At 61.3% G+C, this 115,343-nt stretch carries 97 protein-coding genes and 6 pseudogenes (1 of these 103 cut by a window edge); 58 read left to right on the top strand and 45 right to left on the bottom strand.

Going from position 1 to position 115,343, the window contains the following annotated elements; genetic code table 11:
- Positions 1-488 precede the first annotated feature (488 nt).
- The gene (locus tag ACI2KS_RS14490; protein ID WP_404621631.1) at positions 489-770 is read left to right on the top strand and encodes a DUF1652 domain-containing protein; all 282 of its coding nucleotides are present in this window, start codon (positions 489-491) and stop codon (positions 768-770) included.
- Positions 771-863: 93 nt separating this feature from the next.
- On the opposite strand, the gene ACI2KS_RS14485 is transcribed toward ACI2KS_RS14490, so the two are convergent.
- Positions 864-3,260 (bottom strand): UvrD-helicase domain-containing protein, encoded by a 2,397-nt coding sequence (locus tag ACI2KS_RS14485; RefSeq protein WP_404621629.1) that lies wholly within the window; start codon positions 3,258-3,260, stop codon positions 864-866.
- 387 nt (positions 3,261-3,647) lie between these two features.
- On the opposite strand from ACI2KS_RS14485, the gene ACI2KS_RS14480 reads away from it, so the two are divergent.
- Positions 3,648-4,343 (top strand): pirin family protein, encoded by a 696-nt coding sequence (locus ACI2KS_RS14480; protein WP_404621292.1) that lies wholly within the window; start codon positions 3,648-3,650, stop codon positions 4,341-4,343.
- A 150-nt stretch (positions 4,344-4,493) separates the two neighbouring features.
- Here the strand turns inward: ACI2KS_RS14480 and pgm are convergent, their stop codons facing one another.
- The 5 genes from pgm to ACI2KS_RS14455 all read right to left on the bottom strand — a co-directional run bounded on the left by pgm (position 4,494) and on the right by ACI2KS_RS14455 (position 13,498).
- Entirely contained in the window at positions 4,494-6,140 is a 1,647-nt protein-coding gene (gene pgm, locus ACI2KS_RS14475) for a phosphoglucomutase (alpha-D-glucose-1,6-bisphosphate-dependent) (RefSeq protein ID WP_404621290.1), read from the bottom strand.
- A gap of 145 nt (positions 6,141-6,285) precedes the next feature.
- Complete coding sequence (locus tag ACI2KS_RS14470) at positions 6,286-8,625, bottom strand: ATP-dependent DNA helicase (RefSeq protein ID WP_404621288.1); 2,340 nt, start codon at positions 8,623-8,625, stop codon at positions 6,286-6,288.
- A 233-nt stretch (positions 8,626-8,858) separates the two neighbouring features.
- On the bottom strand, positions 8,859-10,256 hold the full coding sequence (locus ACI2KS_RS14465; RefSeq protein WP_404621286.1) for a PLP-dependent aminotransferase family protein: 1,398 nt from the start codon (positions 10,254-10,256) through the stop codon (positions 8,859-8,861).
- A gap of 98 nt (positions 10,257-10,354) precedes the next feature.
- On the bottom strand, positions 10,355-11,860 hold the full coding sequence (locus tag ACI2KS_RS14460) for a hypothetical protein (RefSeq protein ID WP_404621284.1): 1,506 nt from the start codon (positions 11,858-11,860) through the stop codon (positions 10,355-10,357).
- A gap of 615 nt (positions 11,861-12,475) precedes the next feature.
- A complete protein-coding gene (locus ACI2KS_RS14455) occupies positions 12,476-13,498 on the bottom strand; it encodes a zinc-dependent alcohol dehydrogenase family protein (protein ID WP_404621282.1) in 1,023 nt (340 codons plus the stop codon).
- A 470-nt stretch (positions 13,499-13,968) separates the two neighbouring features.
- On the opposite strand from ACI2KS_RS14455, the gene ACI2KS_RS14450 reads away from it, so the two are divergent.
- From ACI2KS_RS14450 to ACI2KS_RS14425, 6 genes are all read left to right on the top strand, one after another.
- The gene (locus ACI2KS_RS14450; protein WP_404621280.1) at positions 13,969-14,883 is read left to right on the top strand and encodes a LysR family transcriptional regulator; all 915 of its coding nucleotides are present in this window, start codon (positions 13,969-13,971) and stop codon (positions 14,881-14,883) included.
- Between the two features lie 392 nt (positions 14,884-15,275).
- The gene (gene mexE / locus ACI2KS_RS14445; protein ID WP_404621279.1) at positions 15,276-16,517 is read left to right on the top strand and encodes a multidrug efflux RND transporter periplasmic adaptor subunit MexE; all 1,242 of its coding nucleotides are present in this window, start codon (positions 15,276-15,278) and stop codon (positions 16,515-16,517) included.
- Between the two features lie 12 nt (positions 16,518-16,529).
- A complete protein-coding gene (locus ACI2KS_RS14440) occupies positions 16,530-19,721 on the top strand; it encodes an efflux RND transporter permease subunit (protein WP_404621277.1) in 3,192 nt (1,063 codons plus the stop codon).
- A complete protein-coding gene (locus ACI2KS_RS14435) occupies positions 19,721-21,118 on the top strand; it encodes an efflux transporter outer membrane subunit (protein WP_404621275.1) in 1,398 nt (465 codons plus the stop codon). Before ACI2KS_RS14440 ends, ACI2KS_RS14435 begins: the two co-directional genes overlap by 1 nt.
- Before the next feature lie 215 nt (positions 21,119-21,333).
- Positions 21,334-22,431, top strand: a complete 1,098-nt coding sequence (locus tag ACI2KS_RS14430; protein WP_404621274.1) for a hypothetical protein — start codon at positions 21,334-21,336, stop codon at positions 22,429-22,431.
- Between the two features lie 364 nt (positions 22,432-22,795).
- Positions 22,796-23,158, top strand: coding sequence for a histone-like nucleoid-structuring protein, MvaT/MvaU family (locus ACI2KS_RS14425; RefSeq protein ID WP_404621272.1), 363 nt, complete (start codon positions 22,796-22,798; stop codon positions 23,156-23,158).
- A gap of 445 nt (positions 23,159-23,603) precedes the next feature.
- On the opposite strand, the gene ACI2KS_RS14420 is transcribed toward ACI2KS_RS14425, so the two are convergent.
- Complete coding sequence (locus ACI2KS_RS14420) at positions 23,604-24,170, bottom strand: DUF4946 domain-containing protein (RefSeq protein WP_404621270.1); 567 nt, start codon at positions 24,168-24,170, stop codon at positions 23,604-23,606.
- A gap of 149 nt (positions 24,171-24,319) precedes the next feature.
- Here ACI2KS_RS14420 and gloA point away from each other — a divergent pair, with 149 nt between their 5' ends.
- A complete protein-coding gene (gloA, locus tag ACI2KS_RS14415) occupies positions 24,320-24,847 on the top strand; it encodes a lactoylglutathione lyase (protein WP_404621268.1) in 528 nt (175 codons plus the stop codon).
- Positions 24,848-25,415: 568 nt separating this feature from the next.
- Here the strand turns inward: gloA and ahpF are convergent.
- Both ahpF and ahpC read right to left on the bottom strand, forming a co-directional pair.
- Entirely contained in the window at positions 25,416-26,978 is a 1,563-nt protein-coding gene (gene ahpF / locus ACI2KS_RS14410; protein WP_404621266.1) for an alkyl hydroperoxide reductase subunit F, read from the bottom strand.
- A gap of 142 nt (positions 26,979-27,120) precedes the next feature.
- The gene (gene ahpC, locus ACI2KS_RS14405) at positions 27,121-27,684 is read right to left on the bottom strand and encodes an alkyl hydroperoxide reductase subunit C (protein ID WP_259103120.1); all 564 of its coding nucleotides are present in this window, start codon (positions 27,682-27,684) and stop codon (positions 27,121-27,123) included.
- A gap of 360 nt (positions 27,685-28,044) precedes the next feature.
- Here ahpC and ACI2KS_RS14400 point away from each other — a divergent pair, with 360 nt between their 5' ends.
- Positions 28,045-28,761 carry a DNA-binding protein gene (locus tag ACI2KS_RS14400; protein ID WP_404621264.1) on the top strand — a complete coding sequence of 239 codons (717 nt, stop codon included), beginning with the start codon at positions 28,045-28,047 and terminating at the stop codon, positions 28,759-28,761.
- On the opposite strand, the pseudogene ACI2KS_RS14395 reads toward ACI2KS_RS14400, so the two are convergent.
- The 3 genes and pseudogenes from ACI2KS_RS14395 to galU all read right to left on the bottom strand — a co-directional run.
- A pseudogene (locus ACI2KS_RS14395) lies at positions 28,758-30,428 on the bottom strand (ATP-binding protein); the annotation flags it as partial. The gene ACI2KS_RS14400 and the pseudogene ACI2KS_RS14395 overlap by 4 nt on opposite strands.
- A 144-nt stretch (positions 30,429-30,572) precedes the next feature.
- A complete protein-coding gene (gene gorA / locus ACI2KS_RS14390; protein ID WP_404621262.1) occupies positions 30,573-31,928 on the bottom strand; it encodes a glutathione-disulfide reductase in 1,356 nt (451 codons plus the stop codon).
- 144 nt (positions 31,929-32,072) lie between these two features.
- Entirely contained in the window at positions 32,073-32,906 is an 834-nt protein-coding gene (gene galU, locus ACI2KS_RS14385) for a UTP--glucose-1-phosphate uridylyltransferase GalU (RefSeq protein ID WP_404621260.1), read from the bottom strand.
- A gap of 359 nt (positions 32,907-33,265) precedes the next feature.
- Between galU and ACI2KS_RS14380 the strand changes: the two genes are divergently transcribed.
- Both ACI2KS_RS14380 and ACI2KS_RS14375 read left to right on the top strand, forming a co-directional pair.
- A complete protein-coding gene (locus tag ACI2KS_RS14380; protein WP_404621258.1) occupies positions 33,266-33,451 on the top strand; it encodes a hypothetical protein in 186 nt (61 codons plus the stop codon).
- A 152-nt stretch (positions 33,452-33,603) separates the two neighbouring features.
- Entirely contained in the window at positions 33,604-33,885 is a 282-nt protein-coding gene (locus ACI2KS_RS14375) for a hypothetical protein (RefSeq protein ID WP_404621256.1), read from the top strand.
- Positions 33,886-33,891: 6 nt separating this feature from the next.
- Here ACI2KS_RS14375 and ACI2KS_RS14370 read toward each other — a convergent pair whose 3' ends face one another.
- Positions 33,892-34,248 (bottom strand): hypothetical protein, encoded by a 357-nt coding sequence (locus ACI2KS_RS14370; RefSeq protein WP_404621254.1) that lies wholly within the window; start codon positions 34,246-34,248, stop codon positions 33,892-33,894.
- A 169-nt stretch (positions 34,249-34,417) separates the two neighbouring features.
- Here ACI2KS_RS14370 and ACI2KS_RS14365 point away from each other — a divergent pair, with 169 nt between their 5' ends.
- The 3 genes from ACI2KS_RS14365 to alkB all read left to right on the top strand — a co-directional run bounded on the left by ACI2KS_RS14365 (position 34,418) and on the right by alkB (position 35,674).
- Positions 34,418-34,723, top strand: a complete 306-nt coding sequence (locus ACI2KS_RS14365; protein WP_404621252.1) for a DUF1883 domain-containing protein — start codon at positions 34,418-34,420, stop codon at positions 34,721-34,723.
- Positions 34,724-34,798: 75 nt separating this feature from the next.
- Positions 34,799-34,978 (top strand): hypothetical protein, encoded by a 180-nt coding sequence (locus tag ACI2KS_RS14360; protein WP_404621250.1) that lies wholly within the window; start codon positions 34,799-34,801, stop codon positions 34,976-34,978.
- An 18-nt stretch (positions 34,979-34,996) separates the two neighbouring features.
- Complete coding sequence (gene alkB / locus ACI2KS_RS14355) at positions 34,997-35,674, top strand: DNA oxidative demethylase AlkB (RefSeq protein ID WP_404621627.1); 678 nt, start codon at positions 34,997-34,999, stop codon at positions 35,672-35,674.
- Positions 35,675-35,875: 201 nt separating this feature from the next.
- On the opposite strand, the gene ACI2KS_RS14350 is transcribed toward alkB, so the two are convergent.
- The 4 genes from ACI2KS_RS14350 to gnd form a co-directional block, all read right to left on the bottom strand.
- A complete protein-coding gene (locus ACI2KS_RS14350; RefSeq protein WP_404621249.1) occupies positions 35,876-37,690 on the bottom strand; it encodes a glycoside hydrolase family 15 protein in 1,815 nt (604 codons plus the stop codon).
- Positions 37,691-37,835: 145 nt separating this feature from the next.
- Positions 37,836-38,654 (bottom strand): HAD family hydrolase, encoded by an 819-nt coding sequence (locus tag ACI2KS_RS14345; protein WP_404621247.1) that lies wholly within the window; start codon positions 38,652-38,654, stop codon positions 37,836-37,838.
- Positions 38,651-40,177 carry a glucose-6-phosphate dehydrogenase gene (gene zwf, locus ACI2KS_RS14340; protein WP_404621245.1) on the bottom strand — a complete coding sequence of 509 codons (1,527 nt, stop codon included), beginning with the start codon at positions 40,175-40,177 and terminating at the stop codon, positions 38,651-38,653. Before zwf ends, ACI2KS_RS14345 begins: the two co-directional genes overlap by 4 nt.
- The gene (gnd, locus tag ACI2KS_RS14335; RefSeq protein ID WP_404621244.1) at positions 40,177-41,193 is read right to left on the bottom strand and encodes a phosphogluconate dehydrogenase (NAD(+)-dependent, decarboxylating); all 1,017 of its coding nucleotides are present in this window, start codon (positions 41,191-41,193) and stop codon (positions 40,177-40,179) included. The genes zwf and gnd overlap by 1 nt, the downstream gene beginning before the upstream one ends.
- Positions 41,194-41,467: 274 nt before the next feature.
- Here gnd and ACI2KS_RS14330 point away from each other — a divergent pair, with 274 nt between their 5' ends.
- Both ACI2KS_RS14330 and ACI2KS_RS14325 read left to right on the top strand, forming a co-directional pair.
- On the top strand, positions 41,468-41,641 hold the full coding sequence (locus tag ACI2KS_RS14330) for a DUF6026 family protein (RefSeq protein WP_404621242.1): 174 nt from the start codon (positions 41,468-41,470) through the stop codon (positions 41,639-41,641).
- A 326-nt stretch (positions 41,642-41,967) separates the two neighbouring features.
- Positions 41,968-43,713, top strand: coding sequence for a phosphoethanolamine transferase CptA (locus tag ACI2KS_RS14325; RefSeq protein WP_404621240.1), 1,746 nt, complete (start codon positions 41,968-41,970; stop codon positions 43,711-43,713).
- Between the two features lie 74 nt (positions 43,714-43,787).
- Here ACI2KS_RS14325 and ACI2KS_RS14320 read toward each other — a convergent pair whose 3' ends face one another.
- Together ACI2KS_RS14320 and ACI2KS_RS14315 are read right to left on the bottom strand one after the other, a co-directional pair.
- Positions 43,788-45,350 (bottom strand): transporter associated domain-containing protein, encoded by a 1,563-nt coding sequence (locus tag ACI2KS_RS14320; RefSeq protein ID WP_404621238.1) that lies wholly within the window; start codon positions 45,348-45,350, stop codon positions 43,788-43,790.
- Positions 45,351-45,829: 479 nt separating this feature from the next.
- Positions 45,830-46,321 carry a GNAT family N-acetyltransferase gene (locus ACI2KS_RS14315; RefSeq protein WP_404621236.1) on the bottom strand — a complete coding sequence of 164 codons (492 nt, stop codon included), beginning with the start codon at positions 46,319-46,321 and terminating at the stop codon, positions 45,830-45,832.
- Between the two features lie 602 nt (positions 46,322-46,923).
- Between ACI2KS_RS14315 and glgA the strand changes: the two genes are divergently transcribed.
- The 6 genes from glgA (at position 46,924) to glgX (ending at position 58,010) form a co-directional block, all read left to right on the top strand.
- Positions 46,924-48,510 carry a glycogen synthase GlgA gene (gene glgA, locus ACI2KS_RS14310; RefSeq protein WP_404621234.1) on the top strand — a complete coding sequence of 529 codons (1,587 nt, stop codon included), beginning with the start codon at positions 46,924-46,926 and terminating at the stop codon, positions 48,508-48,510.
- A 27-nt stretch (positions 48,511-48,537) separates the two neighbouring features.
- Positions 48,538-50,349 (top strand): malto-oligosyltrehalose trehalohydrolase, encoded by a 1,812-nt coding sequence (gene treZ / locus ACI2KS_RS14305; RefSeq protein WP_404621232.1) that lies wholly within the window; start codon positions 48,538-48,540, stop codon positions 50,347-50,349.
- Entirely contained in the window at positions 50,339-52,411 is a 2,073-nt protein-coding gene (gene malQ / locus ACI2KS_RS14300) for a 4-alpha-glucanotransferase (protein ID WP_404621230.1), read from the top strand. The genes treZ and malQ overlap by 11 nt, the downstream gene beginning before the upstream one ends.
- A complete protein-coding gene (locus tag ACI2KS_RS14295) occupies positions 52,408-55,206 on the top strand; it encodes a malto-oligosyltrehalose synthase (RefSeq protein ID WP_404621228.1) in 2,799 nt (932 codons plus the stop codon). The genes malQ and ACI2KS_RS14295 overlap by 4 nt, the downstream gene beginning before the upstream one ends.
- Before the next feature lie 17 nt (positions 55,207-55,223).
- Positions 55,224-55,649 carry a DUF2934 domain-containing protein gene (locus ACI2KS_RS14290; protein ID WP_404621226.1) on the top strand — a complete coding sequence of 142 codons (426 nt, stop codon included), beginning with the start codon at positions 55,224-55,226 and terminating at the stop codon, positions 55,647-55,649.
- A 177-nt stretch (positions 55,650-55,826) separates the two neighbouring features.
- The gene (glgX, locus tag ACI2KS_RS14285) at positions 55,827-58,010 is read left to right on the top strand and encodes a glycogen debranching protein GlgX (RefSeq protein WP_404621224.1); all 2,184 of its coding nucleotides are present in this window, start codon (positions 55,827-55,829) and stop codon (positions 58,008-58,010) included.
- A 139-nt stretch (positions 58,011-58,149) separates the two neighbouring features.
- On the opposite strand, the gene ACI2KS_RS14280 is transcribed toward glgX, so the two are convergent.
- Complete coding sequence (locus ACI2KS_RS14280) at positions 58,150-58,413, bottom strand: hypothetical protein (protein ID WP_404621625.1); 264 nt, start codon at positions 58,411-58,413, stop codon at positions 58,150-58,152.
- Between the two features lie 294 nt (positions 58,414-58,707).
- A pseudogene (locus ACI2KS_RS14275) lies at positions 58,708-59,295 on the bottom strand (methyl-accepting chemotaxis protein); the annotation flags it as partial.
- A 533-nt stretch (positions 59,296-59,828) separates the two neighbouring features.
- Here ACI2KS_RS14275 and ACI2KS_RS14270 point away from each other — a divergent pair.
- The 5 genes from ACI2KS_RS14270 (at position 59,829) to ACI2KS_RS14250 (ending at position 65,986) form a co-directional block, all read left to right on the top strand.
- Complete coding sequence (locus ACI2KS_RS14270) at positions 59,829-60,758, top strand: LysR substrate-binding domain-containing protein (RefSeq protein ID WP_404621222.1); 930 nt, start codon at positions 59,829-59,831, stop codon at positions 60,756-60,758.
- 258 nt (positions 60,759-61,016) lie between these two features.
- Positions 61,017-62,471, top strand: a complete 1,455-nt coding sequence (gene tcuA, locus ACI2KS_RS14265; RefSeq protein ID WP_404621220.1) for an FAD-dependent tricarballylate dehydrogenase TcuA — start codon at positions 61,017-61,019, stop codon at positions 62,469-62,471.
- Complete coding sequence (gene tcuB, locus ACI2KS_RS14260; RefSeq protein ID WP_404621218.1) at positions 62,458-63,615, top strand: tricarballylate utilization 4Fe-4S protein TcuB; 1,158 nt, start codon at positions 62,458-62,460, stop codon at positions 63,613-63,615. The genes tcuA and tcuB overlap by 14 nt, the downstream gene beginning before the upstream one ends.
- Before the next feature lie 62 nt (positions 63,616-63,677).
- A complete protein-coding gene (locus tag ACI2KS_RS14255; RefSeq protein ID WP_404621216.1) occupies positions 63,678-64,976 on the top strand; it encodes an MFS transporter in 1,299 nt (432 codons plus the stop codon).
- 680 nt (positions 64,977-65,656) lie between these two features.
- A complete protein-coding gene (locus ACI2KS_RS14250; protein WP_404621214.1) occupies positions 65,657-65,986 on the top strand; it encodes a hypothetical protein in 330 nt (109 codons plus the stop codon).
- A gap of 388 nt (positions 65,987-66,374) precedes the next feature.
- Here ACI2KS_RS14250 and ACI2KS_RS14245 read toward each other — a convergent pair whose 3' ends face one another.
- The 6 genes from ACI2KS_RS14245 to ACI2KS_RS14220 form a co-directional block, all read right to left on the bottom strand.
- The gene (locus ACI2KS_RS14245; protein WP_404621212.1) at positions 66,375-66,947 is read right to left on the bottom strand and encodes a GNAT family N-acetyltransferase; all 573 of its coding nucleotides are present in this window, start codon (positions 66,945-66,947) and stop codon (positions 66,375-66,377) included.
- Positions 66,948-67,002: 55 nt separating this feature from the next.
- On the bottom strand, positions 67,003-67,788 hold the full coding sequence (locus ACI2KS_RS14240; RefSeq protein WP_404621210.1) for a sulfite exporter TauE/SafE family protein: 786 nt from the start codon (positions 67,786-67,788) through the stop codon (positions 67,003-67,005).
- A 154-nt stretch (positions 67,789-67,942) separates the two neighbouring features.
- A complete protein-coding gene (locus ACI2KS_RS14235; protein WP_404621208.1) occupies positions 67,943-68,446 on the bottom strand; it encodes a cupin domain-containing protein in 504 nt (167 codons plus the stop codon).
- Positions 68,447-68,527: 81 nt separating this feature from the next.
- Positions 68,528-69,292 carry a trans-aconitate 2-methyltransferase gene (gene tam / locus ACI2KS_RS14230; protein ID WP_404621206.1) on the bottom strand — a complete coding sequence of 255 codons (765 nt, stop codon included), beginning with the start codon at positions 69,290-69,292 and terminating at the stop codon, positions 68,528-68,530.
- Positions 69,293-69,406: 114 nt separating this feature from the next.
- Positions 69,407-69,814, bottom strand: a complete 408-nt coding sequence (locus ACI2KS_RS14225) for a hypothetical protein (RefSeq protein ID WP_404621204.1) — start codon at positions 69,812-69,814, stop codon at positions 69,407-69,409.
- A 97-nt stretch (positions 69,815-69,911) separates the two neighbouring features.
- On the bottom strand, positions 69,912-70,994 hold the full coding sequence (locus ACI2KS_RS14220; protein WP_404621202.1) for a glycoside hydrolase family 3 N-terminal domain-containing protein: 1,083 nt from the start codon (positions 70,992-70,994) through the stop codon (positions 69,912-69,914).
- 433 nt (positions 70,995-71,427) lie between these two features.
- Here ACI2KS_RS14220 and ACI2KS_RS14215 point away from each other — a divergent pair, with 433 nt between their 5' ends.
- The 4 genes from ACI2KS_RS14215 (at position 71,428) to ACI2KS_RS14200 (ending at position 74,810) form a co-directional block, all read left to right on the top strand.
- Complete coding sequence (locus ACI2KS_RS14215; RefSeq protein ID WP_404621200.1) at positions 71,428-72,213, top strand: N-acetylmuramidase domain-containing protein; 786 nt, start codon at positions 71,428-71,430, stop codon at positions 72,211-72,213.
- Positions 72,214-72,295: 82 nt separating this feature from the next.
- Entirely contained in the window at positions 72,296-73,516 is a 1,221-nt protein-coding gene (locus ACI2KS_RS14210) for a hypothetical protein (RefSeq protein WP_404621198.1), read from the top strand.
- Between the two features lie 284 nt (positions 73,517-73,800).
- Positions 73,801-74,136: a hypothetical protein gene (locus ACI2KS_RS14205; protein ID WP_404621196.1), complete on the top strand. Its 336-nt coding sequence runs from the start codon at positions 73,801-73,803 to the stop codon at positions 74,134-74,136.
- A 110-nt stretch (positions 74,137-74,246) separates the two neighbouring features.
- Positions 74,247-74,810 carry a type 1 glutamine amidotransferase domain-containing protein gene (locus tag ACI2KS_RS14200; RefSeq protein WP_404621194.1) on the top strand — a complete coding sequence of 188 codons (564 nt, stop codon included), beginning with the start codon at positions 74,247-74,249 and terminating at the stop codon, positions 74,808-74,810.
- A 14-nt stretch (positions 74,811-74,824) separates the two neighbouring features.
- On the opposite strand, the gene ACI2KS_RS14195 is transcribed toward ACI2KS_RS14200, so the two are convergent.
- The gene (locus tag ACI2KS_RS14195; protein ID WP_404621192.1) at positions 74,825-75,115 is read right to left on the bottom strand and encodes a hypothetical protein; all 291 of its coding nucleotides are present in this window, start codon (positions 75,113-75,115) and stop codon (positions 74,825-74,827) included.
- On the opposite strand from ACI2KS_RS14195, the gene ACI2KS_RS14190 reads away from it, so the two are divergent.
- Complete coding sequence (locus ACI2KS_RS14190) at positions 75,114-75,779, top strand: glycosyltransferase (protein WP_404621190.1); 666 nt, start codon at positions 75,114-75,116, stop codon at positions 75,777-75,779. The genes ACI2KS_RS14195 and ACI2KS_RS14190 overlap by 2 nt on opposite strands.
- Before the next feature lie 143 nt (positions 75,780-75,922).
- Positions 75,923-77,197 (top strand): Nramp family divalent metal transporter, encoded by a 1,275-nt coding sequence (locus ACI2KS_RS14185; RefSeq protein WP_404621623.1) that lies wholly within the window; start codon positions 75,923-75,925, stop codon positions 77,195-77,197.
- Between the two features lie 268 nt (positions 77,198-77,465).
- Here the strand turns inward: ACI2KS_RS14185 and ACI2KS_RS14180 are convergent, their stop codons facing one another.
- The 3 genes from ACI2KS_RS14180 to ACI2KS_RS14170 form a co-directional block, all read right to left on the bottom strand.
- On the bottom strand, positions 77,466-77,966 hold the full coding sequence (locus ACI2KS_RS14180; RefSeq protein ID WP_404621188.1) for a copper chaperone PCu(A)C: 501 nt from the start codon (positions 77,964-77,966) through the stop codon (positions 77,466-77,468).
- Positions 77,966-78,574 carry an SCO family protein gene (locus ACI2KS_RS14175; RefSeq protein WP_404621186.1) on the bottom strand — a complete coding sequence of 203 codons (609 nt, stop codon included), beginning with the start codon at positions 78,572-78,574 and terminating at the stop codon, positions 77,966-77,968. The genes ACI2KS_RS14180 and ACI2KS_RS14175 overlap by 1 nt, the downstream gene beginning before the upstream one ends.
- 116 nt (positions 78,575-78,690) lie before the next feature.
- Entirely contained in the window at positions 78,691-79,068 is a 378-nt protein-coding gene (locus tag ACI2KS_RS14170) for a DUF2946 family protein (protein WP_404621184.1), read from the bottom strand.
- Between the two features lie 241 nt (positions 79,069-79,309).
- On the opposite strand from ACI2KS_RS14170, the gene ACI2KS_RS14165 reads away from it, so the two are divergent.
- From ACI2KS_RS14165 to ACI2KS_RS14150, 4 genes and pseudogenes are all read left to right on the top strand, one after another.
- Positions 79,310-80,335 carry an acyl-CoA dehydrogenase family protein gene (locus ACI2KS_RS14165; protein WP_404621182.1) on the top strand — a complete coding sequence of 342 codons (1,026 nt, stop codon included), beginning with the start codon at positions 79,310-79,312 and terminating at the stop codon, positions 80,333-80,335.
- A complete protein-coding gene (locus ACI2KS_RS14160) occupies positions 80,332-81,099 on the top strand; it encodes a PIG-L deacetylase family protein (protein WP_404621180.1) in 768 nt (255 codons plus the stop codon). The genes ACI2KS_RS14165 and ACI2KS_RS14160 overlap by 4 nt, the downstream gene beginning before the upstream one ends.
- The gene (locus tag ACI2KS_RS14155; protein ID WP_404621178.1) at positions 81,096-81,695 is read left to right on the top strand and encodes an SAM-dependent methyltransferase; all 600 of its coding nucleotides are present in this window, start codon (positions 81,096-81,098) and stop codon (positions 81,693-81,695) included. Before ACI2KS_RS14160 ends, ACI2KS_RS14155 begins: the two co-directional genes overlap by 4 nt.
- Before the next feature lie 471 nt (positions 81,696-82,166).
- Positions 82,167-82,397 (top strand): annotated as a pseudogene (locus ACI2KS_RS14150) (IS110 family transposase); the annotation flags it as partial.
- Between the two features lie 355 nt (positions 82,398-82,752).
- On the opposite strand, the gene ACI2KS_RS14145 reads toward ACI2KS_RS14150, so the two are convergent.
- Entirely contained in the window at positions 82,753-83,436 is a 684-nt protein-coding gene (locus ACI2KS_RS14145; protein WP_404621176.1) for a GNAT family N-acetyltransferase, read from the bottom strand.
- A 236-nt stretch (positions 83,437-83,672) separates the two neighbouring features.
- On the opposite strand from ACI2KS_RS14145, the gene ACI2KS_RS14140 reads away from it, so the two are divergent.
- On the top strand, positions 83,673-84,530 hold the full coding sequence (locus ACI2KS_RS14140) for a LysR family transcriptional regulator (protein WP_404621174.1): 858 nt from the start codon (positions 83,673-83,675) through the stop codon (positions 84,528-84,530).
- Positions 84,531-84,628: 98 nt separating this feature from the next.
- The gene (locus ACI2KS_RS14135) at positions 84,629-85,834 is read left to right on the top strand and encodes an MFS transporter (protein WP_404621172.1); all 1,206 of its coding nucleotides are present in this window, start codon (positions 84,629-84,631) and stop codon (positions 85,832-85,834) included.
- Positions 85,835-85,906: 72 nt separating this feature from the next.
- Here the strand turns inward: ACI2KS_RS14135 and ACI2KS_RS14130 are convergent, their stop codons facing one another.
- Complete coding sequence (locus ACI2KS_RS14130; protein WP_404621170.1) at positions 85,907-86,815, bottom strand: LysR family transcriptional regulator; 909 nt, start codon at positions 86,813-86,815, stop codon at positions 85,907-85,909.
- Positions 86,816-87,020: 205 nt separating this feature from the next.
- Between ACI2KS_RS14130 and ACI2KS_RS14125 the strand changes: the two genes are divergently transcribed.
- Together ACI2KS_RS14125 and ACI2KS_RS14120 are read left to right on the top strand one after the other, a co-directional pair.
- Positions 87,021-87,860: an SDR family oxidoreductase gene (locus tag ACI2KS_RS14125; RefSeq protein ID WP_404621168.1), complete on the top strand. Its 840-nt coding sequence runs from the start codon at positions 87,021-87,023 to the stop codon at positions 87,858-87,860.
- Positions 87,861-88,123: 263 nt separating this feature from the next.
- On the top strand, positions 88,124-89,350 hold the full coding sequence (locus ACI2KS_RS14120) for a carbohydrate porin (protein WP_404621621.1): 1,227 nt from the start codon (positions 88,124-88,126) through the stop codon (positions 89,348-89,350).
- A 26-nt stretch (positions 89,351-89,376) separates the two neighbouring features.
- Here the strand turns inward: ACI2KS_RS14120 and ACI2KS_RS14115 are convergent.
- Positions 89,377-89,673 (bottom strand): annotated as a pseudogene (locus ACI2KS_RS14115) (nitrilase-related carbon-nitrogen hydrolase); the annotation flags it as partial.
- 334 nt (positions 89,674-90,007) lie between these two features.
- Here ACI2KS_RS14115 and ACI2KS_RS14110 point away from each other — a divergent pair.
- The gene (locus ACI2KS_RS14110) at positions 90,008-90,811 is read left to right on the top strand and encodes a CAP domain-containing protein (RefSeq protein ID WP_404621619.1); all 804 of its coding nucleotides are present in this window, start codon (positions 90,008-90,010) and stop codon (positions 90,809-90,811) included.
- A 100-nt stretch (positions 90,812-90,911) separates the two neighbouring features.
- On the opposite strand, the gene ACI2KS_RS14105 is transcribed toward ACI2KS_RS14110, so the two are convergent.
- Entirely contained in the window at positions 90,912-91,535 is a 624-nt protein-coding gene (locus ACI2KS_RS14105) for a cell wall hydrolase (RefSeq protein ID WP_404621166.1), read from the bottom strand.
- Positions 91,536-92,020: 485 nt separating this feature from the next.
- Here ACI2KS_RS14105 and ACI2KS_RS14100 point away from each other — a divergent pair, with 485 nt between their 5' ends.
- The gene (locus ACI2KS_RS14100) at positions 92,021-92,674 is read left to right on the top strand and encodes a murein L,D-transpeptidase catalytic domain family protein (RefSeq protein ID WP_404621617.1); all 654 of its coding nucleotides are present in this window, start codon (positions 92,021-92,023) and stop codon (positions 92,672-92,674) included.
- Between the two features lie 113 nt (positions 92,675-92,787).
- Here ACI2KS_RS14100 and ACI2KS_RS14095 read toward each other — a convergent pair whose 3' ends face one another.
- Complete coding sequence (locus ACI2KS_RS14095; protein WP_404621164.1) at positions 92,788-93,387, bottom strand: hypothetical protein; 600 nt, start codon at positions 93,385-93,387, stop codon at positions 92,788-92,790.
- A gap of 131 nt (positions 93,388-93,518) precedes the next feature.
- A complete protein-coding gene (locus ACI2KS_RS14090) occupies positions 93,519-94,673 on the bottom strand; it encodes an ABC transporter ATP-binding protein (protein WP_404621162.1) in 1,155 nt (384 codons plus the stop codon).
- A 233-nt stretch (positions 94,674-94,906) separates the two neighbouring features.
- On the opposite strand from ACI2KS_RS14090, the gene ACI2KS_RS14085 reads away from it, so the two are divergent.
- The 6 genes from ACI2KS_RS14085 (at position 94,907) to ACI2KS_RS14060 (ending at position 101,103) form a co-directional block, all read left to right on the top strand.
- Complete coding sequence (locus tag ACI2KS_RS14085) at positions 94,907-95,938, top strand: zinc-binding dehydrogenase (RefSeq protein ID WP_404621160.1); 1,032 nt, start codon at positions 94,907-94,909, stop codon at positions 95,936-95,938.
- Positions 95,939-96,017: 79 nt separating this feature from the next.
- Positions 96,018-97,352: an ABC transporter substrate-binding protein gene (locus tag ACI2KS_RS14080; RefSeq protein ID WP_404621158.1), complete on the top strand. Its 1,335-nt coding sequence runs from the start codon at positions 96,018-96,020 to the stop codon at positions 97,350-97,352.
- A 204-nt stretch (positions 97,353-97,556) separates the two neighbouring features.
- The gene (locus ACI2KS_RS14075) at positions 97,557-98,462 is read left to right on the top strand and encodes a carbohydrate ABC transporter permease (RefSeq protein ID WP_404621156.1); all 906 of its coding nucleotides are present in this window, start codon (positions 97,557-97,559) and stop codon (positions 98,460-98,462) included.
- A gap of 1 nt (position 98,463) precedes the next feature.
- On the top strand, positions 98,464-99,330 hold the full coding sequence (locus tag ACI2KS_RS14070; RefSeq protein WP_404621154.1) for a carbohydrate ABC transporter permease: 867 nt from the start codon (positions 98,464-98,466) through the stop codon (positions 99,328-99,330).
- Between the two features lie 36 nt (positions 99,331-99,366).
- A complete protein-coding gene (locus ACI2KS_RS14065; RefSeq protein WP_404621152.1) occupies positions 99,367-100,347 on the top strand; it encodes a sugar-binding transcriptional regulator in 981 nt (326 codons plus the stop codon).
- Between the two features lie 36 nt (positions 100,348-100,383).
- Positions 100,384-101,103 (top strand): SDR family oxidoreductase, encoded by a 720-nt coding sequence (locus ACI2KS_RS14060; RefSeq protein WP_404621150.1) that lies wholly within the window; start codon positions 100,384-100,386, stop codon positions 101,101-101,103.
- Here the strand turns inward: ACI2KS_RS14060 and ACI2KS_RS14055 are convergent.
- Entirely contained in the window at positions 101,090-102,610 is a 1,521-nt protein-coding gene (locus ACI2KS_RS14055; protein ID WP_404621148.1) for an FGGY-family carbohydrate kinase, read from the bottom strand. The two genes, ACI2KS_RS14060 and ACI2KS_RS14055, sit on opposite strands and share 14 nt — an antisense overlap.
- Before the next feature lie 427 nt (positions 102,611-103,037).
- On the opposite strand from ACI2KS_RS14055, the gene ACI2KS_RS14050 reads away from it, so the two are divergent.
- From ACI2KS_RS14050 to ACI2KS_RS14040, 3 genes are all read left to right on the top strand, one after another.
- Positions 103,038-103,451, top strand: coding sequence for a PaaI family thioesterase (locus ACI2KS_RS14050; RefSeq protein WP_404621146.1), 414 nt, complete (start codon positions 103,038-103,040; stop codon positions 103,449-103,451).
- Positions 103,452-103,567: 116 nt separating this feature from the next.
- Entirely contained in the window at positions 103,568-104,101 is a 534-nt protein-coding gene (gene sodC / locus ACI2KS_RS14045; protein ID WP_404621144.1) for a superoxide dismutase [Cu-Zn] SodC, read from the top strand.
- 152 nt (positions 104,102-104,253) lie between these two features.
- Positions 104,254-105,177 carry a pyridoxal-phosphate dependent enzyme gene (locus ACI2KS_RS14040; RefSeq protein WP_404621142.1) on the top strand — a complete coding sequence of 308 codons (924 nt, stop codon included), beginning with the start codon at positions 104,254-104,256 and terminating at the stop codon, positions 105,175-105,177.
- Between the two features lie 47 nt (positions 105,178-105,224).
- Here the strand turns inward: ACI2KS_RS14040 and ACI2KS_RS14035 are convergent, their stop codons facing one another.
- From ACI2KS_RS14035 to ACI2KS_RS14020, 4 genes are all read right to left on the bottom strand, one after another.
- Positions 105,225-105,947 carry a dienelactone hydrolase family protein gene (locus tag ACI2KS_RS14035; RefSeq protein ID WP_404621140.1) on the bottom strand — a complete coding sequence of 241 codons (723 nt, stop codon included), beginning with the start codon at positions 105,945-105,947 and terminating at the stop codon, positions 105,225-105,227.
- Positions 105,948-106,082: 135 nt separating this feature from the next.
- The gene (locus tag ACI2KS_RS14030) at positions 106,083-106,871 is read right to left on the bottom strand and encodes an SDR family oxidoreductase (RefSeq protein WP_404621138.1); all 789 of its coding nucleotides are present in this window, start codon (positions 106,869-106,871) and stop codon (positions 106,083-106,085) included.
- A gap of 96 nt (positions 106,872-106,967) precedes the next feature.
- Positions 106,968-107,507, bottom strand: coding sequence for a sterol desaturase family protein (locus ACI2KS_RS14025; RefSeq protein ID WP_404621136.1), 540 nt, complete (start codon positions 107,505-107,507; stop codon positions 106,968-106,970).
- Positions 107,504-107,854 carry a hypothetical protein gene (locus tag ACI2KS_RS14020; protein ID WP_404621132.1) on the bottom strand — a complete coding sequence of 117 codons (351 nt, stop codon included), beginning with the start codon at positions 107,852-107,854 and terminating at the stop codon, positions 107,504-107,506. Before ACI2KS_RS14020 ends, ACI2KS_RS14025 begins: the two co-directional genes overlap by 4 nt.
- On the opposite strand from ACI2KS_RS14020, the gene ppnN reads away from it, so the two are divergent.
- The 3 genes from ppnN (at position 107,840) to ACI2KS_RS14005 (ending at position 110,649) form a co-directional block, all read left to right on the top strand.
- Positions 107,840-109,213, top strand: coding sequence for a nucleotide 5'-monophosphate nucleosidase PpnN (gene ppnN, locus ACI2KS_RS14015; RefSeq protein WP_404621130.1), 1,374 nt, complete (start codon positions 107,840-107,842; stop codon positions 109,211-109,213). The two genes, ACI2KS_RS14020 and ppnN, sit on opposite strands and share 15 nt — an antisense overlap.
- A gap of 161 nt (positions 109,214-109,374) precedes the next feature.
- Positions 109,375-109,968 carry a GNAT family N-acetyltransferase gene (locus ACI2KS_RS14010; RefSeq protein ID WP_404621128.1) on the top strand — a complete coding sequence of 198 codons (594 nt, stop codon included), beginning with the start codon at positions 109,375-109,377 and terminating at the stop codon, positions 109,966-109,968.
- Between the two features lie 234 nt (positions 109,969-110,202).
- Positions 110,203-110,649, top strand: coding sequence for a CBS domain-containing protein (locus ACI2KS_RS14005; RefSeq protein WP_404621126.1), 447 nt, complete (start codon positions 110,203-110,205; stop codon positions 110,647-110,649).
- A gap of 59 nt (positions 110,650-110,708) precedes the next feature.
- Here ACI2KS_RS14005 and ACI2KS_RS14000 read toward each other — a convergent pair.
- The 3 genes and pseudogenes from ACI2KS_RS14000 to ACI2KS_RS13990 all read right to left on the bottom strand — a co-directional run.
- Positions 110,709-111,290, bottom strand: a pseudogene (locus tag ACI2KS_RS14000) (methyl-accepting chemotaxis protein); the annotation flags it as partial.
- A gap of 543 nt (positions 111,291-111,833) precedes the next feature.
- Positions 111,834-112,703 (bottom strand): annotated as a pseudogene (locus ACI2KS_RS13995) (cache domain-containing protein); the annotation flags it as partial.
- Positions 112,704-112,823: 120 nt separating this feature from the next.
- Positions 112,824-113,573 (bottom strand): hypothetical protein, encoded by a 750-nt coding sequence (locus ACI2KS_RS13990; protein ID WP_404621615.1) that lies wholly within the window; start codon positions 113,571-113,573, stop codon positions 112,824-112,826.
- A gap of 415 nt (positions 113,574-113,988) precedes the next feature.
- Here ACI2KS_RS13990 and ACI2KS_RS13985 point away from each other — a divergent pair, with 415 nt between their 5' ends.
- Together ACI2KS_RS13985 and ACI2KS_RS13980 are read left to right on the top strand one after the other, a co-directional pair.
- Positions 113,989-115,146 (top strand): murein transglycosylase A, encoded by a 1,158-nt coding sequence (locus ACI2KS_RS13985; protein WP_404621613.1) that lies wholly within the window; start codon positions 113,989-113,991, stop codon positions 115,144-115,146.
- A gap of 6 nt (positions 115,147-115,152) precedes the next feature.
- A protein-coding gene (locus ACI2KS_RS13980) for a GNAT family N-acetyltransferase (RefSeq protein WP_404621124.1) crosses the window boundary here: on the top strand, positions 115,153-115,343 show its 5' end (the start). 415 nt of this gene lie beyond the right edge of the window; the window shows 191 of its 606 coding nt (coding positions 1-191); its start codon is at positions 115,153-115,155; its stop codon lies off the right edge, out of view.

The raw sequence follows: 115,343 nt of genomic DNA, 5'->3' as shown, positions 1-115,343 counted from the left end.
GTGTTTATGCAGTCGGCTTTAATGTTTTTTTAAAACAGCTGTTTTTCTGGCGTCAATCTACGAGTGGAAAACGTTTGCCTGATAAAGTGTTGCGGCCTTGCGCTAACTTGTGATTTTTTCATCTGTTTTTCACATTGGCTGGTTATCATCGGCCGGCGATCTGCACTGCCAGGTGAAGATCGGCACTACTACTGGCGCTATGCCTTATTTGAAAATAACGATTCAGCAATGGCCTTAAATACCATCCAGGCATAAAGGAACATGATGTGCATCAAAGAAGCGTAAAGTTTCCGGTCAACCGGACTTTTTTCGCCTTTTTGTCAGAACTCGGTGCTACCTTTATTTGACTCGTGAGCTGTGGATCAGCGCTTCGATGAACGCAGGACAGAAAAATGCACCGCTGTGCTTTGGCATACGTGTTGCGCCGTCCCTCGAAGCCGATGCACAGACACTGTTTTCCTGCCCTGCGGAGCTTTGGAATTGCTCGATTGAACGAGGTGGGCCCCATGAACAAAGTCACATTTCCCAACGCTTGCCAGCTGATGCGCTGGCATTTTCATCCCGTGGGCTTTGAAGCCAACATGGATGCGCCCAGCAGCATGGTTGCGCGCCTGTTCGATCGTGCCAGCGGTGAAACGGTGATTGCGATTGCCGCAATCCCCTGCGCCACCGTGATGAACGCGATGGACGTTGAGCGCATCATCGAAGCTATCGAGCTTGAGCTGGAAACCTTCGCCCCGCAGCAAACCCTCTACCTGAACCGCGCCTGAGCCCACCACGTTGATCTGTAGCAGCACGGCTTGCCGGCAGTGGCGTCGTTAAAATCGCTACCGGCGGCAAGCCGCGCTGCTACCGGTTCAAGATCAGTGCTGCTCCAGCGCCGACCCGCGCCGATCCTCGAAAAACGCCTTGTCTGCGGCAATCCGTGCGGATGCCTTCGGCACGGCGGCATCGTCATTGCCGGTGGCGTCGATGAACCAGTAACAATGGCGAACCGCTCGGGTAATCGCCACGTACGCCAGACGCAGGACTTCGTCCTTTTGTGCGTTATCGAACGCCTCCAGATCACCCTCCTTGCCCAGCCCGGCCAACTGATAGACCTGGTTTTTGTAGGGTGACTGGGTCAGGTGCTGGCAATCCCCGAGCAGGAACACCGCATCGGCTTGCAGCCCCTTGGCGCTGTGGTAGGTCAACTGCTTCAGACGCCGCTCAGCCGGTGGCAAGGCGTAATCGGCATCGACCACTGTCTGCAGCGCCTGGGGAAGTTTGCTGCGCTCGCTGCCTTTGCGGTACAGCAGCAACACCGAGTCGCCGGCGTTGTAGTGCTCGATCAGACTGGCCACCAGCCGCTCGTCATCGCGGTCAAGTACAGTCACCGGTAACAATTCCTGATTCGGTCCGCTGGCCCTGGCTTTCTTGCCGCTGATGGCCGGCGCCGCGCGGACGATGTGCTCGGCGGCATCGATGATGTGTTGGTGGCTGCGGAAGTTGTCGCTGAGCATGACCTTGGTGGTGCCCGGCGAGGAAAACTCCTTGGGGAATTCCATGAAGAACTTCGGCGAGCTGCCGCGCCAGCCGTAGATCGACTGCCAGTCATCGCCGACACATAACAGCGATGAACGCTGCGCACCCCGGCCCACATGCAGGGCCGAGCCGCGGCTGCGAACCTCGCGAAGACTGGCCCGAATCCAGGAGACGATCTGCGGCGACACATCCTGAAACTCGTCAATCATCAAATGCGACAGCGGGCGCAATCCCTCGTCGCTGACCAGCTTGAGGTTCTCCGGCGACTTCTCGCCAAACAGTGAAAACATCCGGTTGTAGGTCATCACCGGCGGGGTCTGGTCCAGCAGATGGTCTTCGAAGGCTTTCCAGAACAGGCTCAGGGCTTCGAAGAAAAAGCGGTCAGGATCCTGATCCGAGAAACTCATCCCGGCCACGGCGTCGGGGACGTCCAGCCCCAGGTTTTCGATGAACCCGGCAGCGGCCACAAAACAGTCCAGCAGCGGCGCCGCGCTCAGCTCGCCCTTGACCTTGTAATCGAAGCCAGGGCCGGCCGCGGCGGCGCCCGACAAAGACTGCATCATGCCGCGCGAGGCCTGGTAGTTTTCCAGCCAGATCACCGGTTTGCGGCAAAACGCCTGGAACAACGTGCGTTTTATCACCCACTCGGCCCAGACCGGCAGCTTGGCGTCCGGTCGGCGCAAGTGTTGATCTTCACTCGGGTCAAACCCGAGCACGATCCAGGCGTCCAGCTCGGCGGCGTAACCATGCACATGAAATTCCAGGCCACTGACCTCGACGCTCTGACGCATCGGCTCGACCCCCTGGATCGGCCAGGCACCGGCGCGAATCCACAGGTCCTCGATGACGTCGCACAGCTCTTCGTCACGTTTGCTGGACAGGCCCATGACCGTGATGCGTTTCTGCACGTCCGGGTGGTCGCGATCAAGCTCCTTGAGCTGCAACGAATGCCGGTACAACGGCGCCATCACCTCACGAAAGCGCGGATTGGCGGCGTACAGATCGCGATAGCACAGGTTCATCTGCTGGCGCTGGGCATCGTTGATCCGCAGATCGAACGGGTTGCTTTCGCCGGCATCCTCCAACAGATTGCCGCTCTGACTGCTGAGGTTCTCGAAGGCCTGCAACTGCTCGAAGCCCGGCAGGCTGCGCACCAGCGGCAGGATGCGCGAATGAAAAGTGCGCACCACTTCACGGGCCTGACGCAGCGACAGGTCGTGCCCCCACAGGCCCATGATCCCGATCAGCTTGTTGATGAAGTCCTTGCGCGACTCACGGGTGAAGGTCACCACCGTCATCGAATCCAGCTCGAACCCCAGATAGTGGTTGAGCAGCAACACCCGCAATACCAAAGACGTCGATTTTCCCGCGCCCGCACCGGCGATGACGTAGGTCGACGGCGTGTCGCTGAAGATCATCTTCCACTGCGCCGCAGTCGGCTGGTTGTGTGCGGGCAGTTTCTCCGCGACGTCAGCCTTGATGCGTTTTTTCAGCTCATTGCTCAGCGGCAGGCGCCAGTCGTCGAACAGGTGATCGTCAACCCTGGGGCCGCGATGTTCGAGCGGGCGAGTGTCACGAATCACCAGTACTCGCCGGCCCTCTTCGACGCCATCCAGACGGCCTTCGGCGTACCCCTCGTTCATGCCCTCGACGTGACCATTGAGGTAACCGTCGGCATGGCCCTGACGCCAGGAAGGTACATGCTGGGCCTGTATACGCGACAGCCCGCGGCCCATCATTCGCGCCAGCAGACGCTTGAGCCACGGCAGACGTTCAGGCGCGCTCAGGTCAGGTGGCAGATCGTGTGCAGCCTCAGGGGGTAGCTCGGCAGGAAAATCGTGCGACACGCAGGCTCCGGAAATCAGCTTTGACGAGAAGGCGCCTATGGTCGCCCCATTTGCCGTCAACCTCCAGCGAAATGCTTTGCGCTCATGGGCTTAGCCGATCAACTGCAGGCTGTTCACTAACAGTGAAAGCACAGTTACATTCAATTTATCGATTGGAATGACGCAAAACTTACGCTTTTTATCGATATAACTTTGATAGATCATTGCTCCATCGACTGAAGAGTCATCACCCGCGGCGCTGCTGCTTATGCCGGCCCTGCAATGGAGGAACTGATCATGCTGCAACTTCGACCTTTCAAATCCCTTGGCGGCGCTGACCACGGCTGGCTCAATGCCCATCACCACTTCTCGTTCGCCAACTACTACGACCCAAGCCGCATGAGCTGGGGCCAGTTGCGGGTGTGGAATGATGACGTGATCGAGGCCGGCACCGGCTTCCCGCGTCACCCGCACCGCGACATGGAGATCATCACCTACGTTCGTGAAGGTGCTATCACTCACGAAGACAGCCTCGGCAACCGCGGTCGGACCGAAGCCGGTGATGTTCAGGTGATGAGTGCGGGCACCGGCGTTGCGCACAGTGAATACAATCTGGAGTCCAAGGAGACGCGCATTTTCCAGATCTGGATCATGCCCGACGAAGTTGGCGCGCCGCCTTCCTGGGGTGCCAAGCCGTTCCCCAAAGGCAATCGCGAAGGCTTCGTGACCCTGGCCAGCGGCAAGAAGGACGATGACATCGAACTGCGCATCCGCGCCAACGCCCGGCTGGTTGCAGCGAACATCAAAGCCGGTGAAACGGCCGAGTACGTGCTCGATGCAGGGCGTCGTGCTTACCTGGTGCCAGCCACCGGTGTCATCGAAGTCAACGGCCTGCGTGCCCAGGCCCGCGATGGTGTGGCGGTTGAGGATGAGCGCGTCCTGCGGGTAACGGCCATCGAAGACAGCGAGATCGTGCTGGTGGATGTCGCTTGATCATTGGCTGACGCTTACGCCGGAAAACAAAAGCCCCGATTTCGTGAGAAGTCGGGGCTTTTTATTGCTGTGCTTCAGGCCGACGGGAAGCAGGCGCAACCCCACTCGCGGCCGCCCTCCATCACGTCGTTCTTAGCGCCGGGACCTGAATTACTTGGCCGCAATCGCCGTATCAACCAGCACCTGCGCCTCGGCCACCAGGCGCTGGAGGTGATCCTCGCCCTTGAAGCTTTCGGCGTAGATCTTGTAGATGTCCTCGGTGCCTGAAGGACGCGCAGCGAACCAGCCGTTTTCGGTCATGACTTTCAGACCGCCAATGGCTTGATCGTTGCCCGGCGCCTTGCTCAGGATGCCGGTGATCTTCTCGCCCGCAAGCTCGGTGGAGGTCACCTGCTCCGGCGACAGTTTGCTCAACGCCGCTTTCTGTTGGAAGGTCGCCTTGGCCTCGACCCGGGTCGATACCGGCTCGCCCAACTCATCGGTCAGCGCCTTGTACATTTCGCTTGGGTCACGGTCCTTGCGCGCACGGATTTCAGCGGCCAACAGCGCCGGAATCAAACCGTCCTTGTCGGTGGTCCAGACTGTACCGTCGCGACGCAGGAATGACGCACCCGCGCTCTCCTCGCCGCCAAAACCCAGCGAGCCTTCGTACAACCCCTGGGCGAAGAATTTGAAACCCACCGGCACTTCGTACAGGCGACGACCCAGGCGCTGAGTCACGCGGTCGATCATGCCGCTGCTGACCACGGTCTTGCCGACGGCCGCATCGGCGCGCCATTGAGGGCGATTCTGAAACAGGTAGTCGATGCACACCGCCAGATAGTTGTTGGGTGCCAGCAGGCCGCCGGTTGGGGTGACGATGCCGTGGCGGTCGTGGTCCGGGTCGCAGGCAAACGCCACCTGGAAACGGTCCTTGAGCCCGATCAGGCCCTGCATTGCAAAGTTGGATGACGGGTCCATGCGGATCTTGCCGTCCCAATCGACACTCATGAAGCGGAAGGTCGGGTCGACGAACTTGTTCACCACCTCAAGGTTCAGGCCGTATTGCTCACCGATCGCTGACCAGTAATGCACGCCTGCCCCGCCCAGCGGGTCGACACCCAGACGCAGACCGGCGCCGCGAATGGCGTCCATGTCGATGACGTTTTTCAGGTCGGCGACGTAGGTATTTAGGTAGTCATGATGGTGAGTGGTGTCGGCCTTGAGCGCCTTTTCCAGGCTCATGCGGGTCACGCCGACGATTTTCTCGGCCAGCAGTTCGTTGGCCTTGTTCTCGATCCACTTGGTGATATCGGAGTCAGCCGGGCCGCCGTTGGTTGGGTTGTATTTGAAGCCGCCGCTTTCCGGCGGGTTGTGCGACGGGGTGATGACAATACCGTCGGCCAGGCCTGAGGAACGGCCGCGGTTGTAGCAAATGATGGCGTGTGACACGGCCGGCGTGGGCGTGTACTCGTCGCCTTTGGAAATCATCACGTTGACGCCATTGGCCGCCAGCACCTCCAGCGCAGACGCGGCAGCGGGCGTAGACAAGGCGTGGGTATCGGCACCGAGGAACAACGGGCCGTTGATGTTATGGGCCTGACGGTACAGGCAGATCGCCTGACTGATGGCCAGCACGTGCCACTCGTTGAAGCTCAGCTCAAGCGAGCTGCCACGATGACCGGACGTGCCAAAGGAAACCCGCTGGGTGGCAACCGAGGCGTCCGGCTGACCGGTGTAGTACGCCGTCAGCAGACGAGGAAGATCGACCAGCAATTCTGCAGGCGCCAATTTGCCCGCGAATGGACTGATACTCATGCGAAACCTCCGTGGATGGAAAAAATAGGCCCGGCGAGGCAGGCCACAGGCCTGCAAACATCTACTGCGCGGCAGTTTACTGGCAGTTGGACCACCCTGCTCGGCTATCGATCCGTAAACCGTTGAGACAAATACCGCGCCTGTTTCACAGCTGCCACCAGGCGGGCAGCAACTGCTGAATCCTGCGCTCGGCAAAGCGGTCATCGATCAGCATCACCACGCCGCGATCGTCCTGTCCACGAATCACCCTGCCTGCTGCCTGCACCACTTTCTGCATGCCGGGGTAGAGATAGGTGTAGTCGTAACCAGCGCCAAACAACAGGCCCATGCGCTGTTTAAGTTGCTCGTTGATCGGGTTGATCTGTGCAAGTCCCAGGGTGGCGATGAACGCGCCGATCAATCGCGCGCCCGGAAGGTCAATGCCTTCGCCGAAAGCGCCGCCCAACACGGCAAAGCCGATGCCCTGGCTGTGGGCGGTGAAGCGCTCGAGGAACGCCTGCCGATCAGCCTCGCCCATGCCGCGCGACTGCTGCCACATGGGGATCTGCGGGTGCGTGGCGGCCATCAGCTCGGCGACTTGCTGCAGATAGTCGAAGCTGCTGAAAAACGCCAGGTAGTTGCCTGCTCGCGCCTGGAACTGCCCGGCCATCAGCTCGACGATGGGCGCCAGCGACGCCTGACGATGGTTGTAGCGGGTAGAGATGCGGCTGACGATGTGCACCTCCAGCTGCGAGCGCTGAAACGGCGACTCGACATCGACCCAGGCGGTGTTGTCCGGCAGACCCAGCAAGTCGCGGTAGTAGTGGCGAGGATTGAGCGTGGCGGAAAACAGCACAGTGCTGCGCGCGGCGCTCAGGCGCGGGCGGATGAAAGCGGCAGGCACGACATTGCGCAGGGTTAGCCTGGACAGTGCTTTGCTGCCTAGTTCGCGCTTGCTGATGTCGAACAGGTAATGCTCGTCGAACAGTTCCGCGATGCGCCCGAACTGAATCGCTTCGAAGTAGAAGCTCTGCAACGGGCCATTGGCCGCGTGCGGATTGTCATTGAAGTAATCGCCAAACGCAGCGATGCACAGGTTGAGGCTGGCGAGGAATTTCGTCGGCGTGGCGGGATAGGCCTGGTACGCCGCCAGTTGCTCCTTGTGCAGTGCATTCCATTCGCGGTTGAGCCGCTGCAGCGCTTTTTTCACAGGCTCCGGCGCGCTGTGCCGAACCTGATTCATGCTGTGTTGATCAAGGCCTGCGCTGTACATCTGGCGCGCCCGCTCGACCATGTTGTGCGCCTCGTCCACCAGTACCGCAACGCGCCACTGGTTGAACTGGCAAAGGCCGAAGAGCAAGGCGCTCAGGTCGAAGTAGTAGTTGTAGTCGGCAATGACCACGTCCGACCAGCGCGCCATTTCCTGGCTCAGGTAGTACGGGCACACCTGATGCCGCAGGGCGACTTCGCGCAGCCCGGCCTGATCCAGCCCCGGACTGACCGTTGCCTCGCTGCGCGCTGCGGGTAATCGGTCATAGAACCCCTTGGCCAACGGACAGGAATCACCGTTGCAGGCGTTCTCGGGGTATTCACAGGCCTTGTCCCGCGCCACCAGTTCCAGCACGCGCAACTTGAGGTGCGGGGCGCTGTGACCGATCACGCTCAACGCATCCAGGGCGAGCTTGCGCCCTGGCGTCTTGGCGGTCAGGTAGAACACCTTGTCCAGCTTCTGGCTCGGCGCCGCCTTGAGCAGCGGGAACACCGTGCCGATGGTCTTGCCGATACCCGTGGGCGCCTGCGCCATCAGGCAACGCCCGGTACTGACCGCCTTGTAGACCGATTCGGCCAGTACCCGCTGGCCGCTGCGAAAACCGGCATGAGGAAACTTGAGTTCGGTCAATGCCCGATTACGCGCCTGGACATGGGCCATCTCCTGACGCGCCCATTGCAGGAATATCGCGCATTGGCCCTCGAAAAAACCTTGCAGCTGCGCCGCCGTGTAGCGCTCGCGGATCAGGGTTTCCTGTTCGCTGACGATGTTGAAATACACCAGGGCGATGTGCACTTCGGGCAGTTGCAGCTGCTGACAGATCAGCCAGCCGTAGACCTTGGCCTGGGCCCAATGCAGCTGCCGGTGATTGGCGGGCAGGCTGTCGAGGTCGCCGCGATAGGTCTTCACTTCTTCAAGTTGATTGAGCGCTGGGTCGTAACCGTCGGCCCGGCCGCGCACGGTCAATTCGTGAAATGTACCGGACAACGCCACTTCGGCCTGATACTGCGCACCACGTCGCGTGGCTACCGTGCGGTGGCCTGCAATGCCTTCCTGAGCACTGGGCGATGGGGTGAAGCGCAGGTCCAGGTCCCCGGCCTTGGCGGTGAACTCGCACAATGCCCGCACGGCCACCGTGTACCCGGTTTGCGGGTCCACCGCCGGGGCGGCCGGCGCGCACGGCAGCGGGTTTGCGGCCGGGGAGCTATCGGGTGGGAGGGGTAGACTCAAGGTCACTGCAGGCATTGGCCGTAAGAACGCGGTACTGGACGGACGTACAGATAACAGGTGTCTGCGCCTGATGGCAAACGGAAATGGATCGACGGCTTGGCCGGGCTGATGGCGACCGCGATCCGTGCCGAACCGATGGCTTTGCAATCGGGCTGGCTCGCGAGTGTGGAGCGTCAGTCATCCCCCTGCTGACTGGGGCCCGCGCATTGGCCAGCACGCCGGTTTGCAGGGTCTGCCCGCTACATGACCCGTTCCTGCACTAACGCATTCTTGATCGTCACCAGCATCGATTCGATGTTCTGGCTCCAATCCGTCGCGCTGCTCAGGCACAGGCTCTGCTGATGCAGGCCGCGCACGCTGAACAGCTCACCCGGCGCAATGACGATGCGTTGCTCCAGAAGGCGCCCGAACACCCGGTTCATGTCCACCGGATACCTGCTCTCCAGCCACAGTGTCGCGCCGCCCTGCGGTCGTTCGAAACGCACCTGCTCACTCAGGCATTGATCGACCAGCGTCGCCAGGCTTTCCACCCGCTCCTGCAGGCAGTGACGAAACCCTTGCAGATGACGGTCCAACTGGCCAGAGCCATACAGCCGGGCGATGGCCTTCTGCCGCAGGGGCGGCAGGCGAAACGAGCGCAGCAGCATCTGCTGGTGCCACAACGGCAGGGAGTGGCGGCTCAGCAGATAGCCGAACGGTGCCTCAAGGCCGATGGTTTTCTCGAACGAGCCGAGGATCAACAGCCGCTGCGGGTCGATCAGGTCGCGCAAAGGACTGCATTTTTCCTGGAAGCACAGCTCTCCGCGGCTGTCGTTCTCCAGCACCCATAATCGATGCCGGTTCAATACCTGGGCCAGACGTTTACGCTGTTCCGGCGCCATGATCCGCCCCCGGACCGGGTCCATGCGCGACGAAAGGATGGCCATCTTCACGTCTCCCAGGCGCAGCAAGCCATTGAGCTCATCGGTGTCGATGGCGCCGGTCGCGTCGGCGCACAACTCGATCACGCGAATGCCAAAGGATTGCAGCGTACGCAGGATGCTCCAGCCACAGGGTGACTCCACCAGCACGGCGCCGTCGCGCAACTGCAGCGCCTTGAGCACGGTTTTCAACACGGCGGTCTTGTCCGGGCCGATGAACACGTTATCCGGATGCCAGCAACGTGTGGTCGATGAGGTGTAGTAGGCCGCCAGCGCGGTGCGCAGCTCGAAATCGCCGAACGGCTGAAAGCGCGGATCGGGCTGACAGGGATAATGGCGCATCAGGTCTCGCTCAAGGCTCAGCAAGGGGCCATCCAGCGACTGCAACAGTGCTGGCTCATCGGCGGCGAAAATGAACATGTCCGTGCGTCGAGCGCTGGCCTGATACCGCTCCAGCAGGTCCTTGCCTTCGCACTTGAGGTCTGCAGAGGACTGCGGCAATGCGTAATAGCCTGACTTGGGCACCGAACAGATCCTGCCCTCTTTTTCCAGCAGCGAGTAGGCGTTCTGCACCGTGGAGATAGACACCCGCAGACGCCGGGCGAGCAAGCGCAAGGACGGCAACTTGACCGCCGGGCCGGCGGGCAGTTCGTTGGTCAGCCGGGACAGATAGCGGTACACCATCTGGTAGGCGAAGTCGGTCTTGTTGTTATTCATCGGACATACCCCATCCATGCGCAAGGCGCAGGGTCAATGAGAAAACACGGTGATGGCTGTCAAACGCAGGTCGCTGCGGTACAGCCCGGTACAGCTCGTCAGCGGCCGGAGATCAGCTCAGACACGGCCTCCCCCGTCAGCAGGTCGACGGTCTTGACGTAGCCCTTGTCCGGGTCGCTGGCCCGCACCCGGGCGATGATCGAACTGTCATCACAGAAATCCACCGGCTGCCTGCCATACAGGCTCTGCACACCCATGAGGCTCAGGCCGCTGACCTCCACCAGCCACTGCACCACCTGATCGGGGGCAGGGTCGCCGGACAACGCCTTGTGCAAGTCGGCCAGCGCCACCAGCATGCCGGGATGAAACTTGCGCAGAAACGCCTCCAGTTGCGCGCCCGAATCGACAAAAGGCGAGAACAGCAGACACACCAGCTGGGTTTCGCCAAGACCGAAGGCCTCTTGCGCATAACCTTGGGCCAGCGCACGCCGCTGCTGGAGCTTGTCAGGCGTGTCGTAGGCGGCCAGCGCCTGATCGACCAGGCGCCGGGGCATGCCCTTGCGCCGCATCATGCCGGCGGCCAGCTCCAGGTATTCGCCGACGCCGTCCGCGTATTCACGGCCCTGTACGAACTGCGCCCTGAGCCCGCGCATGTGCGCCATGAGCAGCGGGTTGGCGCAGTCAGACTCACTGAACCCGAACGCCAGATCGTCGAAGCGAAAACCGAGAAAGTCCGTCAGCAACGCCCAGCGTTCCTCAAGCCGGAAGCCGATCAGATCGGCCACGCCCAGGAATGTCGGGGCGACCTGTGGCCTCAGGTAGCTCAAAGCGGGCAGCACGTAGCTGTCCGCTTGCGCGGGTTGGTCATACAACTCGCGGTAGTAAGCGCGGCCGACCGTGTCGATGGTGTCCAGGGCTGCGTTGAAGCTGAGCCTGTGCCAGTTATCCAGGGGTTGTCCGCCAGCCCGTGCCAGGCGCGTGATCCAGGTTGCGTATTGCTTCTGATCCTTGAGTGAGTCGCCGCTGAGCACGGCGTGCACCCCCTCCCCCCAACAGGCGGCACGGCCGAGAAATTCGGCCATCGCCAGGTAGCAGCCGTTGCAGAAGGTCGTTCGCGCATCGCCCGCTGTCAGATGCCCGGCCAACAGCAGGTCCGAGCGGTTCTGCTCTCGTCCGGCGCTGGAAAACGGCAGATCGGCTTCGAAGGTCTGCACCGATTGATGATCGACTATCAACAATTCGACCCTTGGGTCGTCCTGCACGAACAGCGCCGAATAGCAGCGCTCGATATTGTCCATCACCGCCGAGGTCATCCCGGCATGGCGCATGTTGGCGATACGCAGGCTGAACGTGGCAGGCGCCCGACAGGCGATGCTCAATTGCGCGGCCCGCAGCAGCGCAACCGTATACGCACTGTCCTTGCCCCCACTGAAAGCCACCAGCACCTTGTAACTGCCGATCCGTTCAATGCCGCCCGCTGAAACAATCAGCCGTTGTATCAATAACTGCAGGGCGGTACGTTCGGCGCGCCGCAAATAACTCAACAAGCGTTGCAATACTTGCTGGTAGACATAATTCATTGCTTGTTCGTGAATGGAACTCATAACTTCAATACCTGAATTGCCCAGTCGCGCAATAACATGAAATCCGATGCGACAAGTGTCGGCACAACAACCCTGCCTGCCCGGCCCGTGGAGCAGAAAACAGTGGGTATAGCGATCATTAGCCGCACCCCTTTTCTGCTCTGGCAGCCGTTCCCGAGCCCCTTCCCCCGAGGCAGTTGTTCCGCCAGCGCAGGCCGCGCCGGCTGCCCCCAGCGACGCTGGCGGCGCAGGACGACCCACAGGCCGGGCTCGCCGACAGGCATTCGAGGGGCAATAACCATGGGTAAGAGAGAACAACCGGCCGCAGCAACAATTGAGACATGACTCGTTCCTTGAGTATTATTTACCAACGATTATCGACTGATGAAAAACAATTACAAGGTACAGATCTTCGACGGAATACCTGTCAGCTTTCCCTGATCCAGATCATGGATTAAACATCGGCGTTTAAATTGTTATCCGCGCAAAGTTTAAACACAGCTCTAGACGGGGACTCAAACAAACGCGACGCAATGTTGAAGTTCATTGAGTGCATAAACAAAAAAGCCCTCCTGATCACTCAGGAAGGCTTGTTCGGCTACAGCATGGCCGTCAACAAAACGCGATCAATTGCGCTCAGGAAGGCTCGACTTCCACCACCACACGACCGCCTACCGGGCAACCGTCCATCAAACGATGGGCTTCGACGAGCTGATCAAAGGCAAAGACCTTGGTGATCTGCGGCACCAGCACCCGATCGGCAGTCATCTGATTGATGTCACGCAACGCACGCTGAACCGCTTCCTGGTCCTGGGCAATGCCCAACTCCGGCTTGCCAGTGAAGTTACCCACGCAGTGAACGAAAAACTGGATGTTCTTCTGGAACGCAGCACAGGCCGGGAACGGCGTCTGATTGCCACCTTGCAAGCCATAAAGAATCAGGCTGCCACGTGGCGCAAGCACGTCACCCAACATCGACATCTGCGGACCGCCCAGGCCATCGAGCACCACATCCACGCCGCGGTTGTCGGTGTACTTGTTGACCGCCATGAGCAGGTCCTGCTCTTCGGTGACCACCACCTTGTCGGCCCCCATCTTCAACAGGTACTCACGGCACGACTCGGTCTTGGTCGCAGCGATGACCTTGACCCCCAGCGCCTTGCCCAGTTGCAGAAAAGCGGGGCCGGCGCAGTGACTGGCGTCGGTGACCAGCGCCGTCTGCCCCGGTTTGACGCGGGCAAGCTCGACGAACGCAAAGTACGCGACCAGCATCGGCGTGTAATGAACCGCTGCCTCGTTGGGCGTCAGGATGTCCGGGTAACGGGTCAGCGAGGTGCGTGGCAGGACGATCATCTCGCCATACACCGGGTGTACGTTCGGGTCTGCCGACGGGAAGCTGGCAACCTTGTCGCCTACTTTGAGATCGGTCACGCCGTCGCCGACGGCGGTCACCACGCCGGCCATTTCAGAACCCAGGCCGGCGGGCAGCCGCGCTTGGGAAGATGCCAGGTTTTGGCGCCACAGCACGTCGTACCAGGTAACGCCGATCGCCTGGACGCGCACTTGCACCTCACCGGGTGCCGGCAACGCGACGGGTAACTCTTCTACCTTGAGCACCTCGGCCGGGCCAAACTGATGAAAACGGATCGTGCGGGACATTTCGAACCTCGCCTAATGAACCTTGATGCCATGAACTCTATCCGGGCGCTGCCGGTAACACTATCAGTGGCTATTAATAGTCGACATGCCTGTCATCGATTCTGTTGTTGAAAGGCGGTCATTAGATAACCATCGAATGCTCACGTATTCAAGGCGCCCATTGTTCTTTTCTCATGGGCACATTGCAACCGGGCGGGCAATTTCCGGATGAACGTACGTCTGCATGGCGCGAAAACTGCCCGCCAGCGTGAACCTGCGCTGATGCCTGAGGGCATATGGATTGGTCAGATTGGCCGCTGCAAGGTTCACCGAGAATTATCGACCAGCGTGATGAGCATCAGTTTTGTATGCATGCAAATGAATTTATCGGTGCGCAGGTTCAGCGTTTACCCGTAATATTCGCCCTTGAGCTGAACAACGGCATGCCCCACGGCCGCCTACGTATCGACCAATGTCTCCGGGACCCCGTCATGAATCGCAACGATCTGCGTCGCGTCGACCTCAATCTGCTCATCGTCTTCGAAACCCTCATGCATGAACGCAGCGTGACCCGCGCCGCAGAAAAGCTGTTCCTGGGCCAGCCGGCCATCAGTGCCGCTCTCTCCCGCCTGCGCGGCCTGTTCGATGACCCGCTGTTCGTGCGCACCGGGCGCAGCATGGAGCCCACTGCCCGGGCGGTGGAGATCTTCGGCTTGCTCTCCCCTGCGCTGGACTCCATTTCCACGGCAGTGAGCCGCGCCGCCGACTTCGACCCGGCTACCAGCACGGCGGTGTTCCGCATCGGCCTGTCCGATGATGCCGAGTTCGCCCTGCTGCCTTCCCTGCTCAAGCGCCTGCGCTCCGAAGCGCCCGGCATCGTGCTGGTGGTGCGCCGCACCAACTACATCCTGATGCCTGCCTTGCTGTCTTCCGGCGAGATTTCCATCGGCGTCAGCTACACCGACGACCTGCCAGCCAACGCCAAACGCAAGGTACTGCGCCGCAGCAAACCCAAGCTGCTGCGCGCCGACTCCATGCCAGGCCCCATCACCCTGGATGATTTCTGCGCGCGGCCTCACGCACTGGTGTCGTTCGCCGGCGATCTGGGCGGGTTCATCGATGAGTATCTGGAGAAGATCGGGCGCAAGCGTCACGTGGTCCTGGCGGTCCCGCAATTCAACGGCCTGGCAACCCTGATTTCCGGCACCGACATCGTCGCCACCGTGCCTGATTACGCGGCGGCGGTGCTGACCGCAGCGGGCGGCGTTCGCGCCGAAGACCTCCCGGTGGAATCACGCACCTTCGAGCTGCACATGGCCTGGCGCGGCTCTCAGGACAATGACCCCGGCGAGCGCTGGTTGCGTTCGCGAATCCAGATGTTTTTTGGGGATCCGGATAGTCTTTGAGAAGGCGGGAGATCCTCAGCCTGTTCCGGAACTGCCCCATTACGTCGATCTGCTGATAGCCGCCCGGCTGTTCGCAGAATGTCACGTCGTAGGCTTCACCCGCCGCTTGACGACATGACGCCGGCGAAGTTCTTGGGGGAACGTCCGGGTGTTTGAATACAAATTGAAGACGGCACGCTGCAAGGCAATAGCTTTCTCTCGAACATCGTCGGTGCACAACACGTCCACGTTCACAACATTGATTCCGGTCCATGCGCCGCAAGCCCCGTTCCAGAGCCCTCGCCACGGTAAATATCATTCCCGCTGATATTTACCTTCGGTTTATTCGATTCGTGCAATAAAACCCCCGGGAACAGAATCCGCCCATCTCAATAACATCGGCGGATTTTCCCATGGTTCAGTCACTTACTCCTTTGCGCTATCCCCTTGCCGCGCTGGCACTGGTGGTGATCAGCGCGTGCGGCCGGACCCCTGAAGCCACCGTGGCTCCCGCAGCGGCAAAAGTCAGCGTGGCCAAGGTGCTCGAACAGCCCGTCAACGAGTGGGATGAAGTCACCGCGCGGCTGGAAGCACCGGAAACCGTGCAGGTTCGTCCACGGGTCTCCGGGCAGATCGATTCGGTGGCGTTTACTGACGGTGAGCTGGTGAAGAAAGGCGATCTGTTGTTCCAGATCGACCCGCGGCCATTCGAAGCCGAAGTGCATCGCCTGGACGCGCAATTGCAGCAGTCCAAGGCCGCCTCGGTACGCAGTAACAACGAAGCCCAGCGTGGCGAGCGTCTGCGCACCAACAATGCCATCTCGGCCGAACTCGCCGACTCGCGGACCACCACCGCGCAGGAATCCAAGGCCGCTGTCGCCGGCATCCAGGCGCAACTGGATCTGGCCCGTCTGAACCTGAGCTTTACCCGGGTCACCGCACCGATCACCGGTCGCGTCAGCCGCGCGGAAATCACCTCGGGCAACATCGTCACCGCCGATCAAACCATCCTCACCAGCCTGGTCTCCACCGATAAGGTCTACGCCTACTTCGACGCCGACGAGCGCGTGTTCCTCAAGTACAACCAACTGGCGCGCGATGGCAAGCGTGGCGCGACCACCCCGGTGTACATGGGCCTGTCCAACGAAGCGGAAAACCCGCATCAGGGTCAGATGAACTTCGTCGACAACCAGGTCAACCCGCGTACCGGCACCATCCGCGGACGCGCCGTGTTCGACAACAGCAAGGGTGAATACACCCCGGGCCTGTATGCGCGCCTGAAGCTGGTCGGCAGCGGCACTTACTCGGCGATGCTGATCAAGGACGAGGCAGTGGGCACCGACCTTGGCAAGAAATTCGTGCTGGTGGTCGACAAGGACAACAAGGCCATTTACCGCAGCGTTGACCTGGGGCCCAAGCTCGAAGGCCTGCGCATTGTGCGCAGTGGCCTGGCCAAGGACGACCGTATCGTCGTCAGCGGCCTGCAACGGGTGCGTCCAGGATCGCCGATCGACCCGCAGGACACCCAGATGGCCAGCGCCGACACCCTCGCCGCGCTGCAACAACAACGCCAGGCACTCGAAGCCAGCAACCAACCCAAGGCGCAGTCCAAACTGGACGCCAAGGTTGCCGCTGCCGCTACGCCACGCGGTTAAGGGACAGACTCGATGAATTTTTCCAAGTTCTTTATTACGCGACCGATCTTCGCGGCGGTGCTTTCGCTGCTGATCCTGATCGCCGGTGCCATCTCGCTGTTCCAGCTGCCGATCAGTGAATACCCCGAAGTCGTGCCGCCGACCGTGGTCGTGCGCGCCAACTTCCCCGGCGCCAACCCCAAAGTGATAGGCGAAACCGTGGCCGCGCCACTGGAACAAGCCATCACCGGTGTCGAGAGCATGCTCTACATGTCCTCGCAGGCCACCGCCGACGGCAAGCTGACCCTGACCATCACCTTCGCCCTGGGTACCAACCTGGACACCGCGCAGGTACAGGTGCAGAACCGTGTCACCCGGACCGAGCCCAAACTGCCCGAAGAAGTGACGCGCATCGGCATCACCGTGGACAAGGCCTCCCCGGACCTGACCATGGTGGTCCACCTGACATCGCCCGACAAACGCTACGACATGCTCTACCTGTCCAACTATGCGGTGCTGAACATCAAGGACGAGCTGGCTCGTCTGAACGGTGTCGGTGACGTGCAGTTGTTCGGCATGGGCGACTACTCGCTGCGTGTCTGGCTGGACCCGAACAAGACCGCTTCGCGCAACATCACCGCGACCGATGTGGTCAACGCGATTCGCGAGCAGAACCGTCAGGTCGCGGCCGGTCAGTTGGGCGCACCGCCCTCCCCGAGCGCCACCAGCTTCCAGATGTCGATCAACACCCAGGGCCGTCTGGTGTCCGAGGAAGAGTTCGAGAACATCATCGTGCGCGCTGGCGAGAACGGCGAAATCACCCGCGTCAAAGACATCGCCCGCGTCGAGCTTGGCTCCAGCCAGTACGCATTGCGTTCGCTGCTGAACAATCAGCCGGCCGTGGCCATTCCGATCTTCCAGCGCCCGGGCTCCAACGCCATCGACATTTCCAACGAAGTGCGCGGTGAAATGGAACTGCTCAAGAAGAGCTTCCCCGAAGGCATGGACTACAGCATCGTCTATGACCCGACCATCTTCGTGCGTGGCTCCATCGAGGCAGTGGTTCATACCCTGTTCGAAGCGCTGATCCTGGTGGTCCTGGTGGTGATCCTGTTCCTGCAGACCTGGCGCGCCTCGATCATCCCCCTGGCCGCCGTGCCGGTGTCGCTGATCGGTACCTTCGCGGTCATGCACCTGTTCGGTTTCTCGCTCAACGCGCTGTCGCTGTTCGGCCTGGTACTGGCCATCGGTATCGTGGTGGACGATGCGATCGTGGTAGTGGAGAACGTCGAGCGCAACATCGAGCTGGGACACGAACCAATGGAGGCCACGCAGATCGCCATGCGCGAAGTGACCGGCCCGATCATCGCCACCGCACTGGTGCTGTGCGCGGTGTTCGTCCCGGCGGCGTTCATCTCCGGACTCACCGGGCAGTTCTACAAACAGTTCGCCCTGACCATTGCCATCTCGACGGTGATCTCTGCGTTCAACTCGCTGACCCTGTCGCCAGCGCTGGCCGCCGTGCTGCTGCGCTCCCACGACGCACCGAAAGACCGCTTCTCGCGCTTTCTCGACAAGTTGCTCGGCAGCTGGCTGTTCCGCCCGTTCAACCGCTTCTTCGTCAAGGCCAGTAACGGCTATGTCAGCACCGTTGGCCGGGTCATCCGCATCAGCGGCGTGGCACTGGTGGTGTATGCCGGGCTGATCGTCATGACCTGGCTGGGCTTCTCGAGCACCCCGACCGGCTTCGTGCCGCAACAGGACAAACAGTATCTGGTGGCCTTTGCGCAATTGCCCGATGCCTCAAGCCTGGACCGCACCGAGGACGTGATCAAGCGCATGTCCGACATTGCCCTCAAGCAACCGGGCGTTGAAAGCGCCGTGGCCTTCCCGGGCCTGTCGATCAACGGTTTCACCAACAGTCCCAACTCCGGCATCGTCTTCGTCACCCTCAAACCGTTCGACGAGCGCAAGGCCTCCAGCGAATCGGCCGGCGCCATTGCCGGCGCGCTGAACGGCAAGTTCGCCTCGATTCAGGAAGCCTACATGGCGATCTTCCCGCCGCCGCCGGTACAGGGGCTCGGGACCATCGGCGGGTTCCGCCTGCAGATCGAGGACCGTGGCAACCTGGGTTACGACGAGCTCTATAAAGAGACGATGAACATCATCGGCAAGAGCCGCAGCGTGCCGGAACTGGCCGCCCTGTTCACCAGCTACACGGTAAACGTGCCGCAAGTGGACGCTGCCATCGACCGCGAAAAGGCCAAGACCCACGGCGTGGCCATCAGCGACATCTTCGACACCCTGCAGGTGTACCTGGGTTCGCTGTATGCCAACGACTTCAACCGCTTCGGTCGCACCTATCAGGTCAACGTTCAGGCTGAACAGCAGTTCCGTCAGGACGCCGAGCAGATCGGTCAGCTCAAAGTGCGCAACAATCTGGGCGAGATGATTCCCCTGGCGACGCTGCTGCACGTCACCAACACCTCAGGCCCTGACCGCGTGATGCACTACAACGGCTTCATCACCGCCGAGATCAACGGTGCAGCCGGCCCGGGTTACAGCTCCGGCCAGGCAGAGGCGGCGATGAACAAGCTGCTCAAAGAGGAACTGCCCAACGGCATGACCTATGAGTGGACCGACCTGACCTACCAACAGATCCTCTCGGGCAACACCGCGCTGCTGGTTTTCCCGCTCTGCGTACTGCTGGCCTTCCTGGTACTGGCCGCGCTGTATGAGAGCTGGAGCCTGCCGCTGGCGGTGATCCTGATCGTACCCATGACCCTGTTGTCGGCCATCGCCGGGGTGATCATCGCCGGTAGCGACAACAACATCTTTACCCAGATCGGTCTGATCGTACTGGTGGGCCTGGCGTGTAAAAACGCGATCCTTATCGTCGAGTTCGCCAAGGACGAACAGGAGAAAGGCAAGACCCCGCTGGAGGCTGTCCTTGAGGCCTGCCGCCTGCGTCTGCGTCCGATTCTGATGACCTCGTTCGCCTTCATCATGGGTGTGGTGCCACTGGTTCTGTCCAGCGGTGCCGGTGCCGAGATGCGTCATGCCATGGGCGTGGCGGTGTTCTCCGGGATGCTCGGCGTGACCTTCTTCGGTCTGCTGCTGACGCCGGTGTTCTATGTGTTGATTCGTAATTACGTGGGACGCAAAGAGGCGCGCAAAGCGGCCAAGGCTCAACGCGTTCAGACCATTGCTCCGGAGGCTCATTGATGAAGGCTGCAAAACTCTTCCTGCCGAGCCTGTTGGTCCTGGCGCTGGCAGCCTGTGCCGTCGGCCCTGACTACAAGAAGCCGGACACCGCGGCGGCCAATATCCAGGCCGCTGCACAGAGCACTTATGACCGCAGCCGCACAGAAACCATCTGGTGGCAGCAGTTCGACGATCCGACCTTGAACCAGCTGGTCGCCGAGTCGCTGCAAGGCAACCGTGAATTGCGCGTGGCTTTCGCCCGTCTCAAGGCCGCTCGCGCCATCCGTGATGACATCAGCAACGATGCCATGCCCGTGGTCACCAGCCGCGTCAGCAGTGACCTGGGCCGCGCCCAGGTGCCTGGCCAGACCGAGAAACGCGTCAACCAGGAACGCTACGACCTGGGGCTGGACATGGCCTGGGAAATCGACCTGTTCGGGCGCATCCAACGCGAACTGGAAGCCAGCGACGCCGATCAGCAAGTGGCCGAGGCCAATCTGTATCAGCTGCAGGTGACCATGATCGCCGAGCTAGTGGACGCCTACGGTCAACTCCGCGGCGCGCAACTGCGGGAAAACATCGCCCGGGACAACCTGAAAAACCAGCAGGAATCCCAGGGCGTGACGATTCAACTGCGTGACGAAGGCGTGGGCAACGAAATCGATGTGGTGCGCGCCGATGCGCGTCTGGCGGCCGTGGAAGCGACCATTCCGCAATTGCAGGCCGAACAGATACGTGAGCGCAACCGCATCGCCACCCTGCTGGGTGAACGCCCGGATGCCATGACCGTGAGCCTGGCGCCCGCCAAGTTGCCGGCCATCTCCAAGGCGCTGCCGATCGGCGATCCGACCAGGCTGCTGGAAAACCGTCCTGACGTGCGCAGCGCTGAACGGCAACTGGCCTCGCGCACTGCGCGGATTGGCGTGCAGACGGCCGACCTGTTTCCTCGGGTCAGCCTCAGCGGTTTTCTGGGCTTCACCGCCAGCCGCGGCTCGCAGATCGGCTCGGGTGCTGCACAAGCCTGGGGTCTGGGCCCGAGCATCACCTGGGCCGCATTTGACCTGGGCAGCGTGAGAGCGCGGATCCGTGGTGCCAATGCCGATGCCGAAGGTGCCCTGGCCAACTACGAGCAGCAGGTATTGCTGGCGCTGGAAGAAGCCGAGAACGCCTTCAGCGATTACGACAAGCGTCAGCAGCGCCTGGTTTCGCTGGTGCGTCAGAGTGAAGCCAGCCGCTCGGCCGCCAACCTTGCCAGTATCCAGTACAAGGAAGGCACCGCTGACTTCCTGGTACTGCTGGATGCCGAACGCGAGCGTCTGGCTGCCGAAGACAGCCAGGCCTTGGCCGAGATTGACCTGTATCGCGGCATCGTCGCGATTTACAAAGCGCTGGGTGGTGGCTGGCAGCCGAACGCCTGACACCGATCGGCCGTGCTGTCTGCGGGGCGACTCACCGGTCGCCTCTCAAGCCTCGAACTCACAAGGTTCGGGGCTTTTCTGTTTTGCTCGGCAGGAAATCGTGTTTCTGTCGTGGTGCCGGGTGGCTGCCCAAATCCCTACCCTGCCACGATTGGCGTTTGACACTCGGCGAGCACTCCCCGAAGCTGCTGTTCACGCAGGAAATGGAAATCAGCATGTCAAAAGCGTCTCCCCGGCACTCCCCCGCGCAAATGAAGGCTCGCCGCCGCTGGCAGCTGGCGATCGCGCTGGTGGTAGTGCTGCTGCTTATTGCCGGCGGCCTGTTGGTGCACAGCTGGCGCGCACCGCCAGCAGCTCCCGTGGTCAACCACAGCTATTCCGAGGCACTGGAACTGGCCCATGACGGCAAGCCCGGCGCTGCGCGGGTGCTGTACCAGCAACTGACCCGCACCGACCTGTCTGACATTCGCCGTGCAGGCCTGCTTACCGAGCTGAGCAACTACCCCAGCCCTCAGGCGCTGAAAATCCTCGATGGCGACCTCAAGCGTGCTGCTCCCCTGGTTCAGCAGACGGCCATCGACACCCTGGCCACCATGGTGCCAGACGCCCAACTGGGCGTGCTGATCGGCCCCCTGCTTGACGATCCCGACCAAGACGTACGCTTCAGTGCCGTACGCGCGTTGCTGAACCTGACACCCGACGACCTGGGGCTGTATTACAACGCTGTCCAGCAAACGGCCCAGCAATATGAAAGCACTCTGGTTTCCCAACCCCCCAGCGGACAGAGCCAGATCGAACTGGCAAGGTTGCTGGTCAACCGCGGGCAGGCTCAAAAAGCCTTCGACGCGTTGGACCTGGCATTGAAACTGGAACCCGATAACATTCAGGCCGGCCTGGCTCAGGTTCAGTTGCTCGATCAGCAAGGCCAGATGGACCGCTCCAGGCAACAGCTGGCGCAGTTGCTGGAAAGAAATCCTCAGGCATCGCTGCTGCAACACGCCTTGGGCATGTGGCTGCTGCGCCATCAACAGAATGAATACGCGTTGCTGGCGCTGACCAAAGCGGTGGAGCTTGAGCCAGAGAATACGGCTTATCGCTATGACCTGGCGGTTGCGCTGCACGGCTTGCAGCTGTTGGAGCCGGCACAACGACAGCTCGAAGATATTCTGCAAAGGCAACCGGCGAACCGCCGGGCCAGGACCCTGCTCGTTGATTACTGGAAGCAAAGCGGTCAACTGCAGAACGTACAGGTGCTGCTGGCAGAGCTGGAGCAACTGAATCCCGATGACCCTGCCTTGCAACAGGGCCTGTGACGCCGAAGGCAGTCAATCCTGGCGATGATCGACAGTTTCCGATATACGCCTAGTTTCAGAAATTACTTACAACCCTTTTCTCCTGCGAAGGCAATTTTTGTCAGACGCACATAGTTTCCGCCTCATGTTTCATATAACAATTGTCCGAACCCTATTTTCCAAGTCGAAAAAAACGTGCATTATTTGTCCGTAGCGAATCACAACTACCCCACCACCGATTGAAGCTGACCCTACAACGTTAGTGTCTTGACTGACCACAACGTCAAGCGATCGAGGTAGTGACACAATGAGCACAGGACCGTTACTTGCATCCATGTTGCTTGCGTTGGGCTGACAACAGCCATTGACCGCCGGAGTACTATATTTGTCCAGACTTGCCGAGTTTCGCGCAGCAGAGAGAGCCCTTCAGGAGCAGCTGGCCCAGCTGGAGAATCTGAAGAACGATGTCGGACTGAAAAAGGAGATCGAATTCGAGCAGAAGCTTCAGGCGCTGATGAGCACCTACGACAAGAGTCTGCGCGATATCATTGCCATTCTCGACCCCAATCCTTCGAGCGCAGTCGCCGCAGCCGCCGGCCCGAAACGTCGCCGGGCCCGGGTGGTCAAGGTCTATCACAACCCACACACGGGCGAATTGATCGAAACCAAAGGCGGCAACCATCGCGGCCTGAAGGCATGGAAAGAACAGTTCGGCGCTGAAACCGTTGATTCCTGGCTGCGCCGCTGATCAACACCGCCGCAATAGCGAAGTCTTCTAAAAACGCCCCGTTCTTCGGGGCTTTTTTATAAGCCTTAATATCTTCTCATTTAGCGTGGACCGCCGGCCGTACAAGTCAAAGCAGACAGCGGCAATGCAGAGCGCCATGGTTCAACTTCGTATAAGGCCTGCATCACCGATGTTACTCACAGTGCACTTGGATATGCCATACACACCGCACCCTATACAAAGGAGTAATGAATAGGTGTTATTGGCACGCCTGATATCATCCGCAGCGAAATTCTCTGTGGGGTACTCTATGCCGCCCACCGCAGGGGCCATACGGCCCTTGGCGTTGTACACCGGCAAAGTGCTTCACATTTTTTTCACATGCACTTCTACAGGATGAAGGCTGCTAAAGGATTAGCGCCCCATGCCCGCTTCGGCGGGCTTCTTTATGTCCGCTGTCTGGCCGTTACCGCGCGGTGTCCAGGCGCAGGCTGTCCCTGATGCGCAGCACCTCGTCCTTGTTGGCGGCATAGCCATCTGCCGATCCTGCATAGGACAGGGACCAGGCCATCTCCCGGTTGGCCGCCGCCACCAACGTCTGCGTCATCACATGAGCGCCGTTCTGGGTAATGGTGCAGGTTGTCTCCATGGCCGGGACTTCACTCAAGCTGCTTTCCTTCATTTTCGTGCAGACACTCTGCAATCCACCCTGGGCAAAATTCACCTGCACGGACTTGCGCATCTGCAGCAGGACACTCTGCACGTTGACCTGGTGGCCCGGCTGCAGACGGGTCTGGGTCAATTCCACGACCATGGCCGGATCGCCGTTTTCATCATTCTTCACCGCCCGCTGGCGGATCTGCACCGATGGCTGGTCGGCGCTGGATGGCGGCTGCGGGAGGGCCTCGACCACCCAGTCACTGGGCCAGACGATCATTGCGTCCGCGGCCATCGCGTCCGCTGCCTGAGCGCTGCTGATAGCCGATACCAGGGACAAACCTGCCAGGAGCACTGTGCGTAGGGTGAAGAACATGGCCGATACCTGAATGTCGAGCCGGAAAGTGTGAGCCACAGGCGCTGCGCTCACAAGGGCCCACGCGTTGTCGGGCAGATTCGGGGTTGGCATGGGCGCCACGTCCCGTATCATGACGCAACATTTTCAGGATCAACCGGAGTCATTCCATGAGCATGCACCTGCTGAATACCTTTCCCGGCGTCACGGCCCAACCGGACGCCGCCACCGCTCAGTTCGTGTTCAATCACACCATGCTGCGGGTCAAGGACATCACCGCTTCGCTGGACTTCTACACCCGCGTTCTGGGCTTCAGCCTGGTCGAGAAACGCGACTTCCCGGAAGCGGAATTCAGCCTGTACTTCCTGGCGCTGGTAGACAAAGCGCAGATCCCGGCGGACGACGCTGCTCGCAACGTCTGGATGAAGGGCATCCCCGGCATCCTGGAGCTGACCCACAACCACGGCACCGAGAAGGATCCGGCATTTTCCTACCACAACGGCAATACCGACCCGCGTGGTTTCGGTCACATCTGCGTGTCGGTGCCGGATGTGCATGCCGCCTGTGAACGCTTCGAGACGCTGGGCGTGGACTTCCAGAAGCGCCTGACCGACGGGCGCATGAAAAGCCTGGCGTTCATCAGGGACCCGGACGGCTACTGGGTGGAGATCATTCAGCCAACGCCGGTTAACGAGTAAATCAACGCCACTCGCGCAGGCATTTGTTGGAGCCGGCTGCTGGTGAATGCGGGGGGCAGCCGGGTTGTTGCCGACTGACACTGCCGATCCGCCAGCAAGCCCTGTGCACGGTGGGCAGCTGACTCACCGAGTCGTCTGATTCTACTGCCGGTGCCCGGCAGATCGCGGGACAAGCCACGCTCCCACGGCCTGCGGCCAGAATCAACAGAACACGGCGCCGCAGAGGTCGACAGCACACGGTGCAACAGAGGCCGACAGCACACGGCGCCACAGGGGTCGATCGCCTCTGCCCGCAGGGCGTGGGACTTCGCCGGGGTGGCGCTCCAGCTTGCCGACGATCTGGCGCGAAGCGCCAGCAAGCCCTGTGCACGGTGGGTACCTGACTCACCGAGTCGTCTGATTCTACTGCCGGTGCCCGGCAGATCGCGGGACACGCAGTCCCAAGCTGCTAGAGAAGCTTGTTTGAAACCATAGCGTCTCCCACACGGGTCGTCGCAGGGCTGACATACAAAAAAACCTCATGATCGCTCATGAGGTTTTTTGTTTGCGACGCCCGATCAGCCTGGCATCACGCCGGGGCGCTGGAGCGGATCAGATAATCGAAGGCACTCAGCGAGGCTTTGGCACCCTCGCCTACCGCGATCACGATCTGTTTGTAGGGCACCGTGGTCACATCGCCAGCGGCGAAAATGCCAGGGATCGACGTTTCCCCGCGCTGGTCGACAACGATCTCGCCACGCGGCGAAAGCTCGAGGGTGCCTTTGAGCCACTCGGTGTTGGGCAGCAGACCGATCTGTACGAAGATACCTTCCAGCTCGACGGTGATTTCCTCATCCGTCGTACGGCTCTTGTAACGCAGGCCGTTGACCTTTTGACCGTCGCCAGTCACTTCGGTAGTCAGCGCGCTGGTCAGCACCGTGACGTTTGGCAGGCTGTGCAGCTTGCGTTGCAGCACCGCATCGGCACGCAAGGAGCTATCGAATTCCAGCAGGGTCACGTGGGACACGATGCCAGCCAGATCGATCGCGGCCTCGACGCCGGAGTTACCGCCGCCGATCACCGCCACGCGCTTGCCCTTGAACAACGGACCATCACAGTGCGGGCAGTAGGCAACGCCCTTGTTGCGGTATTGCTGCTCGCCCGGGACGTTCATTTCGCGCCAGCGGGCGCCGGTGGCCAGAATCACGGTCTTGCCTTTGAGCACGCCGCCACTGGCGAACTTGACCTGGTGCGGCTGTCCATCCTTGCCTGGAATCAGCTGAGCGCCACGTTGCAGGTTCATGATGTCGACTTCGTATTCCTTGACGTGTTCTTCAAGGGCTACGGCCAGCTTCGGGCCTTCCGTGTGTTGCACAGAAATGAAGTTTTCGATCGCCATGGTATCGAGCACCTGACCGCCGAAGCGTTCAGCCGCGACGCCGGTGCGGATCCCTTTGCGCGCTGCGTAGATCGCTGCGGCCGAACCTGCCGGGCCACCACCGACGACCAGCACGTCGAAAGCCTCTTTGGCGTTGAGTTTTTCAGCCTGGCGATCACCGGCACTGGTGTCGATCTTGGCCAGTATTTCTTCCAGGTTCATGCGGCCTTGACCGAACAACTCGCCGTTGAGGTAGATGCTCGGTACCGACATGATCTGGCGGTCAGTGACTTCTTGCTGGAACAGGCTGCCTTCGATAGCGACATGCTGCACGTTCGGGTTGAGCACAGCCAGAAGGTTAAGCGCCTGGACCACGTCCGGGCAGTTCTGGCAGGTCAGCGAAAAGTAGGTTTCAAACTTGAACTCACCGGTCAGGGAACGTGCCTGCTCGATGGTGTCCTCGCTGGCTTTGGAGGGGTAGCCGCCGACTTGCAGCAACGCCAGTACCAGAGAGGTGAATTCGTGGCCCATTGGCAGGCCGGCGAAGCGCAGCTTGATGTCCTGGCCCGGGCTGTTCAGGGCGAAGGACGGCGTGCGTGCATCAGCGCCATTGGTGTCCAGGGTGATCTGGCTGGAGCTGCTGACGATGTCGTTGAGCAGTGCCAGCATTTCCTGCGATTTCGCGCCTTCATCAAGGGACGCGACGATCTCGATTGGGCGAGTGATCCGCTCCAGGTACGATTTCAGCTGAGCTTTTAGATTGGCGTCCAACATGATGGGGCTTCCTTTTCTTCACTTTCGGGGTCTAGAAACAACAACGCCCAGGCGATAACCGCCCGGGCGTTTTTGGGGGCGATGTGTTGACTTAGCTCAAGAGCTCATCGCTCCCGGTCCTGCCATGAGGGTCATGGTGGACTTAGATCTTGCCGACCAGGTCCAGGGACGGAGCCAGAGTGGCCTCGCCTTCCTGCCATTTGGCCGGGCAGACTTCACCTGGGTGTGCAGCAACATACTGAGCGGCCTTGATCTTGCGCAGCAGCTCGGATGCGTCGCGGCCAACACCGCCGTCGTTCAGTTCAACGATCTTGATCTGGCCTTCTGGGTTGATCACGAAAGTACCGCGGTCAGCCAGACCTGCTTCTTCGATCAGCACGTCGAAGTTGCGGGAGATGGTCAGGGTTGGGTCGCCGATCATGGTGTACTGGATTTTGCCGATGGCAGGCGAGGTGTTGTGCCATGCAGCGTGGGCAAAGTGGGTATCGGTCGATACGGAGTAGATTTCCACGCCCAGTTTCTGGAACGCGTCGTAGTTGTCAGCCAGGTCTTCCAGTTCGGTTGGGCAGACGAAGGTGAAGTCGGCTGGGTAGAAGAACACCACAGACCATTTGCCTTTGAGGTCAGCATCCGAAACGTCAACGAAAGCGCCGTTCTTGAATGCGGTTGCCTTGAACGGTTTTACTTGGCTGTTAATGATAGGCATCGGGTGGATCTCCTTAGGGTTGTAGAAAATAATCGCGAAAAGCGTTTGCAAAGAACGCGTTGTGAAGTCGATGGAGAGGATCTTACGCACAATCACCGGCCAGGGCTCATTGGCAAACCTGATGCTGGTGATTGGTTTTCGCTATAAAGGAACTCTATTAATAGAAGAATTCAGTGACACCCAGGCGAGGTGCAGCGCAAGGCATCAAGATCCCTCCCGCCAGACTCGCCCGACAGCCTACCCACTTCGTTCGCCGATGTTCAACCCGAAGCAGACATCCGATAAAAAAAGCAGCAAAATGCGCGTTTTCGATGTTACGTAATCCGTGATACATAGCCCGTACATTATTCAGGAGTCGGCATGGCCCGCAGCGGCATAAACAAGTCTGACGTGCAGGCTGCACGCCTGGCGCTGATCGCGCGCGGTGAAAACCCCAGTATCGATGCAGTACGTATCGAGATGGGCAACACCGGTTCCAAGAGCACCATTCATCGCCTGATGCGCGAACTGGATGCCACCGAGGCAGGTTTCACTGCGCCGCAGATCGATGCCGAGCTTAACGAGCTGGTGGCCCGGTTGGCAGGGCGACTGAGGGAACAGGGCCAGGAGCGCATCGACGAGGCCCATGCAAGGCTGGATGCCGAAAAGCAAGAACTCCAGGACACCCTCGCGAGCGTGGAGCGTCGACTGACTGACCTCATCGAACGCCACGCGGCCCAGACCACCCGGCTGGGCATCCAGACCGCAACCCTGCTAAGCACTCAGCACGCCCTGCAGGCAGAGCAGAAAGACAACGCGCGCCTGACCCAGGCCGCTGAAGACACTGCCGCCCGCCTGCAGGACAAGGACGAGCAGATCCAGGCGCTCAAGCAACAGCATCTGCAAGCCCATACGCACAGCGCCCTGCTGCAGGAGCGCTTACAGAACGCCCAGAACGAAAACCTCAAGCTGCAAGAGCGCCTGACCGAGCGCGACCAGCAGAACCGCGTTCTGGAGTTGATTCTGATCAAGACCGAGGTGGCGCTGGAGAACTTGCGGACCGAGCAAAACAGCGCCGTCACGCCGGCGGGCGATTAATCCTTGCCCATCGGCGCTTCTATCAGCGCGCGGACCCGCTGCGCCAGATCGTCGATGGTAAACGGCTTGGTCAGCATATCCATGCCCTGCTCCAGGAAGTCACCGCGCACCTGAGCATTGCGCGCGTAGCCGGTCATGAACAACACGGGCAATTGCGCTCGGTGCTGCCGGGCAATTTCCGCCAGTTGACGGCCATTCATGCCGGGTAGCCCGACATCTGTCACCAGCAGGTCGATATGCGCCGTGCCCTGCACGAATGACAACGCCGCCGGGCCGTCGCAGGCCACTTCCACGGTGTAACCCAGTTCGCGCAAAACATCGACCACCAGCATCCGCACGTCCGGTTCGTCTTCCACCACCAGGACGTGCTCGCCCTGACTGGCCCTGGGTGGCACCACCCCTTCGTTTGCCGGCAAATGCCGGTCGGCGGGCTCGAAATGACAGGGCAGATACAGGTCGATCCGCGTCCCCTGGCCCTCGGCACTTTCGATCTGCACCTGCCCGCCAGTCTGATTGATGAAGCCATAGACCATCGACAAGCCAAGGCCGGTGCCCTGCCCGATCGGCTTGGTGGTGAAGAATGGATCAAAGGCCCGCGCGATCACTTCAGCGGACATACCCACGCCGGTGTCCTGCACACTCAGGCGCACGTAATCACCGGGCGTCAACGCTTCCTGTAACGCCGCCACATGAACCACCTCGGTCTGAATCAGTAAGCGTCCGCCATCGGGCATTGCATCCCGGGCATTGATCACCAGGTTCAGCAAGGCGTTTTCAAGTTGATGCTCGTCCGTGTTGCTCAGCCGCAGGGCGCTGTTGAGGTCGATCTCCAGCTCGATACTCTCGCCGATCGTGCGCCGCACCAGTTCCTCCATGGACATCACCATGCGATTGACATCCACCGGGCAGGGATTGAGCGACTGACGCCTGGCGAACGCCAGCAGGCGATGGGTCAATGAGGCCGCCCGATTGGCCGAGCTCATGGCCGCGTCGATGTAGCGATCGATCTCCGATACCCGACCGGCCGCGATACGGCGCTGGATCAGGTCCAGTGCCCCCAGAACGCCGGTGAGCATGTTGTTGAAGTCGTGCGCGATGCCGCCGGTCAACTGACCGATTGCATCCATCTTCTGAGCGTGCCGCAACACCTCTTCGGCCTGGGCGCGCTCGCTGATTTCCACTTGCAGGCGTTCGTTGATCTGCGCCAGCTCCCGGGTGCGCTCGGCCACGCGACGCTCCAGGCTCTCGTTGAGCTCGCGCAACGCGTCCTCGGCCTCGACCTGTGCAGTGATGTCGGTGCTGGTGCCCAGCCAGTAGGTGATGTTGCCCTGATCGTCGCGGATCGGCAGCGCTCGACAGAGGAACCAGCGGTACAGCCCATCCTTGCCACGTAACGGAAAGGTGTCCTCCCAGATCGAGCCTGTGGCGAAACAGCGCCGCATGCGCGAATCGACGCGCTCCAGATGATCGGGATGATGCAGCGAGCGCCAGCCCAGGGCCATCATCGCCTCATGGGAGGTGCCGGTGTAGCTGTACCAGCGCGCGTTATACCAATAGATTCGCCCGGCCGGGTCGGCGATCCAGGCCAGCTGACTCATGTTGTCGGCCAGCGTGCGGAACTGCCGCTCACTTTCATGCAGAGCGGCGGCCTTGCCGACACCCTGGTCATCAGGCCGATCTTCAGGTGCGGTGGGATTCAGAGGCATGGATGCCGAAAAACTCGTGCTGGTCAAAATATGGGTCCGTCCCTTCACAGTTACAGCCCCCCTCATCCATGAGGGCGGGTCACTTCACATCCATGACATCGCCTGTCAGCGTGTCGCCGTGCGCATGGTGACAAACTCTTCCGCTGCGGTTGGATGCACGCCAATCGTGTCGTCGAAAATCTGCTTGGTGGCTCCGGCCTTCAAGGCGATGGCCATGCTCTGGATGATCTCGCCAGCGTCGGGGCCGACCATGTGAACGCCCAGCACCCGATCGGTCCTGGCGTCCACTACCAACTTCATCAGGGTGCGTTCCTGATTGCCGGTCAGCGACAGCTTCATGGGCCGGAAACGGCTTTCGAAGATCTGTAGCTCATGCCCTGCCTTTTTGGCATCTTCTTCGGTCAGGCCGACGGTGCCGATGTTGGGCAGACTGAAGACCGCTGTCGGGATGTGGTCGTAATCCACTGCGCGATATTGCTCTGGCTTGAACAGACGTCGCGCCACCGCCATGCCTTCGGCCAGCGCCACGGGCGTCAGCTGGACGCGGCCGATGACATCGCCCACGGCAATGATCGATGGCTCACTGGTCCGGTAGTGTTTATCGACCTGGACGAAGCCTTTGTCGTCGAGCGCGACATTGACCGTCTCCAGGCCCAGGTTGTCCAGCATCGGCCGACGCCCCGTGGCGTAGAACACGCAATCGGTGTTGACGCTGCTGCCATCGTTGAGCGCCAGTTGCAGCGTGCCGTCGGCAAGCTTCTCGATACTGCTGATCCCGGTGTTGAAACGGATGTCCATGCCGCGTTTGGTCAGCTCTTCGTGCAGATGGGTGCGCACGCTGCCATCGAAACCTCGCAGGAACAATTCGCCGCGATACATCAGCGTGACGTCGGCACCAAGCCCGTCGAAAATCGAAGCGAATTCGACCGCGATGTAACCACCACCGACCACGACGACGCGCTTGGGCATCTGCTCGAGGAAGAACACCTCATTGGAGGTAATGGCGTGTTCGCGGCCTGGGATTTCGGGAACCTGCGGCCAGCCGCCGGTGGCGATCATGATGTGCTCGGCGGTATGCACCTGACCGTTGATTTCCACTTCATGAGGGCCGCGCAGCCTGGCATGCCCCTCCATCAGGGTCACGCCGCTGTTGCTCAGCAGGTTACGGTAAACGCCGTTGAGGCGATTGATCTCGTGGTTCTTGTTGGCGATCAGGGTCGGCCAGTCGAATCGTGCCTCTCCGCTGGTCCAGCCATAACCCCTGGCCTGTTCGAAGTCTTCGGCGTAGTGAGCACCGTACACCATCAGCTTCTTCGGCACGCACCCGACGTTGACGCAGGTGCCCCCCAGATAGCGGCTTTCAGCAACCGCGACACGCGCTCCGAAACCCGCCGAAAAACGCGCTGCGCGGACGCCACCGGATCCGGCGCCGATAACGAAAAGGTCGAAGTCGTAAGTCATTTTTTTCTCCTGGCAGGGGCGCTAGCATAACCGCTCCAGCGCGCCGGGCAAGCGTTGCGGACAGAAACGACAAAGCCACCCGAAGGTGGCTTTGTGCTGCAACACAGTGATCGGCCGATCACCCGTACAGAAGGGTCGCGAAGATTACTTGCCCTTCTTGTAGAAGTTTTCAAAGCAGAAATTGGTCGCCTCGATGTAGCCCTCGGCACCGCCGCAGTCAAAGCGCTTACCCTTGAATTTATACGCCAGCACGTTGCCTTCGGCGGCTTGCTTCATCAGGGCGTCGGTGATCTGGATTTCACCACCCTTGCCTGGCTCGGTCTGTTCGATCTTCTCGAAGATGTCCGGCGTCAGGATGTAGCGGCCGATGATCGCCAGGTTCGAGGGTGCGTCTTCCGGCTTTGGCTTCTCGACCATGTCGGTCACACGGAACAGACCCGGCTTGATTTCTTCGCCAGCGATCACACCGTATTTGTTGGTTTCCTGCGGATCGACTTCCTGAATCGCAACGATGGAGCAACCGTAATGTTTGTGCAGCTTGACCATCTGCGCCAGCACGCCATCGCCTTCCAGGTTGACGCAAAGGTCATCGGCCAGCACCACGGCAAAGGCCTCGTTACCAATCAGCGGACGACCGCTGAGAATCGCATGGCCCAGGCCTTTCATTTCAGTCTGACGGGTGTAGGAGAAGCTGCACTCGTCGATCAGCTTGCGGATGCCGACCAGGTACTTCTCTTTATCGGTGCCCTTGATCTGGTGTTCCAGCTCATAGCTGATGTCGAAGTGGTCTTCCAGAGCACGCTTGCCGCGGCCGGTGACGATGGAGATTTCATTCAAACCCGCAGCCAGTGCTTCTTCCACGCCGTATTGGATCAGTGGCTTGTTGACAACTGCCAGCATCTCTTTGGGCATGGCTTTGGTCGCTGGCAAAAAGCGAGTGCCGTAACCGGCTGCAGGGAACAAGCATTTCTTGATCATATAAGTCCTTGATGGGGCTGGGGGTGTTGCGGCGCAGTCTAATCAGGAGGCGATCACCTTACAATGCCCCGCCACTGGCCGTTCGCTGCCTTGGTAGAGGAACAGTTGCGCAGATAGTTCCGCACAGATGCCGAGATTGCGACCACCGAATATCTGCCAGCGGTCGCCGACCGCGCGCAAACGTTTTACCGAATAATGATTCCTTTGACCTCCCTCAGGTCACTCGTACGAAGGCATCCAATCCCCCACAAAGACCGTGCAATGACACAAGCAAGCGTAGCCCCGTTCACTCGTTTGCGTAGGAAATAATGCCTTTGCGCCTTATCATGCTGACCTGAATCATTTATCGAGATAGGTCGATGTCGGAAGTCAAAAGCGTTAACGGATACCTGATCAAAAAACTGCAGGACGGCCAGTGGTGGTTGATCGGCCACGACGAGGAAGCTGTCGCAGGCCCTTTCACCAGCGAGAGCAGCGCCATCGAAGTCGCCGCCGTGTTCGAGGACACGCCCGCTCCTCGTCGCCGCGCCGACAAGAAATCCTGATTTCGGCATGCCACTCAGGCCCTGTATGACAGGGCCTGAATGAAGATCTGTGTGAAAAATGTTTCAATGATGCCGGAACGATGGCACCGGCGCTCAGTCTCACGAAAGCTGTCCATTTTTGCCCCCCGGCCCTCATCGTGAAGCATTCGAAAATGATCAAGATCCTGTCCGTCATCGCTGTATTGGGCCTGACCGGCTGCGCGACCGCGCAAAACACTTATCTGAAAAACGGCAATCAGGCACTGAGCATCGACTGCTCCGGCGAAGCGATGTCGTGGGCGGCCTGCTATGAGAAAGCCGACGCCTCCTGTGCTGGCACCGGCTACAACATCGTCAGCACCAACGGCACGCCGCAACCCAAGGACGCTGACAAGACCCTGGGCGTTGACGTTGGCAACTACAAGACGCGCAACGTGCTGGTTGTCTGCAAGTAACCGGGCCTATTCGCCGGAAATACAGGCCGTTACCGCGTGCTGAATGTCCTTTGGCCGCAACGGGTTGTTGCCTGAGCTTTCGAAAAGCTTGATGGAGCTGCCGCCGGAGCGTTTTTCGATATCGACGATCGCCGCCGGCTCAGCGCTGGCGAACTTGTGCGGGACGATAATCCGCAAACCCTCATGATGGGATTCAATCTGGGGAGGCTTGCGACTGTCAGCGATTCTGGAGACAAAACATTCGGTGTACTCCTGCGGGTTCTTGCCGGACATCACACTCATGGTCGCCGGGGTGTGCTCAATGTCCGCAACCGAGGCGCAGCCGGTCATCGCCAGAGCCAAAATTACAACAGCCAGTCTCATACAATCCCTCCAGTAAAGGTGCTACGACAAGCCCGTGATCGATTAAATCCCCGGGCATGACACTTTTTAGTGATGAATCGGCCAATCCAGATGCCATTGGCGAGCGCGGCCGCTGTCCGACATGCTATCGTTTCGGGTTTTCGCGAATGCCCTGTCTTCGGAGACACCCATGAAATTCGTACACCAGCGCGAGCACCTCAATGAAGACGACCTGGTCGTCATCGAGTGCTCCCAGCTCTGCAACATACGCCTGATGAGCGACGCGAATTTCCGCAGCTTCAAAAATGGCGGGCGCCACACCTATCACGGCGGCGCCTTCGACCGTTTTCCGGCCAAGATCACAGTACCAAGCGCAGGCTTCTGGAACATCACGATCGACACCGCAGGTCGCAAGCTGGACACCCATGGCGGCCGCAAGACCAGCTTCACCCACTCGATCAAAATTGTCCGGCGCTCGTCCACGCGACTGAGCTGAGCCTGCATTCAACACCCGGAGGCGTGAAAGCTTCGTGCTTTCGCGCGGTTACCCGCATCTGCCAAGGAACCCACTGTGAGCACACCCGCCCCTGTCGTCAAATACGCCATCAGCTACAAGCTCAATGGCGAACGCCGTTTCGAATTTGCCTTGCTGCATTCGCCGTCCGCCGAGGAAGCCCTCACCGCCCTGCAGAAGATGCATGGCGCCAGCGACGACGTGATCAGCGATGTGAAAGTCAGCAAAGCGCTTTAACCCGGTAACGCCGCGATGATGCAACGCAAAGGCACTACGCCCGCCACGCTCGACCTGTTCGCGGACGATGCGCCGCAGCCGCCGGCGACCGACCGCATCGGCCCGCAGTCTTTCGTTTTTCGCGGCTTCGCCCTGCCCTTTATCGACCGCCTGCTGCCTGCCCTGGAAGCAGTTCTGAGCCGTGCACCCTTTCGTAACATGGTCACCCCTGGTGGCTTCACCATGTCGGTGGCACTGAGCAGCTGCGGACAGTTTGGCTGGACGACCGACCGCAGCGGCTACCAGTACACGCGTGTCGATCCGCAGACAGGCCAGGACTGGCCGGACATGCCCGAAGTCTTCATGACCCTGGCTCAATCGGCCGCCAACGCTGCAGGTTTCGAGGATTTCGAGCCAGATGCGTGCCTGATCAACCGCTACATCCCCGGCGCAAAACTGGCGCTGCACCAGGACAAGGACGAAAGCGGCTATCAATGGCCGGTGGTTTCCGTGTCACTGGGGATCCCCGCCATGTTCCTGTTCGGCGGCCAGCAGCGCAACGATGCGACGCAACGGGTGCCGTTGTTTCATGGTGATGTGGTGGTCTGGGGCGGCGAAGACCGCTTGCGTTATCACGGGGTGATGCCGATCAGGCAGGCCGAACACCCGCAGCTGGGCGAACAGCGCATCAATTTCACCTTCCGCAAGGCGCGTTGACGGCCACGCGCGCCCTGTCGGAGTGAGCTCGCTCGCGATTGCGGTGTGCCAGTCAATCCTTCATAGCCTGGCATGGCCTACCGCGAGCGACCTCACTCCTACAGGGCCGGTAGCAGCCCGGCTGGGCGGCGCTCCGTTTGTCAGCGGTGGAGTCGTCATGACCGCCACCGCCGGCACGCCGGGCAGCTACAGAGCAATCACTCAGTCAGCGGCGGCGTGCGCAGCCGCCCGTGTTTTCACCGGGCACACCACGCGGTGCAGGTTCAATGCGGTATTGATGATGCCGATATGACTGAACGCCTGCGGGAAGTTGCCGAGCATGCGCCCGGTTCGCGGGTCGTACTGCTCGGCGAGCAAACCCACGTCATTGCACAATCCACACAGCCGATCGAACAGGTCGCCGGCCTCCTGATCGCGCCCCTGCAGCACATACACATCGGCCAGCCAGAACGAGCAGACCAGAAACGTCCCCTCGCTGCCTGACAGGCCATCGGTGCTGCGCTCGCTGTCGTAGCGCAGCAGCAAACCGTCCTGCATCAGCGATTTTTCGATCTGCGCCACGGTACCGCTGACCCGCGGATCATCCACCGGCAGAAACCCGGTCAGCGCAATCTGCAGCAGGCTGGCATCGAGTTCCTTGCCGCCGTAGGTCTGCACGAAACTGCCCAATTGCGCGTCATAGCCATTGGCGCAGACCTGGGCGTGAATTTCATCGGCGATCTGACGATAGTGCGCGCCACGCTCTCGATCGTCCGGATTGTCGCTTTGCACCAACACCCCGGCGTTACGATCGAACGACACCCAGGCCATGACCTTGGAGTGGGTGAAGTGCCGGGGCTCGGAGCGAATTTCCCAGATCCCGGCGTCCGGCAGGTGCCAGACCTTTTCGAGAAACGGCATGATGACTTTCTGGATTTCGGTGCTGCGCGGCAAGCGCGGCAGGCCGCTTTTCAAGGCCTGGGTCATGGCATCTGCCACCTCACCGTAGACATCCAGCTGCATCTGGGTCGCCGCGGCATTACCGACGCGGACCGGGCGCGAGTGCTCGTATCCGCTCAGCCAGGGCAACTGATACTCCGGCAGCCGTCGCTCACCGGCCAGCCCGTACATGATCTGAATCTGCTCCGGATTGCCGGCCACCGAGCGCAGCAACCAGTTGCGCCAGGCCGTCGCCTCTTCGTAATAACCCAGATTCATGAACGCCAGCAGCGTCATGGTCGCATCGCGCAGCCAGCAGAAGCGATAGTCCCAGTTGCGCTCACCGCCCAGCTGCTCCGGCAACGAGGTGGTGACCGCTGCGACGATGCCCCCTGTCGGCGCGTAAGTCATCGCCTTGAGGGTGATCAGCGAGCGCTTGACCTGTTCGCTCCAAGGCCCGACGTCCGGGCACCGATCGGAGAAGTCGCGCCAGAACGTCTCGGTCTCGCGCAGCGCGTCCTCGATATCAAAGGCTGCGCGCACCGGCTCATGGGAGACCTGCCAGGACAGCGCAAACCCCAGGCGCTGGCCCGCCTCGACGGTGAACAGGCTTTGGGTGTGATGATCCAGTGGGTGCAACTCTGACGGGGTGCGCAACACCAGCATGTCCGGGCCGGCTACTGCGGTCATGGTGTGCCGGTCGCGCTTTTCGACCCAGGGCACCGTGCTGCCGTAGTCAAAGCGAATCGCCAGGTCCATAGCGAAATCCACCCGCCCTTGCAGCCCTACGACCACGCGCACCACGCTGCTTTCGACGTCCATGGGCATGAAGTCCAGGAGCAAGGCCTGACCGGTGTCGGTGACGAACAGCGTTTCAAGAATCAGGGTGCCGGCGCGATAACTGCGCCGCGAGTGGCATTTGCTGTCGGTGGGTGAGATCTTCCAGCGACCGTTGTCGCTGTCACCCAACAGGGCGGCAAAGCAGGCAGGAGCGTCAAAACGCGGGAAACACAACCAGTCCAGTGACCCGTCGCGGGCCACCAGCGCTGCGGTTCGGCAATTGCCGAGCAGCGCGTAATCTTCGATCAATACAGCCATGGGGTGAGTGTGCCTTCTGGTGTCTTGGGGTGAAGAGTTTCACTCTGATATCGCCTGACCTGTAGCCGTCCGGCGTGTTGGCGGTGTCGTTCTGAAGATCGCCACCGCCAGCATGCCGGACTGCCAAGGAACGGCATGCCTGAGATCAATGCGGCAGGATGTAGCGTCCGATGGCCGTCGCCAGCCCGTCCTCCAGATTACTGCCCGTCACGTGATCGGCCTGTGCCTTGACCGTGGTTTCAGCCTGCCCCATTGCAATCGACAGCCCTGCGCGCAGGAACATCGCCACATCGTTGCCAGCATCACCAATGGCCGCCGTATGCGCCAGCGCCACGCCCAACTCCTCGGCCAGTGCCTCCAGCGCCGTGCCCTTGTTGGCGTCCAGGGCGGTGACATCCAGGTAGTAGGATTGCGAACGCGCTGCCAACGCCGTTTCGGCAATCAACGGGTTGAGGCGGATTTCCAGTTCCTTGAGCAACTCGAAGTCCTTGCTGGCGGCGACAATCTTGTCGATGCGCTCGAGGTACTCGTCGAAGCTGTGAACCTGAACGAAGTCGTAACCCAGCGTGTTGCGCTCGTGCTCGACGTAATCCCCTTGCGGATCGAGCAAAAACCACTGGTCATCGGCAAACACCCACACCGATACGTCCTGCGTAGCAAACAGCTCAAGGCTGGTGCGCGCAGCTTTTGCATCGATCCGGTGCGCCTTGAGCAGGCTGCCATCGGGCTTGATGATATTGGCGCCGTTGAATGCCACGGTTGGCAAATCGATGCCCAGGGCCTCGATCTGTTGCCGCATGGCACGCGGCGGCCGGCTGCTGGCGACGGAGAAGTGAATCCCCGCCTCGCGCAGTTTGCCCACCGCGTCGATGTTGGCCTGGCTGAGACTGTGATCGGGGCGCAGCAACGTGCCGTCGATATCCGACAGCATGAAACGGATGAGAGGTTGCGTCGAATCACTCATCCCAGACGTTGCCAGCTGTGGCCGTCACGGGCCAGCAGTTCATCCGCCGCCGCCGGACCGTCGTCGCCTGCCTTGTACAGCTCGACATGCGGATCCTTGGCCCAGGCATCGATGAACGGCTGCACGGCACGCCAGCCGTTCTCGATGTTGTCGGCGCGCTGAAACAGGGTCTGGTCGCCGATCAGGCAGTCGTAGATCAGGGTTTCATACCCGGTCGACGGCTGCATCTCGAAGAAGTCCTTGTAGGCGAACCCCAGCTCGATGGTCTGCATGTCCAGGGTCGGCCCCGGCTTCTTGGCCTGCAGGTCGAACCACATGCCTTCATCAGGCTGGATCTGGATCTTGAGGAAGTTGGGCTCGACCCGATCCACCTCGGTGTCGCGAAACTGCGCATACGGCGCAGGCTTGAAGCAGATCGCAATCTCGGTGTCCCGCACGCTCATGCGCTTGCCGGTGCGCAGGTAAAACGGCACGCCCACCCACCGCCAGTTGTCGACCAGGACCTTGAGCGCCACATAGGTTTCGGTAGTGCTGTCCGGGGCCACCCGATCTTCTTCGCGGTAACCGGGCATGCTCTTGTCGCCCACGGTGCTTTCGGCGTATTGACCGCGCACCGAGTTGGCCAACGCTTCCATTTCCGACCAGGGCCGGATCGCGCCGATCACCTTGGCTTTCTCGCCACGGACCGCGTCGGCGCCGAAAGCAGCGGGCGGTTCCATGGCAACCATGGCCAGCAGCTGAAACAGGTGATTGGGCACCATGTCGCGCAATGCACCGGTGGTTTCATAGAAACTGCCACGGGTTTCGACCCCGACGGTTTCGGCCGCGGTGATCTGCACGTGATCGATGTAATGGTTGTTCCAGAACGACTCGAACAGGCCATTGGAGAAACGGCTGACCAGGATGTTCTGCACCGTCTCCTTGCCCAGATAGTGATCGATGCGGTAGATCTGTTTCTCGCTCATCACCTTGAGCAAGCAGTTGTTCAAGGCCACCGCGCTGGGCAGGTCATGGCCGAACGGCTTTTCGATCACCACGCGACGGAAGTAATCCTCGCCCTCGACCATCAGGCCTGACGAGCCCAGGTGCTTGGTCACTTCGCTGAAAAAGCGCGGCGCGGTCGCCAGGTAGAACACCGCGTTCTGCGTGCCGGTGCTCTTGATCTTCTCGTCGATGGCCGCATACGTGCCATCGTCGAGAAAATCACCGGTGATGTAGGTGATGCGCTTGGCCAGGCTTCCCCATAGCGCCGGATCCAGAGGCTCCTTGCCGCCTTCGGCCACCTTGCTGGCGGCCTCCTGGCGAATGAAGTCTTCCAGCTTTTTCGCGAAGTCGGCGTCACTGACGGTGTTGTGGTCAACGCCGACGATGTGCAGGTTCTCGCCAACCAGTCCGTCACGGAACAGGTTGTAGAGGGCCGGCATCAACAGCCGCTTGACCAGATCGCCGTGAGCGCCGAACAGGAACAGCGTGGTCGCCGGAGCGACCGGAGCCTTGTTCTGCTTGCTTGGGGACAAACCCATTATTTTGGTTCCTTATGACCACCAAATCCGAAACGCATGGCCGACAGCATCTTGTCGCCGTACGTACTTTGTTGACGAGAGCGGAAACGGGCAAACAACGAGGTGGACAGCACCGGAACCGGTACCGCCTGTTCCATGGCAGCTTCAATGGTCCAGCGGCCTTCGCCACTGTCAGCCACCGAACCCGAATAGGCCTGCAGCTGTGGATCGGTAGCCAGCGCATCGGCGGTCAGGTCCAGCAGCCAGGATGACACGACACTGCCGCGGCGCCAGACTTCGGCGATATCGCCCATGTTCAGGTCGAAGCGCTGGTCGGCGGGCAGGTTTTCCGAATTCTTGGTCTTGAGAATGTCGAAGCCTTCGGCGAAGGCCTGCATCATTCCGTACTCGATACCGTTGTGGATCATCTTGACGAAGTGACCAGCGCCTGGCGGACCGGCATGGATATAACCCTGCTCGGCACGCGGGTCGGCATCCTTGGCGCGGTCCTTGGTGCGGGGAATGTTGCCAATGCCCGGCGCAAGGGTCTTGAACAGCGGATCCAGACGGTTCACCACCTCGGTTTCGCCGCCGATCATCATGCAGTAGCCGCGCTCCAGGCCCCAGACGCCACCGGACGTGCCGACGTCGACGTAATGCAGGCCTTTGTCCTGCAGCGCCTGGGAGCGACGAATATCGTCTTTATAGAAGGAGTTGCCGCCGTCGATGATTACATCGTCCTTGTCCAGCAGGTCGGCGAGCACATTGATGGTGTCTTCGGTTGGAGCGCCAGCAGGCAACATCACCCAGACCGCCCGAGGTTTATCCAGCTTGGCGACCAGTGACTTGAGGTCGTCGGCCGGCGTCGAACCTTCGTTGGCGAGCACGGAGCGAGACTGCTCATCGCGATCATAGACCACAGTGGTGTGGCCATTGAGCATCAGTCGACGTGCGATGTTGCCGCCCATGCGGCCTAGTCCAACAATCCCGAGTTGCATGTAGAGGTGCTCCTTAATTCGTAAACAGGGGTGCCCCATTTTATAGCCCAGTGCCGCATGTAGGGTTAGTCCGGGGAGGCAAACAGAAGGTTTCCCGGTGAAAATAGTTTCATGTAAGGCGTCAAGCCTGCCTTATGACGCCAGTTTTCGCGATCAAGAAACGTTCGCGACAATAAAAAATAAAAAAGTTCCCTTTTCCCGCAAAAGAAATCAGAATTCACGCCGATAGAGGTAGGAGCACGGACAACGCGGGTAGCGACAGTGTCATTGCTTGAACCTTACGAAGTTGAATCCGCCATTTGCGAGGTGAGCAATGGGCACAGTACTACCGGCAACCGTCCCACAGACCCTTTACGTTACCGTACGTCGCGATGAGCTGCGCCAGCTCAAGGAAGAACGCGACCAGCTGCAGAAACGCGTCGCCCAGATGGCCATGATGCTTCAGCACGCGCACATCTCAACCGCCGGTACCGCGCTGCAAGCCTGACGCTTCACCCCCCCTGCCTGCATAGGCAAGCCCGATCCGCTGGCTTGCCCCACTGCCCTTGCGCCAGCGCTACCTTACCGACTCGCCTGAGGGCTGCAAATTGCGCCTCTCGTCGGACCTGACACCTTCTGTAACGTTCCACTTGCTTGCAAAATCGGGGTTTTGTGCAATCCCTGCACCGTGCGGCGTCAGGCTCACATATTTTTCACGTCGGCATCACCATACTATCGCCCCTCTGTGAAACGTCTGCCGGCCATTTGCCGCCTGCAGTAAACATTGATGCGACCTCCCCGGCCGCTCGAAAAGATCCATAGCTGGAGCGCCTGATGGCAACAACACAACGGAGCACCCCCACTCCGAGCCGTTTCGACTGGGCCGGCCTGGCCTGGCTGTTCGTATTCTTCTGGTACTTTTCCGGGATCACCCAACTGCTGATTCAGCTGACCGGCATCACCGGTTTTTCCGGGTTCCGGCAGGCGTTCGTGATGAGCGGCATCTGGCTGGCGCCGATGCTGATGTTTCCCAACAAGACGCGCGTCATGGCAGCGGTTATTGGCGTAGTGCTGTGGGCCTGCTCGATGGCCAGCCTGGGCTACTTCTTCATCTACCAGCAGGAATTCTCCCAGAGCGTCATCTTCATCATGTTCGAATCGAACATCTCTGAAGCTGGCGAGTACATGACTCAATACTTCGCCTGGTGGATTGTGCTGGCGTTCATCGCCCACACCGCGTTCGCGATTTTCCTCTGGACCCGCCTGCGTCCGGTGCACATGCCGCGCGGTCGCGCCTGGGTCGTGGCCACCGCGCTGCTGGTGGCCATCATCGGCTACCCGCTGGCCAAGCAGATGTCGCGCTTCGACACCACTGCCGCCGGGCTTGAGGCCTTTGAGTCGCGCATCGAGCCGGCCGTGCCATGGCAGATGCTGGTGGCCTACCATCGCTACACCCAGCAACTGGACAGCATGCAGGACATGCTCGCCACCAGCAGCAACATCGCACCGTTGAAAAACCTCAAGGATCAGCAGGGCAACTTGCCGACCACCCTGGTGCTGGTGATTGGTGAATCGACCAACCGTGGACGCATGCATCTGTATGGCTATCCGCGTCAGACCACACCGAATCTGGATGCGATGAAAGACCAGTTGCAGGTGTTCAACGACGTGATCACCCCGCGGCCCTATACCATCGAAGCGTTGCAGCAAGTGCTGACCTTCGCCGACGAAGAAAACCCGGATCTGTACCTCAAGACACCGTCCATCGTCAGCGTGATGAAACAGGCAGGCTACAAGACCTTCTGGATCACCAACCAGCAGACGATGACCAAGCGCAACACCATGCTCACGACCTTCTCCGAGCAGGCCGATGAGCAGGTGTACCTGAACAACAACCGCAACCAGAACGCCCGTCAGTACGATGGCGACGTGCTGGAGCCGTTCACCAAGGCGCTGGGCGATGCCGCGCCACGCAAGCTCATCGTCATCCACCTGCTGGGTACGCACATGAGCTACCAGTACCGTTATCCGCAGGAGTTCGAGAAATTCACCGGCCGTGACGGCGTCCCGCCAGTGATCGACGACAGCAAGCTGGAGCTTTACAACAGCTACGACAACGCCGTGCTGTACAACGACTTCGTGGTATCGAGCCTGATCAAGGAATACAGCAAGACCGACCCCAACGGCTTCCTGCTGTACCTCTCCGATCATGGCGAAGATGTCTACGACTCGGCGACCCATGACGTTCTCGGACGCAACGAAGGCAAGCCGACGATCCCGATGTACACGGTGCCGTTCATCGTCTATGGCTCGCCAAAATGGCTGCAGACGCACAACTGGAACTTCGACAGCATCCACAATCGGCCGTACAGCAGCTCGAACCTGATCCATACCTGGTCGCAACTGGCCGGCCTGAGTTTCGATGAGCTGGACTCGACCAAGAGCCTGGTCAGCCTCGACTTCAAGGAGCGTCCACGCCTGATCGGCGATCCGTACGCACCCAAAGGCCTGAGCGACTTCGCGGTCATGGAAAAGGCCGCCGCCCAGGCCGCCCCGACCCCTGCGGTGGCCAAGCAGTAACTCACCGTTGTTTCAAAAGAAGGCCTGCGCAATGCAGGCCTTTTTCATGGTTACGTAAAATAGCGCCAGCCCCCTCAGCCCCTGCGCAGCAGCACTCGGGTCACCCGCCGCTCCCGCACCTGAGTCACCTGCAGGCGCCAGTCCTCCCATTGCAGCTCATCACCCACGGCCGGCAAACGATCAAGCAAGCTCATGATCAGGCCGGCCAGGGTCTGGTAGTCATCGGTGGGCCGCGCCTTGAAGCCGATTCGCTCCCGTAGGTGGCTCAGGTTCATGGCGGCATTGACCAGCACACCCTCCCGCTCCTGCACCAGATCCGGACTGTCCATTTCGCTGGCGTCCGGCAGCTCGCCCGCAATGGACTCAAGAATGTCGGTCATGGTGATCATGCCGACAAAATCGCCGAATTCATTAACCACGAAGGCGACGTGGGTCGATTCGGCGCGCATCTGGTCCAGCGCATTGAGAATCGAAAAGCTCTCGAGCAGATTGATGGCAGCGCGAGCCAGGTGTTCGACATCGGGCTTTTCGCCAGCCAGCAAGGCGTTGAGCAACTCTTTCTTGTGCACGAAACCCAGGGGCTCCTCGACCCGCCCTGCCCGAACCAGCGGCAGCCTTGAGTAGGAGGAAGCGATCAGTTGCTGACGGATACTGCCCTCGTCGTCGGCCAGATCGATGACGTCTACATCGCTGCGCGCCGTCATCACGCCGCGAATCGGGCGCTGCGCCAGTTGCAGCACGCCACTGATCATCATCCGCTCGCGACGATCGAACACTGCATCGTGGTTGTCGCCGTCAAGATTGTCGCCATCGAGCAGGTCTACGATGTCCTCGCCCACCTCTTCGACACTCGGCTTGCGCCCGCCCAGCAGGCGCAGCACGGCATGGGCCATGCGTTGGCGGCGCGGCAAATCGCCCTTGAGGCTGCGCTTGCGCCTCGCGCGGGCGATCTGGTTGAAGATCTCGATGAGGATCGAAAAACCGATCGCCGCATACAGGTAGCCCTTGGGAATATGAAAGCCCAGGCCATCGGCGGTCAGGCTGAAGCCGATCATCATCAAGAAGCCCAGACACAACATGATCACGGTCGGGTGGGCATTCACGAACGCGGTCAGCGGCTTGCTGGCGATGATCATGATGGCGATGGAGAACACCACCGCGATCATCATGATCGACAGTTCATCGACCATGCCAACGGCGGTGATCACCGCGTCCAGGGAGAACACTGCATCGAGCACCACAATCTGCGCGACGATGGGCCAGAACAAGGCATAGGTGGCGCTGCCGGACTTCTGCGTGACATGCCCCTCGAGCCGCTCGTGCAACTCCATGGTCGCCTTGAACAACAGGAACACCCCGCCGAACAGCATGATCAGGTCGCGCCCGGAAAAGCTCTTGTCGAACACCTCGAACAGCGGCGCCGTCAGCGTCACCATCCAGGAGATGCTCGCCAGCAGGCCCAGGCGCATGATCAGCGCCAGTGACAGGCCTAGCACCCGCGCGCGGTCGCGCTGCTCAGGCGGCAGTTTGTCGGCAAGGATGGCGATGAACACCAGATTATCGATGCCCAGCACCAGTTCCAGCACGATGAGCGTCAGCAGGCCAAGCCAGGCCGTGGGATCGGCAAGCCATTCCATGGATCAATCCTTCCTGTTCGATGCAGAGGCGCCAGGCACGAAAACGCCCGACGCACTGCAGAGTGAGCCGGAGCAGACGGGGCTTGGGAGGGGATGGCGCGGATCAGCGCCAGGGAGGGAGTAACAGTGATCTGCGTTCAGCGAACGGGATCGGCAACTGGGAGGTTCCAGTGAAGGAGACATGGGTGTCCTGAGTCGAATACGGGAAGCGATCCTACCTCGGAGGTGGAAACGTCTTACAGGACTGAACTGTTACAAATGTTTTGACAGGTGTTGCCAGGACAACACCCAAAGGAAAAATCGCCGCCCCCTCTGTAGGAGTGAGCTTGCTCGCGATGCGCCCACTCAGACGACGCACTATTGGCCTTGCCACCGAAATCGCGAGCAAGCTCACTCCTACAGGGGATACAAGCTCACTGCTACAGGGGATAACAGCCTATCCCGTGACTGTGCATGCCGCCCAGCCGCTCGGACGAACCTTACAACGCCTTCTGCCAGAACAGCGCCCGGCCCATTTCGGGATCGAGTTGATAATCGCTGTAGCCCAGCTTGCGGTAGGCACCTTGTGCCGGGGCGTTGCCCTCCAGCACCTCCAGGGTGATCTTGCAGCAGCCGCGCTGACGGGCGATCTCCTCGACCTTGGTCAGCATCTTCTGGCTGATGCCCTGACCTCGGGCCGACGCAATGACTACCACATCATGGACATTGACCAGCGGTCGACAGGCGAAGGTGGAGAAACCTTCGAAGCAGTTGACCAGGCCGACCGGCTCGCCAGCGATGAACGCGAGCACGCTGAAGGCGTGAGGCCGCTTGGCCAGTTCGATTGCCAGCTGCTGGCGGGTGTCCAGCGCGAGCGACTCGCCACCACCCATGACGTCTTCGGCATAGTGATTGAGCAAAAAACCGATGGCTTGAGCGTGGACCGGATTGCTATAGCTGGCTTGCAGGACCAGAACCTCAGGGGCTTGCATTGACTTCCTCTACAACTCAGGGGGTATCAGGCAGCGGGTACAGGGCCCGGTTGCCGCGTGTGCTGGATTCTACCGTGGCCCGCACCAAAATATCCCGATACAGAAGTAGGAATTTTCTTGGTGCGCACAGGATTCGGTCTCTGCTGCACCGGGAAATGGCGCTGGCTCATCCTTCGTGACTGGCCAGTCGAAAAAAGGGCAGGCTTCGCGCCGTCCCCCGAGCTACACCTTGCGGATTGTCCAACAATCCGACCGGCGGTCATGAACCCTTTTTACCGGTGAACCGTGCGCCAGAACAGCGCATTCAGCGGTCAGGGAGTTTCTGTAGTGGCTGCGTTTGACTCCTACAAAAACGCGCCACACCGCATGCCAGACATTTCCGAGAAAAAAAGTCGAAACTTCTACAAATGCCCCGGGTCAGCACATTAGAGCGCCTATGCTATTGGTTGAAGCCCGAGCAGAGGCCGCTTTTCACCTTGTCCTTCACCATGCAGTCGGTAAATGGGTATCGATCTTGCGTAGGTCTTGTGTGCCTGGCCATAGGACATGGCCGATTACAACTAAGTGCTGTACCAACACTGCGTATCGAATGGGAGAGAACGATGATTAGTGCCGCTGTCAAAACCCAGAAGGGAGAGAGTTTTAATCAGCCGGCCAGCGAGCTGACCCATCTGCCGGTCTTCGCAACGACGAGCGCACCTTTGCTGCAACTGCCCCCTGTACAACCAGGCATGTCGATGGCCAACAGGAAGAAGATCCTGTTCGTGACGTCGGAAATGGCCGATCTGGTGAAAACCGGCGGTCTGGGTGATGTGTCTGCTGCACTGCCGCGCGCCATGCGCCACCTGCACGATGTACGCGTGCTGATTCCCGGCTATCCACAGGTCATCAATAGCGGTAACCCGATTCACATCATCAGTGAGCTCAGCGGGCATGCCGCGCTGCCTCCCTGCAAGATCGGCCGTATGGACATGAAAGACGGTCTGGTCATCTATGTGCTGATCTGCCCGGAACTGTATGAGCGCGAAGGCACGCCCTATGGCGACAATCACGGTCGCGACTGGTCGGACAACCACATCCGCTTTGCCCGTCTGGGTTTGGCAGCCGCCGACTTCGCCGCCGGTGCGGTGAAAACCCAGTGGTGCCCGGAACTGGTTCACGCCCATGACTGGCCTGCCGGCCTGGCGCCTGCCTACATGAAGTGGCGCGGTCAGAGCACGCCGACCATATTCACTATTCACAACCTGGCCTATCAGGGTTTTGTCAGCACCGCGTCGAGCCGCGAGCTGGGGATTCCGGACGAAGCGCTGGGCCCGGACGGCATGGAGTTCTATGGCCGCCTGTCGTTCATCAAGGCCGGTATGGCCTATGCCAGCCACATCACCACGGTCAGCGCGACCTACGCCAAGGAAATCACCACGGCGGACTTTGGTTGCGGTCTTGAAGGTTTCCTGCAGAGCAAGGCCAACCGCGGCCAGCTCAGCGGCATCCCCAACGGCATCGATGAAAGCTGGGATGCAGCCACCGATGAGCATCTGATCTGCCGTTTCGCGCCCAACGAGTGGACGCGCAAGGAAATCAACGCCGACCACGTGCGCGAGCTATTCGAGCTTGAGCCGTCCACCGGCCCGCTGTTCGCGGTGGTTTCCCGCCTGGTCTATCAAAAGGGCCTGGACCTGACCATCGGAGTTGCCGAACACATCGTCAACAACGGCGGCCAGATCGCGATCATCGGCCGTGGCGAGCCAGACGAAGAAGACGCCATGCGTGCTCTGGCGGCGCGCTTTCCGGGCCAGATCAGTGTGCGGGTCGGCTTCAACGAAACCGACGCCCGTCGCATGTTTGCCGGCAGCGACTTTCTGCTGATGCCATCGCGGTATGAGCCTTGCGGTCTGAGCCAGATGTATGCACAGCGCTTTGGATCGTTACCGGTGGCACGTCGTACCGGCGGGCTTGCCGACACCATCGAAGACGGCTGCACCGGTTTTCTGTTCGACGAGTCCACCGTGGAAAGCTACACCGAGGCGCTGACCCGTGCCTTCAACGTGTTCGCCAACCCGACACTGCTCAACGCCATGCGTTGCCGCGCCATGGCTGCCCCGTTCGACTGGCACAAGGCCGTTGAACCCTACGCCGACCTGTATCAGGAACTGCTGAAAAAGAACGTGGGTGCTGCGCTGCAATACTGATTCATGAACTGAAAAAAGGGGTAACGGATGCCTTCGCGCACGGATGAGAACTGGCGCCACGGCGCCGTCTTGCTGGACTCCGACCACACCCGGTTCGCCCTCTGGGCGCCGGATGCGAAACACGTGAGTGTCGAGATCGAAAATGGGCCTTCGCAGGCCCTGCTACCGCAAAAAGATGGCTGGTATGTTCTCGACGCACGCTGTCCGGCCGGCTCGCACTATCGCTACCGAATCGACCATAAACTCGACGTACCTGACCCGGCTTCCCGGGCTCAGGTCGACGACGTGCATGGCCATAGCCTGGTCGTCGATCCCGACGCCTATGCCTGGCAGCACAATGCCTGGCAAGGGCGCCCCTGGGCCGAAGCGGTCATTTACGAGCTGCATGTCGGCGCACTGGGTGGTTTTGCCGGTCTGGAGCAGCACCTGCAGCATTTGGTCGACACCGGCGTCACCGCCATCGAACTGATGCCCATCGCGCAGTTTCCCGGGACCCGCAACTGGGGTTACGACGGTGTCCTGCCCTATGCTCCGCAGTCCTCCTACGGCTCGCCGGAGCAACTCAAGCACCTGATCGATACGGCACATGGCCTGGGCCTGGCGGTCATTCTGGACGTGGTCTACAACCACTTCGGTCCCGATGGCAACTATCTGGGCGCCTACGCCAAGCATTTTTTCCGCAGTGACAAGAAAACCCCTTGGGGCGATGCCATCGATTTTCGCCGTCGCGAAGTCCGCGATTTCTTCATCGACAACGCCCTGATGTGGCTGCACGAGTACCGTTTCGACGGCCTGCGTTTTGACGCCGTACATGCCATCGAAGACGCGACCTTCCTTGAGGAGATGGCCGAACGGATTCGTCAGACAACGCCGGGGCGTCACATCTGGCTGATGCTGGAAAACGAGTTCAACGAAGCCAGACGCATCGATCAGGGCTATGACGCGCAGTGGAACGACGACGGCCACAACACCCTGCATGTATTGCTGACCGGCGAGACCGACGCCTACTACACCGATTTTGCCGAACAGCCGACGCACAAGCTGGCGCGCCTGCTCGGTGAGGGGTTCGTATACCAGGGCGAGGCCACGCGCCATGGGCACACCCGAGGGGAACCCAGCGCGCACCTGCCGCCCACTGCCTTCGTGCTGTTCCTGCAGAACCATGACCAGATCGGCAACCGCGCGCTGGGCGAGCGCCTTTCGCAGCTGTGCCCGCCGCAAGCCTTGCGCGCCGCCACTGCCCTGCTGCTGCTGTCGCCGATGATTCCCTTGATGTTCATGGGCGATGAGTGGGGCGCCAGCGAGCCGTTCCTGTTCTTCACTGACTTTCACGACGAACTGGCCGACGCGGTGCGCGAAGGTCGGCGTGGTGAATTCGCCGACTTCGCCGCCTTCGCCGACCCGGCCCAGCGCGAACGCATTCCCGATCCCAATGCTCTTGAAACCTTCAAGGCATCGCGCCCGGCGTTCGACGCGCTGCTGCTGGAGACCGACAAGGGCCAGGATCATCAAAGCTGGCTGGCCCTGTACCGCGAGCTGCTGCAGCTGCGTCGCGAGCACATCATCCCGCGTCTGCAAAGCGTCCAGGCGCTGGGTGCCCAGGTGCTGGCCGACAAGGCGGTCAGCGCCCTCTGGAAGATGGGCGACGGCAGCACACTGCGTATCGACCTCAACCTGGGGCCACACGCGGTGCAGATCGACGAGCACAGCGTGCAGCAGGTGGTTCACCAGTCTCATCCAAAATCGGCAGAACTTTCCCAACGCGGCAGCCTCAATCCATACACGGCCATTGTCAGCCTGATATTGAGTGACGTTGTGGAGGAACAGGATGAGCAATGAGCAACTGGAGATGCTGGCGGCCGAGGCAGGACTGTCGGTCGACTGGAAAGACGCCAATGCACGACCGCAGCGAGTCAGCCCCGAGGTCCTGCGCAAGGTCCTCGAGGGCCTGGGCTACCCCGCCGAAAACGATGAACAGATCAGCGCCAGCCTCAAGCGTCTGCAAGACCAGAGCCTGTCCACCACCCCGCCACCGCTGCTGACGGTCGACCACGGCAGCAACCTGGACTTGTCAGCCTGGTTCAAACCCGAAACGCCCTTTGTCATGGAGCTTGAAGACGGCTCGCGACTGGATGCCAGGCTGACAGCCAAAGCCGAGCTTCCCGCGCTGGCAACCGTGGGCTACCAGCAGCTGGCGATCGCCGGGCAGCACCTGACCATCGCGGTCGCCCCCAAGACTGCCTACACCCTGGCCATGGCCACCGGGGATCCGGTTCCACGCAGCTGGGGCCTGACCCTGCAGCTTTACTACCTGCGCCGTGACGGCGACGGTGGTTTCGGTGACACGCAGGCGCTGGAAACCTTTGCCCGCTCGGCTGGCGAACGCGGCGCGGCGGCCATCGCCATCAGCCCGGTACACGCCATGTTCGCCAGTGACAGCCAACGCTTCAGCCCCTACTCGCCTTCAAGCCGGCTGTTTCTCAACGCCCTGTATGCCGCGCCCGGCGCGATTCTCGGCGATCGCGCGGTGCGTACCGCCATCGAAGAGACCGGTCTTGGCGAAGAATTCAAGCGCCTGGAAGGTCTGCCGCTGATCGATTGGCCCGCGGCGGCGTCGGCCAAATGGAAGCTGTACCGCGCGCTGTACGCAGCGTTCATTGGCAGCGCCCATGCACTGCACGAAGACTTCAACAGCTTTCGCCACGCAGGCGGTGAGGCGCTGGAAAACCACTGCCGCTTCGAAGCCTTGCGGGACGAGGGCGACAAGCTGGGCATCGGCGGCAACTGGCATGAATGGCCTGAGCAGTATAAAAATCCACGCAGTGACGCAATCAAGGCATTCGCCCAGGACCACAGCGAGCAGATCGGCTTTCATGCCTTCGCCCAGTGGCTGATCGCCCGTGGGCTTGAACGTGCGCAGACCGCCGCGCGCGGCAGCGGCATGCGCGTCGGCCTGATCGGCGACCTGGCCGTGGGCGCAGACGGCGCGGGCAGTCAGGCATGGAGCCGCCAGGATGAGTTGCTCTCGGCACTGACGGTCGGCGCGCCGCCCGATATCCTCAACCGCTCGGGGCAGAGCTGGGGCATCTCGGCGTTTTCGCCCATGGGTCTGAAACGCAACGGCTTTCGCGCCTTCATCGAGATGCTCCGGGCCAATTTCGCCCACGCCGGCGGCCTGCGCATCGATCACGTCATGGGCCTGCAACGCCTGTGGGTGGTGCCGCTGGGCTCACCCGCCAGCGAAGGCGCCTATCTGAACTATCCGCTGGACGACATGCTGCGTCTGCTGTGCCTGGAGTCCTGGCGGCACAAGGCTGTGGTCCTGGGCGAGGATCTGGGTACGGTGCCCGAAGGCCTGCATGACAAACTCTCCGCCCGCGCCATCCTGGGCATGCGCGTGCTGCTGTTCGAACAGGACAACGCGCACTTCAAACCGATCATCAAATGGTCCGACGACGCGCTGGCAACCACCAGCACCCATGACCTGCCGACACTGACCGGCTGGCTCAGCGAGCTCGATATCGAGTGGAACAAGACCCTGGGCCACATCGACGCCGACACCGAGCGTGAATCGCGCGACAGCCGGGAGCGGGAGCGTCAGGGCCTGCGCAGCGCGTTGAAGCACAACTATCCCAGTGAGCGTAACGAGCACGACAGCGACATCATCGATGGCAGCGTGCGCTATCTGGGCCACACCCGTGCGCCCTTGGTCCTGTTGCCGATCGAGGACGCCCTGGGCATCGAGGAGCAGGCCAACCTGCCCGGCACCATCGACAGCCATCCCAACTGGCGCAGGCGCTTGCCCGGCGACTGCAGATTGCTGCTGGACAACGCCAATGCCGCAAGACGCCTGGAAATCCTTGCCGCAGCGCGCCTTCAGGCAGCGGAGCGTGACCAATGAGCACTTCGACAACCCCTGCGCTGAAGTCCTTACGTGCCACTCAGCGCCTGCAATTTCATAAAGACTTTACCCTCGACCATGCCACGCAGCTGGTGCCGTACTTCGCCAGACTGGGGATCAGCCATCTCTACGCCTCGCCGTTGCTGACGGCACGCGCCGGTTCCATGCACGGTTATGACGTGGTCGATCCGCGCCATATCAATCCGGAACTGGGCGGCGAGCCGGCGTTGAAGCGCCTGGTCAGTGAGTTGCGCAAGCACGGCATGGGGCTGATTCTGGACATCGTGTCCAACCACATGGCGGTCGGCGGCGCCGATAACCCCTGGTGGCTGGACCTGCTGGAGTGGGGTCAGCGCAGCCCGTACGCCAAGTTCTTCGACATCCAGTGGAACTCCCCGGACCCCTTGCTCAAGGGCCAGTTGTTGCTGCCGTTCTTGAGCACTGATTACGGCACCGTCCTGCAGAATGGCGACGTCGCACTGTGCTTCGACGCAGGCCAAGGCAGCTTCCGTGTCGAGCACTACCAGCATCATTTCCCGATCAATCCGGGCACCTATGCGCCGTTGCTCGAAGCTGCCGCAAGCCCGGAACTCGATGAACTGGCGCAGCGATTCGCCCAGCTGGACGACTATCCGCAGGCCTATGAGCGGGCGCGCCAGGCGAAGGCTGAGCTGTCGGACTTGCTCAAGGCCAAACCGGACTTGATCAAGGCAATAGAAAACGGCCTGAAGCAGTTCGACTCCCGCAAGCCCGAGGGTTTCGACAGACTCCATCAACTACTCGAACGCCAGGACTACCGCCTGGCCAGCTGGCGCACCGCCGGCGATGACATCAACTGGCGGCGCTTTTTCGACATCAATGAACTGGGCGGTCTGAAGGTCGAGCGCTCGCAGGTGTTCGAAGCGACCCACGGCAAGATCTTCGAACTGATCGCCGATGGCCTGGTAGACGGTCTGCGCATCGACCACATCGACGGCCTGGCCGACCCTCGAGGGTATTGCCGCAAGCTGCGTCGGCGGGTAGACAGCCTGCTGGGTCAGCGTCCGGCCGGCACGCAATTGTCCCACCTGCCGATCTTCGTGGAGAAGATCCTCGGCGCCGACGAGCAACTGCGCAAGGACTGGAACGTCGACGGCACCACCGGTTATGAATTCATGAACCAGGTGTCGCTGTTGCAGCACGATCCCAAGGGCGAAGCAGTCCTGGGAGAGCTCTGGAGCAGGGTCAGCGGACGTACCGCCGATTTTAATCTGGAGGTGCTGGAGGCGCGCGACCTGGTCTTGCATGGCACCCTGGCCGGCGACTTTGAAAACCTTGCCCAGGCACTGCTGCAAGTGGCGCGCAGCGACGTCATGAGCCGTGACCTGACGCTGGGCGCCATACGCCGGGCCCTGTTGGCGCTGGTCAGCAACTTCCCGGTGTATCGCACCTACATCACCGCCTGCGGCCGATCGGCAGAGGATGAGCGATTCTTCCAGCAGGCCATGACGGGCGCGCGTGCGATGCTCAGCGAAGGTGACTGGCCAGTGCTCGATCATCTGCAACGCTGGCTGGGCGGTGAGCGGTTGCGTGACTACCCGACCGGCCGCCTGCGCGAGATGCGGCGCAAGGCGCATAACCGCTTCCAGCAGCTGACCTCACCGGTGGCCGCCAAGTCGGTGGAAGACACCTCGTTCTATCGCTCGGCAGTGTTGCTGTCGCGCAACGATGTAGGCTTTCATCCGCAACATTTCAGTGCGCCGGTCGAGGCGTTTCACAAGGTCTGCATCGAGCGCGGTGCAAGCTTTCCCGACAACCTGCTGACCACGGCGACCCATGACCACAAGCGCGGAGAAGACACTCGCACGCGCCTGGCGGTGCTCAGCGAAAACGCCGGCTGGTATGCCGAACAGGTCGAGCGTTGGCAGCAGCTGTCCGCGCCCTTGAAACCGGCTGACAACCACATCAGCCCGGGCGACGAGCTGATGCTCTACCAGGCGATCCTGGGCAGCTGGCCACTGGGGCTGGAAGGCGACAGCGCGTTCGAGGAATACGCCAAACGGCTCACCCAGTGGCAGGAAAAAGCCCTGCGCGAAGCCAAATTGCAGAGCAGCTGGAGCGCTCCCAACGAGGCGTACGAAACGGCCTGTCGCGACTTCCTCCAGCAATTGCTGTTGAGCCCGGACACCGTCGCGCTGCGTCAGTCCATCGGTGCAACCGCCAATCGGATTGCCCCGGCTGGCGCCCTGAACAGTCTGGCGCAAACTTTGCTGAGAATGACTGCACCCGGCGTTCCTGATCTGTACCAGGGCACCGAGTTCTGGGACTTCAGTCTGGTGGATCCGGATAACCGCCGTCCCGTGGATTACCCGGCTCGCGAACGCGCGCTCGGTGATTCCACGCCGTTGCCCGAGCTACTTTCCCAATGGCAGGACGGACGGATCAAGCAGGCGTTGATCGCGCAGGTGCTCATGCTGCGCAATCAGCATCCGACCCTGTTCAGCAAGGGTCGCTATGAGGCGCTCGAGGTGGTCGGCGAACAGGCCGCGCACGTCGTGGCATTTGCCCGGGAAAGTGAGGGAAAGCGGGCTATTGTCGTGGTTCCACGTTTGCCGGCTGAACTATTGGGCACTGCGCAAACTCCATTCATCAACGCAGCAAATTGGGGCGATACAAGAATCATCCTGCCGTTCGCTGATTCAAATCCAAACTGGAAGGGACTTTTTGCACAGACTACAGTCACAACCAACAAGGAATTGTCGCTCAGCGCAGCGCTCAAGGAATTTTCCGTAAATCTGTTTATTCAAACCTTGTAATACCCGGGAGTGTCGAGATGAGTGCCGACGATAAAAGAATCAAAGAGCTTGCCCATCAGATTTGGGAGTCTGAGGGCGAACCCCATGGTCGCGATGCCGAGCATTGGGAAATGGCCCGCAAGCTGTTCGACGCCGAGTCCAAGGCGAAGAAAACCACCGCTACTGGCAAGTCCGCCAAGTCCAAGCTCGATGGCAAGGCCGAGCCCAAGCCTGCAGCGGTGAAACCGACTGCCAAAGCCGCAGCCAAGCCTGGCGCCAAAGCAGCAGAAAAACCGGCGGCAAAACCTGCAGCCAAGCCCACGAGCAAGGCGCCGGCCGCAGCAGCTGCCGAACCCAAGGTGGCCGCAAGCAGCGCCGCACCGGCCAAGCCTGGCAAATCCGCAGCCAAACCTGCGGCCAAGCCCGCCGCCAAGAAGCCTGCGGCCAAACCGCCGACGCCTTGATCGCTCGTCCTCCTGGACGAGGCATCACATCAGCGACATCAACCGCAGGGATCGCCTGAAAACGATCGGCCAGGCCTGCGGTTACCTCCTCCCTGTTTCTCGGTAATGGCGCAGTCCCAGTCTGCGACAAAGGCTTTGTTCGCCTTCAGGAAAATCATTCGAACGTCAGGAATACACATGAGCAAGCAAGAGAAAAAAACCACCCCCCAGAATGAATCCGAAAAGACGGACACCCCACAAGCCGCCTCGCGGATTCGTGAAGGCCTGCCCTTCCCGCTTGGCGCCAACTGGGACGGCCTTGGCGTCAACTTCGCGATTTTTTCGGCCAACGCGACCAAGGTCGAACTGTGCCTGTTCGATTCCACCGGCGAGACTGAACTCGAGCGCATCGAGCTGCCCGAATACACCGATGAAATCTTCCACGGCTACCTGCCTGACGCCCACCCGGGGCTGGTTTATGGCTATCGCGTGTATGGCCCTTACGACCCACAAAATGGCCATCGCTTCAACCACAACAAGTTGCTGATCGACCCCTATGCCAAACAACTGGTGGGCCAACTGAAGTGGTCCGAAGCGCTGTTTGGCTACACCATTGGCCACCCCGACGATGACCTGAGCTTCGATGAACGTGACAGCGCGCCGTTCGTGCCGAAAAGCAAAGTCATTGATCCTGCGTACACCTGGGGCCGCGATCAGCGGGTCAACGTGCCGTGGGAAAAAACCGTGTTCTACGAAACCCACACCCGTGGCTTCACCATGCGTCACCCCTCGGTACCGGATGATGTAAAAGGCACCTTTTCAGGCCTCATGGTCGATGACGTGATCCAGCACATCAAAGGGCTGGGCGTGACCTCGGTGGAATTGCTGCCCATTCACGCCTTCGTCAACGACCAGCATCTGCTGCAAAAAGGCATGACCAACTACTGGGGCTACAACACCATCGCCTTCTTTGCCCCGGACCCACGCTACCTGGCTCATGGCAAGATCGCCGAGTTCAAGGAGATGGTCGCGCACATGCACCATGCCGGGCTGGAAGTGATTCTGGACGTGGTCTACAACCACACTGCCGAAGGCAACGAACGCGGCCCGACCCTGTCCATGCGCGGCATCGACAACGCGTCCTACTATCGCCTGATGCCGGATGACAAGCGCTTCTACATCAACGATTCGGGCACCGGCAACACCCTGGACCTGAGCCACCCCTGCGTGCTGCAGATGGTCACCGACTCGCTGCGCTACTGGGCCAGTGAAATGCACGTGGATGGCTTCCGTTTCGACCTTGCGACCATTCTGGGGCGCTACCACGACGGCTTCGACGAACGTCACAGCTTCCTCGTGGCCTGCCGTCAGGACCCGGTATTGCGCCAGGTCAAGCTGATCGCCGAGCCGTGGGACTGCGGCCCGGGCGGTTATCAGGTCGGCAATTTCGCGCCGGGCTGGGCCGAGTGGAACGACAAGTTCCGCGACACCGTTCGCGCGTTCTGGAAAGGCGACGAGGGTCAGCTGGCCGACTTCGCCAATCGCATGACCGCCTCGGGCAACCTGTTCAACCAGCGTGGACGCCGGCCTTACTCGTCGGTCAACTTCATCACCGCCCACGACGGTTTCACCCTGCATGATCTGGTGTCGTACAACGACAAGCACAACGAAGACAACGACGAGAACAATCAGGACGGCAGCAACGACAACCGCTCCTGGAACCACGGCGTCGAAGGGCCGACCGACGACCCGGAAATCAACGCCCTGCGCCTGCGCCAGATGCGCAATTTCTTCGCCACCCTGCTGTTTGCCCAAGGCACACCGATGATGGTCGCCGGCGATGAATTCGCCCGTACTCAGCATGGCAACAACAACGCCTACTGTCAGGACAGCGAGATCGGCTGGGTCAACTGGGACCTGGACGAGGATGGCAAGGCGCTGCTCAAGTTCGTCAAGCGTCTGATCAAGCTGCGTCAGGCCTACCCGATCCTGCGCCGCGGGCGTTTCCTGGTCGGCGATTACAACGAGGAACTGGGGGTCAAGGACGTGACCTGGCTGTCACCGAATGGCGAGGAGATGACCATTGAGCAATGGGAAGATGCCAATGCCCGCTGCCTGGGCATGCTCATGGATGGCCGCGCGCAGGAAACCGGCATCCGACGTCGCGGTTCGGAAGTTACCCTGTTGCTGTTGGTCAACTCTCATCATGAAGGGGTCAACTTCAAGTTGCCGCAGGTGCCGGAGGGCGTCAACTGGACCTGCCTGATCGACACCAACAACCCCGACGTGCGTGGCAAGGAGCATTTCGATTTCGGCAGCGAATACACCGTCACGGAGCGCTCGTTGCTGCTGTTCGAACTGCAGAAGGAAGATCAGGCCTAAGGCGCTCTGCGCACTTTGGGGACCGTGCTCTTGTGGTTTTGCACTGATCTGTAGCAGCACGGCTTGGCGGCGCTAGCGATCTTCAGGACGCCACCGCCGGCAAGCCGGACTGATACAAGGGCTTGGGAGATGAATCAGCTCACAACAACGCCGACAACCTCACATCGGCTGCCAGCACGCGGTGCAGCTGTCCGTTGGCGGCGAAGATCGGAACCGACACCGTGACGCAAAAGGCGTCGGTTGCCGAGGAGCGGTAGACCGGGGTGATGTAACTGGCCAGTTGCTCGGCTACCTCGCGAAACCACGGCCTCTGCGCCCAGTTGCGGCCCTTGCAGCTGGGCGCCTTGCTGTCTTTTTCCAGCGCGACGTTTTCGCTGATCTGCACGCCATTGCGGTCGACCATGTAAAACAGCTCGAAGCGCTGATCGCGTAGCAGCGTGTCGTGCATGAAGCGCTCGGCCGTCTGCGGGTCACTCTGCATCGCCGCCTCGCCCCCCAGGCGTTCGACACTGGCCTGAATCGCCTTGTGCATCTGCAAACGAAAGCCGCCCAGCCCGTTGAGCAGGTGATCGCCGCTGGTTCGCACCGCGTCGCTGTGGGTCAGCACCTTGCCCGCATTACCCAGCAACTCGGCAGCCACGCCGGCGATGTTTTGCACGTCGCGGTTGATGGCGTGCACGGCAATGCCAATGTGCTCGGTGCCCGAGGCGATATGGCCGACCCGTTGATCCAGCTGATCCATGGCCGACTGGGTGCTGAGCAAATCCTGGCCCATGCGGGTCATGCCTTGACGACCATCGGCGACCGCCGCGTGCATGGTCTTGCCAGCGGCACCCAACTGATCCATGTCGGCGCGGAAACGTTCAATGATCTGACTGACCCGGGTTGTCGATTCGGTGGTATGCCCGGCCAGGCGCCGGACCTCATCGGCGACCACGGCAAAGCCGCGTCCATGCTCCCCGGCGCGCGCAGCCTCGATGGCTGCGTTGAGCGCCAGCAAGTTGGTCTGTTGAGAGATGCTGGCGATCACGCCCAGGACCTGACTGACTTCTTCGAGTTGACCGAACAACTGGCCGATGACCTGCTCCAGCTTCTGCTCGCTGGCGCCGATGGCATCGACCTGGTCCAGCACCTGCTCGCCGGTGGTCTGGCACTGGCGCAGGGTCAACGTGACCTCGCTGGACAACTTCGCCACCTGAGCGGCGCCGGGCACCAGCTCAGTGTCCAGCGAGGTGCTGACTTGCTCACTGGCACTGGTAATCAGCTCCGAGGCCTGGGCCAGCATCTGTCCGCTGTGCTCGGTGACCCGGGCAATGCGCGCAAGCTCGGGCGCATGGGCGGCGATGTCCACCGAAGCTGCCAGGCTTTCAGCCAGCCGCTGGTGCAAGACCTTGCTGAACCCGTTAAGCCGGGTATTCAGCGGGGAGTGCTCGGACAGTTGCACTGTCAGGTCCAGATCATCGAACAGCAGGTTCAGCGCATCATCGTCTTGAGCCCGGCGTTTGTTGGCGCGCAGTGAAAACATTCGGCATCTCCCTCCGTGTGAGCCATGAACGCTGCAAGCACAGTGCCACCACCGACCGCCCTTGTGGGCCGCAGTACCTGAGCGCAAGGCCGAGCTGAAAATGCCCGCTTTGCAGCGTGCGCCGGTACTGCCCGGTTTTTTTGGTGCACTGATCCCCACGGTGAAGGACGGCAGTGCGTGTAGACTGCGCCGCGCCGGTACCCCCATCGCATCGGCAACGCGATACCCCACCCCGCGCACCGCCGCTGCACTCATGAGTCGGCAGAGGTGTCCAGCGCTTATGGAGCCGAGCCTTGGAACTACGCCAGCTGCGTTACTTCGTCAAAATCGTCCAGCTCGGCAGCCTTGGCCGGGCGGCGCTGGAACTGGATGTCGGCGTTTCAGCGCTCAGCCAGCAAATCGCCAAGCTTGAAAGCGAGTTGAGCACGCGTCTGCTCAACCGCAGCACGACCGGCGTCACTGCTACCAGCGCCGGCCTTGCGTTCCTGCACCATGCGCAACTTACGCTGCGCCAGGCCGACAACGCCGTGCTGGCGGCCCACCGCGCACGCATGAGCGGCTACGTCAGCGTCGGCCTACCGCCGACCACCGCAACGGTGCTGGCCTTGCCGCTGATCAATGCCATGCGCGAGCGCTACCCAGACATCCAGCTGCACCTGGTGGAAATGCTCTCCGGGCATCTGGCCGCGCAGCTCAATGCACGGCAGATTGATTTGGCGATCCTGTTCCAGCTTGAGGGTGGCAAGCGTTGGAGTGTCACCCCGCTGCTGGACGAAAAACTGTTCGTCATCGCCTCGCCGTCGCTGGCCGATGCGCCCCAGGGCGACAGCGTCTACCTGGCCGAACTGGGGCAGTTGCCGCTGGTTGCACCCAGCGCCCAGCACGGGCTGCGTTCGACCTTGATGACCGCCTTCGAGCGAGCCGGGGTGGTGCCCAACATCATCATGGAAGTCGACGGCCTGGCCGTGCTGATGAATGCCGTACGCGCCGGCCACGCGGCAACCATCCAGCCGGGCGCCGCGGCTGCACTCAAAGGCGAATCGGGCCTGTCGCTGGTGCAGATCGCCGACAGCCATGTTGGCCGACGCAATCTTCTGGCGACGCTGGCCGAGGACGAACTGTCGCCCGCGGCGCTGGCAACCCGGGTGGTGATCACCGATGTCGCGCGGCAGTTGGTGGGCAGCCAGCAATGGCCAGGGGCGACCTGGATCGGCGAGGGGTGAACGCCATAAAACCTGTAGGAGTGAGCTTGCTCGTGATGCGTCATTCCAGTCGCCGCCGTGGCCGACTGTCATATCCCATCGCGAGCAAACCCACTCCTCCAGCCATCGAGTGCCACGCAAAGCCTTTACTAAAACTAAACACCCCACGGTAAATCAGGTCTTTCGGACCCTCGGCGCATTTCCCTACAGTTCTCCCATCGCTGGCGGCCCTGCTTCCTGAGCGCAGGCTCCTGAATGCGGGCGATTTGAGGAGAAACAATGATTGATGTTCTTGTCATAGGGGGCGGTAACGCCGCGTTATGCGCCGCGTTGATGGCCCGGGAGGCTGGCGCCAGCGTGATGCTGCTCGAAGGCTCGCCCAAGGTCTGGCGTGGCGGTAATTCACAACACACGCGCAACCTGCGTTGCATGCACGACGCCCCGCAGGACGTGTTGGTCGATGCCTACCCGGAGGAGGAATACTGGCAGGACCTGCTCAAGGTCACGGGCGGGTTGACCAATGAAAAGCTCGCCCGTCTGGCCATTCGCGCCTCTTCATCCTGTCGCGACTGGATGCGCTCCCATGGCGTGCACTTCCAGCCACCGCTGTCCGGCGCATTGCACGTGGCCCGCACCAACGCGTTTTTCATGGGCGGCGGCAAGGCCCTGGTCAACGCCTATTTCCGCAGCGCTGAACGGCTGGGGGTAAAGATTCGATACGACGCTCAGGTCAGCGATATCGAATTGGAAGACGGTCAGTTCGTCGCTGCGCATCTGGGCGAACGTGAAGTAGATGGACGGCAGCTGCCCGCCGAGCGCATCGAAGCGCGCAGTTGCGTATTGGCCGCTGGGGGCTTTGAGTCCAATCGTGAGTGGCTGCGTGAAGCCTGGGGCCAGAACGAGCGCGGCGAGTGGCCCTCGGACAACTTCCTGATCCGCGGTACGCGCTTCAACACCGGCGTGCTGCTACGGCGCATGATCGATCTGGGGGCCGACATCATCGGCGACCCGACCCAGGCGCACATGGTGGCGATCGACGCCCGAGCGCCGCTGTATGACGGCGGCATCTGCACCCGTATCGACTGCGTCTCGCTCGGGGTGGTGGTCAACCGCGACGGCGAGCGCTTCTACGACGAGGGCGAGGATTTCTGGCCCAAGCGCTATGCCATCTGGGGTCGACTGGTGGCGGGGCAACCGGGGCAGCAGGCGTTCTCGATCATCGATCAGCACGCCATCGGCCGCTTCATGCCCCCGGTGTTTCCCGGCACCCAGGCCAATACCCTGGGCGAACTTGCGCGCAAGCTGGGCCTGCCGCAGGCGGCGTTTGTCGAGACCGTGGAAAGCTACAACCGCGCCTGCCGGGTCGGCACCTTCGATCACACCACACTGGACGACTGCCACACCGAGGGCCTGACCCCGGTCAAGACCCATTGGGCACGCCCTCTGGACAGACCACCCTTCTACGCCTACCCGCTCAAGCCCGGCGTGACCTTCACCTACCTGGGCCTGGCCACCGATGAAACGGCCGCCGTGCGCTTCAACGGCAAGGCCAGCGGCAACCTGTTCGTCGCCGGCGAAATGATGGCCGGCAACGTACTGGGCAAGGGTTATACCGCCGGTATCGGCATGGCCATCGGCACCGCATTCGGCCGTATCGCCGGCACCCAGGCCGCAGCCTCCGCGGGCTTGGGCCCTTCCACTGAAATGACGGAATCGCACCATGCAGCTGTTTGACCCCAACACGCCGGGCGAGCTGATCCCGGTACTCAATCTGCACGAAACCGAAGTCCAGCGGCAGATGAGCATCTGCAATGCCTGCCGCTATTGCGAAGGGTTTTGCGCGGTGTTCCCGGCCATGACTCGACGCCTGGAGTTCGCCCAGGCCGACATCCATTACCTGGCCAATCTGTGTCACAACTGCGGCGCCTGTCTGCACGCCTGCCAGTACGCAGCGCCCCACGAATTCGCGGTGAATGTGCCCAAGGCCATGGCCAAGGTGCGCCTTGAGACCTACGCCGAGTACGCCTGGCCCAAGGCACTGGGCACGCTTTACCAACGCAACGGCCTGACCCTGGCCCTGGCGAGCGGTGCCGGGCTGGCGCTGTTCCTGTGCCTGACACTGCTGATCATGGGCAACCTGTTCACCGCCATGCCCGGGGGCAATTTCTACGGGATCTTCCCGCATAACACCCTGGCGCTGATGTTTGGCGCGGTGTTCGGTTTCGCGGTCCTGGCACTGGCGATAGGTGTACGGCGTTTCTGGGGCCAGATCACCCCGGGCGAGGCCTCCCCGTCGCTCAAGACTTCAGCCGCACTGGAAGCCACGGCCAACGTGGCACAGCTCAAGTACCTGGATGGCGGACACGGTCAGGGCTGCAACAACGAAGACGATAAGTTCACCCTCTGGCGCCGTCGTTTCCATCATCTGACCTTCTACGGTTTCCTCCTGTGTTTCGCCGCAACCGGCGTCGCCACGCTGTATCACTTTTTGCTCGACTGGCATGCGCCCTACCCGATCCTCAGCCTGCCGGTCCTGCTCGGCACAGCCGGCGGCATCGGTCTGTTGATCGGACCCGCCGGCCTGCTGTGGCTGAACCTGCGGCGCAACCCTGAGCATGGCGATGCTGCGCAAAAACCCATGGACCGAGGTTTCATCGCGCTGCTGCTGGCATTGAGCGTCAGCGGTCTGGCCTTGCTGGCCTTTCGCGAAACCACCGCACTGGGCCTGCTGCTGGCCGTGCATCTGGGCTTTGTGATGGCGTTCTTTCTGACCATGCCCTACAGCAAGTTCGCCCATGGGATTTTCCGCAGCGCGGCGCTGCTCAAGTTTTCCATCGAAAAGCGCCAGGCCAATCCGATCAACGCAGGCAGCGACTGACCTGGCAAACGCAAACACCGCACCTTCATTCCAATAACAATATCGAGCACAGCAGAGCCATGATGAATACGACACCCGCAAACCCCGCGTCGAGGACGGCGAAATTCGCCGCCATCGTGCGGGTCACCAGTGGCAACTTTCTCGAACAGTTCGATTTTTTCCTGTTCGGGTTTTATGCCACTTACATCGCCCAGACGTTCTTCCCGGCCACCAGCGAGTTCGCCTCGTTGATGATGACGTTCGCCGTGTTCGGGTCGGGGTTTCTCATGCGCCCGCTCGGCGCCATCGTGCTGGGCGCGTATATCGACAAGGTCGGCCGCCGCAAAGGGCTGATCGTGACGCTGGCGATCATGGCCTGCGGCACGGTGCTGATCGCGCTGGTGCCCGGTTACGCCAGCATAGGCGTCGCAGCGCCGATCTTGGTCCTGCTCGGGCGCCTGTTACAGGGGTTTTCAGCGGGGGCGGAACTGGGCGGAGTCTCGGTCTATCTGGCGGAAATCGCCACGCCGGGGCGCACCGGTTTTTACACCAGTTGGCAGTCGGCCAGCCAACAGATCGCGATCATCCTTGCCGCCGCACTCGGCTACGGCATCAATGCCTGGCTGGACGCTGCGCAGATCGCGGCCTGGGGCTGGCGTGTACCGTTCTTCATCGGTTGCGTGATCATCCCGTTCATTTTCGTGATCCGCCGCTCGCTGCAGGAAACCGAAGCGTTCAAGGCACGCACCCATCACCCAAGCGCTGGTGAGGTGTTTCGCTCGATGCGGGACAACTGGCGCACCGTGTTGGCTGGGGGGTTGTTGGCATCGATGACCACCACTACGTTCTACCTGATCACCGTCTACACACCGACCTTCGGCCGCTCAGTGCTGCACCTGAGCACCACCGACAGCCTGATCGTCACCCTGTTCGTCGGCCTGACCAACTTCATCTGGCTGCCGATCGGCGGGGCGATTTCGGACCGCATCGGCCGCCGCCCGTTGCTGTTGGGCATTTCCGTGCTGTGCATTTTCACCGCCTACCCGGCCATGCACTGGCTGGCCGCAGCGGCAAGTTTTGAACGTCTGCTGGTGGTGCTGCTGTACTTCTCGTTTTTCTTCGGCATGTACAACGGCGCAATGGTGGCAGCGCTGACCGAGGTCATGCCGCAAAACGTGCGGGTGGTGGGCTTCTCCCTGGCGTTCAGCCTGGCGACGGCGATCTTTGGTGGTTTCACCCCGGCGATGTCGACGTTTCTGGTGCAGGCCACCGGCGATAAAGCCTCCCCGGCGTACTGGCTGATGTTCGCCGCGGTGTGCGGTTTGTCGGCAACGCTGATGCTGTATCGTCGGCAGAAGTCCTGGGTCGCCAAATCCGCTTGATGCCAGGGCGCTTTGCACGGCGTGACAGGCTTGTCGCGCCATGCAGAACACAGCAGCCCGGTGCAATTGCTTCAAGGCTTTGCGCTGAACCACGGGCCATTCCATACATTGTCGCAAAACGCCCCGCTCCCCCTTCCCGCCGGTCCCGAAGCCCCGTATTCACTGACTTTGTAGTCACGAACAGACCTTGCTGTTTCGAAACTACAAATTATGTAGTGCAGGAAAATAATCACTACAAATGTGTTGACGAAGCTTTTTCGTAACGGCATAGTTCAAGCGTCTCCCCGATCGGGAGAGCTGGCAAAAGTATTCCGGGCCCGTTCGATGTAACCGTCGAACCTCCATTGGATGTGTGCTGCCCACAAGGCAGATTGTGATGAAGCTGAACCGGCATGATCGACCCACCCAGGCCGAGCGCTGGCGAAACGTCCTCATGACACTTGTGGTCGACCAAGCACAGTCGCCCGTGTCCTCACGACGTCCGCTGATTCTCTCCTGCGTTTCGAATCATTCTGTAGCAGCTCCTCACCGACACTACCTGCGCAGGCCCGGTACCGGCTCTGTGTATCGACGGACCCTGTTTGTCGGCAAGTGAGAAAACTGCGAATCGATGGACGATTCGCCATTACGTTTGAACTAACCAGATAGATCAACAAGCGGGCATAAAGGGGTATCCAATCATGAATCTGAACAATCAACCTACCATTGATCAACTGGCTCGACTGTTCGCGGCGCAGAAGGACTCCCTCGATAGCCACATTCTCTGGGTCTGTGAGAAAGGTGATGTACACATGGACGGCCTGGGCGCGTGCACCGAGGAACAAGAGTTCGACGACCAGCACCCGCACATGCGTGCGCGACTGAAGATGTACCGCAAGGGCCAGGGCTACGTCGGCAAGAAGGCAGCCGCCGACAAACAGTTCCTGGGCCAGGTCCTCGACACCCTGAGCAGTGAATGGGGCAGCGCCCGGCAGGAACCCGGCCTGCGCGTCATCGACAAGCTTTGCTAGGCAATAGCAGACCATCCACTGACAGCCTGGGTTGAATACGGCTTGCCGGCGGCGGCGACTTTGAATCGCCACCGCCGGCAAGCCTTGCTGCTACAGGGTTGGGCGCCGCCAGGGTACTGCTGAACCAGGGTGCTGCTGAAGAAGTTACGGCCGTCATCAGTGCGCTTGTGCCGAACCCGATAGATGGCCGCTCATATCCGCTTCTGCCGAAGGCGTGGGAGGCTGGCTTGCCGACGATCTGCCGGGCACCGGCAGCCAAACCCGTGTCTGCGGTCTGCCTGACGTTACCCACCGCCCGATTTCACAACTGCTGCGCAGCCTGTCGCCGACCCGTCGGGCTTCCACGCCCTACGGGCAGAGTCGAACGTGCTCAAATGAAGGGAGCAGGTCAGCAGCTGGCCGGATTGATCAGCGCGGTGAGGACGTGGTCTGCCCACTGGCCGTTGATCTTGAGGTACGAGCGGGCAAATCCTTCACGCTCGAATCCCAGTGTCGACAGCACGCGGGCGCTGCGCTCGTTTTCGGGTCGGTAATTGGCCATGATTCGATGCAGCTGCAGATCCTCGAATACGTAGGCGATGGCTTTGCCCAGGGCCTCGCTCATCAGCCCCCTGCCCTGCGCCTGTGCACTGAGCGAATAGCCCAGCTGACAGGCCTGAAACACGCCGAGGACGATGTTGCTGAAATTGCATTCACCGATCATCTCGCCGCTCTGGCGCTCGCACATCAACAAATGCAGGCCACGCCCGGCCAGGCGCTCGTGCTCAATGAAGCTGATGCGCCGGATGATGCTGTCGATGTCGTAGAAACCGGGCGGGCGTGTCGGCTGCCAGGGTTGCAGATGCGCCCGGTTGTTGAGGTGGTACGCCTGGATCTGCGCCGCATCGCCGCCCAGGGCCGGGCGCAGGATCAGGCGCTCGGTGAGTAAACGCAGCAGTTGCGGTTGCGCGACGACGTCCATCAGTCATTTCCCTTCATTCACCGCTGTCTGCGTCGGACAGGTAGCGTCTCTACGCTCAAAACGCCAATTTGTAACCAATGGCAATCAGCATCACCGCCAGAAAAGGCCGCAGGATGGCGTCCGGGATGCGACCGGTCAGATGACTGCCCATGTAAATGCCCGGCAGCGAGCCCATCAGCAAAAAGCCCAGCATCGGCCAGTTCATGTTGCCCATGCTGGCATGACCAAGCCCTGCTACCAGCGTCAGGGGGACGGCATGGGCGATTTCGGTGCCCACCAGCCGGCGGGTATCAAGAAACGGGTACAGGATGAACAACGCGACGGTACCCAGCGCGCCCGCACCTATCGACGTCAACGCGACCATGACCCCGAGCACCACTCCGGTCAGCACCGTCAGCGCGTTGAGACTCTTGTCGCTCAGCCGGTAGTGATCGCCGGCATGGCGATGGGCGAACGCCAGCAGACGTTGCTTGAAGAAGATCGCCAGGGCGGTCAGCAGCAGCACGAAACCCAGCGCCTGCTTGATCACCGAGTTCATCGCCTCGGGCGCCGTATGCAGCGTGCTGAGAAACCACAGGGTCAGTCCGGCCGCAGGCACACTGCCCAGGGTCAACCAGCCGGTGATACCCCAGTCGATATTGTCGTTCTTTTTGTGCACCAACACGCCGCCGCTCTTGGTGATGGCGGCATACAGCAGATCGGTGCCCACGGCGGTGGCCGGATTGATCCCGAACCACAGCAGGATCGGGGTCATCAACGAACCACCGCCCACACCGCTCATGCCCACGATGAAGCCAACCAGCAAGCCTGCAACGACGAAACCTATATTGCCAAAATCCATTGTTCTGCCTGACCGATGCGCACACGCGGGGAAAAACTGGCGCGCAGAATAGCGAGCTTTCTTATAAACGCAGTAGACCGAAACGATCTATCGTTATAACCAAAGGTGTCGCCGCAGGATGGCTCGGCTAAGCCGGCCGCACGAAATGCTGCTCTCAAGGCTCGCCCTCCCAGTAGTCCACACTGGCTTGAGTGCGCTGCACGGCAGTGAACGCCCTCGCCCCGTTGATCGTCACCGTCGCCTCGTATTTGCCGGAATCCGGGTACTCGCAGACTTCCGGCGTTTCCCGGGTGCTGATGGACAGATACTTGAGCGGCGCGTCGGAGGTATTGATGATCTGGTGCGGGTACTGCGGGCCAGGCGGAATGAACAGCACGTCACCGCTCTTGATCGCCAGCAGCTGCCCGGCGACGCGTAGCGTGCCATGGCCCTCGAGCACGACGAACATCTCCTCCTGGGCGTGATGGAAATGATAAGGGCAGGAACGCTTGCCCGGCGCCACGATGTCTACCGAGGCGCCCAACTTCTGCGCCGCGGTGCCCACCCCAAGGCGTGCCGCCTGAGTCTGATAAAGCGGGTCGCGCCGCTCGTCCTGCAGTGGCACGTCGTTGAAGTTGCGGATCAGGCGCAAGGCCAGGGAGTCTGCAGTGTCGGTCATGGTCGGTTCCAGATCAGTGATCTTTTTGTACGGCCAGAAGCGAAGACTGATGCACAATCGCGGCCGGATGTCTAGGCACTTTCAGCGCGTCGCGACGATGAACAGTCGCGGAAACGGCAGCAACACAGTGCCGTCGGCCAGCGCCGGGTAAGCCTGACTGATGGCTTTCAGATAGGCCTGCAGAAACGCCGCCTGCTCGCTTTCTTCCAGCTTCTGCAGATAGGGCCGCAGCGCCGATCCCTTGAACCACTCGACCACCGCAGCATGTCCACCGGCCAATGGATGATGGTAGGTCGTGCGCCACACGTCGACTTCGCTGCAGTGAGGTTTGAGCCGCTCGAAATACCAGGCGCCAGGGTGCCGATCCGGATGCTTGACCGAGGCGATCTTGCTCGCCCACGGCCCACTGGCGGCGATCTCGCGCGCCAGCCGGTGCGCCGGTTCCTCGAGGTTGTCCGGGGTCTGTACCGCCAGAGTACCGCCGGGGTTCAAACGACTGACCAGGCGCGGATACAGCTCTGCATGATCAGGTACCCACTGCAACGAAGCATTGGCCAGGATCACGTCGTAGGTCGGTTGCGGATTCCAGCTGTCGATGTCGGCCAGTTCAAACTCAAGGTCGGGCAACCGCTGACGCGCCTCGTTGAGCATGTCCTGGGAGCTGTCCAGCCCCGTGATCCGGGCATTTGGGAAACGCTCGGCGAGCACTTGAGTGGAGTTGCCAGGACCGCAGCCCAGATCGATAGCCAGCTCGACCGATTGGCTGGGTATGGCGGCGACCAGATCGCGCACCGGGCGTGTGCGCTGCTGCTCGAACATCGAATACTGCTTGGCTGACCAGCTCATCGGGCATTTCCTTGAGGTATGAAGGACAGGCCACCGAGGGTAAGGCCTGGCCTGTTCGAGCACAATCAACGCACACCAGTCTGCCCCACCCTGCCAGCCTGCGACCGGGCCTGATCAGGCGCGCCCTACCCCTTCAAAGGCGACATCAACGATCAGCGCAGGATCCAGGCTGCGTATGCGCTGCTCGATGTGATAAGCCCCCGCTTCGGCATAGCGCAGGAAAATACGACGGCAGGTCACGCACTCCCAGACGCGGCAACGGTTATAGGGGAAAAACTGTGGGGCGATAGGGGCGTTCAACGACCAGTACGACGAGCCTTGGGGGTGGTATTCATCCAGCGTCAGGTCCTCCTCTTCGGCGGTGATCAGCGAGCCGATCTCCCGCAACTGGCTGTCCTTGAGCGAGACCGGCATGCCTTCCCAGCCAGCGAAGGATTTGGGCATGCAGGAACAGGCTTGGCTCACGGCGGCGCTGCGATGAGCCAGGCGCAGCAAGTCCGGCATGGCGAGAGGTGTGTACATGGCAACAGACTCCTGTCGGGTGAGGACGTCAGACGTGCAGGCATTGTGCCGCGCCGCTGACGTTCTGCCTACAGCACCATGGCCTCAGCGGCCGGGTTCAGCGCATCACCCGGCGGGTGAGGTGTCCGCCCGGTATCGGGTAAGACACATACAACCCGGACTCCACCTGAGCCCGAGAGGCCTGAGCCATGCCGCGTACTTTTGCCGATGCCTCAAGCAGCTGATCCCTGCGCAGCCCACCGCTCAGCACCGCGTCGACAATCGCCTGAGCGATGTCGTCCAGCCCTGCTTCGCTGGAAACAAGCAGCAAATGCGCCCCAGCATGCAGCGCGGCCACCGCGGTGTCGGTGACGCTGTTGCCGCGCAGGATCGACACCGCATCCAGATCATCGGAGATGATCAAACCGTCGAACCGCAGCGTGTTGCGTAGCAGGCCGATGATCTTTTCCGAAGTGCTCGCCGACTGCACTGGATCGAGCGCCGGAAACACCGCCGGGCCCGGCATGATAGCCCCGACACCGGCGGCGATGACCTGACGAAACACCTGCAGCCCATCCTCAAGGCCCTGTTCAGACTCGGGCACAAACGCGCAAGCGACTGCCGGGTCCTGCTCGGTCTGGTAATGACCGGGAAAATGCTTGGCGGTAGCGATCACCCCCGCCCGCTGGACGCCGCGGATAAACGCGCAGGCAATTCGCGCCACCTCCCCAGGGTTCGGGCCCAAATTGCGCTCGTGCAACCAGGGGTTGGTGCCGGTCACCACATCGACGATGGGCGCCAGGAACAGGTTGACGCCCATGACCCGCGCCGAACTGGCCATGTCATAACTGCACGCTTCGATTTCATCAGCGCTCAGCGCCTTGAGCGCATCCGCCGACGGCATCCCCGGCACCAGATGATGCAGACGTTGAATGCCCCCGAGCTCCTGATCCACCGCGACCAATACCGGCCCGTCGGCATAGGCGGCGGCCTGCTGCGCGATCCCGGCAAAATGCGCCTGGGTTTCCGCCCGACGGCGCTCGAAACTCATGTTGCGCGCCAGGTATTCATCGCGGCTTTCACCCAGCAGGATGGACACGCCACCGCGACTCAGACACCGGCGCACGCTGTCATCGATCTCAAGCCCCGAGAAAGCCGGCAACAGTACGGAATAAGCAGCTCTGTGCAGTTCGGTTGACATCCCGCCACCTCATGATCGATCGAATTTTTCCGATGCTCGCTTATGATTGATTAAGAGCGAACATGCTCGGTATTGCTCACTGTAAGCGAGGACAAAAAAATGTCAATGCTCGATCCTGAGCATGGGGAGGCACTGCGCGAACGCTGGCGCATGGGGCGAGCGCCAGTGATCAAGTGCATCGGACAACCGATCTTGCACCCTCCATAACCAAATGCTCTGAGTGCACACGGGCTTCAATCGATTGGCTCTAGGATTTGCCGACCTCTGGTCAAGGGGTCACTGGACAGGCCCGAAAGCCCCCGCTACGTTTAACCCCACACACAAAACGTCCACGTTGTTGGATACGTTTTTTTCGCCGCACCAATGGACAGTTGCGCAGTATCTCCAGCCGTTTGGTCCGCCTGCCAGCATGGACACTACCTGGAGAGCCACCATGTCATTCATCGGTCACGGTACCGCCATCGACGATGCCGGTTTCGATCACATCCTCGACACCGCGCAATTGGAAGCAGCCGCCTTGTGGGCGGTTCTGTCTGTTGAAACCTCAGGGGTCGGGTACTTCGGCGACCGTCGTCCGAAGATTCTTTTTGAACAACACGTCTTCAGCCGAGAAACCGAACACCAGTTCGACGCCAGCCATCCTGATATCAGCAATAAAACGCCCGGTAACTACGGGGCCACCGGCAGTCATCAATATGAGCGCCTCGCGGCAGCGATGGCGTTGGCGCCTGAGAAGGCGCTCAACAGCACGTCCTGGGGCCTGGGACAAGTCATGGGCTTTAACTTTGATAAAACCCATTCATCCAATGCCGGGCAAATGATCGAGAAAATGGTGCACTCGGAAAATGAACAGTTGGCCTGCACTATTGGCTTCATGCAGACAACCGGTTGTATTGAGCATCTGCAAATGAAGAACTGGGCTAAATTCGCAGCGCGGTATAACGGCCCCAACTATGCAGTCAATCAGTATGACAAGCGTCTGGAGGCCGCCTATGCGACCTATACACACGGCGGCATGCCTACCCTGCAAGTGCGCACCCTGCAAAGTTACCTGATATTTCTTAACTACCAGCCCGGCCCCGTGGACGGCGTATTGGGCAAATTCACCCGGGACGCGATGAACCTGTTCCAGGCCCGGGAGCATCTGCCCGTCACGCAGTCGCCGGACAGTGCCACGCTGGAGCGGCTGACCACGTTGGTCAACGCCCTGCCCGTCTGACCCGCCCGCACCTTGAAGCGCTCGCCCGCTCTGGCGCTGGCCCTGCCGGCGTCAGGAATGAGGCGCGCTTCGGACACTCCAGATGAAGCCATTTGCGACTGCCGCGCTGACAATCTTGCTGGCGTTAACCCTGTTCAACACTGCAAGCGCCGCAGCGCCCACCCAGTTCAGACTGATCGCCGCTGCGGATCAACCGGTTGCCCCGTTGCAGCTGGACCAGGCCTTGGGAATTGAATTGATCGGCGGTGATCCCCCGCAGACATGCAGCGAGATCACGCTGTACCTGGACCACAGCCGGGGCCTCTCACCCAAGTGCTGGTATGGGCCGGACAAACAGGTTTTCTTCACCCTGTCGCGCTCTGACGGCAATCGTGATCAGTGGAAATCCCTGCTAGGCAGTCCGTTTTCCCATCAAACGCTTCGACCCATGGCCGTTTCGCTGGAGATCGGCGGCAAATCGCTGCAAGGCATCACGGCTCTCGACAAAGGCACGGCGGGCAACACCAGCGCAGGTGCTCAAGACAGTCCCAGGAACAATCCCAAGCCCACTGTTTCATTAAGCACCTACACCGCGCCGATGATGACATTGGGCCTGGTCGTCAGCCTGGCCGTGATAATCATCACGGCCCTCTACGCCCACAAGGGCTACATGATCAGGGACTCGGTCATTCCGCAGATGCTGCTGCGCCATAGGCCCTACAGCCTCGGACGCTTTCAGATGGCTTTCTGGTTCGTTCTGATCCTGTCTTCGTTCCTGTTCATCCTGGCCGTGACCAAGGACCTCAACTCCCTGAACCCCGAATCGTTCGCTCTGCTCGGCATTTCTGGCGCCACGGCACTGGCTGCGGTGGCCATCGACCAGTCGAAGAAGGAGCAGGTCGACAAGATCGAGATGGCGGTCGCCGCCCTGGGCCTAAAAACCTGCGAAGACGTTCAGCTGCTGCAGAATCGACACCACGTACTGAGCGTACCCCCCGAAAAAGAAACCTCGGAACAGGCCACAGCAAGGCTCGAAACCCTTGAGCCCGTGAGCACGCAGTGGAGCGCCTACAAGTCGGCGATTGCACCGATCAAATCCAGGGGGTTGTTGGCAGATCTGGTCAACGACATCAATGGCCCGACCATCCACCGCTGGCAAATCGTGGTCTGGACATTCGTTCTGGGGGCCATTTACCTGACCAAAGTCTATACAGACCTTGAAACGCCAACGTTCGGCCAGTCACTGATGGCACTGATGGGCATCAGCAGCGGCGTCTACCTGGGCTTCAAGATTCCCGAACGGCAGGTAGATACGGCCAAATGATCGCAACGGGGCCGCCGCTGGCAGGGGCCTGGGATCAGGCGAGATAATTTCAAACGCGCTCTTTTCATTTGCAGCGTTGCTGGTCAACATATGCGCCAATAACTCACCGGCACGTCCAGACTTGATGCAAATGAGTTTGCTTCCCGACTTCGCGCGTTTCTCATCCCGAAAAAACAATCACTTCGCACGGCAACTTATCTGCCTTGCCAATTGTGGGTCGATGCGCTGCTGCCTGGACGAGCCTTGAAAACAGTATTCCCTTTCTGCTTTTTCAGGATCAATAGATGCGTCTCTTACTGCTGACAAGCGGGCTGGCCATGTTCCTCGCTGGCTGCGGCTCCACCCCCAACAACCCTTCCGTGGACATGGAAACGCCTAAAACCGCTGCCGATTATGCGCAATGCGTATTCCCCAAATGGCAACAGATCAAGCGCGAAACCACGCTGACCGAGAGCAAGGGACACTACAAACTCCTGATCTCCAGCAAGGTCTCGCAAGACGACATTCTCGAAGTGTTCAAAGGCAACCCCAATACCCGGGTATTCCTCTATCAGCGTGCACCGCTGGCATCGGCGTTTGGTCGCAGCGCCCTGGAAAAAGCGGCGCGCGAGTGTCTGTAACTGCCGGCCGGTGATGCAATCAGCCTGAACTTTCGCGTTTTCGATTCCCTCTCAGAACCGATACGTCCGTTTTTTAGCGGGCCGGATTTCACTCAAGAGGAATCATTACCATGAGTCAGTCACTGAACGGCAAGAAGGTCCTGATCATCACCGCCAACACCGGTATCGAGCGCGACGAATTGCTCAAGCCGCTGCAGGCATTGAAAGACATGGGCGCAGCGGTCACCCATGCCACGATCAAGGGTGGCGCCGCCCAGACCTTCCTGCATGACACCGAGAAAGACACCAGCGTCACCTCGGACACCCAGCTCGCCGGGTTGTCAGCCGGGGAGTTCGATGCGCTGGTCATCCCGGGCGGCACGGTCAACGCCGATACCTTGCGCCAGGATGCCGATGCCCAGCGTCTGGTCAAAGAATTCACCGCAGCGGGCAAGACCATTGCCGCCATCTGCCACGGCCCTTGGCTGTTGATCGATGCAGGCGTGGTCGCGGGCAAGACCCTGACCTCCTACCCGAGCGTGCGCATCGACCTGCTCAATGCCAAGGCGGCCAATTGGGTCGATGCCCAGGTCAAGGAGTGCCCGGCCAACGGCTGGACCCTGATCACCTCGCGCAATCCTGACGATCTGCCGGCGTTCAACGCGGCCATCGGCAAGTCGCTGCAAGCCGCATAAACCCGCGACCGCGCTCAAAAAAAACGCATCGACGCCGCTATCTGCGGCGTCGATGCGTTTTCGCATTCATAACCCTGGTGGAAGACAGCGACGTACAGACCACCAGGGGAGTTCTCGCACTCACAGCCTATGAACGGCGTGGACGCGACAAATTCAATTTTTCTTCCCTGCCGAGGGTTCAGGCGCGCGCTGACGTGGTTGTTGGTCTTCGCAAACGAAAATACTTGCAACCATTTTTTCGCCCCTCGGGTCGACATCGAAAGGCCTACGCGATCATCGCAGGCGCCCAGACGAGACTTGCCCATGATCGGAATCATTGTCCCTGCGCATAACGAAGAAGACTTTCTGGACGACTGCATCAAGTCGCTGGTTGCAGCTGCCAGCCACCAGGAGCTGGGGGGCGAGGCGGTAGAGATTCTGATCATGCTCGATGACTGTTCCGACGATTCGCTGCACATCGCTCAGTCCCATGGCGTTGGAACGCATGTCTGCAACCATCGCAATGTCGGCATGACCCGCGCTGTCGGGGCACAATTGCTGCTCGAGCGTGGTGCCCGCTGGCTGGCCTTCACCGACGCTGACAGTGTCGTGCCCTACGCCTGGCTGGCCGAGCAGATCACCCACCAGGTCGATGCGGTGTGCGGTATCGTCGAGGTCACCGACTGGTCGGAGCACAGCGAGCAGGTGCGTATGCGCTATGACGCGGTGTATCGGCCGGTCGACGATCATCGGCATATCCATGGCGCCAACCTGGGGGTTTCTGCTGCGGCCTATCTACGCGCCGGCGGCTTCCGGGCTCTGCCCGCTCATGAGGACGTGCATCTGGTCCGGGATCTGCAGCGCATTGGCGCCAATATCGTCTGGACGGCGCGCAATGGCGTCATTACCAGCGCGCGGAAAAACTGTCGCTGCCGGGAAGGTTTCGGTGATTACCTGAATTCGCTGGCGACTCCTTCGTTATTAAGCTAACCCTGACTACGCCCATGGACATTCAGTAATCCGCTCAGGACCTCAGTCCTGCTTGCCAGGCTACCTTCTCAACAGCGGGACAGCGACCGATGCAACCGATAAAAAACCGGGCCAATCCCGGTGACGACACACTGGGCGGCGGCATGCCCAGCGCCAGTGTCGCCATGCCCAAAAGCGGCAACTGGTTCAAGCGCCTGCTGGCTTTCACCGGGCCTGGCTACATGGTCGCCGTCGGTTACATGGATCCGGGCAACTGGGCGACCGATATCGCCGGCGGATCGCAATTCGGTTATCTGCTGCTGTCGGTGATCCTGCTGTCGAACGTAATGGCAGTCGTGTTGCAGGCGCTTTCGGCCCGGCTCGGCATCGCCACCGGCTGGGACCTGGCCCGGGCCTGTCGGGAGCGTTACAGCCGGCCGGTGTGTATTGCCCTGTGGCTGGCCTGCGAGACGGCGATCATTGCCTGCGACCTGGCCGAAGTGATAGGCACCGCCATTGCCTTGAACCTGCTGTTTGGCATCCCGCTGGTTTGGGGCGCGGTGATTTCCGCGATTGACGTGTTCCTCATCTTTTTGCTCATGGGCAAGGGATTCCGGGCGCTGGAGGCCTTCGTCATTGCCCTGTTGCTGATCATCTTCGGCTGCTTCGCGATCCAGATGGTGCTGGCCCGCCCGGACATGGCCGAGCTGTTCGCAGGATTCATTCCCAAGGCCGAAATCGTCACCAACCCGGCGGCCTTGTATCTGGCCATCGGCATCATCGGCGCCACGGTGATGCCGCATAACCTGTATCTGCACTCCTCCATCGTCCAGACCCGCGCCTATCCGCGTACCGATGAGGGCCGCAAGATAGGCCTGCGCTGGGCAGTGACCGACAGCACCATTGCACTGACCCTGGCGTTATTCGTCAACGCCGCGATCCTCATCACCTCCGCCACCGTGTTTCACAAGGCAGGCAAGACGGATGTGGTGGAGATCGAGCAAGCCTATCATTTGCTGTCGCCGATGCTCGGGGTCGGCATGGCCTCGATGCTGTTCGCCGTCGCGCTGCTGGCTTCGGGGATCAACTCCACGGTCACCGCCACCCTGGCCGGGCAGATCGTCATGGAGGGCTTCTTGCGTCTGAAACTGCCAGGCTGGGTACGTCGCCTGCTGACCCGCGGGCTTGCGATCATTCCGGTGATTGTCGTGACCAGCCTCTATGGCGCCCAAGGCACGGCAAAATTGCTGGTGCTGAGCCAGGTGATCCTGTCGATGCAACTGCCGTTCGCGATCATCCCGCTGGTACGCTTCGTCTCCGACCGCAAGCTGATGGGCAACCTCGTCACCGGCCCCCTGCTGACCACCCTGGCGTGGGCCATCGCCTTGCTGATCCTCGGGCTGAATCTGGTGCTGCTGCTGGGGATGTGGGGGGATTGAGCAGCAAATAAACGCGGTCTGCCTGACACGGCCAAGGCGCCCGGGTTTGCTGCCGGTGCCCGGCAGATCGCGGGGCAAGCCCGTTCCCACGGCCTCTGGCCAGAATCAAAAGCCAGCCAAGCATCCCTGTAGCGGTCCGGCGCGGTTGCCTGTGCTGATGTGTCCGCTGTAGCAGTCCGGCTTGCCGGCGGCAGCGATTATCGGGTCGCCACCGCCGCCAAGCCTGTTACGGCCATCAGAGGCCAGCTGCCGGGCTTCCTGCGCTGACTCAGTGCATGGAGCCGTGATCGTGGTCCATGTCCATCGTGTCCATCATCGCCCGCGCCGGTGCGGTGATGTGCAAGGTCTCGCGTACGCCCTTGTCGTTTTCCACGGTCAAGGTCAATGGCACCTGATCGCCGTCCTTGATCTGACCGACCAGGCCCATGAGCATCACGTGGTAACCGTCCGGGTCCAGCGAAACGCTCTTGCCGGCCGGCAAGGGCACCGACTCCACCGGTCCCATGCGCATGACGTCATTGGTCATGCTCATCTGGTGAATCTGGACGTTTCCGGCAACCGGTGAACTGACGCTCAGCAGCTTGCTGTCGGTGTCAGCGGTAATGCGCATGAACGCACCCGAAGCAGGCTGGCCCGGCACTGTGGTGCGAACCCAGGCATCATCCACACGGGTCTGCGCAGCAGCGGAAAAACTCAACGCGACCAGCAGCGAGCAGGCCAGTACGCGAATCGCCGAGCGCACGGCGACAGGGGAACAAACGACGGTCATCAGCAGACCTCCATGACAGTGGTCAGATCTTGCGCACATTGCTTGGCGGAGAGCGACGGCGACAGACCCAGGCGCAGATTGCCCCGCGAGTCGAAGACGAAACTGGTGGCCGTGTGGGACATGGTGTAAGTATCGCCAGCCGGGACCTTCTCGTAGAACACGCCGAATTCCTTGGCCACGTGCTGCGTCTGCTCAAGGGTGCCACGCAACGCGACAAAGCTTGGGTCGAATTGCTTGACGTAGGCCTCGAGGATTTCGGGGGTGTCGCGCTCCGGGTCGACAGTGATGAAGATCACCTGCAAGGTCTTGCCGTCCTCGCCCATGATTTTCTTGATCTGTGCCGCACGGGCCAGCGCCGTCGGGCACACTGCCGGGCACTGGGTGAAGCCGAAAAACACCATCGGCATCAGGCCACGGTAGCTCGACAGCGTCCTGATTTCCCCGTCCGTGTCGGTGAGTTTGAAGGTACGGCCCATGATCTTGTTGCTCAGATCCTTGCCGTATTTGAAGTCCAGGGCGGTGGTCGAACCATCGCAGCCTGCCAGAAGGCCCAGCCCCAACAGGCCCATGCCGGTGACCACCTGACGGCGGCTCAGTAATTCATTCATGTGACGAACTCTCTGAAGCGGAGCCAGCATTGAAGCTGGCTTTATCTGTCCTTCGCGGCCCGCAGGGCGTGACGAAAGACGACGCTAAACAGTAACCCAAATGTTGCAGCGCCGACTCAAGGCGCCTGGGGCGAGAGCCCGGGACAACTGCGTCGTGGAGGTTTTCGCAGCCGGTAATCGGAGCGCGCCACGCATTTGCGCGCACTGCGCGCCAGCCAGCCCAGACCGATGAAGAACACCAGCGACAACGCCAGACTGCCGGCAAACGCGCAGTCGGTCATGGACAGTTTCATCAGCTGGGCATGATCGCCCATCTGCGCCATGTCCATCCGTACGGCAGGCTGATGCTGCTCGCTGCAGTCGACACCGGGACTGAACTGATTGAACGCCCGCAACATCTGCCCATGGCTGAGGCTGCACACCAACCCGCTGAACAGGATGAAGCCATATAGCGTCCAGGCAACGAGCGATTGATGGGTTCGGGCGAATTTCATGGGGCGCCATTCTACATCGTTGCAGCCCATGACACGGACCGACGCCGGACTGCCGGGTGCGACAAAACCGCGCATGCCGACCGAGCCAGCGCCGCGCAGATGGCACTTCAGCAGCGCCCCCACCGTCGACAGACCGGCTGTACCCGGCCACTTTTTTTGAACCCCTCCGGGTCCCGGGTGCCGAATTCAATGGTAACGGGCGCATCTCGCGTCGGGTTGAATCGAGCCAGGGAGTTTCGCTATGCAGGAAGACGCGCACGGTTTTGAGTCGGTTCTGACGGCTTTCGGCCAACGCCGCAAGGAGCCAGCGACTGACGACCGTCTGCTTCAGGCGATGCAGCAGTGCGTAGAAAGCGGGCTGGATCAACTGCCGATGCCGGGCCGCGGACAAACGCTGCAGCGCTGGCAGCGATTGGCGACAGTGGCCGGCGTCGATCTGGCGCTGCTCAAGCTTTATGAAGGGCACACTGATGCCCTGGCCATTATTCGCGAGCTGACCGGCCAGGCTGCCGAAGCCGGGATCTGGGGCGTGTGGGCCGCCGAACCGCCCGACGCACGCGTGGCTGCGAGCCGACAGGGCGACAGCGTGCGGCTCAAGGGTCGCAAGGCCTGGTGTTCCGGCGCGCAGCAGATCGACCACGCGTTGATCACGGCCTGGGACGATGATGAACAGTCCTGCCTGGTGGCCGTGGCCCTGGATCAGCCGGGGATCAGCATCGATGCACAGGCCTGGCAAGCCGTCGGGATGGGCAGCACCTCCAGCGTCGACGTGCACTTCGACAATGCCGTGGGCCATTGCGTCGGCGCCAGCGGTGCTTATTTGTCGCGGCCAGGATTCTGGCAAGGCGGCGCAGGTATTGCGGCCGCCTGGTATGGCGCTGCGGCGGCACTGGCCCGGGCGCTGCATCAACAACGTCAGAAAGGTCGACCGGACCCGCACGCCGATGCCCATCTGGGCGCCGTGGATGCGGCCCTGTGCGGGGCATCGGCGGCATTACGCGAGTGTGCGGCGTGGATTGACGCTCATCCCGACGCTGACGCCCGCCTGCCTGTCCAGCGCCTGCGCGCACAGGTCGAAACGGCGGTGGAACAGGTAGTTCGCCACGTTGGCCGAGCCCTGGGCGCCACGCCCTTTTGCCGCGATGCACATTTCGCCCGACTGGCCGTGGATCTGCCGGTGTTCATTCGGCAAAGCCATGCCGAAAAAGATCTGGCACAGCTGGGCCAGTTGATCACTGCCCAATCGACCCAGGACTGGTCCCTATGAAGCCTGAGCCCATACTGCCCTTTGGCGTGCCCGGAACGCCGCTGAGCGAGTGGCAGCACAGTTCGGCGTTGCGCAGCGTGACGCCCATCGACCTCGACGTGCTGATCCCGCCAGGGCGCCGGTTGGTCGTGATCGCGCCACATCCGGACGACGAGATACTCGCATGCGGCGGGCTGCTGGCGGCCATGAACCATCGCCAGCAGGACGTTCAGCTGATTGCGGTGACCGATGGCGAAGGCAGCCACCCGCACTCGACACAATGGCCACCCTCGCGTCTGATTAGCCAGCGCCGCGAGGAGAGCCAGCGCGCCCTCGCCCACTTGGGGCTGGAGGTGTCACGCCTTGATTACCGGCGTCTGGGCATCGCCGACGGGCAAGTGGCCGACAGTGCCGACGCTCTGGTGCACCAGCTCAGCCAGGGCCTGCGAGCGGACGACATTCTGCTCACCACCTGGCGCCATGACGGCCATTGCGATCACGAGGCGACAGGTCATGCCGCAGCGCAGGCTGCGGCCAATACCGGCGCCACGCTGCTGGAGATGCCGGTCTGGGCCTGGCATTGGGCTGAGCCGAACGATCCACGAATCCCTTGGGATCAGGCGCGCAAGTTTCTGCTCAGCGACGCGCAATTGCTGCGCAAGCGTCAGGCTATCAGCGCCCACATCAGTCAGCTGCAAACCGATTCGAGCACCGGCCAGCCACCGGTGCTCAGCCCCGCCACGCTGGAGCGCCTGCTGCAGCCTTTCGAACTGGTGTTCATGTGAGCCTGCCTGCCGATTATTTTGATGAGCTGTTTGCCAACAGCGACGACCCCTGGGCATTTCAGACTCGTTGGTATGAACAGCGCAAGCGCGACCTGACCCTCGCTGCGTTACCGCGCCAGCGCTACGCCCGAGTGTTCGAGCCCGGCTGCGCCAACGGCGAGCTGAGCCTGAGACTGGCGCAACGCTGCGACGCCCTGCTGTGCATGGACATGAGCGCCCGGGCGGTGGAGCTGGCAGGCCAGCGACTGCAAGCATTTGCCGGCGCGCAAGTGCTCCAGGGATGCCTGCCAGGGGATTGGCCCGAGGGCAGGTTCGATCTGATCGTCATCAGCGAGTGGGCGTACTACCTGACACCCGAACTGTTCACCCAGGTCGTAGAACGGCTCGACGCCAGCCTCACCGCACAGGGTTCAGTGCTGGCGTGTCATTGGCGGCACCCCATCGACGGCTGCCCGATGGACGCTCGACAGGCGCATGCCTTGCTCGACGAACATCTGCCGATGCAGCGCACGCTCAGGCACGAGGAGACGGACTTTGTACTGGAGATGTGGAGCAAACAGCCAGGCGGGATCGATCTGGATGAGCAGGTTCGCTGAGCGAGAATCACCTCACCGCTGCTCGACGTCCTGGTACTTCTGACCGGACAATGGCCTCTGGCAGCGTGGCTTTCCGGCATTGACGCCCGCAAGACCGCCCTGTAGGAGCGGGCTCGTCCCGCGAGCGGCGGGGAACCCGTCGTAGTTCTGCAGCCTGCGGTCTGTCTGGCCCACCGTGTCAGCCGGATTTACGCCGACTGCGTCGCCGCTCGCGGGACAAGCCCGGCTCCTACAGCGACACCAGTCAGGTTCGTAGCGTCTGGGCTGACGCATTCGCCAGCAAGCCGGCTTGTATGGTAGGACTCGAAGGGGCGGGTGGGACCTAAAGCCGGCTTCTGACTGTTAGCACCAGTACAGACCGTGGGAGAAATCGTCCTCACCCCTTCCACCAAAGCGCCGATAAAGAATGCTTCGTTTTCCTCAGCGACGATAGAAACAAGCCTGCGCCTCTTAGTGAACCCTTTCGAGTTGAAAACCGGCCGCCGCCGCCTGACGAAACGAGGGTGCTCGGAAATCCGCCGTTTGCTGCATAACGCCTCGATGTCAGCGAGTCGCTCGACAGCTTTGAAAGAGACTTATCAGCACTATCGAAACAAAGGTAAGGCAACCACTGAAGCGTTGGTAATTCTGGCTCGCAAGCTCGCACGTGTCGCGTTCGCGCTGATGAAGAATCAGGACGAATACATCAGCAAAACGGCCTAAAGGTGTTTGCAGTCAACGATGGAATCTTCCACTGCGTGCCGCCAGATGCAAAAAGGAGGCGAAGAAAAAAATGTTAATCGTTTCTGCCCGAAGGGCGTGGGAGTTGGCTTGCCGACGATCTGGCGCGAAGCGCCAGCAAACCCTGTGAACGCTATGCGCCTGACCTACCGAGCCGTCTGATTCTACTGCCGGTGCCCGGCAGATCGCTGGCAAGCCAAGCTCCCACGGCCTCCGGCCAGAATCAAAAGCAGGCGGCGCAATAGCCCAAAGCTGCTTGAGGAGCTTGTTTGAAACCATAGAATCTCCCACAAATCCTGTGTCCGCCAGGCGATCTGCTTCTGCCCCGCAGGCCTGCCTATTCGCTCAAGCGCTGTTGCACAAACAACCGGGCCTGGCGGGTCATCTGGTCGAGTTGGCGATCACGCTGTTTTTCCGCATCGGTCATTGCCCGTTTGCCGTGCTGCTTGAGCAGATAGGCGTGAATCTGCCGCACTTCCACCGAGTTGTAGATCGGCGCGATATCGAGCACGGCGAGCAAGCCATCGGTCTGCTGATCCCGGGTGTTCATCAGCACTTGCGGACCACGCGCGGCCAATACCTGAAAGCCCAGCGCCTCGAAGTACGGCACCTTGCCGACGAAGCACGCCAGCTCGGCGTGGGGGTAGCGTTCGAGCATCTTTTGCAGCATCGCCCGGGCGACACCCTTCCGGCGCTGGCCGGTCTTGACTGCCATGTACGCCACTGCGCACGCCTGGGGATCGTCCTGCACCGGCAGGTACAACACAAAGCCTGCGACCACCGATGGATCCTCATCCTCGAGCGCCACGATCAGCTCCACCGCAAACCCCCGGGAGCCGTTCATGGCTTGCAGGTACTGATGCACCTCATGCCCGACGCCGTATTGGTACAGCGGGTACAACGGATTGCTCGGGGCGATGCCGACCATGCTGATATCGGTGACGTAATCGATCACCATCTGCATGATCTGGCTGTCGATGGATTCGGGCGGCGTGTGTTCAAGGCGGGTGATGGTAAACATGGGGGGTCCTGACTCTGGGCAAAGGCTGCACCGCGACGACCTGGGTCATCGCAATACGGGCGCATCATACCCGGTTCTCGGCCCCGACCATGAGGGGCTGGTCGGCGCAGGGCCAGTGTCCAGGGCGCAGGCCGGCGGATTTGCGCTAAGGTAATCACCCGCTCACCCGGCACCCATCATTGATTCGCGCCGCGCGTGAATCATCTCACCCTCAATTTCAGGACACCGCACCGAGCATGTTCGACTGGGACGATCTGCGTTTTTTCTCGACCTTTGCCCGTGAGGGTTCGCTGGCCGCGGCCGCTCGCTCACTGGGGGTCGAACATGCCACCGTGGCGCGACGCATTGCCTCGCTTGAGGCGTCGCTGGCGCTCAAGCTGGTGGACCGGCGCGCGCGCCTCTACGCCATCACCGCCGATGGATTGCGCGTCAGTGAATTCGCCGAGCAGATGTCCAGCACCTCGTTTGCCCTGCAACGCTTCGCAGGCGGCGAGCATGATCGTATCGAGGGCGAGGTGGTGATCTCCTCGCCCCCGGCGTTTCTGGCGACCCTGATTGCGCCGAATATCGGCAAGCTGCGCGAGCGTTACCCCGGTCTTCATCTGCGCATGGTCGGATCAAAGTCCACGGCCTCGCTGGCACGCAAGGAAAGCGACGTCGCGGTGCTTTATGCCCGTCCGGAGGAGGCCCAGGTGGTCGCCAGACACCTTGCCGACCTGCCTTTCGCGTTGTACGCCAGCGAACGCTACCTTGCCGGACACGCCAGCGAGGACTTCGTGTTCATCGGCTACGACCAAAGCATGGAGCATTCGGTCCAGCAGCAATGGCTCAGAGCGCACCAGGGCGGTCGGTCGCAGGTCATCTCCAGCAACGACCTGCGCGTCCAGGCCCAGGCGGCGGCTGGCGACGCTGGGCTGGTATTGCTGCCCGCGTTTCTGGCCACGGAATACCGGCTCAGACGCGCGCCGACCTGCGACACCGCGCTGAGTCTGCCGGTCTGGCTCGCTTACCACGAAGATCTGCGCAACGCTGGCAAGATTCGTGTGGTACTGGATTTCTTGATCGAGTGCCTGGCATCGCCTGATCAGCTGTGAATTTATTCACATGCCGTATGCGCATTCCGCCAATTCTGCGCCCTCGCCGCGCGCTCTATCCTCGGCCTCAATAAAGAAATCGATCAGAGGCCTTGCACATGAACAACCCTTTGCAGCCATCCGCCACGCTGCCCGTTTTCAGGGCGGCCTGGATCGTCACCGCTGTGTTCATACTCTCCAATGCGGCCACGCCGCTGTACACCCACTGGCAACAGAGCCTGGGCTTCGCCTCCGGGACGCTGACCCTGATTTTCAGCTGCTACATTCTCGGCCTGCTGCTGACCCTGGCCGTGGCCGGGCAACTGGCCGACCACTACGGGCGCAAGGCGCTGCTGCTTCCCGGCCTGGTGATTGCGATCATCGCCGCCCTGCTGTTCGAACACGCCGACAGCGTCGCCATGTTGATGCTGGCCCGCCTGCTCAGCGGTATCTCGGTAGGCATTGTGGTGTCAGCGGGGATGGCCAACGTGGTCGAGCAGGCCTGCGAGCAGCGTAGATCCTTTGCCTCGCTGATCGCATCGGTGTCCATGGTGCTGGGCGCCGGGACCGGCCCGCTGCTGGCTGGGGTCATCGCTCAGTACCTGCCCGATCCGGTGGACACGGTGTTCAACGTCGAGATCGGCCTGCTGTCGCTGGCGCTGCTGGTGGTTTTGCGGCAACCCCATCGCAAGCTGGGCACCGGCGGCTTTCGTCCCAAGCTGCCGTCGGTGGCCAGAGAGCATCTGGGCGTCGTCGCGCTGGGCGTGTCCTTCTTCGGTCCGGGCCTGACCTCCACCTGTTTCGTCCTGGCCCTGGGGCCCAAGCTGCTGGCCTCCTTGCTCCACGCCAACAGCCCGCTGATTGCAGGCTCCATGGCCTTTGTGATGTTTCTGACAGCGGTCGGCGTGCAGTTCGCGGCAAAAAAACGCGAGATGACGCAAGTCTTCGTGCTCAGCGGTATTGCCACCCTCCTGTCGATGGGCAGCCTGTGGATCGCCCTGCAACTGGACTCCGCCGCCTGGCTGATCGGCGCCGCGATGCTCGCCGGTGCCGGGCAGGGCCTTGGCCAACTGGGCGGCCTGACCCTGATCGCCCTTCATATCGTCCCTCAGCGCCGCGCCGAAGCAAACGCGATTTTCAATATCGGCGGTTACGTGCCAGCCGGCATCATTGCAGTGGTCACGGGTTATCTGATCGACCTGTTCGGCATCCACGTGGCGATCAGCGTGCTGGCCGGGGTGATTGGCACATTGGCGGTGCTGGCCCTTGCCGTGTTGCTTGGCAGTCGCCGCAGTCAGGGGCGCGATACCGGGCAACCCGCCTGAGCTGGCGGAGCCTGTCTGCCGTTGTCCTGCTCAGCGGACGCGGGGATTATGGGTGTCTGCAACCCAGGCGTCTCAAGGCGTTTCACCGGAGTGCGCCCATTCGCGCACGGCATCGGCAAATAATCGCAAAGCCATGGGCGGGTGGCGGTTGGCCGGGTAGTAGAGGCAGACGCCGGGATAGGTCGGGCTCCATTCGGGTAGCAGTCGGACCAGCCGTCCGCCGCGCAGGTGCTCCTCGACCTGAGTCAGCGGTGCCCAGGCGACGCCGATGCCACCGAGCGCCGCCTCGATCATCATATTGATGTTGTCCATGGTCATCGGCCCTTCGACATCGATGCTGGTGCTCTGCCCCAGGTATTCGAAATCCCAGCGAAACAGCGCCCCGCTGGCAAACCGGAAGCGGATGCAACGATGGCCCTTGAGGTCATGGGGCACCTGCGGCGGGGCATGGCGGCTGAGGTATTCAGGCGAGGCCACTGCGGCGAAACGAATATCCTGGCCGAAGCGCACGGCGATCATGTCCTTGGGGACGTCGTCGAACACCCGGATTCCCGCATCGAAGCCATCGCCGACGATGTCCACCAGCCTGCTGTCGGCCACGAACTCGATATGGATCTGCGGGTAAGTCTGCAAAAAACCTGGCACCACGTGGCGGATCAGCAGCCGGATCGACGACTCCGAGGCGCTGATGCGAATCGAACCAGAAGGCGTGTTGCGCGCGGAGGTGACTTCATTGACCACATTGGTCAGGTCCCTGAGCAACGGACGCACGCCCTGCAGCAATTGTTCACCGGCCTCGGTCAGCGCCACTGAGCGCGTGGTGCGGTTAAGCAGACGCATCTCCAGGCGCGCTTCCAGATTGCGCATCGAATGACTCAACGCTGAGGGCGAGACACCCAGCACCCTGGCCGCGCCGCTGAAGCTCTGATGTTCGGCGATGGCGATGAAGGCTGTCAGTTCCGGCAGGTCGGCTCGAATCACTTATGAATTCTCCTCATGTAGCCATGCAACGTTGGGCGGATTGTTGAGGATAGTACAGCAATATAAGGTGACCTCTTGACCCACTCGCAGACACCGAAGCTGCCCCGCTCGCCTGCAGAAAAAACGTCCACCGCTGATCCCGTTTTCACCCTACCCGCCAGCCCCCGCCTACTAAAGTGCCGCTGCTGGCTCCGCGAGGTTTTCCATGAAGAACAGCAACAATGTGACCGTTGTCATCGGCGCCGGATCGATCGGGCTGGCCATCGCCCGGCGTGTCAGCGCGGGCAAGCACGTGATACTGGCCGATTTGCGTCAGGAGAATGCCGAAGCCGCCGCCAACGTCCTGCTCGACGCCGGTTTCGAGGTCACCACGGCCGTGGTCGATGTGTCTTCTCGCGAATCGGTTCAGGCCCTCGTCCGCACCGCCACGGCCATCGGCGCGATTACCGGCGTGATCCACGCCGCCGGTGTGTCGCCCTCGCAAGCCCCGGTGGCGACCATCCTGCGAGTCGATCTCTACGGCACCGCATTAGTGCTGGAAGCATTCGGCAATGTGATCGCCGAAGGAGGCTCGGGTATCGTCATCGCGTCCCAATCCGGCCACCGCTTGCCGGCGCTGTCCGCTGAGCAGAACAAAGCCCTGGCCACCACCCCGGTCGAAGCCCTGCTGGAGCTGCCGATGCTGCACGCCGATGAGGTCACCGACCCGCTCAACGCCTACCAGATTTCCAAGCGTGGCAATTCGTTGCGGGTCATGGCCGAGGCCGTGCGCTGGGGCAAACGCGGTGCGCGGGTCAACACCATCAGCCCGGGAATCATCTTCACGCCGCTGGCCAGGGATGAATTGAACGGCCCACGGGGCGAGGGTTACCGACGCATGATCAACCTCAGTGCAGCCGGACGCGGTGGTACGCCTGATGAAGTGGCGGCCGTGGCGGCGCTGTTGATGGGCCCTGAAGGCACCTTCATCACCGGCAGCGATTGGCTCATGGACGGCGGTGTCACCGCCGCCTACTGGTATGGGGAGCTTGCGCCGCAACAATGAGGCGCGGTCTTCAAGTGGGTGACCACTATGAACAGCGGCGATAGTGGCAATCGCGAAAACAGATTAACCAGTTAGTCCATTTTGTGGTTTGATTGCGCCCGTTTGCGAGCGCCCAAGGCGCCGCGCTTGTCCCTATCGCCTCCGTCCCTGTGACGACCTACCGCACTTCAGGTTGATCAATGCGCCATTCTACGCAACACCTCGCTGATTCCGGCACGCGCCGTGGGCTCTCCAAAGCGCTGGTCGTCGGTTCCGTTCTGACCATGGCTGCCTCCGCCCCATCAATGGCCGACGACTGGCTGGACCGCTCAACCATGACCGGCGACTGGGAAGGCAATCGCAGCCGGCTGACGGCCCAGGGGATCAAGATCAGCGGCGACTACAGCGGCGAAACCGTCTACAACGCCCACGGCGGCAAGCAGCGTGGCACGCGTTATTCGCAGAACATCAAGCTTGGCGCGCAGTTCGATCTGGGCAAGCTGCTGGATCTTGAAAGCGGCGGCAAGGTGCAGTTGACGATCAACGATCGGCGCGGCAACGACGGCTCTGGCGATCTGGTGGGCAACCGCCTGCCGGTGCAGGAAAACTACGGTGGGCTGTACACGCGCCTGACCGAGCTGAGCTACGAGAACAGCGTTTTCACCCCGGCGTTGAACGTCAAGCTCGGGTTCATGGCGATGGGCAATGATCTGGGTGGTCTGAGCAGCGGCATCCTGTGCAATTTCCTCAACGCCGGTTTCTGTGGTCATCCACTGGCAATGTCCGGTGGCAGCGGCTGGGGCAACTACCCGAACGCGCATCTCGGGGCCACCGCCAGGTACCGTTTCAGTCCGAGCTTCGCCGTGCAGGTGGCAGCCTTCAAGGTCGATACGGCCAGCAATGGCCAATCCAGCAGCGCCTGGCATGTCACGCCCAAGGACAGTACCGGCAACATCCTGCCCATCGAGGCCATCTACAACCGCCTCGGCGATATGCCCGGCGAATATCGCATCGGCTATTACTACGACACCTCGGACGCCCAACGTATCGGCAGCGACCAGCAAGTCGCCGGCCGAGAGGGCTCCTACCTGCTGATGGACCAGACAATCTGGAACTCCGCTGCAGTCAGCGGCCGCAATGTGCGGGCCTTTGGCCAGTTCTCCAACGCCAGCGCCTCGGCTTCGCCGTTCCGTCGCTGGTATTCAGCCGGTATGGCGCTGAAGAAACCCTTCGCCTCCCGCCCCAACGACACCATCGCCATCGGCTACGGGCGCGCGGTGTTCAACTCGCGCAGTCGCGATGTGCAGCAAGACGCGGCGCTGGCCAACGGGCAGGACTTCCCGGATCTGGCCAGCGGTGAGGGCCTGGTCGAGATGACTTACGGCGCTCAGGTCGCGCCCTGGCTGACCATTCGCCCGTCGCTGCAGTACATCATCGAGCCCGGTGCGTTTTATGGTGAGGACATCGACAACACGTTGATTCTGGGTGTGCAAGTCAAGGCGGCGCTGTAACGCCACTCCGCCCGGCTTCGCGAGCTGCCGATATCGCAGCCGGTGTCGGCGATGATTTGCGCCCGTTGTTCCGGGTACAGCCAGGCAGTGGAGTTGACCACAAAGCACGCGCGCTCCAAGGCATGCATGCGGATGCTGACTTCCATCTGCCGGGTGAACAGATCACCGGCGAACGAACCCGGGTACATCGAACCGTGGATCTGCTCACCGTCTTCGATCAGCGCGTAGCGGATCAGCGGGTTGTGGTGTTCCCAGCAGGCCAGTTGGCCGATGCGGCCGACTTTGCTGTCGACGGCGCGCAGGCCCGATGCGTCGCCCATTCCTCACGCGGTGGATTGGGTTTCGAGTGAGATTAAGATTACAAAGGAAATTTCATGGCCGTATGTCGCAGTTCCCTCGTTTTAGGTCATTCGTAAATTTCTCGGTAATGAGCCCTTCTGGGGTGGCATCGGGCTCACCCGCCCCACCGCCGTTGGTTGGCCTTTTTGCTTTTGCCATTGCAAAAACTTGCCAGCGCACTGCAACCTCCGTTGATTGTTCGGCTCAGACTATGTCGATACAGGCAAATCGCGCATCATGGCCGCAGTCAGCTCAAGGGAGATCTTCATGCGCTTCACATCATTCACCACCTGTCTTGCTGCCTGTTCATGGCTGCTGATGTTGACCGGGACAGCGCTGGCCAGCGAGGAAACGCAACTGATCCAGTCGATCAACAGCTATCGCAGTCAAGCGCAAGCGTGCGCGAACGTGGCGTCCCAGGAACTTCCTCCCCTGACCTTTGACCCGCGTCTGAACCTGCCTGCCAGCGGTAGCGTCAATCTGCAGCAGGTGCTGGCGCGGGCGTCTTACCCGATGGTCACGGTACAGGCCATTACCCTTTCCGGCCCCCGCGATGCGCAATCGGCGATGAAGGCGGTTCAGGAAAGCTTCTGCCAAGTGGTGCTGGACCCTCAGTTCGTCGATATCGGCGTCAGCCGTGCCGACCGCGACTGGCGCATCGTGCTGGCGCGACCGCTACAGAGCGGTGGTCTGGGCAACTCCCAGGCCGAGGGACAGAAGATGCTCGGGTTGATCAACGCCGCGCGCAGCGTGCCGCATCAATGTGGTGATCAAACGTACGCCGCGGCGGCGCCGCTGAGCTGGAACGACAGCCTGAGCGCCGCGGCTGAAGCGCACACACGCTCGATGGCCAACAACAATTATTTCGACCACAAGGGGCGCAATGGCGGCACCCCGGGCGACCGGGCGGAACTGGCGGGGTATCCCGGGCAGCAGATCGGCGAGAACATCGCCGCCGGGCAAGACAGCGCGCGCAAGGTGGTCGAAGGCTGGCTGGCAAGCCCGGGCCATTGCACCAACCTGATGAACCCGGCCTTCCGCGACCTCGGCGCGGCCTATGCGACCGACCCCAAGAGCGACGCCGGGATCTACTGGACGGCGCTGTTCGGGGTCAAGCAGTGAGACCTGCCGTGTCGCGTAGATGCGGGGGTGCCGCCCTTGATTCTGCCCGCAGGGCGGGCAGAACAAAAAGCCGTCGCACGCATTCGGCGATACCTGCGCCCTACTTCGCCTTGCCCTCCCTGGGTTTGTAGAACATGAACTTTCCGGTTTCAGCGGTGCGGATGTACTGCGAGGCCCAGGCGGGCCTGACGTTGCGATCATGGAAGTACATCGCGCCCTTGGTGCGGTCGGTCAGCTGCTGGTTGAGCGCCTTGCGCGCGATTTCCTTGGACGCTGCGTAACGATCGTCTTCCTGCACCTGATCCGAACGCCCGTCGCACCACCAGGAAAACTGGCAGGCCTTTTTTTCCACCCCTTGCTTGACCACTGCGCAAATGGTGTCCGGGTAGCCTTCATGGCCCAGGCGATTAAGCACAACGTTGGCCACCGCTTCCATGTCGGCGTCCGTCCCGCCCTTGGCTTCCCAGTAGATGGTGCGCGACAGGCAGACCAGCGCATCGTCCACCGCGGCAACACCAGCAGGGTCCACAGCCTGGGCTTCGGACTGGGTGATGATTTCGCTCTTGGGCACCGCAGGCGTGGCGCCAGCCTTGTCGGCGGCTTTTTCTTCCAGTACCTGAGCTTTGCTGACCACCGCTGCAGGCTCCGGGACCGCATCGGCGGCCAGCGCCTGACCGATGAAAACCACCGGCATCAGGCAAATCAAAAAGGTCATGAGGCGCATCGTCGAACCTTCTGTTCAAGGCCGATCGCTGCTGCACCCGCATCACGACGGTGTCGCCGTTGCAAGGCGCGCAAACCGTGATGAAGCGGAACATCGCAACTGTCGTCGACAGGTTATGGGTTTTGTTTTTGGAGGACGCAGAGGGACAACAGCGGCTTGAGAACGGCTCGCTGAACGCAGCATAGTGGCCTTTTAACTTTATTCAATGAATGTTCCACACTTTCGCCTGCACGGTCCGCCGCCAACTGGCGAGCCCGCCCTGCTGTGCTAGCGTCTTCAGACCGCCGCTGCATCTGCCCGCCTTACTACGCCCCTGCTCACCGCCCTCTCGGCACGGATCACCTTTCTGGAGAACGCCATGGCCGAAAAACCTTTCATCGCGCTGCCCATAGGCTGGATGCAGCAATGGGCATCGCCATCGCTCGATGCCCAACTGCGCGAACTCAAGGGTCAGTGAATTGACAGGTCCGTCTCTGACTGCGCTGATGATCGCCTTGATCGTTTCAACCCAAGCACATGCGCAGGCCGGCCAGTCGATGCAAGGCGCGCTGAGTCAGGCGGCACCGGATGCCAACCCCAAGGTCATCGAACTGGCCGTGCGATCAGCGCAATGCTGGATGGCGAAGAGCGGCAGTCAGGCAGCCCGGCTGGCAGTCATCGACTACTCATTGCCATCGACCGATCAGCGCTTGTGGGTGTTCGACCTGACCAGGCGCACCTTGTTGTTCCGTGAGTGGGTCGCCCATGGCCGAAACAGCGGCGACAACATGGCCACGCACTTTTCCAACCAGGCACAAAGCCTGTCCTCCAGCCTGGGCCTCTACAGCACCCGCGAGTCATACGCAGGGCGCAACGGCTATTCGTTGCGCATGGACGGCCTTGAGCCGGGCTTCAATGACCGCGCGTTCGAGCGCGATCTGGTGATCCACGGTGCCGAGTACGTCAGCAGCGATTTCGCCCGCCAGAACGGACGGATCGGCAGAAGCCACGGCTGCCCCGCCGTGCGAACCGCCATCGCCGGCCCTCTGATCGACACCCTGAAGAACGGCCAGTTGGTGTTCATCTACTACCCCGAGGCGCGGTGGCTCAATGATTCAGCATTTATGCACTGCGAGAGCCACGCCGCGCCTCAGCTGTAGCAGTCCGGCTTGCCGGCAGTGGTGTTTCGAGACCGCGACCGCCGGCAAGCCGTGCTGCTACGGGTTCGCGCAACCTGGTCCAGATGCAGCGACCCACCCGCCATGCGAATGCGTTACTGGCCGTCAGCCGTTTTCAACGTGCGAAGTTCGAGGTCCGCCGGGCTTTTTTTCTGCCAGACCGGCCAGTACTCCACGCGTTTGGCCTCGACGCTGAACTTGTTTTTTTCAAACCAGTTCAGCGATTTCGGCGAATTGGTGACCAGCTTCGTGTCGCCAATCCAGTCGTTGAAGTCCTTGGACTGAAAGCTGTATTCGGCCTTCGGGTCCCGCGCGACCGGCCACATGGAGAAGCGTGCCTTCCACATGCCAATGCGGGGCGTGATCATTGCGTAGTAGGTCTTGCCAGCGACCAGATCGGCCTCCATGAAGTCGGCAGCCTCCGAGACGACCATGAACACGCGATGTCCCGCAGCTGCCGGGTAAGCGATCCTGGTGTCATTGGACAGAATGCCCACGAACTGCGTCGTGCCTGCGGTAACGTCGTACAGTGAAGCATCGATGCCCCTACCGCTGAACGCGCTACGCATGAAGACCACCTGGGCGCGATCCTGAGGGGCCGCCTGGACCGCCTGGTTGTCTACCGGTTGCATCAGCGAAGAACAACCGGTCAGCAGCACACTACCCAACAGGGTAAGAAGGCAAGAAAAACGCATCTACAGCTCCTTGAATTTGATCATCCTGATCCGATAACGCATCGGACCTCAGGGCTGTATCGGCGTGAGCAGCTGACGCTTAAATAAAACAAGCCGAGGCTCTGCAACGAGGCTTGCAGAGGCAAGAGTGATTACAAAGCCAACGCCTCATGTCCGGCATCGGGCGAAGCCACATCTACTGCCGATTCGGTGTAATGCACCCGGTGCGTCAGGGCCTGGCCCTGTGGATCGAACAGATGACAACGGCGACCGCAAACGCCTATGGACAGTGGCTGCCCGGCCTTGACCGAGGACATGCCGTCACCCTTGATCATCAGGGCGCTGCCATCGGTGGTTTCGGCGTGGGTGAAGGTCTCGCCGCCCAGGTGTTCGACCACCAGTGCCCTGGCTGGAATCTGCGCCTCGCCCTGCCCGCTTTCGGACAGATGCTCGGGGCGCAAGCCCAATGTCAGTGGGTCACCGGGTTTTACCCCTTCGCCGTTGACCGGCACCAGCAGCCGCCCCCCACCGGGCACGATCACCTGCACGCCCTGTTCGTTCACGGCGGCTGCCGACACCTGCAGAAAACTCATCTGCGGCGAGCCGATGAAGCCTGCGACGAAGCGGTTGCGCGGGTGGTGATACAGCTCGAGCGGTGAGCCTACCTGCTCGATGCACCCCTTGTTGAGCACCACGATCTTGTCGGCCAGGGTCATGGCCTCGACCTGGTCGTGGGTCACATAAACCATGGTCGCCTGCAAGTCGGCATGCAGCTTGGCGATCTCGATGCGCATCTGCACCCGCAGCGATGCGTCCAGATTGGACAAGGGTTCGTCGAACAGGAACACCTCAGGCTCATGGACGATGGCCCGACCGATCGCCACCCGCTGACGCTGCCCGCCCGACAGGGCCTTGGGTTTGCGGTCGAGCAAGGGGTCCAGCTGCAGGATGCGCGCGGCGTTACGTACCTTGGCTTCGATCTGGTCCTTGGGCGTCTTCTGCATCTTCAGGCCGAAGGCAATGTTGTCGTAGACCGACATGTGCGGGTACAGCGCATAGGACTGGAAGACCATGGCCACGCCACGGTCGGCCGGCTCCAGGTAGGTCACGTCACGGGCGCCGATGCGGATCTGCCCCTGAGTGATGCTTTCAAGCCCGGCGATGCAGCGCAGCAAGGTCGACTTGCCGCAACCGGAAGGCCCGACGAACACCACGAACTCACGGCTTTCGATACTCAGGTGGATGTCATGCAAGACCTTGATCTCGCCATAGGCTTTCTCGACGCCACTCAAACTGAGCTCAGTCAAAATCGTGTCCCCTGAAATTATTGTTGTTGTGGTCCGCGCACGCCCCATTCCCTGCAGGCGTGAGCTTGCTCGCGATTGCAATCTGTCTGCGACATCAAAGGCGACTGACACGCCGGCATCGCGAGCCAGCTCACGCCTACCAGTAACGCGTTCACTCGACAACTTGACAGCCAATCATTTCGTCCTACGATCATTTGTAATTCTAAAAATACAAATGTCAAGGAGCGCACCGAATGCGGGCTGCATACATCCATGGCATCCGCGACATCCGCATCGGAGACAAACCGCTGCCGGTGCCGGTTGGCGATGAAATCCTGCTGCGGGTCAGTGCGGTCGGGGTTTGCGGCAGCGATCTGCACTACTACAAGGAAGGCGCCATCGGTCACGCGCGCATCACTGAGCCATTCATCGCCGGCCATGAGTTCGCCGCGCGGGTGATGGAGGACCATCTTGCGCTGGGCCTCAAGGCCGGGCAACTGGTCGCGGTCGATCCGGCCAAGCCGTGCGGGCGGTGCGAATGGTGCGCTCGCGGGCATGTGAATCTCTGCCCTCACGTGCAGTTTCTCGGCTCGCCTCCCCACACCCATGGCGCGATGACCGAATACATCGCGGTCGCCCCCAGTCAGATCTACCCCGTTCCCGATCACTTCACCCCGGCGCAGGCGGTCATGCTTGAACCCTTGGGCGTGGCCATCCACGCCATGGACCTGGCCGGCAGCAAAAAACTCTTCGAGACCGTTGCGATTATCGGCTGCGGACCGATCGGCCTGTGCTTGCTACAACTGGCGCGGATGATGTGCAAGAAAGCCATCTACGCCATCGACCCGATCAACTACCGCACCGAAAAAGCCCGCCAACTGGGCGCTGACGAAGTGGCCGCCGACCACGCGGCGATTGCCCAGTGGACCCACGGCCGAGGTGTCGATCTGGTGCTGGAGGCGACCAACTCCCCTGAAGGTTTCCAGATCGCCGCGCAGTGTGCGCGTATCGGCGGCCGCGTGGTGCTGGTGGGTATTCCCGATGGCGATCAGTACACACCGCTGAGTGCATCGTTGTTGCGGCGCAAGGGCCTGGATATTCGCCTGTCGCGGCGCATGGGCCACGTGTATGACCGGGCCATCGAACTGGTCGCCCAAGGCTCGGTGGATGTCGACTGCCTGGTGACCCACCGCTTCGACCTGTCGCAGGCCACACAAGCGTTCAGCTACCCCTCGGAGTTTCTCGACGGCGCGCTGAAAACCATCATTTTGCCCAACCCGGACTGAATCCAAGTGATGTCACTGCCGATGCGCGTGAGCGCTGGTAACGCGTAATCCTCACCCACAATAATAAAGAGGTCACGTAATGAAGAAGTTGGTATGGAATGCCCTGGCCCTGTCGATCGCCCTGGGCTCTGGCGCCGCGCAAGCCTGGACTCTCGAAGAGGCCGCCACGCCTTACAAGGGCACCGAGATCAAGGCGATCTTCCTCGATCGTCCCGGTTATGCCGCCGCCATCAAACTGTTGCCCGAGTTCGAGAAGAAGACCGGCATCAAGGTCAGCTACGAAACCATCCCCTATGAAAACAGCCGCGAGCGCCAGGTATTGAGCTTCACCTCTGGCGAACAGCTGGATGTGGTGCTGACCGACGTGGTGTGGATCGGCGAGTTCGCCGGCAATGGCTGGCTGGAGCCGGTCACCACGTTCACCAAGGACAGCAAACTGGCGGACCCGGACCTCAAGCTGGACGGTTTCTTCCCGATCCTGCTGGAGTCGTTCGGCACGTGGGACAAGCAGACCTATGGCCTGCCGTTCGATAACTACTCGGGGTTGCTGTTCTACAACAAATGCATGCTCAAGGACGCCGGTTTCGACAAGCCGCCTGCAACCTGGGATGAACTGCTCAAGGTCTACGCCCCCAAGCTCACCGACAAAGCCAAGGACCGCTACGCCTATGCGTTGCAATCGCGGCGCGGCGAGACTCAGTCGGCGGACAGCTTCATGCGTTTCCTCTGGCCGTTCGGTGGATCGCTGCTGGACGCCAACTTCAAGTCCAACCTCAATTCCAAGGCCTCACAGGAGGGCCTGCAGTTCCGTCAGGACCTGATGAAATTCATGCCGCCGGGCATCGTCGACTATGACCACAACGAGGCAGTCAACGCTCTGGCCCAGGGCAAGGTGGCGATGATCACTGAGTGGTCGGCGTTCTACAGCACCCTGGCCGACCCTGGAAAATCCAAGATCACCGATTGCCTGGCCGTGGCCACCGAACCCAAGGGGCCGGCGGGTCTGAAGCCTGCATTGGGCGGGTTCTCGCTCGGGGTCAATGCTCACTCCGAGGACAAACAGAAAGCCGCCGCGTGGTTGTTTATTCAATGGGTGACCTCCGAAGCCATGGCCAAGCCTTATCTGGAGGCCGGTGGGGTGAGTGGGCGGATGTCGGTCTACAAGGACCCGGCGGTGCAGAAGAAGTACCCGTTCGTGCAGCCCATGGTGACGTCATGGGAAGGCGGCGTGCCTGACTATCGCCCACGCTTCCCGCAATGGCCTGAAGTCTCCGAAGTGGTCGGCGAGAACGGCACCGCCATCATGCTCGGCAAATCCAGCGTGGCCGACGGCGCCAAGACCATCGGCAGCAAGATGGAGGAGATTCTGAAGAAGGCCGGTTATTACGATGGCAAGGTCAAGTTGCTGAAATAAAGGCGTGTGGCCCGCTCTTGATTCTGGCCGCAGGCCGTGGGAGCGAGGCTTGCCCGCGATCTGGGGCGTAGCGTCAGTAAGACCGGTAACTGCGGGGCATCCGATAAAGCGCGTCTTCCACAATTGCTGCCGGTAACCGGCAGATCGCGGGCAAGCCTCGCTCCCACGCCTTGGGCACAAGCAAAATTTCATCGAGACCTGGATATGTCCGATAGCAAAAAACCGGTGTTCCCGACCCTGTGGAACAACACCCGGGTCGCCTTTTCCTTTCTCGCGCCCGCCACCGTGGCGCTGGCGTTGATCGGGATCTTTCCGACGGTGTTCGCGCTGGTCAATTCGTTCCGCCAGTACAACCTGGCGCGACCGAAAGATCCGACGCCGTTCATCGGTCTGGACAATTACATCAGCGTGTTGCATGACGCTTCGTTCTGGGACGCGTTGGGACGTACCGGCCTGTTTCTGGTCACCGTGGTGCCGATTCAGCTGGCGCTGGGGCTGATCATTGCCCTGCTGCTGCACAAGCCCGGCCTGTCCGGTTTCAAGCTGCTGGCGCGGATGAGCCTGGTGATTCCGCTGGCCACCGCGCCTGCGGTGGCCGGGCTCATCGGTCGACTGGTGTTCAACCGCGACTTCGGTGTGGCCAATGCCCTGTTGGCGATGCTCAACGCCGGGCCGGTGGAATGGCTGGGCGACACCACCAATGCCTTCATCGCCGTGGCGCTGATGGACATCTGGCAGTGGACGCCCTTCTGCGCCCTGGTGCTGCTGGCCGGGTTGACCATGGTGCCCACGGAAATCGAAGAAGCAGCGCGTCTGGAAACCCGCAGCCGCTGGCAGATCGTGCGCTACGTGCAACTGCCGTTCCTGCTGCCCAGCGCCACGGTGATTCTGATCCTGCGCACCGCCGACATTCTCAAGATGTTCGACACGGTATTCACCATGACCCGCGGCGGTCCGGGTGCGGCCACCGAGCTGGTCAGCGTGTACATCCAGCGCATCGGCTTTCGGGTGTTCGACCAGGGCGTGGCGTCGGCGCAGGCCATCCTGCTGCTGGTCCTGACCATCGTGCTGGCGCGCCTGTACATCAAATTCGTCTACCGGGAGATCTGACATGGCCACTGTTGCTGCGGCAAAAACCGTGGTTGCCCCTGAGCGGGTTCGCCCGCGGATGAAGGTCAACGCCTGGCATCTGGTGGGGCTGTTGGCGATCTTTTTGTTTGCGGTGTTCCCGTTCTACTGGATGGTCGCCACCAGCCTCAAGACCCAGGCCGAGGCGCTGGCCTCGCCGCCGATCTGGGCCTTTACCCCGCACCTGGACAACTACGTCAAGGTGCTGTTCGAGCGCGATGTGCTGCACAGCCTGGGCAATTCGCTGATCGTCGCCGTGTGCACCACGGTGCTCGCGGTCGGTCTGGGCACACCGGCGGCCTACGCCCTGGCGCGCTTTGAATTCAAGGGCAAGGAAGACCTGTGGTTCTGGTTCATCACCAACCGCATGCTGAGCCCGATCGTCGTCGCCCTGCCGATCTTTCTCATGGCCCGGACCCTGGGGCTGATCGACACCCATCTGGTGCTGATCCTGATCTACCTGACGTTCAACCTGCCGATCGTGGTGTGGATCTGCACCGACCAGTTTCGCGGTGTGCCCAAGGATCTGGACGAAGCCGCGCGACTGTCCGGTGCCTCGCGTTTCACTATTTTCTGGCGCATCGCCCTGCCGCTGGCGATGCCCGGGGTGGCGGTGTCGGCGATCTTCTCCTTTATCTTTTCCTGGAACGAGCTGCTCTATGCGCTGGTGCTGACGCGTAACGTTGCGCGCACGGCACCGGTGACCGCCACCAGTTTCATGAGTGGCTACGACCTGCCCTGGGGCGAGATCATGGCCACCGGTACGCTGATCGTGTTCCCGGTGATCATTTTCGCGTTGATGGTTTCAAAGCATCTGGTACAAGGTCTGACCATGGGCGCCGTGAAATAGCCGCCCTGCTCTCCAGGCCATGCCAAGGACAACGCCGTGCACAATCGCTATCCCGAACCTGCCGCCAACACCGACCCGGTGAACGCGGAGGATCAACTGAACATCCGTATCGCCTGGTATTACTACGTCAACAGCATGACCCAGCAGCAGATCGCCGACCGTCTTGGCATCACCCGGGTGCGGGTCAACAAGGCGCTGGCCACCTGCCGCGAAACCGGCGTGGTGCAGATCCGCATCAACTCGCCGCTGGCCTCCTGCATCGAACTCGAAGAGCGCCTGCAGGAGCGCTTCGGCCTGGAGCGGGTCACGGTGGTGCCGTCGCCGGAGGATCCATCGAGCATTTTTCGCGTGCTGGGGGTCGGCGTCGCATCGAGCATCGAGGAACATCTGGTGGACGGCTGCATCGTGGCCGTGGGCTGGGGCCGGACCTTGCGTCAGGCGGTGCGTGAGCTGCAGGGTCGCGCGCTGCCCAACATGACCGTGCTGTCGCTGCTGGGTGGCCTGCACTATGGCTCGGCGAACAACACCGTGGAAATTGCTTCCAGCCTGGCCGGGTTGTTCGGCGGCGCTTACTACTATCTGGCCGCACCGCTGTTTGCGCCCTCGGAGCAGTACCGCAGCATGATCCTCGAAGAAGCCTCGGTGCAGGATGTGCTGGGCAAGGCACGCCAGGCCGATCTGGCGCTGCTCACCGTGGGCGACCTGAGTGAGCGCTCGTTGATGCTGGAGCTAGGGCTGGTCAATGCCCAAGACGCACGATCATTGCGCTCGGCCGGGGCCGTGGGCGATCTACTGGGACGCTGGCTGGACCGCGACGGTATCGAGGTCAATCACCCGTTGAACCGGCGGGCCATCTCGCTGGACCCGGAAGACCTGCGCAAGATCAAAAAAGTCGTGCTGGTCTCCGGCGGGCCGTACAAGTCTGAAATCATTCGCGCCGTGCTGCTGCGCAACGTTGTCCATGAACTGGTGATCGACGAGAGCGCTGCCCAGCAGCTGCTTGAGCAAGACACCTGACGCAGATTTCTTTTTCGCGCAACCGGAGCAACCTTGATGGCCACCCACGACTTCCTCGGCAAGCGCATCCTGGTCACCGGCGCCGGCAAAGGCATCGGCCGTGAAACCGCGCAGTGGCTTGCCCGTTGCGGCGCCGAGGTGATTGCCCTGGGGCGCAATGCGAGCGATCTTGCCTACTGCCAGCACATGCTGGTGGTCGACCTGGCTGATGTCGCGGCCACTCAGGCGGCGGTGGCGACCATGCTGCCAATCGATCTGCTGGTCAACTGCGCAGGTGTCGTGGAACTTGAGTCATTTCTGCAGACCTCGGTCCAGACGTTCGATCATCTGATGGCCGTCAACGCGCGCGCGCCCATGGTGGTTGCGCAGGTGGTCGCTCGCGACCTGATCGCCCGCGCTGTGCCCGGCGCTATCGTCAACGTCTCGAGTCTGGCCGCCGCCGTGGGCACCCGCGATCACCTGGCGTATTGCGCTTCGAAGGCAGCGCTGGATGCGATGACCCGGGTCATGGCGCTGGAGTTGGGGCCGCATGCGATCCGCGTCAACAGCGTCAACCCGGTGGTGACCCTGACACCGATGGCCGAGAAAGCCTGGGGCGACCCGGTCAAGGCGGCATCGATGCTGTCGCGCATCCCGCTGGGGCGGTTCGTCCAGCCCGGCGAAATTGCCTCGACCATCGCCTTTCTGCTCAGTGACGATGCGGCGATGATCAACGGCATCACCCTGACCGTAGACGGCGGTTTCAGCGCCGGTTGAGCCTGGCCAGACGCGGATACAGGTCGCGCAGTCGCGGGTACAACTCGCTGTAGATGGCCAGCAGTTCGCGGTGAAAGTCACGCAAGGCAGGGTTGGGTAAAAACGTCTCGCCATCCTGGGTCATGACCTGCGCGGCACTGGCGAAATCCTCGTACCAGCCCGCGCCCACTGCTGCCGCAATGCCAGCCCCCAGGCTCGAGGCTTCCAGGGTCGTGGCGCGGATCAGTGGTCGGTCGGTGATGTCAGCGATGATCTGACACCACAGGCGGCTGGCGGCGCCGCCGCCGATGGCGACGAAGGTGTTCACTGGCTCACCGGTGGCCTGGACCATGTGTTGAGTGGCGAGGGCCTGTTCCAGCGCGATGCCTTCGAGCACCGCGCGGTAGATCTCGGCGCGGCCGTGGTCGGGGGACAACCCCAGCAGGCAACCGCGCGCGTCCTGGTCCCAATACGGGTTCATCACCCCGTTCCAGTAAGGCAGCAGGATCAGCCCTGCGCTGCCGGGTGCCACCCGTGAGGCCTCGGCTTCCAGGCGCACAAGGCTCTCGGGCTGGGCCACCACGTCAATCTCGAAAAACTGCCGCAGCAGACTGTTGATCAGCAGCGTGCCGGAACGCAGCGAGGTCTCCAGCACGTAGCCCTGGCGGTCGATGGCGCACAGGGTGCGAAAGGCCTGATCGACCGAGGGCGTGGCGGCATAGACGCCGGAGACGATGGCAGTGCCCAGGTTCAGATAAGCCGTCCCGGCGCTGACCACACCAATGCCCAGCCCTGCGGCCTGTCCGTCGCCGCCACCTGCGACCACTGGCGTGCCCGCCGGCAGACCGGTCAACGCCTCGGCGCTTGCGCTGACGCTGCCCAGCACCGTGCCTGGCGCGGACGCCGCCGGGAAACAGTCGCCATCCAGCGCAATGGGCAGCGCCTGGAGCACGTCTTGTGCCCAGCGATGCTGGTGGATATCGAACGCCCCAAGCGGGTCGGCGCTGGCCCAACTGGTGACGAACTGCCCGGTGAGCTTGCGCACCAGCCAGGCGTGGGGTTCGTAGACATGGCGGATCTGTCTGAAGAGCTGCGGTTCGGCATCGGCCATCCACGCCAGGCTGTAAATGGCCGGGGCCCAGTCGTGGGGTTTACCGGTGATGGCGTGCAGCCGCTCATGGCCGACCTTTCGGCACAGCGTGGCGACTTCGTCCTTGCGGCGTTCGTCCAGCCACAGAATGGCTGGCCGCAGAAGGCGGTCCTGGGCATCGGTCACGGCAACCGTTTCCCGCTGATTGACCACCGCCACCGCGGCGATAGCCCCGCCCTGGATCTGCGGCAGCAACGCCTGCAATGCCTGCTGTGCGGCGCGCCACCAATCCTCGGCATCCTGCTCATAGGCGTTGGCCGCCGGCCGCGACAACGCCAGAGGCACCCGCGCCTGCGCCACCAGCATGCCTCGCGCATCCCAGGCAATCGCCTTGCAGGTGGTCGTGCTCAGATCGATACCGATAACCAGCTTGTGCATGCGCGCCCTGCTCCGTCTGCGTCTGCCAACGTCCGTAAAAACCCTGAATTGAAGGGCAAGACTAGTTGAGGATCAGCAGCGCTGTCGTGAGGTGATGATGGCGCTGATGCGTTCGAATACAGGTGCTGGTGGTTATCGAATATCGGGGCTGGCGAGACTTGCCAGCCATGCGTAGGAGCGGGCTAGCCCCGCGAGCGGCGACGCAGTCGTCGTAAAACGGGAATGCGGTGCGTCAGGCATAACAGCGATGGTCATAATCGAAATCGCAGTGCGTCAGGCATCACCACAATCGCAGGCATCCCGACCGGTTCCCGGCCGCTCGCGGGGCAAGCCCGCGCCTACAGGAGGGGTGCTGGCCGCAGGCGCACGTTGACAACCGACGGCGGCTCATCAAGTCTTGCTCCACCGCACATGGCAGGAGCACAAGATGGCGAGCAAAGAACAGATCTCGGCGTTTATCGCCCGGGAGTTTCCGCAGACCCGCATTGTCGTCGAAGAGGTCGGCGATCAACGGGCGACCATCTCGCAGGTGGTCGAAGACTCGGACCTGCGCCCCGGCGGAACGGTCTCGGGGCCGACCCTGATGGCGGTTGCCGATGTCGCGCTGTACGTTGCCGTACTCGGGGTGATCGGTATCGTGCCGCTGACCGTGACCACCAGCCTGACGATCAACTTCCTGCGCAAGCCCGAGGCCAATCGACGCATCATCGGCAAATGCCAACTGATGAAAGTCGGCAAGACGCTGGCCATCGGCGAAGTGTCGCTGTATTCCGAGGGTTTGCCGGATGCCGTGGCGCATGTGGTCGGCACCTATTCGATCCCGCCGCAGCACCTGCGCTGAGCGACATCCGCGGCGTACCTGAATTCTTTGCACACACTCTAATCCCGTGCGGCCTGCGACGCCGCGCCTGTTCAGCTACCCTCAACGTCGTTTCCCACTACTTCGATGGAACGCTAATGAAACGTCATACATGGCTCGGCCTTGCCGGCACCCTTTCCCTGAGTGTCCTTTGCTCCGCTGTACAGGCTCAATCGCTGGAGGTGCCGATCAACCTGGTCAGCGCCGAGGGCGCATCCAAACCCATCGGTCAGGTCACCATCAGCGAGACCGCCTACGGTCTGCTGTTCACGCCAAAACTGAGCGCACTGCCAGCGGGCGTGCACGGCTTCCACGTGCATGAAAACGGCAGCTGCGAGGCGGGCACCAAAGACGGCAAGAAGGTCGCGGCCCTGGCGGCGGGCGGGCACTTCGATCCGGCCAAGACCGGCAAGCATCTGGGGCCCTATGCCGAAGGCCATCTGGGCGATCTGCCGGCGATCTACGTAACGGCCGATGGCATGGCCAATGACCCGGTGCTGGCACCACGCCTGAAGAAGATCTCCGAGATCAAAGGCCACGCGCTGATGATTCACGCGGGTGGCGACAACCACGCCGACATGCCGATGCCACTGGGCGGCGGCGGTGACCGGATGGCCTGCGGGGTGATCTGATCGCCGTCGGCACGACCACCGCGCCGGTCATGCTCTCGCTGAGCATGGCCGGTTTTTTTTGCCTGCTGCGCGAGATTTTTCCGCCGACCGGCGTCTGGATTGCTTAACCTTCACGGCTTACGCACGCTGCTGCTCGTTCTTGGAGAACCCCGATGCTGCACATCCGCACCCCGCTCATCCTGCACACCACCCTATCCACCGCCGACAGGCGCATCTGGCTGAAGCTGGAAAACCTGCAGCCCAGTGGCTCGTTCAAGATGCGCGGCATGGGTCGGCTCTGCAGCTACGCCGCCGAACAAGGCATGAAAAGCGTGGTCTGCCCGTCCGGTGGCAATGCCGGGCTCGCCGCCGCCATGGCGGCCATCAGCCTGGGCTTGCAGGCTGTGATCATCGTGCCTTCGACAACGCCTGAAGCCACCCGGCAGCGCATCGCCCGCACCGGCGCCCAGGTGCGCGTGCATGGCCAGGTCTGGGATGAGTCCAATCAGCTGGCGCTGCAACTGGCCGAAGACCCGCAGACCCAGTACGTACCGGCATTCGACCATCCCCTGCTGTGGGAAGGGCACAGCAGCATGGTCGATGAGATCCTCCAGGACTGCCCTGAGGTCGACACCATCGTCACCTCGGTGGGCGGCGGTGGCCTGCTGGCCGGCATCCTCACCGGCCTTGAGCGACATGAGCGGTTTGACTGCCGTGTCGTCGCCTGCGAGACCGAAGGTGCAGCCTCATTCGCCGCAGCGCTCGAGGCCGGGCATCCGGTCAGACTGTCGCAGATCAAGACGGTGGCCAGTTCACTTGCAGCCTCGCAAGTCGCGCCATGGCCGGTGCAGCACATTGCCCGGTTCCCGCATCAGAGCGTGGTGCTCAGGGACGAGGACGCGATCAATGGCGTCGTGCGCTACGCCGAAGACCTGCGCCAGCTGGTGGAACCGGCTTGTGGCGTGTCACTGGCGGTCGCCTACCTCGACCACCCGGCCATCGCCGCCGCCCATGACGTGGTGATCGTGGTCTGCGGCGGCGTCAGCATCAGCCCGCAGACCGTTGCCAGTTGGCAAGGTGAGCGACCTGGCGTCTGATCAAGCCAGGCCTGCGGCTTGCTCCGCTTGAGCTGGCCGCTGCCCGGTCAACCCCACAAGGTACGGCCGAAGAACGTCAGGGTGCGATCCCAGGCCAGTTGCGCCCAGACCGGGTCGTACTGAGTGCCGGCAATGCGCCCGTAGCCGACCGCGGTTTCATTGGTGAACGCATGATGGGCCAGGTAGCGGTGGAATTCGATATCAACCCCGCCTTCGCTCAGTTTTGCTTCCAGCTTGTCGACGTTCTCGGCGGGAAAGAATTCATCCTGGGTCGCCCAGTGGGCCTGGACCGGCACCTTGATCGCCTTGGGATCGAGGTACTCCAGCGGCGGCATGCCGTAGAACACCACGCCGGCGGACAGCTGGGGGATGGAATTGAGCGCCAGCAGGGTCAAGGCACCGCCCATGCAGAAACCGGTGACGCCGACTTTCTGCGTGAGGCCCTTGAGGTATTGCACGGCACCGAGGATGTCCTGGCTGGCGGCATCGGCGAAGTCGAGTTTGCTCATCAGGTGATGCGCTTCCTCTTCCTCGACAGTCGTTTCGCCGCGATACAAGTCCGGTACCAGCGCCAGATAGCCTGCGGCGGCCAGGCGATCGGCGACCCCGAGAATCTGATCGTTCAAGCCCCACCACTCCTGGATCACCACGATGGCTGGCGCGCCTTGTGCCTTGGCCGGGCTGGCCAGATAACCGCTGACGTCCTTGCCGTCCGGGCGCTTGTAGGTGATGGTTTTTCCCGTTGCCCCATGGGGCGTTGTCTGCGTCATGATGATCTCCCGAGCATGAAAGAAGGCATTGCAACGCTGACCGGTAAGCTCACCGGCCAGTGCGAATCTGTTGTTCTACGACACTTGAGCGACCCTGAACAGAGCCTGCGTCGACACCTCAAGTAAAGTCACGGGTCAGAAGGTGCCCGGATACCCGCCGCCATCGAGCAACAGGTTCTGGCCGGTCATGAACCCTGCGTGCTCGCTGCACAGAAACGCGCAGAAGGCGCCGAATTCATCCGCGGTGCCAAAGCGCTGGGCGGGAACCGCCTTGCGGCGTTGATCGGAAACCACATCGACACTGGCACCGTTTTTCTCGGCGGCCAGGCTGATGTTCTTTTGCAGGCGTTCAGTGTCGAACGGTCCCGGCAACAGATTGTTGATGGTGACGTTGTTGCCAGCCAGTTGCGGCTGGCGCGCCAGGCCTGCGATGAAGCCGGTCAGGCCACTGCGCGCACCGTTGGACAGCCCCAGCGTGTCGATCGGTGCCTTGACTGCGCCTGAGGTGATGTTGATTACCCGACCGAACTTACGGCCCGCCATGTCATCGACGCAGGCCTTGATCAGTTCGATGGGAGTCAGCATGTTGGCGTCCAGCGCCTTGATCCAGTCTTCACGTTGCCAGTCGCGAAAGTCCCCCGGCGGTGGTCCACCTGCGTTGTTGACCAGAATGTCGACCTGTGGGCAGGCGGCAAGCACTTGCTGACGGACCTCGGCCTGGCTGATGTCGCCCGCCACCGTACGCACTTCGATGCCCGGCGCCAGGCTGCGCAATTGTGCAGCCGCAGCTTGCAACGCTTCATTGCCGCGCGCGTTGATCACCAGATTGACGCCTTCTCTGGCCAGCGCCCGGGCGCAGCCCAAGCCCAGGCCCTTGCTCGCCGCGCAGACAATCGCCCAGCGTCCCGACAATCCCAGATCCATGAAAAGACTCCTGTTCATTCGATGATGAAAACACAGGGCTCAAACTTAGCATCTGTCGACCGGTTAAGCGCGAACCGCTGCGCTGAAGGTAGAGACTCAGCCGTTTTGCAGGTCGCCGCTGGGCGATGCGCGGCGAAGGTCGGCAAGGGCGTCTGCGTACCCCGAGGACTGCTCGGTCTGGCGCATCGCGCGCAATTGCTTGCGCAGGGCCGCTATCGAGGGCGCGTAGAGGAAGCCGAACGACACGCTGTTGCGTCGTCCCTTGATGGCGTGATGCATCAAGTGGGCGTGATACAGGCGCTTGAGGTAACGATTACGCGGCCTGGGACGCACGGGCCAATGACGATGGACCATGCCATCGTGGACCAGGATGTAGATCAGGCCGAAGGCGGCCACTCCCGCCCCTACCCACTGCAACGGATCGTGACCGCTGTTGCCGAGCACGATCAGGCCGACGGCGACCAGACCTAGCACCAGCAGGTAAATGTCGTTGGTTTCGAAGGCGCCCAGGTGCTCCTGGTGATGCGAGCGATGCAGGAACCAGCCCCAGCCGTGCATGACGTACTTGTGCGCAAGAAAGCCGACACCCTCCATGGCGACCAGGGTGCAGAGGAAAATCGCAAGGTTGAAGATCATAAGGTCAAGGATGCCGCAGGCGTCTGAACGTCGACGTGCAGCATACCGGGGCACGGCAGAAAATCAAAAAGCCGATGACCGAACGGGCGTCGCTCGCCGCAGGGCGGCCGGGCGGCGCGCCGCGACAGGAGCAAGAGCCCGATGAATGGCTCAGGCATCCAGCGGCCGTCCACCCACAACAAAGCACTGAACCGCGAAGATTTCATCGACAGCATTTGCTTTCCTAACCCACCGATGTAAAAAATGGCTGCATGGGTGAGCGGTGCTTCGTTCACTGTACTAATGCCGGCGCTCGTCAACGCTGCGCCGGCATCGCTTTCAAGGAATTCAGAATGGCTCCAAGACACGTAATCAACGCTTCGGTCAGTCCAAAAGGTAGCCTGGAGACACTGTCGCAACGAGAAGTACAACAGCTCAGTGCCGCAGGTTCGGGCAGCACCTACACCCTCTTCCGCCAGTGCGCCCTGGCCATTCTCAATACCGGCGCCCATGTCGACAATGCCAAGACCATCCTTGAAGCCTATAAGGACTTCGAGGTCCGTATTCACCAGCAGGATCGCGGCGTACGCCTGGAGCTTCTGAACGCTCCGGCCGACGCTTTCGTTGACGGCGAAATGATCGCCAGCACCCGGGAAATGCTGTTCAGCGCCCTGCGTGACATCGTTTATACCGAAAGCGAGCTGGACAGCCAGCGCATCGACCTGAGCACCTCTCAGGGCATCACCGACTACGTGTTCCACCTGCTGCGCAACGCCCGCACCCTGCGTCCCGGCGTCGAGCCGAAGATGGTCGTGTGCTGGGGTGGGCACTCGATCAACACCGAAGAATACAAGTACACCAAGAAGGTCGGTCACGAGCTGGGGCTGCGCAAGCTGGATATCTGCACCGGCTGCGGTCCGGGTGTGATGAAGGGGCCGATGAAGGGCGCCACCATTGCCCACGCCAAGCAGCGTATCAACGGTGGCCGTTATCTGGGCCTGACCGAGCCTGGGATCATCGCCGCCGAGGCACCGAACCCGATCGTCAACGAGCTGGTGATCCTGCCGGACATCGAAAAGCGTCTGGAAGCCTTTGTGCGCGTGGGTCACGGCATCATCATCTTCCCCGGCGGCGCGGGCACTGCTGAAGAGTTCCTGTACCTGCTGGGCATCCTCATGCACCCGGATAACCAGGGCCTGCCGTTCCCGGTGATCCTGACCGGGCCGAAACACACCGCGCCGTATCTTGAGCAACTGCACGCTTTCGTCAGCGCGACCTTGGGCGAAGAGGCGCACAAGCACTACACGATCATCATCGACGACCCGGCCGAGGTGGCCCGGCAGATGACCGAGGGCCTCAAGGAGGTGCGTCTGTTCCGCCGTGAACGCGCCGACGCCTTCCACTTCAACTGGCTGCTGAAGATCGAAGAGAGCTTCCAGCGCCCGTTCGACCCTACCCACGCCAACATGGCCAGCCTGCAACTACGCCGCGAGCTGCCGCCCCATGAACTGGCAGCTAACCTGCGCCGGGCGTTCTCCGGTATCGTCGCAGGCAACGTCAAGGACAAGGGCATCCGCCTGATCGAAGAGCACGGCCCCTACGAGATCCATGGTGACGCTGAAGTCATGAAGCCGCTGGACAAGCTGCTGCAGTCGTTCGTCGAACAGCACCGGATGAAACTCCCCGGCGGCGCGGCGTATGTGCCGTGTTACCGGGTGGTGTCCTGATCGCAGGGCTGTCGTCCCTGTTTTGATTGCACAGACTGCCCCTGTGGGGGCCGGCTTGCTGGCGAAGCGTCCGTCCAGACAACCTGAGGTTGAATGAACATGCGCATTCGCCAGCAAGCCGGCTCTCACATCAAAAACCTGGCTAACCCGATGGAACCCCGATGATTCACATCCGCCCTATGGCCGCCGACGACTTCGAGCGTTTCTGGCCAACCTTCCAGGCCGTCGTCCTGGCCCAGGAAACCTATGCCTACGATCCCGCCCTGAGTCGTGAGCAGGCGCTGCACCTGTGGCTGGAATACCCCTTGCACACTCTGATTGCCGAAGAAGACGGTGTGTTGCTCGGCAGCTATTACCTCAAGGCGAACGCAGCAGGCCCCGGCAGCCACGTCTGCAACTGTGGTTACATGGTCACCCCTGCCGCGCGCGGTCGCGGCGTCGCGCGGCTGATGTGCGAGCATTCGCAACAGCTGGCGGTGGACAGCGGTTTTTCCGCCATGCAGTTCAATTCTGTGGTCTCGACCAATCACGTTGCCGTCGCACTCTGGGAAAAACTGGGGTTCGAAACCGTCGGGCGCCTGCCCCGCGCCTATCGCCACGCCCGACAGGGTCTGGTCGATTGCCTGGTGATGTACAAATGGCTGGCCGACATGCCCGCCTCGCGCAAGGCCAAAAGCCCGCTGCTGATCGGGCGCAAGAACATCGAGTCGGTGGTTTCCCGACCGAGGCGCCCCGCTGCGGATAAACCCGACTGAATAGCTGACCCGTTCTCGGGCACCAGGCCTGAGCCCAATCTCCCATTGCGCATGGGCCTGGCCGTCCGTTCAGGCCCGTACCCGCAGGCAAAAGCATGATCAACAGCGCGCACTGACGCTTTTGATCATCTGCGCGACGCTTTGAAAACTTGCCGGAATGCCATCTCTCTACGATTCTGTATGCACGGCCCGTTGATGCGGCCGCGCTCACAAATACGCGCCGGAGAGGCCAACATGACGACCGTAGCCGAACTACTCAAGCTCAAAGACACACACCACGGTGAGGTTCATACCGTAAGGCCGGACCAGACGGTCTTCGAGGTAATCAAGTTGATGGATCAGATGAACATTGGCGCCGTGCCGGTGGTACAGGGCGGCAGGGTGATCGGAATCGTCAGCGAGCGCGATTACGCGCGCAAGATGGAACTCAAAGGGCGCGCATCAGTAGGCACTGCGGTGAGCGAGATCATGACGCATGAGGTGAAGACCGTGGACTCGCACCACACGGTCGATCAATGCATGAACATCATGACCGACCGGCGGCTGCGTCACCTGCCAGTGGTTGACGATGGGCAACTGGTCGGTTTGCTGTCAATCGGCGACCTGGTGAAGGCGGCGATCGCCGAACAGGCAAGACTGATCGAGAAGATGCAGGAATATATCCGCGGCGAGAGTTACTGAGCAAAAGCCGGAGCGGCTGCCTCCGGCTTTCGTTTTCACAGAGGATTCAGGGTGACGCCTTAACGCACCTTGAAGCGATCGATCATCAATACCAGCTTATCGTTGGACGCCATGAGCGCATCGACGCTGGTGTCGGTCTGCTGGCCGCAATCGACCAACTCACTCACCATGTGCCTGATCGCCACCATGTTCTGATTGATCTCTTCGGTGACCGCGCTTTGCTGTCCAGCGGCTGTGGCGATATGAGCGCTGAGGTCGTGAATGCGCAGCACCGACCCGGCCATCCCATCAAGGCCCTCGTTGACCCTTGAGGTGCGGTCGGCCGTGGCCTGACAGCTGACCTTGGTCTTTTCCATGGCGCCTACCGCAGTGCTTACGCCCTGCTCCAGACGGGCGAGCATCTCGTTGATTTCCGAGGTGCTCTGCTGCGTGCGCCCGGCCAGTGCCCGCACCTCATCGGCGACCACCGCGAAACCGCGCCCCTGCTCACCCGCCCGCGCCGCCTCGATGGCAGCGTTGAGCGCCAGCAGATTGGTTTGTTGGGCGATGCCGCCGATGACCCCGAGCACATCGGTAATGCGCTTGGCGTCCACCTGCATCTCCTGCACGTATTGGGTCGCGTCTTCAACCTCGGACACCAGCGCCAGGACGCTCACCGAGGCCTGGTCAACCACCTGCCGCGAGCGCTGCGCGGCGTCGTTCGCCGACTGGGTAAAGCTGGCCGTCTGCGTGGCACTTTCAGCGACGCTGTCGGCAGTGGCGCTCATTTCGTTGATGGCGGTCACTGCCTGATCGGTTTCCGAAGCATGGCGATTGAGGATCTGATTGATGTTGCGCGACTGATCCTGCAATTGAGCCAGGCCGGTGGAGATTTCCTCGGTTCCCCGGCGTACTTCGACGATCATGCTTTGCTGGAAGGCGATGAACTTGTTCACCGACTGGCCCACGGCATCCAGTTCATCTTCGCCGTGAATCGGAATGCGACGGGTCAGATCGGCTTCACCGCAAGACAGCGCATCGATATTGGACCGCAGCACGGTCAGACGTCCCAGCAAGCGGTGGAACGCGAACCCCAATACCGCCAGAAGCAGGAGCACCAGGGGAATCTGCAGCCAACCCAGGGTCTTGAGCACTTCATGGCTGCTGGCCGTCAGCATCGCGGTGGGCAGCGAGGTGGCGATCAACCATGGCGTACCGGCCACCGGGCGCAGGAAGAAAGTCAGGTCGCCGAGCTGTGGATCCTGATACTCGCGGGAATACATGGCATCGCCGGACATCTGGGTCAGGCCGTCCTGGATCGCCTTGGCGAACATCGATTGGCTGCTGAAGGCAGAGATGTTCTTGAGGATGATTTCGCCAGGGATACGGCTCTGGTTGGTGAGCACCTTGCCGTCACGCTCGACAATCATCACCTGGCCCTGAATGTCCTTTTCCTTCTCCTGAATCAAACCGTTGAAGAATCCCAGGGTAACGTCGATGGTCGAAACGCCGTACAGCGCGCTATCCTTGTAGATCCCCATGGCACAGTTGGTGCGCGGTTGCGGGCTGGCTTCGTCCTGATAGGCCGCAGCCCAGGCGCATTTGCCCTTCGGCGCATTTTGCCCGGCACGGTGCCAGGGCTGCTCCCAGTAGTTGGGCGCAGGCTCGGAGTTCCAGTAGCTGCTGCCCACCAGTTGGCCGCTGCCGTCGCGATGGTAGAACGTACTGTGCTTGTTGCGTCCGGGGGTGCGCTTGTCCGGCATTGGCCAGACGCCGCCGCCGAACACTTTGGCGTCGCCGTATTGGTCGACCAGCCCGGGCAGGACCTTGTCAATGGCATCGCTGTCCAGCAGCGGCACGGTCTGAGTGATGGCCCGGGACTGGGCCTCGACGCGGGCCAGATCAGCAAGAATTCGTGTGCCGATCTGGTCGACGTGGCTCACTACCACTTGCTCTTGCGCAGCGCGAACCTTGGGCGTGACGAAGTATTCGATACCTTGTTCGGTCAGCCCCGCAATGACCAGGATCAATGCTGAAAAAATGACCGTATAGCGCGCCTGCACCGTTTTAAACATCGTGGATCCCCATGGCCTGAAAAATTGTTGTTGTTCTGCACAACGCCAATTATGGATATCGACTGAAACGGGGGAACAATGAGGGCTGGCGATGAAAGGTTTGATGGACCCCTGAGGCGATCACTGCACCGGCAGGAAATTCAGGAAAAGCAGGCTTTGCGCGTAGTTCAGGCCGATGCGCCGATAGCGCTCATCGAGCATCTGGGTCAACAGGTCCAGGCGCGCGACGATCTTGCCGAATTCGGTGGCAAAGCTCAGGTTGCTGCCCTCCTCGGAGATCTCGTTGGAGAACAGCATCAGTCCGCCGTTGGCATTCTGTCGCTGGCTCAACAGCCAGGTGGCTTTTTCGATATTGCGCGCGGCGTTACTGACGAACGTCGGGTTGATCTGGTCGGTCATGTAGAACTCCAGACGCCCGCCGTGCGCGGTGATCAACATACTGCCGATGGCGTAGATGAACGCGCCGACCCGATCGCCCAGAAACTCCGGGCTCAGGGCATAACTCAGGGCGGCCAGGTCACGACGGTTGCCCAGTTGGGCCAAGGGTGTTCGTTGTTCAATGGCGTTGCGCACGTTGCGTTCGGCAGAGCGGGCATCGACGAACCCGGACTTGCGCCACTCGGCAGGATTGCGCAAGTACAGTTTGTTCATCAGCAGGTACAGGCTCTCCAGGTTGTCGTGCATGGCGAGGGTGGCCATGCGATCGACACTGGTCTGAAAGAACTCCTGCGGCCGGGTCTCACTGAACTGATTGGCAACGTCGCGCCCGTCCTGGCGCGTGCAACCGGCCGCGCAGAGCGTCGACAGACACACCACCAGCAGCGCACGAGCGGCGCGGCACACAGGCAAACGGGAAAAGGCAAACACCATCAATCACAAGCTTCAACAATCTGGACACCGCGCGAATCGCCGCGTCCCGGCCATGCATAGAGCGGCAAATCGAAGAAAAGTGCGATCCAGCCAGCAAATAGCGGTTTCTCGCCGGTACGGCGGTATTGGCCTGAGGATCGCCACCGCCGGCAAGCCGGACTGCTATCGGATGACGCAGAGCGTCATGGGCTGCATTCCCACGCGGAGCGTGGGAACGATCAGTAGGCCGCTGTTGATTCCTGTGGCAGCACGGTGCCGGCTGAGTGCATGGGCGTGCTGGTATAGGCACGGCTGCCGGGCGCAGGCGGTTGGCTCGCCGGGGTTTTTAATGCGAGCGCAGCGTTAGTGATTTGACGCAGCCCTCGCCTTTCACCAAGCTAGCCGCTTCACTTGTTTTCAGGACACATCCCGCGTGATGACCACAAGCCTGCACTGGCGCCGCTTTCTCTTCTGCCTCGCTCCCCTGATTGCCTTGCTCGCCGCCTGCGATGGCGGTGCGCCCAAGACCAAGCCCTCGGAGGCAACCACCTACGTCAGTGTCGAGTGGGACAAGCTGCCAGCCGTCAACGACCAGGACCTGATGGCCGGTTACAACAGCTGGTTCTCGGCCTGCAAGCGTCTGGCCAAGGACCCGGTCTGGGGCACGACCTGTGGCATGGCAGCGCAAGTGCCACTGGACCCGGCATCGGTGCGCGATTTTCTCAAGAATCAGCTGCAGGTCTATAGCCTGCGCTCCTCCGAGCATGGCGCCAACGGCCTGATCACCGGTTACTACGAGCCGATCTACAAAGGCAGCGAGCAGCACAACGATCAGCATCCGGTGGCGATCTACGGCGTGCCGGATGATTTGATCATCGTCAATCTGGACAGCATTTACCCGGAACTCAAGGGTAAACGCCTGCGCGGTCGTCTGGACGGTCGGGTGCTGCGCCCCTACGACGACGCCGCCACCATCGGCGATAAAGGCGTCAACGCGCCGGTGCTGGCATGGCTGGAAAACCCCATCGACCTGCAGTTTCTACAGATTCAAGGTTCGGGCCGGGTGCAGCTTGAGAGCGGCCGACAACTGCGCATTGCCTACGCCGACCAGAATGGCCATCCCTATAAGCCAGTCGGCCGCTGGTTGGTCGAGCAGGGTCAATTGACCAAGGATGAAGTGTCCATGGGACGGATTCGCGACTGGGCCATCGCCCATCCCGAGCGCGTCCACGAACTGCTCGGCAGTAACCCCAGCTATGTATTTTTCACGCTGCGCCCTGACAGTGATGAAGGCCCGCGCGGTTCGCTCAACGTACCGCTGACGGCTGGTTACAGTGTGGCCATCGACCGCAAGGTGATTCCGCTGGGCAGTTTGTTGTGGCTATCCTCGACCCGCCCCGATGGCACCCCGCTGGTGCGTCCGGTCGCCGCTCAAGACACCGGCGGCGCAATTGCCGGCGAAGTCCGTGCAGACATGTTCTGGGGTACTGGCGACGCTGCCGGTGAGCTGGCGGGCAACATGAAGCAGCAAGGACAGATCTGGATGCTGTGGCCCAAAGGCGCAGCGCTGCCCAACGCCAAACCCAAGGAATGATCCGGCATGAGTGCAGAAGTGATGGCAGACGAACAGCTGACGTTAAGCGGCGACAAGGTGGCTTTGCTGCCGCTACAGGCCGAGCATGCGCGCCGCTTGGTGCTGGCCGCTGAAGATGGCGAGCTATGGAACATGAAAGTCACGGTGATCCCGGGGCCAGGCACCGTGGAACAGTACATCGACAGCGCGCTCGCTGG

Source organism: Pseudomonas sp. NPDC087358 (assembly GCF_044900785.1).
Taxonomy (GTDB): Bacteria; Pseudomonadota; Gammaproteobacteria; order Pseudomonadales; family Pseudomonadaceae; genus Aquipseudomonas.
Note: the sequence above shows the minus strand (reverse complement) of the source record. Positions and strands in the feature narration are given on the sequence as shown.

Bases quoted from the DNA above. Each gene is read 5' to 3' on its own strand.
- tam (WP_404621206.1), bottom strand. From the start codon at position 69,292: ATGAGCTGGTCAGCCAAGCAGTATTCGATGTTCGAGCAGCAGCGCACA.
- ACI2KS_RS14430 (WP_404621274.1), top strand. From the start codon at position 21,334: ATGTCAAAAGCGTCTCCCCGGCACTCCCCCGCGCAAATGAAGGCTCGC.
- ACI2KS_RS14085 (WP_404621160.1), top strand. From the start codon at position 94,907: ATGCGGGCTGCATACATCCATGGCATCCGCGACATCCGCATCGGAGAC.
- ACI2KS_RS14365 (WP_404621252.1), top strand. From the start codon at position 34,418: ATGAAATTCGTACACCAGCGCGAGCACCTCAATGAAGACGACCTGGTC.
- ahpC (WP_259103120.1), bottom strand. From the start codon at position 27,684: ATGCCTATCATTAACAGCCAAGTAAAACCGTTCAAGGCAACCGCATTC.
- ACI2KS_RS14465 (WP_404621286.1), bottom strand. From the start codon at position 10,256: ATGAATAACAACAAGACCGACTTCGCCTACCAGATGGTGTACCGCTAT.
- ACI2KS_RS14205 (WP_404621196.1), top strand. From the start codon at position 73,801: ATGCGTCTCTTACTGCTGACAAGCGGGCTGGCCATGTTCCTCGCTGGC.
- glgX (WP_404621224.1), top strand. From the start codon at position 55,827: ATGAGCAAGCAAGAGAAAAAAACCACCCCCCAGAATGAATCCGAAAAG.
- ACI2KS_RS14050 (WP_404621146.1), top strand. From the start codon at position 103,038: ATGGCGAGCAAAGAACAGATCTCGGCGTTTATCGCCCGGGAGTTTCCG.
- tcuB (WP_404621218.1), top strand. From the start codon at position 62,458: ATGCAGCTGTTTGACCCCAACACGCCGGGCGAGCTGATCCCGGTACTC.
- treZ (WP_404621232.1), top strand. From the start codon at position 48,538: ATGCCTTCGCGCACGGATGAGAACTGGCGCCACGGCGCCGTCTTGCTG.
- zwf (WP_404621245.1), bottom strand. From the start codon at position 40,177: ATGGGTTTGTCCCCAAGCAAGCAGAACAAGGCTCCGGTCGCTCCGGCG.
- ACI2KS_RS14435 (WP_404621275.1), top strand. From the start codon at position 19,721: ATGAAGGCTGCAAAACTCTTCCTGCCGAGCCTGTTGGTCCTGGCGCTG.
- ACI2KS_RS14175 (WP_404621186.1), bottom strand. From the start codon at position 78,574: ATGAATGAATTACTGAGCCGCCGTCAGGTGGTCACCGGCATGGGCCTG.
- ACI2KS_RS14280 (WP_404621625.1), bottom strand. From the start codon at position 58,413: ATGGTCGACCGCAATGGCGTGCAGATCAGCGAAAACGTCGCGCTGGAA.
- ACI2KS_RS14370 (WP_404621254.1), bottom strand. From the start codon at position 34,248: ATGAGACTGGCTGTTGTAATTTTGGCTCTGGCGATGACCGGCTGCGCC.
- ACI2KS_RS14100 (WP_404621617.1), top strand. From the start codon at position 92,021: ATGATCGCCTTGATCGTTTCAACCCAAGCACATGCGCAGGCCGGCCAG.
- ACI2KS_RS14290 (WP_404621226.1), top strand. From the start codon at position 55,224: ATGAGTGCCGACGATAAAAGAATCAAAGAGCTTGCCCATCAGATTTGG.
- ACI2KS_RS14070 (WP_404621154.1), top strand. From the start codon at position 98,464: ATGGCCACTGTTGCTGCGGCAAAAACCGTGGTTGCCCCTGAGCGGGTT.
- ACI2KS_RS14195 (WP_404621192.1), bottom strand. From the start codon at position 75,115: ATGGGCAAGTCTCGTCTGGGCGCCTGCGATGATCGCGTAGGCCTTTCG.
- ACI2KS_RS14235 (WP_404621208.1), bottom strand. From the start codon at position 68,446: ATGACCGACACTGCAGACTCCCTGGCCTTGCGCCTGATCCGCAACTTC.
- ACI2KS_RS13990 (WP_404621615.1), bottom strand. From the start codon at position 113,573: ATGGTGTTTGCCTTTTCCCGTTTGCCTGTGTGCCGCGCCGCTCGTGCG.
- ACI2KS_RS14380 (WP_404621258.1), top strand. From the start codon at position 33,266: ATGTCGGAAGTCAAAAGCGTTAACGGATACCTGATCAAAAAACTGCAG.
- malQ (WP_404621230.1), top strand. From the start codon at position 50,339: ATGAGCAATGAGCAACTGGAGATGCTGGCGGCCGAGGCAGGACTGTCG.
- ACI2KS_RS14030 (WP_404621138.1), bottom strand. From the start codon at position 106,871: ATGGATCTGGGATTGTCGGGACGCTGGGCGATTGTCTGCGCGGCGAGC.
- ahpF (WP_404621266.1), bottom strand. From the start codon at position 26,978: ATGTTGGACGCCAATCTAAAAGCTCAGCTGAAATCGTACCTGGAGCGG.
- ACI2KS_RS14180 (WP_404621188.1), bottom strand. From the start codon at position 77,966: ATGACCGTCGTTTGTTCCCCTGTCGCCGTGCGCTCGGCGATTCGCGTA.
- ACI2KS_RS14160 (WP_404621180.1), top strand. From the start codon at position 80,332: ATGAAGCCTGAGCCCATACTGCCCTTTGGCGTGCCCGGAACGCCGCTG.
- ACI2KS_RS14250 (WP_404621214.1), top strand. From the start codon at position 65,657: ATGAATCTGAACAATCAACCTACCATTGATCAACTGGCTCGACTGTTC.
- ACI2KS_RS14350 (WP_404621249.1), bottom strand. From the start codon at position 37,690: ATGGCTGTATTGATCGAAGATTACGCGCTGCTCGGCAATTGCCGAACC.
- ACI2KS_RS14460 (WP_404621284.1), bottom strand. From the start codon at position 11,860: ATGAGTTCCATTCACGAACAAGCAATGAATTATGTCTACCAGCAAGTA.
- ACI2KS_RS14240 (WP_404621210.1), bottom strand. From the start codon at position 67,788: ATGGATTTTGGCAATATAGGTTTCGTCGTTGCAGGCTTGCTGGTTGGC.
- tcuA (WP_404621220.1), top strand. From the start codon at position 61,017: ATGATTGATGTTCTTGTCATAGGGGGCGGTAACGCCGCGTTATGCGCC.
- ACI2KS_RS14075 (WP_404621156.1), top strand. From the start codon at position 97,557: ATGTCCGATAGCAAAAAACCGGTGTTCCCGACCCTGTGGAACAACACC.
- ACI2KS_RS14210 (WP_404621198.1), top strand. From the start codon at position 72,296: ATGAAGCCATTTGCGACTGCCGCGCTGACAATCTTGCTGGCGTTAACC.
- ACI2KS_RS13985 (WP_404621613.1), top strand. From the start codon at position 113,989: ATGACCACAAGCCTGCACTGGCGCCGCTTTCTCTTCTGCCTCGCTCCC.
- ACI2KS_RS14005 (WP_404621126.1), top strand. From the start codon at position 110,203: ATGACGACCGTAGCCGAACTACTCAAGCTCAAAGACACACACCACGGT.
- ACI2KS_RS14200 (WP_404621194.1), top strand. From the start codon at position 74,247: ATGAGTCAGTCACTGAACGGCAAGAAGGTCCTGATCATCACCGCCAAC.
- ACI2KS_RS14140 (WP_404621174.1), top strand. From the start codon at position 83,673: ATGTTCGACTGGGACGATCTGCGTTTTTTCTCGACCTTTGCCCGTGAG.
- alkB (WP_404621627.1), top strand. From the start codon at position 34,997: ATGCAACGCAAAGGCACTACGCCCGCCACGCTCGACCTGTTCGCGGAC.
- galU (WP_404621260.1), bottom strand. From the start codon at position 32,906: ATGATCAAGAAATGCTTGTTCCCTGCAGCCGGTTACGGCACTCGCTTT.
- ACI2KS_RS14325 (WP_404621240.1), top strand. From the start codon at position 41,968: ATGGCAACAACACAACGGAGCACCCCCACTCCGAGCCGTTTCGACTGG.
- ACI2KS_RS14105 (WP_404621166.1), bottom strand. From the start codon at position 91,535: ATGCGCCTCATGACCTTTTTGATTTGCCTGATGCCGGTGGTTTTCATC.
- gorA (WP_404621262.1), bottom strand. From the start codon at position 31,928: ATGACTTACGACTTCGACCTTTTCGTTATCGGCGCCGGATCCGGTGGC.
- sodC (WP_404621144.1), top strand. From the start codon at position 103,568: ATGAAACGTCATACATGGCTCGGCCTTGCCGGCACCCTTTCCCTGAGT.
- ACI2KS_RS14165 (WP_404621182.1), top strand. From the start codon at position 79,310: ATGCAGGAAGACGCGCACGGTTTTGAGTCGGTTCTGACGGCTTTCGGC.
- ACI2KS_RS14215 (WP_404621200.1), top strand. From the start codon at position 71,428: ATGTCATTCATCGGTCACGGTACCGCCATCGACGATGCCGGTTTCGAT.
- ACI2KS_RS14040 (WP_404621142.1), top strand. From the start codon at position 104,254: ATGCTGCACATCCGCACCCCGCTCATCCTGCACACCACCCTATCCACC.
- ACI2KS_RS14010 (WP_404621128.1), top strand. From the start codon at position 109,375: ATGATTCACATCCGCCCTATGGCCGCCGACGACTTCGAGCGTTTCTGG.
- ACI2KS_RS14485 (WP_404621629.1), bottom strand. From the start codon at position 3,260: ATGGGCCGCGGGCTGTCGCGTATACAGGCCCAGCATGTACCTTCCTGG.
- ACI2KS_RS14480 (WP_404621292.1), top strand. From the start codon at position 3,648: ATGCTGCAACTTCGACCTTTCAAATCCCTTGGCGGCGCTGACCACGGC.
- ACI2KS_RS14440 (WP_404621277.1), top strand. From the start codon at position 16,530: ATGAATTTTTCCAAGTTCTTTATTACGCGACCGATCTTCGCGGCGGTG.
- ACI2KS_RS14170 (WP_404621184.1), bottom strand. From the start codon at position 79,068: ATGAAATTCGCCCGAACCCATCAATCGCTCGTTGCCTGGACGCTATAT.
- ACI2KS_RS14245 (WP_404621212.1), bottom strand. From the start codon at position 66,947: ATGGACGTCGTCGCGCAACCGCAACTGCTGCGTTTACTCACCGAGCGC.
- ACI2KS_RS14320 (WP_404621238.1), bottom strand. From the start codon at position 45,350: ATGGAATGGCTTGCCGATCCCACGGCCTGGCTTGGCCTGCTGACGCTC.
- ACI2KS_RS14315 (WP_404621236.1), bottom strand. From the start codon at position 46,321: ATGCAAGCCCCTGAGGTTCTGGTCCTGCAAGCCAGCTATAGCAATCCG.
- ACI2KS_RS14060 (WP_404621150.1), top strand. From the start codon at position 100,384: ATGGCCACCCACGACTTCCTCGGCAAGCGCATCCTGGTCACCGGCGCC.
- ACI2KS_RS14330 (WP_404621242.1), top strand. From the start codon at position 41,468: ATGGGCACAGTACTACCGGCAACCGTCCCACAGACCCTTTACGTTACC.
- mexE (WP_404621279.1), top strand. From the start codon at position 15,276: ATGGTTCAGTCACTTACTCCTTTGCGCTATCCCCTTGCCGCGCTGGCA.
- ACI2KS_RS14455 (WP_404621282.1), bottom strand. From the start codon at position 13,498: ATGTCCCGCACGATCCGTTTTCATCAGTTTGGCCCGGCCGAGGTGCTC.
- ACI2KS_RS14420 (WP_404621270.1), bottom strand. From the start codon at position 24,170: ATGTTCTTCACCCTACGCACAGTGCTCCTGGCAGGTTTGTCCCTGGTA.
- ACI2KS_RS14120 (WP_404621621.1), top strand. From the start codon at position 88,124: ATGGCTGCCTCCGCCCCATCAATGGCCGACGACTGGCTGGACCGCTCA.
- ACI2KS_RS14190 (WP_404621190.1), top strand. From the start codon at position 75,114: ATGATCGGAATCATTGTCCCTGCGCATAACGAAGAAGACTTTCTGGAC.
- ACI2KS_RS14080 (WP_404621158.1), top strand. From the start codon at position 96,018: ATGAAGAAGTTGGTATGGAATGCCCTGGCCCTGTCGATCGCCCTGGGC.
- ACI2KS_RS14255 (WP_404621216.1), top strand. From the start codon at position 63,678: ATGAATACGACACCCGCAAACCCCGCGTCGAGGACGGCGAAATTCGCC.
- ACI2KS_RS14055 (WP_404621148.1), bottom strand. From the start codon at position 102,610: ATGCACAAGCTGGTTATCGGTATCGATCTGAGCACGACCACCTGCAAG.
- ACI2KS_RS14125 (WP_404621168.1), top strand. From the start codon at position 87,021: ATGAAGAACAGCAACAATGTGACCGTTGTCATCGGCGCCGGATCGATC.
- ACI2KS_RS14025 (WP_404621136.1), bottom strand. From the start codon at position 107,507: ATGATCTTCAACCTTGCGATTTTCCTCTGCACCCTGGTCGCCATGGAG.
- ACI2KS_RS14035 (WP_404621140.1), bottom strand. From the start codon at position 105,947: ATGACGCAGACAACGCCCCATGGGGCAACGGGAAAAACCATCACCTAC.
- ppnN (WP_404621130.1), top strand. From the start codon at position 107,840: ATGGCTCCAAGACACGTAATCAACGCTTCGGTCAGTCCAAAAGGTAGC.
- pgm (WP_404621290.1), bottom strand. From the start codon at position 6,140: ATGAGTATCAGTCCATTCGCGGGCAAATTGGCGCCTGCAGAATTGCTG.
- ACI2KS_RS14450 (WP_404621280.1), top strand. From the start codon at position 13,969: ATGAATCGCAACGATCTGCGTCGCGTCGACCTCAATCTGCTCATCGTC.
- ACI2KS_RS14095 (WP_404621164.1), bottom strand. From the start codon at position 93,387: ATGCGTTTTTCTTGCCTTCTTACCCTGTTGGGTAGTGTGCTGCTGACC.
- ACI2KS_RS14145 (WP_404621176.1), bottom strand. From the start codon at position 83,436: ATGTTTACCATCACCCGCCTTGAACACACGCCGCCCGAATCCATCGAC.
- ACI2KS_RS14375 (WP_404621256.1), top strand. From the start codon at position 33,604: ATGATCAAGATCCTGTCCGTCATCGCTGTATTGGGCCTGACCGGCTGC.
- glgA (WP_404621234.1), top strand. From the start codon at position 46,924: ATGATTAGTGCCGCTGTCAAAACCCAGAAGGGAGAGAGTTTTAATCAG.
- ACI2KS_RS14110 (WP_404621619.1), top strand. From the start codon at position 90,008: ATGTTGACCGGGACAGCGCTGGCCAGCGAGGAAACGCAACTGATCCAG.
- ACI2KS_RS14225 (WP_404621204.1), bottom strand. From the start codon at position 69,814: ATGTACACACCTCTCGCCATGCCGGACTTGCTGCGCCTGGCTCATCGC.
- ACI2KS_RS14295 (WP_404621228.1), top strand. From the start codon at position 52,408: ATGAGCACTTCGACAACCCCTGCGCTGAAGTCCTTACGTGCCACTCAG.
- ACI2KS_RS14345 (WP_404621247.1), bottom strand. From the start codon at position 38,654: ATGAGTGATTCGACGCAACCTCTCATCCGTTTCATGCTGTCGGATATC.
- gnd (WP_404621244.1), bottom strand. From the start codon at position 41,193: ATGGGGCACCCCTGTTTACGAATTAAGGAGCACCTCTACATGCAACTC.
- gloA (WP_404621268.1), top strand. From the start codon at position 24,320: ATGAGCATGCACCTGCTGAATACCTTTCCCGGCGTCACGGCCCAACCG.
- ACI2KS_RS14185 (WP_404621623.1), top strand. From the start codon at position 75,923: ATGCCCAGCGCCAGTGTCGCCATGCCCAAAAGCGGCAACTGGTTCAAG.
- ACI2KS_RS14135 (WP_404621172.1), top strand. From the start codon at position 84,629: ATGAACAACCCTTTGCAGCCATCCGCCACGCTGCCCGTTTTCAGGGCG.
- ACI2KS_RS14400 (WP_404621264.1), top strand. From the start codon at position 28,045: ATGGCCCGCAGCGGCATAAACAAGTCTGACGTGCAGGCTGCACGCCTG.
- ACI2KS_RS14220 (WP_404621202.1), bottom strand. From the start codon at position 70,994: ATGTCAACCGAACTGCACAGAGCTGCTTATTCCGTACTGTTGCCGGCT.